Genomic DNA, 115,343 nt, shown 5'->3' on the forward strand with positions numbered 1-115,343 from the left:
TCTATAAAAAACTAAGTGCCCTGCCGATGTTTGACGTAGAGCTTATATTTGCACAAACCTCAGCACTTACAACGTATCATATTTCCCTAAACGACATTAGCTTTGCTGTGTCGCCTATAAGCGATGCACAACTAGTCCAGATATGTGCAAAAGCAACGCAGGTCTTAGTCTTTTAATGATTATACAATTGCTATCTAACACCCCATCTAAAGTTGCAGCCTATTGTGAGCGGGGACTGAGTGTAATATTATTGCAAAATGGCGTATATGCGGCGTTGAGTCTTATCGCTGACTATCCTAAATGCACGTTTTATGCAGTAAAAAATGATTATTTTGCCAGTGGTTTACCCAGGCTCGAGAATCTTATTTTAGTGTCAGATATGCAATGGGTAGATTTATGTGCCCAGCAGCATCCTGTTATTACTATTCAACAATGAGTGTCGTTATGAATACTTTCTCAATAATCGTTAATGGTGTGGAGATAGAAACCGATAAAGAAGGCTATTTACGCAAAAGTGAACAGTGGAACAATGAAGTCGCCCAGCATATTGCTTATTTAGAAAATATAGAAATGACAGGCGAAAGATGGCAAATTGTGCATTTTGTTCGTGATTTTTATACTACCTACGATACTAGTCCGGCAATGAGAGCGCTGGTAAAAGCCTTACAGCAGACGCATGGGCCAGACAAAGGAAATAGTCGATACTTGTATCGTTTATTTCCTAAAGGCCCTGCAAAGATACCCACCAAGCTAGCTGGGCTGCCTAAGCCCGCTAAATGTTTATAGCGGGCTTAGGGTTATGCGTAACAGCTTATTGCGGGCTAATGCTCGTAACACCGTTCATGTATGGTACTAAAGCTTGTGGAACGGTAACGCTTCCATCAGCTTGCTGATAGTTTTCTAACACGGCGACTAAGGTTCTGCCTACCGCAAGGCCGGATCCGTTTAGTGTGTGTAATAATTCTGGTTTTTTCATATCTGCAGACTTGTATCTGGCCTGCATTCTTCTGGCTTGAAAGTCGCCCATGCTGGAGCAAGAAGATATTTCGCGATACGTTTTCTGGGCTGGTAGCCATACTTCTAAATCATAGGTTTTACATGAACCAAAGCCCATATCGCCAGTGCACAATAACATTTTACGATAGGGTAAATTGAGCTTGCGTAAAATAACTTCAGCATGGCCTGTTAGATCTTCTAAAGCTTGCATACTCTCACCAGGTAACACCATTTGAACGAGTTCTACTTTGTCAAACTGATGCTGTCTAATTAGGCCGCGAGTATCGCGGCCGTAAGAGCCTGCTTCACTTCTAAAGCAAGGCGTGTGTGCGGTCATTTTAAGGGGCAGTTCGCTGGCATCAAAAATGCGATCACGGGCAATATTGGTCAATGGCACTTCTGCCGTGGGAATAAGCGACAGGCCATGACCTTCTTCGGTTGCTGGTTTAGTATGAAACAAATCTTCTCCAAACTTAGGCAGCTGGCCGGTACCGTATAAACTGTCTGAATTTACAAGCAAAGGAACATACACTTCGTGGTAACCATGTTCCTGGGTGTGCAGATCTAGCATAAACTGGCCAATAGCACGGTGCAGGCGCGCGATTTGTCCATTCATCACTACGAAGCGGCTCCCGGTAAGCTTCGCAGCTGTTTCAAAATCTAAGCCCTTGTTAAGATGAACGCCAATATCTGCATGATCACGCACTTTAAAATCAAACGTGCGTGGCTCGCCCCAGACTGACACCTGCTGATTGTCATTTTCATTTTCTCCAAACGGCACTTCGCTTTCTGGAATGTTTGGCATTTCTTGGTAAAACTCATTTAGTGCGTTTTGCACGTCAACTAGCGCTATTTTGGCATTTTCTAAGTCAGATGCTAATTGAGACACCACAGCTAGCAAAGGTGCAATGTCTTGTCCTGATGCTTTTGCCTTACCAATAGCTTTTGAGCGAACAGTACGTTCATTTTGAAATGACTCTGTCGATATTTGTAGCTGTTTGCGTTTGGCTTCAAGCTCACTGTATTTTTGTACATCTAATGCATAACCGCGCTTAGCAAGCTGTTGGGCAACTTCGTTGATGTTATTTCGTAGCAATCGTGGGTCTAACATGAATCATCCTATCCTTTTACAAATAATACCGCCAGCCATACACCAACTATGCATAGGCCGACGTTCAACAATATATTTAATAGAGCTTTGATGTACTCACTTTGCTGAAGTAATAGCAAAGTATCGTACGAAAATGTTGAGAAAGTGGTTAGGGCACCTAATAAACCTACGCCTAGAAACAAACGTAAACTATCTGATATTTCTCGTTGTTCTTGCTCAATCCACATGTATAAACACCCCAATGCGAATGAACCGATGACATTGACCGCAAGAGTACCAAACGGAAAGCCTTTCCCCAATAGCTTTATGCTTTCTTGGGTGAGAAAATAACGTAAGCATGCGCCAATAGCACCGCCGCAAGCAATAATAAGGTAAGTATTTATGGCAGACATGAATTAACTCTTAGTTGTACCTGTAGTTAACGATGCTAAAAACGCAATCTTTTGTGCTAACTGCTTTTCAAATCCACGGTCACTTGGCTGATAGAGACTAGTCATCTCTACCTCATCAGGTAAATAAGTTTGCTGTGGTGTGAAGGCATATTCGTAGTTATGGGCATACTGATAGGCCTTGCCGTGCCCTAAATCTTTGGTAATGCTGCTGGTTGAATTTCTTAGATGAAACGGCACTGGGGCATCGGCATGTTGCTTGGCTAATAATTTGGCTTGTGTAAATGCAGCATATACCGCATTACTTTTCGGCGCTAAAGCGCAATATATTACCGCTTGTGCCACCGCGCGTTCTCCTTCACTTTTGCCTACACGGTGGTAAACGTCCCATGCGTTAAGACATACCTGCAGTGCTTTAGGATCGGCATTGCCAATGTCTTCACTTGCAATAGCCAATAGTCTGCGACATATAGGTACAATATCGGTAGAGGCTAATAGCAAACGAGCAAACCAGAATAAGCTACCGTCAACTGAAGAACCTCTTACTGACTTATGAAAAGCCGATAGAGTATCGTAATAGGCGTCACCTTGTTTGTCAAAACTACCCACTTGTTCACCACAAGCAGTTTCTGCTATGCTTTTACTGAGCACGAGTTTAGTTTGCTCTAAGCCCGTCTCATTAGCACTGTTTGGCAATAAGCTTAGCGCTACTTCAATGTTGCTCAATAAACGGCGGGCATCGCCACCGCTTGCATTTATAAGTAATTGCTTTGCTGGCTCATCAATAGCAACTTCGGAGTTATTTGTTCGCTCGCGTTGTTCATTTAAAAAGCTTAAGGCTCTATCCATCAGCTCTGCTAAGTCATCCTTTGTTAAAGCGCGTAAAGTAAATACGCGCATTCTTGACAGTAATGCTGAATTAATAGAAAAAGCAGGGTTTTCGGTGGAGGCCCCGATAAGTACTATATCGCCATTTTCAACATACGGTAAAAATGCGTCTTGCTGGGCCTTATTAAAGCGATGAATTTCGTCTACAAACACAATTTTTTGCTGCTTAAATAAATCATTTTCGGTAGTTGACACCAGCGCTTTAATATCCTTAATACCACTGCTTATCGCCGACAAATACAGCACAGGTAGTTGCCAATATTCTTTTAATAAATTAACTAGAGATGTTTTGCCACAGCCAGGCGGTCCCCACAATATCATTGAGCATAGTTGCTGGCGTTCGCACAGATGCCTTATTGGCCCACTTTCACCCAGTAAGTGAGTTTGCCCAACGTAATCTTTCAAGCTAGCTGGACGCAGTAAATCAGCTAGAGGACGTTTATTATTCATTTACTTTGCGGTTGCTCACGCTGATCATCTATTATCCAGCCTTCATTGGTACTAAACCTAAAGTCGTCATTTGAAACATGTTGATTTAACACTACATCGCTAAAATCAAGAAGATTAGCCTGTTGCTGACGATCGTAAGACACTAATGATGTAAGCTTATTTTGTGCATCAAAACGTAAAATTAGTTTATTAATAGGAGAGTTGTCGGTTAACGACACAATCGTATAAGTATTTTCTTGCTTTACTACCGATACTTGATCCCATTGCTGCTGCTCATCACTTATCAACAGCATGAGGGGGTTGCTTTGGGTGAGTGCCGCTTGGTCCACAATAGTGACTTGTTCCAGAAAAGGGTCTAGGTTATACACTGATTTACCATCTGCGATAAGTAAAGACTCGTCTGGGGCTTGCACCGACCATCTAAGCTTCTGTGGTTTTTGCAGAAATAGTTCACCACTAGCGCTTTGTAGTTCTTCGCCTTGCATGTCTACTATGGTTTGAGTAAACGTGCCCTTAAGCGTGGAGAATTGACTTAATAAACTGCGTAAACTTGCCTTATCCTCTTTACTGCCTTGCTCACTCACAATTTTGAGTATCGGGGAATTAGTGGGCAACCTTACGCTGTTCTCAGACTGAGCACGTTGCGCTACAAGAATATTATTCACACTTAACTGCTCACAATGCAGTGAAAAACTCATTCCGCTTAGTAATATAAGCGGATAAACTAGGTGACGTTTTATCATATTAATCCTTACGTGGCGGAGGTGCTAAGACCTCTCGATTGCCATTGTGGCCAGCTGTACTTACGACGCCATTTTGCTCTAATTGTTCAACAATTCTGGCGGCTCTATTGTAACCAATTCTAAATTTTCGCTGAATACTGGAGATTGAGACCTTTCTGGTTTCAGTCACAAACTCAAGCGCATGGTCATAAACAGCGTCGTATTCTTCATCTGTGTTTTTTTCGGCCAGTTCGCCTGGCAATAATATATCGCCCGTAGCATCACCGTTTAAAATCTCATCTATATAGTTAGGCGCGCCGCGTGCTTTCCAATCGGCTACTACAGCATGTACTTCATGATCATCAACAAAAGCACCATGAACCCGCGTGGTAATGCTGCTGCCCGGCGGATTATAAAGCATGTCGCCCATACCCAGCAGTGATTCAGCACCCTGCTGGTCTAAAATGGTACGAGAGTCAATTTTGCTTGAGACTTGAAAAGCAATGCGTGTAGGAATGTTCGCTTTTATTAAGCCGGTGATAACGTCAACAGAGGGGCGCTGAGTCGCTAATATTAAATGAATGCCTGCTGCACGGGCTTTTTGCGCTATTCTGGCGATGAGCTCTTCTACTTTCTTGCCCACTATCATCATCATGTCGGCAAATTCATCTATGATGACCACAATAGAGGGTAACTTTTCAAGCTCTGGCGCCCGCGTTTCCATACTTTCTTCAAACTTCCATAAAGGGTCAAGAATAGGCTGTCCAGCTTCTTTAGCCAGTTTTACTTTACGATTGTATCCTTTTAAGTTGCGCACGCCAAGGGCTGACATAAGTCTATACCTGCGCTCCATTTCACCCACACACCAACGTAGCGCGTTTGACGCTTCTTTCATGTCGGTAACGACTCCGGTTAATAAATGTGGAATTCCCTCATATACCGATAGTTCAAGCATTTTAGGATCGATCATGATTAAACGAACATCTTCTGGTGTCGATTTATACAATAGGCTTAAAATCATGACGTTTACGCCGACAGATTTACCCGAACCTGTTGTACCTGCTACAAGCAAATGCGGCATGCTTGCTAAATCAACTATAACAGGTTCTCCGCTAATATCCGCGCCTAAAACCATAGTTAAAGGTGATGGATTATCTTGAAACGCAGCGCAGCCAATGACTTCACTCAGTCTCACCATTTCTCGATGTGTATTGGGTAACTCTAGTCCAATAACCGATTTCCCCGGTATTACTTCCACTACTCGCACCGAAATAGCCGACATTGCGCGCGCTAAGTCTTTGGCTAAGGTTGTAATTTTACTTACCTTAATTCCTGGGGCTAAATCAAGTTCAAACCTTGTAATTACTGGTCCAGGAAGTACATCTACTACGGTTGCCTGAATATTAAAGTCGGCTAGTTTTGCTTCCAACAGGCGCGCAATTCCCTGAAGTTCTTCTGGTGTTATAGGATTTTCAACTTTGTCTGCCCGCTGCAGTAAATCAAACGATGGTAGCAGTGCTTTTGGAGTATCAACTGGCAAAGATTCGCTGCTGGCTAACGGTGGTTCTGCATGCACTGGGGCCTTTGCATTGGCAGAAAGATCTTCACAGCCTAAAGGAACATTAGCAGTTGAAGACTCATCATCTAACAAGGATTCTCTGGGCGCTAGAGCATCTACCCTGCCCTGTTGTGTTGAATCGCTATTCGCTGCTGCAGTCCTTGCTGCGTTGGCTTGAGTGACGTTAGCTTTAATATTGCTTTTGGTAAAGAGAGTCGAAGTGGGTTCAGCAAGATCATCAAAGATTTCTGCAGGGATAGTAAACGTAGGTGCTTTCTTCTCAGGTGCAGGCGGCTCGGCGCGCAGGCTTGTAATGTGTATATCTTGATTGGGTGAGTCATAGAAGTCGTCATCCTTGGGCTTACCGATGCTTTTTCGTAAATCGGGCAACGACAAGGTTGACAGTTTTGATGGTAAAGTAATTAACATTTTGCCCGTATAGATGACACTAGCGCCAATGGAATCAATAAATTGAAACCAAGAAATGCCAGTTGCTAAAGTACAACCCGTTAAGAAAAAACACAGAAGAAGAAGAACAGTCCCCACGAAACTAAAATAAGGCAGTAAAGCATCACTAATAATATCGCCCATTGCGCCACCTGCTGACACTCGATAAAAATCATCAAAATTGATGCTGGCAATGCCGGTAAAACCAAACACAAGCAAAATGATCCCTACTAACCTTAGCGTGATAGTAAGGTAGTCAAGTTCAACAACGCTTTTAATGTGTAAGAATATGAACCATCCTACAAAGGCAAGAGCAAAAGGCACAAGATAGGCGGTAACGCCAAAAGTAAAAAGTAAAATATCTGCGAGGTAAGCGCCTACAGGGCCCATTAAGTTTTGTACGTCTATCTGCATGCCAGCTTGGCTCCACCCCGGGTCACTGGGATGAAAATAAGCGAGCGACAGTAACAAGAAAAATGAAAATGCACATGAAATCATCATGCCAACTTCCATTACTCGCTGAATTCCTGATAAGCGTGCCATATTTAGTATTCTATTCTCAACGTGATATTTATTCTTTTTTGCAGGTACTTATATAAAATACTCCCAAAAAAATTAAGCTTAAGGTTAGCATAATCACCTACGCTAAACAGCCAAAACCTATTTTAAATTAACTTTTATATTTGAGGTATGCTTTACCTCATTCATCATTACTTAGGTTCTTGACTTACTTACCTTAAGCAGACGCAACGAGGGTTCATCAAGGGGCTTCGGTAGTTTGACATATCTGCCACGAGAGCTTTGAGTAACCCGCTGATCGTAGCTTAAACCATGTGATAAGCTTGATATCTTAGTACTTCTATATCGTTACCGAAAATTACTCAAATATATCAACAGAAGTTTTGATGTTTTATTATCTACAGTTATATTACAATTCAACTCTGTTGAACATATTGGGAAATTTAATGATTGTAGGTGTACCAAAAGAGATTAAAAATCACGAATACAGGGTGGGTTTAACTACCGCGGCCGTAAAAGAGTTTATTAGCCATGGGCACAGTGTATTAATAGAATCCGGCGCGGGCAGCGCAATAGGTTTTACTGATGAGCTTTATGAAAGCGCTGGTGCCACTATTATGAGCAGCGCTGAGGCTGTTTTTACAAAAGCTGAAATGATTGTTAAGGTAAAAGAGCCCCAGCCAAATGAATGCAACATGCTGCGCGAGGGACAAATATTATACACATATCTGCATCTAGCGCCCGATCCAGTGCAGACTCAACTGCTCGTTGATTCAAAAGCCAGTTGCATAGCCTACGAGACCGTCACTGACAGATTTGGCGGACTGCCGCTGCTGGCACCAATGAGTGAAGTGGCCGGCCGCATGTCGGTTCAGGCGGGCGCGCATTATTTAGAAAAGTCCCACGGGGGTAGCGGTACGTTGTTAGGCGGAGTGCCCGGAGTTGCCTCTGGTAAAGTACTCATTATCGGCGGTGGCGTAGTAGGCACAAACGCCGCTAAAATGGCTGTAGGCTTAGGTGCCGATGTCACTGTTCTTGACCGCTCACTGCCTAGACTACGTGAACTTGATGACATATTTAGCTCACAAATAAGAACAGTATACTCTACAGAAGATGCCATAGACTATTATTCATCCAGAGCGGACCTCATTATAGGCGCGGTGTTAGTACCTGGAGCAACAGCGCCTAAATTATTAAACGCGCAGCATATTAAAAAAATGAAACCGGGTTCGGTGCTAGTAGATGTGGCTATTGACCAAGGTGGGTGTTTTGAGACATCCAAAGCAACTACTCATCAAGACCCCGTCTATATTATTGATGACGTTGTTCATTATTGCGTTGCCAATATGCCAGGTGGAGTAGCGCGCACGTCTACTATTGCCCTGAACAATGCAACCCTGCCTTTTGGTTTAGCATTGGCTAACAAAGGCCTGAAGCAAGCCATGTTAGATGATCAGCATCTGCTTAATGGGCTTAACGTGCATAAGGGCTTAGTCACGTATAAAGCAGTCGTTGATGCTTTGGGGAGCCAGCTAAATCTAACGTACTGCCCGGCACTACAAGCTATTGCGATGTAAATAACTAGCTACTTTATTGAGGCATTTATCTCAGCTAAAGTTAATGCTGGCTCAAGTGCCTTAGTGATTGGTCTGCCTATTACTAGATAATCAACGCCTGCACTCATTGCCTGAGCTGGTGTCATTATGCGATTTTGATCATCCTTGCTACTGCCCATAGGCCTTATGCCTGGGGTAACTAAGCGAAAATCTTTGCTAAGCCTACTGCGAAGAATATTAGCCTCTATAGCCGAGCATACAACGCCATCCGCCCCAGCATGTTGTGCCAGACTCGCTAGAGAAAGCACTTTACCTGTGATATCAGAGCCATCATAAACTTCAGAGAATTGACGTTCATCCATACTGGTGAGTACGGTTACCGCCGTTAACAGCGGCGGCCTATTCGATTTTAGAGCCGCTTCTTTTGCCGCTTCAATCATGTCTTTACCGCCGCTCGCATGCACATTCACCATCCATACACCCATCTGCCCTGCTGCTTTAACTGCTTTTGCAACGGTACTAGGAATATCGTGAAATTTTAAGTCTAAAAATATATCAAACCCTTGACCGTTCAAATATTTAACCCAGTCAGGACCAAACATAGTAAACATTTCTTTCCCAACTTTTAAACGACAGTGCTCTGGGGATAACTGTTTAACAAGCAATTTTGCAGAATCAATATTATCAAAATCTAAGGCAACAATAACAGAGGAAGTACAGTTTGACATTCTATTCTCCATCGAGTCCTTTAATGGGTTTAATGACCGACCATTTTTTACATGACGGGCAAAGCCAATATAAGCGACGTCCAGCAAAGCCACAGCTTTGACAGCGATACTTGGGTCGCTGAGCAATTTGTTTATCAATAAGCTCGTTTAAGTGATCGATGCTGGTGCGAGTTCGTTCATCACTCAACATTTTACGGTAAAGCGACAACAATGTTTTAAAACCACGCATAGTAGGGTGGTTTTTTAACTGTTTTAATAAAGTATCAACAGCTGGTTCTATTTCGCCTTTGCGAGCGATAATATTTACTTTCGCTATATAGGAAGATGCGCATTTTTGCCAGTATGGCTCAAGTAATTTCTCTAGCTTATCCCAACCTTCTGTTTTACTGGCACTAATTTCAAGCAGTGGAATGGCTTCGCTTAACCAGTCGAGATCGCGTTTTGGGATCTCAGATAAATAATCCATGGCTTGATTGTAATCTTCTCTTTTTATTGCCAATTTGCCAAGTTCAAGCCATGCCCGAACCTGCTTGCCTTCAACCATAACCGCTTTTTTAAGCGTGTTTTGCGCATCGTCAAGAAGACCGTCTTCAACCTGACTTAATGCTTGTTCACAGTAAAAATGTGAAAGAAGTAGATAAAGATGTTCATCATTGGGCGTAATTTTTAAGCTTCTGCTAGCCAGTTCAACCGCTTTATTCCACTCTTTTGTTACCTGATAAATACTGAATAATTTTTGCTGAGCAACCCCAAAATGTCGGTCGTTTTCCAATAGCTGAATAAACACGCCTTCGGCACGCTCTAAAAAACCAGCGAGCAAGTAATCTGTCCCTAGTTCAACCAAGGCTAAAGCTTCTTGTTTTTTAGAAATCTCATCTCGACTAATAAGATTTTGATGCACTCTTATCGCCCGATCTAGCTCTCCTCTGTGCCGGAAAAAATTGCCCATGGCGATATGAGTTTCAATAGTGTCATTATTAACACTTATCATTTTCATTAAGGTGTCGACTGCTTTGTCAGGTTCATCTGATAATAAGAAGTTTAAGCCTTTGTAGTAGTGATTAGACATGATAGAAGATTGCTTGCGCTGTGCACTGCGCAGACTATTTCTACCCATTACCCAACCATAAGCGGCTGCGACGGGCAGTAGTAAGAATAACCACTCAATCATTTTATGGGCATCTTATAAGGAATATCATTTAGGCACGTCACTTACGCTGATTTGTCGATAGCTAACTTTTCCAAGCGACGTTTCATTGTCGCAAAGCGCACATTCAATGCTAAGTATTTAGTTAAAATCGTAGAAAAACCCAAGAAAAAACCAATACCAATACACACCAGCATAAGTATTGATATGCGCATGTTTATTTGCGCAATTAAATAATTAATCGTGACTATTTCTGAGTTTTGAAAGCCTACAAGCACGGCAATCATAGTAAAAATAATTGCAATAATAAGAAGGATAATTCCTTTCATAAATTTCCTATGTTATTTTTAACGACTTGTTTTATATGGGGCTTATAGCCAATTCTATTACTAAAGATCGACTCTATCGCGTAGCTCTTTACCTGCTTTGAAATGAGGTACATGCTTACCTGACAACTTCACGTTTTCGCCTGTTTTTGGATTACGTCCTACTCTTGGTGCGCGATAATGTAAGGAAAAGCTGCCAAACCCGCGGATCTCAATGCGCTCTCCCCTCTGTAAAGTTTGTGCCATTTGCTCTAAAAGTTCTTTTACCGAGTCTTCAAGCTCTTTGCCTTGTAGATCTTTGGTGTGTATAGATAAACGCTCAATTAGTTCCGATTTGGTCACTAGTAATACTCCAGTAATGATATGACTATTTGTGTAATGAGTATTGGGAACATAGAGGAAAGTAGTATTAGAAGTAATAATGGAGCGGCTAAGATGCCGCTCCAAACAGAGCAATTATTCGCCTTTAGCGGCTTTAAATGCTTCAGCCATTGCACTTGCAAAGCCTGCATCTTCAGGTTGGTTATTCACTTTATCAAGAGCATCTTTCTCATCCGCTTGATCTTTCGCTTTAACCGACAAAGTAATTACACGATTCTTACGATCAACGCCTGTATATTTCGCTTCAATGGTATCACCCACTTTTACGATTTCACTAGCATCTTCCACTCTTTCACGAGCCAGGTCACCAATTCTAATAAAGCCGTCAACTTCTTCTGCTAAGTTAACCGTTACACCTTTAGCGTCGGCTTCAATTACAATTCCATTAACAATAGCACCTTTCTTTATATCTGTCAGATACTTATTGAACGGATCTTCATCAATTTGCTTAACGCCTAAAGATATACGTTCGCGTTCTGGGTCAACCTGCAGTACAACCGCACTGATTTCGTCGCCTTTCTTATATTCACGAACTGCTTCTTCACCTTGTTTCTGCCACGATATGTCAGATAAGTGAACAAGACCGTCGATACCGCCGTCAAGACCAATGAATATACCGAAGTCGGTAATTGATTTAATCTTACCTGATACTTTATCGCCTTTTTCGTGCGACTTAGCAAAGGTTTCCCAAGGATTGTCGATGCACTGCTTAAGGCCTAATGAAATACGACGACGTTCTTCGTCTATCTCAAGTACCATTACATTCACAACGTCGCCTAGGTTAACGACTTTAGATGGGTGAATGTTCTTATTTGTCCAATCCATTTCAGATACGTGAACAAGACCTTCAACACCGTCTTCAATCTCTACGAAACAACCATAATCAGTAAGATTAGTTACTGCACCACTAAGTTTCGCGCCTTCTGGATAACGATGTGCAATTTCTTGCCATGGGTCGCTGCCCATTTGCTTCATACCTAATGAAACTCTAGACTTATCTTTGTCAAACTTAAGTACTTTAACGTTGATTTCGTCACCAACATTGACGATTTCACTCGGGTGCTTAACACGTTTCCAAGCCATATCGGTAATGTGAAGTAGTCCGTCTACACCGCCTAGGTCTACGAATGCGCCGTAGTCTGTTAAGTTCTTAACGATACCTTTAACTTCATCACCTTCTTCCAAGTTAGACAATAATTGATCGCGTTCTGCACTGCTTTCCGCTTCAATTACAGCACGGCGTGAAACAACCACGTTGTTACGCTTAGCATCTAACTTGATTACTTTAAATTCTAACTCTTTACCTTCAAGGTGCGTAGTTTCACGTACAGGGCGTACATCAACTAAAGAACCCGGTAAGAATGCACGAACAGTGTTAACTTCAACTGTAAAGCCGCCTTTAACTTTTCCGTTAATAACGCCTTTGATAGTTGCTTTCTCGTCGTATGCTTTTTCAAGCTCAACCCACGCTTCATGGCGTTTGGCTTTTTCACGAGATAGGATAGTTTCACCGAAACCGTCTTCTACTGCATCTAGAGCAACGTCTATAGTATCGCCAACAGCAACTTCTAATGAACCATCAGCTGCTTTAAATTGTTCGATAGGAATGGCGCTTTCTGACTTAAGGCCAGCGTCTACAAGCACTATGTCTTTATCGATTGATACTACGGTACCTCTAACAATCGCGCCTGGGCGCGTTTCTATTTGCTGTAGGCTTTCTTCAAAAAGGTCTGCAAAATTTTCAGTCATATTCACATTCTAAGTTAAACCGACCATTCAATCCTGAAATGACGGGGTTATTAAATATACTGAATTCATCCTAAATTCAGTTAATTAAATGCATTTATTCGCTCTCACTAAATATTTTAGAATCTATAAAAGCTTTAGCTATTTCAAATACTTGCGCTATACCTAATGCGGTAGAATCTATTTCTAGCGCATATTTTGCGGCAACCAAGGGCGCGGTAGGTCTGTTTAAATCGCGCTCATCTCTTGCTTGTATATCCATCAAAAGGCGCGTTATTTTAACATCTTGGCCCATTGCTTTCAACTGTTCATATCGACGTTGTGCTCTACTTTGTGCACTAGCGGTTAAGAATATCTTGGCCACGGCCTCAGGAAACACCACTGTGCCCATATCTCTGCCGTCTGCCACTAGGCCAGGCAACTGCGCAAACGCGCGCTGCCTTTTTAATAAGGCTTCTCGAATCATAGGGATTGACGCTATTTGTGAGGCTGTACTACCCACTTCTTCTGAACGAATATCATCTGATACGTCCTCACCCTCTAAAATAACCCTATTACCTTTGTCGGTTACGCTAAAAGTAACATCAAGACCATTGGCTAATGGTTGTAAGCCATGTATATCATCCAGCGCTATTTTATGGTGAATAGCAGCAATTGCCAACACACGATAAATTGCTCCGCTGTCAAGAAAGTGCCATTTATATGCATCGGCTAACATATTGCTTAAAGTCCCTTTGCCAGCCCCACTTGGGCCATCAACGGTCACTACATAGGCTTTTCGCACGGGCTGCAATCCTCTTAATTGAAAACGGGGCGATTATACGCCCCTTTTATCATTGTGCAAATACGATTATTTTTATGGTAGATACGCGTTTAATTATCGCTCGCAGACTTTTGCATATTGCAAAAAGTAATCAGGAAACGTTTTGGCGGTACATTTGGGGTTGTTAATGGTTACGCCACATTTATCATCTAGTGCCACTAACGAAAAACACATTGCAATGCGATGATCATCATAGGTGTCTATACTGGCATGTTCGATTACCGCAGGCGGTGTAATTTCAATAAAATCGTCACCTTCTGTTACAACTGCCCCTACTTTTCGCAGCTCTGTGGCCATAGCAAATAAGCGGTCGGTTTCTTTTACTCGCCAGTTATGAATATTGCGAATGGCGGTCGTACCTTTCGCAAACAGCGCCGTGGTGGCAATAGTCATGGCAGCATCTGGAATATGGTTCATGTCCATATCTACCGCTAATAATGCCTTAGGTCCTTTGGAAACAGTGATGCTATCGTCTTCCCACACAACAGTTGCACCCATTTTTTCAAGCACGTCGGCAAAACCTATATCGCCTTGTACACTCGCTCTACCAATACCTGATACTTTTATTTCACCGCCTTTTATGGCCCCTGCCGCTAAGAAATAAGAGGCGGAAGAAGCGTCTCCTTCTACTAAGAAATATGCGGGCGCTATATATTGATGTTGGCCTGAAATAATAAAGGATTGATAATTTTGATTGTGCACCACTACACCGAATTTAGCCATACAGTCTAGCGTAATATCGATGTATGGTTTAGACACTAATGTGCCTTTAATATGTATTGTGACTTTATTAGATGCAACGCTGCCCGCTAGTAATGGTGCTGCCATTAACAGTGCGGTTAAAAACTGGCTGGACACACTGCCGTCTATTTCAAATGTGTCTTGGTCTATTTGTGCGCTTTTGATGGCGACAGGCGGATAACCTTCGTTTTTCAAATAGCTAATATTAGCGCCTGCTCGAATAAGCTCATTCGCTAGATCACCAATGGGTCTTTCTTCCATGCGAGGCTCGCCGGTAAGAATTACGTCCACGTCAGAAAATGCTAAGGCTGCACAAAGCGGCCGCATAGCAGTGCCTGCATTACCTAGAAACAAGGAAAGCTGTGAATGTCGAGAAAATTTACCAGCAATTCCTTGTACTACGCATTCGGTGTTGTTGTTACTTAAAGTAAACTCTACACCTAATGCTTTTAATGCATTCAGCATGTGGCGAATATCGTCGCTATCAAGTAAGTTATATAAACGCGTTTGACCTTCGCTTAATGCGGCTAATAGTAGTGCGCGGTTAGATAAACTTTTACTGCCGGGCAAATGAATGTGCCCCGACACTTTTTTAACAGGGGAAAGGGTTAGCTGCTCCATAGAATCACATATTTCCTTACACTATCTTCAAATTAGCCGTGCGTGCGTTCAAATTCTTGCATAAACTCTACCAGCGCTGTCACGCCTTCAAGTGGCATCGCATTGTAAATACTGGCGCGCATACCGCCTACCGCTCTGTGGCCTTTAAGCGCCTGTAGACCAGATAGTTCAGCCTGCTTTAAAAATTCAGAGTCGAGCGAACCGTCGCCTAGCTGAAACACAACGTTCATTTTAGAGCGATTATCATTGCTGACCTGGTTGCGATATAAGTCACTATTATCGATGCATCTATACAAGGTTTGAGCCTTCACGAGATTAGCAGCCTCTATTGGTGCAATGCCGCCGTTATCTAATAGCCATTCAAACACTAATCCGGCCAAATACCATGAAAATGTAGGCGGTGTATTATACATACTGCCCGCAGCAGACTGTTCTTTATAGCTAAATATAGCCGGGGTATCGTTACGCTCGAGGCCAATCAGATCTTCTCGCACTATTACTACGGCTAAACCTGAAGGCCCTATATTTTTTTGAGCGCTCGCATAAATTATGCCGTAGTCAGACACGTCAATCTTTTTTGACAAAATATTTGACGACATGTCAGCAACAAGCGGTACGTTACCTGTTTTAGGTACCCAATTAATCTCGACACCTTCTATTGTTTCATTCGGACAGTAGTGAAAGTAAGCCGCTTGCTTGTTTATGTCCCATGAGGATTGCAAAGGCACGCACACCCTACCACCAACATTAGCGGACTGTGCTACCACTTCACTTTGCATATATTTAGCCGCTTCTTTTACCGCAATGTCAGACCACTGACCGGTAACGAGGTGTTGTGCAAGGTTGCCTCTTTTGGCTAAATTTAAAGGCACTGAAAAAAACTGTCCGCGTCCGCCACCGTGCATAAACAACACTTTATAGTTACTTGGCACATTTAGCAGCGTGCGTAAATCAGCTTCTGCCTTTTCAGCCACCGCCATAAAAGGTTTTCCTCTGTGGCTAACTTCCATTACTGAAGTGCCTTGGCCATTCCAATTGAGCAGTTCCGCTTGCGCGCGTTTGAGCACAGCAGCAGGCAGCATTGCCGGACCAGCACAAAAATTGAATATTGTCATTGTTACCCCTACATGAAAAAGCAGCAAACATTAATGTGTCCGCTGCTTTGTTAAATACCAGGCTATTTGCTCAGGGCTTTATTTAGCAGTACTCATTAGCTACATAAGGCTCTATGGCATCCTTTCTTATAATGCTAATTATTCACAAACGTCTTAACGTCGCACTATTTTTCATCTTCACTACTTTCGCCATTGTCGTTTTCAAAATTATCATTGTCTGCCGCATCAGCGCCAGTGGCACCAACTTGAACATCAACGTCACTTGCAATTGCCTCAATAACATTGCCGTCCTCGTCAGTCTCTATAACAGTAGAATCTACTTCAATAACTTCATCAATTCTTTGTAAACCGACTACGTGCTCACCATCAACGGTTCGAATTAAGGTGACACCTTGAGTATTGCGTCCTACTCTAGAAACCTCAGATACGCGGGTTCTAACTAGCGTACCGCGATCGCTAATTAGCATTATTTCATCTGTTTGGCTCACTTGCACCGCACCCACTACCTGGCCGTTACGCTCAGACACTTTTATAGAGACAACGCCTTTAGTGGCACGATTTTTAGCGGGATACTCAGATACTGCTGTACATTTTCCGTAGCCGTTCTGGGTGGCGGTTAATATGTCACCGTCAGCGTTTGGAATAATGAGAGATACTACACGCTCAGTATCGGCAATACGGATGCCCCTCACACCGGTTGCCGTTCTGCCCATAGGACGCACTTGGTCCTCAGAGAAACGCACAACTTTACCTGCGTTGGAAAATAGCATTATTTCGCAAGTACCGTCGGTTAAGTCGACGCCAATTAGCTCGTCACCGTCATTTAAATTAACGGCTATTATGCCGTTAGCGCGAGGGCGTGAGTAATGAATAAGCTCTGTTTTCTTGACAGAACCATTAGCGGTAGCCATAAAGACATACTTGCCTGCTTCAAACTCTTTAATGGGTAAAATGGCAGTGATACGTTCGTTTTCTTCTAAAGGAAGAATGTTCACAATGGGACGACCGCGCGCATTTCTGCTCGCCAATGGTAACTGATACACTTTTAACCAGTATAAGCGTCCTCTCGTGGAAAAGCATAATATGTGATCGTGAGTATTGGCCACAAGCAGCTTTTCTATAAAATCTTGGTCTTTCATTTTCGTGGCAGATTTGCCTTTACCGCCGCGCCGCTGTGCTTCGTAATCAGATAGCTTCTGATACTTTACATAGCCTTCGTGCGACAAGGTAACCACGACTTCTTCACGTTCAATTAGATCTTCAATGTCAATATCGTGACTAGCTGCGGTAATTTCGGTTCTACGTTCATCACCAAACTCATCTCTTATTGCCTCAAGTTCTTCCGTAATTATTTCCATTAAGCGTTCAGAGCTGCCTAAAATTTTCAATAATTCAGCAATAACTTCAATAAGATTACGATATTCCTCAAGAATTTTGTCATGTTCTAAACCGGTGAGTTTGTTCAAGCGTAGGTCAAGTATGGCTTGTGCTTGTTCTTCGGTTAAATAGTATTTGCCGTCTTTAATTCCGTATTCGTCGGCCAACCAATCAGGGCGAGCAGCATCGTTACCTGCTCTTTCAAGCATTTGCGCTACATCACCTAAATCCCAGCCTGAAACAATTAAAGATTTCTTCGCCTCAGCCGGGCTACCAGATGCCTTTATTAGCGCTATGATTGGGTCGATGTTTACTAGTGCAATGGCTAGGCCTTCTAATATGTGAGCACGGTCGCGGGCTTTTTTTAACTCATAAACGGTGCGGCGAGTAACCACCTCACGTCGATGTAATACAAATAGCTCTAAAATTTCTTTTAAGTTGAAAATTTTAGGCTGGGTTTTATCAAGGGCAACCATGTTGATGCCAAACACAGTTTGCAATTGAGTCTGAGAATACAAATGGTTCAGCAATACCTCTGCCGATTCGTTACGCTTTACTTCAATGACAATGCGCATACCGTCTTTGTCAGACTCATCACGCAGCGCAGATATTCCCTCCACTTTCTTCTCTTTAACCAACTCGGCCATTTTTTCAATTAGACGAGCTTTGTTAACCTGATAAGGAATTTCATGCACAATAATGGTTTCTTTACCATTTTCTTCTTGTTCAATATTGGCCTTTGCGCGCAGATATATCTTACCGCGACCAGTTTTATAAGCGCTTATAATGCCAGCGCGACCACTTATTATTGCGGCAGTTGGAAAGTCAGGCCCTGGAATAAATTCGATAAGCTCTTCAATACTTATGTCGGGATTTTTGATTAGTTCAATACAGCCGTTTACCACTTCTGTTAAATTGTGCGGCGGTATATTCGTTGCCATGCCTACCGCAATACCCGATGACCCATTCACTAACAAATTAGGTACGCGAGTGGGTAAAACCTCTGGTATGTGTTCTTGACCATCGTAGTTAGGCACGAAATTAACCGTTTCTTTGTCTAAGTCAGCCAGTAATTCATGCGCTATTTTCGACATACGTATTTCTGTATATCGCATTGCTGCAGCTGAATCGCCGTCAACCGACCCAAAATTACCTTGACCGTCAACTAGCATGTAACGCAGTGAAAAAGTCTGGGCCATTCTAACAATAGTGTCATAAACAGCGCTGTCGCCGTGGGGATGATACTTACCGATTACATCGCCAACTACTCTAGCTGATTTTTTATAGGGTTTATTAAAATCGTTTTTTAATTCGCTCATGGCAAACAATACACGACGATGAACGGGCTTTAGGCCATCACGGACGTCGGGAAGTGCACGACCTACAATTACACTCATGGCATAATCTAAATACGAATTTTTTAACTCTTCTTCAATATTAATGGGGGAAATTGCATTTGCATTGTCAGTCATAAACGGCATGATCCTTTTTTATGTATATCGAGTTGTGCCAGATAGTACCTATATAGTGTCTATTTTCGTAAACAACTATGTATCTAAGAGTTTCGATTACTTTGTTATTATTAACGTATTAGGGGGCTAATAGTATCATTAGTTTAGCCAAAACTGTAGCATGATGATTACTAGATATAAGCTTATATAGCGCATAATTGCGAATACTCTAGAATATTCCTGTATTCACACTATTTTAAGATATTTTATGGTGATACATTTTATTGATTATCGGTACTTTAACCATTGTTGTGCATTTCGAGGAAGTTTGATTATGAGTAATGTAGATGTAGATGAATTAGCCAAGTTCTCAGAGTTGGCCAATAGCTGGTGGGATCGCAACGGCGAATTTAAGTCACTGCACGACATTAATCCACTGCGAGTAGACCTGATAGAGCAGCAGTCCGGTGGACTGTTTGATAAGCGTATTCTAGACGTTGGCTGCGGTGGCGGCATATTGTCTGAAGCATTAGCACAGCGAGGAGGCGTAGTGACCGGCCTAGATATGGCAAAAGCATCGCTAGATGTGGCTAATTTACATCGATTAGAAAGCGGTATAAAGGTAGATTATGTGTTATCAACCGCAGAAGACTGGGCGCTTGAAAATGCTGGGCAATATGACATAGTTGCTTGTTTAGAAATGTTAGAGCATGTACCTAACCCTGCTTCGGTCGTAAAGGCTTGTGCCACGCTGGTCAAACCAGGAGGTGTTGTTGTATTTTCAACCATTAATAGAAATGTGAAGTCGTACGTAATGGCGATAGCAGCTGCAGAGTACCTGTTCAATATGGTGCCAAAAGGGACCCATGAACACAGCAAATTCATAAAACCGAGTGAACTGGTGAGTATGATTGAAAAAACATCGCTGCACGTAGACATGATGACTGGGCTGCACTTCAATCCATTAACGCAAGGTTATTATTTTTCGGATAGTAACGTTGATGTTAACTATTTTATTGTATGTAAAAACTAGCATAATTAGCCACGACTTATACAGCAAGAAAATAGCGCACTTGTGAACTGGCAATGAGTGCGCCTAAGCCCACATTAAGTATAAAAGACAGTCATATTTCAAATAATAATAAAAAGCTCTATCGATATAACAAAATATTCCAACTATAAAAATAATTTACACAAAGCACTTGAAAGTATAAAAGCCATTGCTGCATTGACCGTTTTAGGTTAGCCAATACTAACTTTTTTGACCTTCCTATTATTTAATGCAAAACACTACATATAGTGATTGCAAACCAAGCTTTAACACATTATCTTGTGTTACGTGAGCAACGGCTTAATTTTTCATAGCTAAAATAAATGGCTTATTTGTCGCAATTAGATATGAAAAAAAATGCGTGTATTAATCGGTTTTTCACACGTCGTTATCTAGTATATCTTTAAACAAAACCGCGTTAAAATATAGAGTATAAAAATGAAGAACACTTTATTAGTCACCAAACGAGACGGGGCACAAGAACCAATCGATCTTGAAAAAATTCACAAAGTCGTTACTTGGGCCGCAAGAGGATTAGAGGATGTATCCGTTTCTCAAGTAGAAATAAAAGCGCAGATTCAATTTTATAACGGCATTAAAACCGCTGAAATACATGAGACATTGATCAAGTCGGCCGCTGATTTAATCAGTCCTGAAACGCCTGACTACCAATATTTATCCGCGCGCTTAGCCATTTTTCACTTGCGAAAAAAGGCTTATGGACAATATGAGCCTCCACACCTTTTCAAACAAGTTAAATCAATGGTTGAAAAAGGCAAATATGATAAGCATTTGCTAGAAGACTATACCGAACAAGAATTCAATGACATGAATGATTTCATTGAGCATTCTCGAGACCTAAACTTCAGCTATGCCGCTGTAAAACAGCTTGAAGGTAAATATCTTGTTCAGAATCGCGTAAATGGCGAAATCTATGAAAGTGCGCAGTTTTTATACCTACTGGTAGCGGCTTGCTTGTTTGCAAAATATGACAAATCCGAGCGCCTAGGTTATGTTAAGCGCTTTTATGACGCCTCTTCTATGTTTAAGCTCTCGTTGCCCACGCCCATTATGGCTGGCGTAAGAACACCGACTAGGCAGTTCAGTTCGTGTGTGCTTATTGAAGCAGGTGACAGCCTGGATTCTATTAATGCAACGGCTAGTGCCATCGTAAAGTATGTTAGTCAGCGTGCTGGCATTGGTATCAACGCCGGTCGCATAAGAGCACTTGGCAGTCCTATACGCGGCGGAGAAGCATTTCATACTGGCTGTATTCCGTTTTACAAGCATTTTCAAACTGCCGTAAAGAGTTGTTCACAAGGCGGCGTTCGCGGCGGTGCAGCCACCCTATTCTATCCCATTTGGCATTTAGAAGTTGAATCGCTGTTGGTGTTAAAGAACAACCGCGGTGTTGAAGAAAACCGCGTTAGGCATCTTGATTACGGTGTACAGTGTAATAAACTTATGTACACGCGTATGTTGAAAGGTGGTGACATTACCTTATTTAGCCCATCAGACACGCCGGGTTTATATGATGCTTTTTTTGCTGATCAAGAAGAGTTTGAGCGCCTGTATGTGCAATATGAAAATGACGACAGTATCCGTAAGAAACGCGTCAAGGCGATAGATTTATTTAGTCAGTTTATGCAAGAGCGTGCAAACACTGGGCGCATTTATTTACAAAACGTCGACCACTGTAATACGCACAGCCCGTTTAATCCAAAGTTAGCGCCGGTAAGACAAAGTAACCTGTGTTTGGAGATTGCACTGCCCACTAAGCCGCTGCAGCATATAAATGATCCTGAGGGTGAAATAGCGCTGTGTACGTTATCTGCGTTCAATTTAGGGGAGATTAAAAGCCTTGACGACCTTGAAGAATTAGCCGATTTATCAGTGCGTGCATTAGATAGCCTTCTCGATTATCAAGACTATCCTGTTCCCGCAGCCTTGAATGCAACGATTGGCCGTCGTACTTTAGGCATAGGCGTAATTAACTTTGCTTACTATTTGGCCAAAAATGGGGTCAAGTATTCAGATTCAAGCGCTAACGGCCTAGTACATAGAACATTTGAGGCAATTCAATATTATTTACTCAAAGCCTCTAATAACTTAGCAAAAGAGAAAGGCGCTTGCCCTAAGTTCAATGAAACCACCTATTCACAAGGCTTAATGCCAATTGATACCTACAAGAAAGATGTAGATAAAATTTGCGATGAGCCTTTGCACTACGACTGGGATACATTGCGCGCTGATATAGTCAAGCACGGATTACGTAACAGTACCTTGTCTGCATTAATGCCATCAGAGACATCTTCACAAATCTCTAACGCCACCAATGGAATTGAGCCACCGCGTGGTTTTATTAGCGTTAAGCAAAGCAAAGACGGCATACTTAAGCAGGTAGTACCTGAATTTAAACGTTTGCGTAATGACTACGAACTCATGTGGGACCTTCCCTCAAATGATGGATACTTACAGCTTGTGGCCATAATGCAGAAGTTTATTGATCAAACAATCTCTGCTAACACTAGTTATGATCCAGGTAAGTTTGAAGGCGGCATGGTGCCGATGAAGGTCTTATTAAAAGACTTACTAACCACCTATAAGCTTGGCATAAAGACCCTTTACTATCACAATACCAGGGACGGAGCCTCAGATAAGTCTGACGCTGAGATGGAAATAGACGAACAAAATGCCAAAGATTTAGAGGTTATTATTGAAGATGATGATGACTGCGAAGGCGGGGCTTGTAAAATATAGGGAACTTTTAAAGCCGCTTATTTAAGTTGCTTTAATCGAAATAAAAACACCTTACGTAAACACCATTAAATTCGATATAAATTTAATGTTTAACTACTAGGCATCATTGAGACTATTATGAGATATACTACTTTTAATCAAAAAACCATCGACACCATGATAGAGCCGATGTTTTTCGGTAATTCAGTTAACGTGGCTAGATATGACCAACAAAAACACCCTATTTTCGAAAAATTAATAGAAAAACAGATTTCATTTTTTTGGCGTCCTGAAGAAGTCGACGTCAGTAAAGATAGAGTCGATTTTGGTAAGCTAAGCGATGCCGAAAAGCATATCTTTATTTCGAACCTGAAATACCAAACTTTGTTGGACTCAATACAAGGTAGATCGCCTAACATTGCATTTTTGCCTATCATTTCTTTACCTGAGTTAGAAACGTGGGTCGAGACCTGGTCTTTTTTCGAGACTATCCACTCTCGTTCCTACACACACATATTGCGTAACTTATTCTCTGACCCCAGTGAAATTTTTGATGACATTGTTGTGAACGAAGAAATAAAACGCAGAGCTACCGATATTTCAAAGTATTATGATGATTTAATATTTGCCACGCAGCTATTTCAAACAAGAGGCGAAGGCACGTACGAAGTAGAAGGTGAAAATCACGTTATTACTATGCGAGAGCTGAAGAAAAAACTGTTTTTGTGTATGAACTCAGTTAACGCCTTAGAAGCGATACGTTTTTATGTGTCATTTGCGTGTACTTTCGCCTTTGCTGAGCGCGAATTAATGGAAGGCAATTCGAAAATTATTCGCTTAATTGCGCGCGACGAAAATATTCACTTAACCAGCACTCAGCATATATTAAATCTATGGGCAAAAGGTAAAGACGATCCTGAAATGGCAGAGATAGCACTTGAGTGCAAAGATCAGGCAAGAGAAATATTTTTAACGGCCGTTCATCAAGAAAAAGAATGGGCTAAATATCTATTCAAAGACGGCTCTATGCTAGGCTTAAACGAAGAGATCTTAAGTAGTTATGTAGAGTTTATTGCTAATCAGAGAATGGCTGCCATTGGTCTTAAACCTGAGTTTGAAATCAAAAGTAACCCACTACCTTGGATGAACAACTATTTAAGTTCAGACAACGTGCAGGTTGCACCACAAGAGGTTGAAGTGAGTTCTTATTTGGTATCGCAAATTAATGCCGAAGTAAGCTCAGACGACTTTACGGATTTTGACCTGTAATTAATTGCTACATCTTCTAATCGTTATAAGTCTAATAAGCTCATATAAATATGGGCTTATTAGACCGTTTAACTGTTTCAGGATAGTTTAAAAATTTGAAGAATTCTCTCACCATAACAGACACTACGCGCATTAAATCAATCAGCATTGGTGGAAAGGTAATTGAAACGCACGAAGGTGAATCTGTATTAGAAACCTTAGAGCGTCAGAATATTGAAGTTAACTATAACTGTAGGGAAGGATTTTGCGGCGTTTGCAGGACAAAACTGCTAAGCGGATCAGTCGATTATCGTATTGAGCCTTTAGCGTTTATAGACGATGACGAAATATTAAGCTGTTGCACGGTCCCTACTTCCGACATTAGCATAAAATTTGAATACTAGCCTATATCCAAACCTATTCTAGCGGCTACTTCAATGTAAGACTCTACAACGGATCCTAAGCCTTGTCTGAAACGGTCCTTATCAAGCTTTTTCTTAGTTTCTTTGTCCCATAATCGACAGCCATCGGGAGTGAATTCATCACCTAGAATAATATCGCCATTCTCATCCGTGCCGAATTCTAATTTAAAATCTACTAATAACATTCCGCCCGCTTCAAATATCGGCGATAGCACTTCGTTAACGGCAAATGTAAGTGATTTCATTTGAGAAATTTGTTCAGGTGTTGCCCAACCAAAAGAGGCGCAGTGTGATTCGTTTATCATTGGATCATGCAAAGCGTCATTTTTTAAGAAAAACTCGAAGGTAGGCGGCGACAGTGCAAGACCTTCTTCAACGCCCAATCTTTTGCAAAGTGAGCCTGCAGCGTAATTTCTAATGACACACTCTACAGGGATCATATTTAGCTTCTTGACCACGCTTTGAGTATCATCAATAAGTGATTCAAGCTGTGTCTTTATACCTTTATTCTCTAGAGTTTGCATGATGAAGTTATTAAATTTATTGTTTACTTCTCCTTTTCGGCTAAGCTGCTCAATTTTTTCACCATCAAAGGCAGATGTATCGTCCCTAAACTCGAGTATGAGTTTGTTAGCATCCTCAGTCACAAAAACCGTTTTAGCTTTTCCACGATACAGTTCAGATACTTTGCGCATGTCTACTCCACTAATATGTCGTTGTTTAGTATTATATATCTAAGTTGTTAGACGCCATGTATTCTTGAAATACAGGAAAAATATCGCTTGTTTGTTTTGCATCAAAATTTACGTTTTCATCGCTTTTAAACGTGATACTCGTATTTGAACCGGCGCGTTTTACAAAAATACGGTAGTTGTCCTTTTCAAGAGGCAATGTTTCTTTACTGAAAAGACCCGACCAGAAGCCATCCTCAACACCACCGTAGAGCACAAACATTATCCCTGACGATTGATCTAAATCAATAACATCAAAGCCCATTTTACGTAATACCAACAATAAACGAGGCCATGCGTCGTTGTATTCTGCATTTATAATCACAGCCGGATCGCCGTCGGCGTTGACACCAAGCTCAGAACCAAAGCCGTCTCTTATTTTTTCAATTCGCTCAGACATCGCTAAACGTACGCCAAAATCGTATTCTTCAATGATATAGTTTAAAAAATCGACTTCGTTGGTACGCTGCGTAATAGGATCCATCTTGGAAATTATGGAACTACCATTTTCATCAACGTAATCGACTATTTCATTCGTGAGTGATGCCGTTCTGCCGTGTGGTGCAACATTAAGCGATAATTTAAATTTTTTGGCTTGTTCAATAAAGTCACTCGAGAAGGTATACCAGCTACTGTCTAATTCGGTAACCGAAATGACCCAGTCAGTCGTGAGGGTGTTGTTGTCTCTGTCAAAACTCTCTACACCGATATTATTCTGCTCTAAATATGATAACACTTTATCCCATATGGTTTTATCGAGGGAGCGATTGTCATCAACCTGATCAAACATTACCGTAGCGCCTTCATTACCCTCTTCCACGTGCGAACCAGCTACTAAGGGTAAAACCAAACGAGGCGAACTAATTCTTACATCTCTCCCTAATAGCGCTTTAGCGCTTGTGGAGGATGCTAGCGTAGGTAAGTCGTAACGGTTTGAGCGCTGAGGCCTTTCAAGTTCCTCTGGAATTTTCAATTCAGCGCTTTGCTGTTTCACCTTCATATATTCAAAATCACCAGAAGTACGCTCTCTTGAACCTGGACTTGAGCAGGCGCTAAGCGCTAAAGCAGCGAAGATAGTAACTATAAAGTTATTTTTCATGTGGTTTTATATTAATCCTAGTTCTTTTAATTCTTGTTCGATACTCAATTGATGATTTAGTTCAGGCAAAATCATCGGTAAACGTAAAAATGGAGACGACATTTTGTTCATTTTATACAATGCCCATTTGGGTAAAACGGGGTTTGGTTCTAAAAACAACGCGTGATGCAGTTGCTGTAACGTTGCATCAATTGCGCTGGCCTGTGCATACTTTTTGGATAAAGCATATTCACACATTGCAGACATTTGTTTTGGTACGATATTTGCGGTCACTGATATAACACCGTGACCACCATTATTTAAAAATTCGCAGCCCGTGGCGTCATCTCCACTGAATAAAAGAAAGTCGCTTGGTACTGCTGCCTGTAATTGGGCTAAACGACTCAGGTCACCCGTAGCGTCTTTAATGCCGACTATGTTGGCGTGAGAGGCTAAAATAGCCACCGTAGAAGTATGCATGTCGAGTACTGTTCTTGAAGGCACGTTATAAAGAATAAGGGGTAAATCAGACGCGCTTGCAACAGCTTTAAAATGCGCAACTAAGCCCGCTTGCTGCGGTTTATTATAGTATGGAACAACACTTAAAAAACCGTCTACGCCTACTTTCTCAATTTGTTTAGTTAAAAATACAGCTTCGTTAGTAGCGTTTGCACCACTACCCGCTATTACTGGTATTTTTCCTGTGGCACATTCAACAATAAATTGTATAACCTTAATATGTTCTTCAAAAGGAAGCGTCGCGGATTCACCGGTGGTGCCAACGGCCACGATGCCATGAGTATTATTTTGTATATGAAATTCGACTAGTGTTGCCAAACTTGCATAATCGACATCGCCTGAATCAAACATAGGCGTAACTAGTGCTACAAAACTACCACGAAACATCTTAACTCCTCATTTTTTTGTAGCGCAATAGTAGTGTGCCCAAGACCTAAAAACAAGCGTTGCAAACCTTTATAATCAATAAATTACCGAAAAAAGCAATTCATCAAATATTTTATATCGCAAATTTCATCAATCTTTAGATACCTGATATCATATGGCAATAGACAACGATTATTTGGCTTTGTTAAATTATGGAACAACGCGCTGCACACGAACAACTCATCGTGAATATCTTAGGCAAGAGTTCACTGCTTGCACTTAGCAACATAACGGCCTGTATAAGCAAACATAATTGTAATATTTTAGACAGCCGCCATGCGCAATACGGTACTGACTTTTCCTTAACCATGATTGTCAGCGGCGCTCAGGCGGGCGTTACTATGCTTGAAATGGATTTGTCGACACTGTGTGTGCTTGATGATCTTCTGTGTATGATGAAACGTACCACAGGCCATCAAAAGCAAAACATTGAACAAGTGATTAACCTCGCCTTTTCAGGGGCCGATGCCAGCGGTGTTATGCACAAAGTCACGCAAGGTTTAGCCTTTTGCGGGGTATCTGTTAGCGCGGTCCGGCAAAAAACATACCGTAAAGAAGATCAAAATATTCTTGAATGTAAAATGATTTTAACTGCACCAAAAAACACTGACTTAATTGCTTTTGACACAAACATTAAGTCGCTTCTCCACGGAATGGGACTTCATGGTAAATTAAGCCATAAACCAATAGAGGAAAATGATGAATACACTGAAAGCTGGTGACAATGCGCCACAGTTTACCCTTCAAAATCAGCGTGGTCAAAGCGTTGACATATCGTCTTTACAAGGCTCAAAAGTGCTGGTGTACTTTTATCCAAAGGCTTCGACACCGGGTTGCACCGTGCAGGCAAAAGGCCTACGTGACAGCATAAAAAAACTAAACGCTAAGGATGTAACCGTACTGGGGATTAGTCCCGATCCAGTGAGCAAATTAGCTAAATTTGCTGAAAAAGAGATGCTCAATTTTGATTTATTGTCTGACGAAGATCATAGCGTCGCTGATACTTTCGGCGTATGGGGTTTGAAGAAATTTATGGGTAAAGAATATGACGGTATTCATAGACTGAGCTTTCTAATAGATGAAACAGGCAAGATTACTCATGTATTTGATAAGTTCAAGACAAAAGACCATCATGAAGTTGTTCTGGCAGCTTTATAGTAAAAGTGATCTTAGTCGCATTAAAAAAGCCTGCATGCTGCAGGCTTTTTTAATGCACGTAAATCGATAATCAAGTGCCCCTTTACGCCAATGTTTCTGACGTATTCTTGGGTGAAGACCAAGCGGTAATGAGTGCTTTGACCAAGGTGGCTAAAGGAATAGCAAAGAATACACCCCAAAATCCCCATATACCGCCAAATAAGAGCACCGCCACAATAATGTAGAGCGGATGCAAACTCACCGCCTCTGAAAACAAAATAGGCACTAACAAATTGCCGTCAAGCGCCTGAATAACAAAATAAACAATCATTAAATATCCGAACGAAGAGCTTAACCCAAACTGAAACAGCCCCACCACGGCAACCGGTATGGTAATTACTGCAGCCCCAATGTAAGGAATAAGCACTGAGAATCCCACTAGCACACCAAGTAATACAGCAAATCTTAAATCAAGAATCGTAAAAGCAACACTGCTCACGGAGCCAACAATCGCTATTTCAATAACCTTGCCACGAATATAGTTCGCGATTTGCAAATTCATTTCCTCACCCACTTGCGTGATTAAACGTCTTTCCTTCGGTAAAATAGAAGAGATGCTTTGCATAAATGCTTTTTTATCATTAAGCATAAAAAAGACCATCAACGGCACCAGTACAATATAAATTAATACTGCGACAATATTACCTATAGAACTAAACGAGGCTGACAATACTTGTTCACCAAACGAAACCAATCTTTCATTCATGCCTTGCATAGTTGATTGAATGTACTCTACTTCGATAAGTGATGGGTATTTGGCAGGTAAACTGACAAGCCACGTTTGTGCAGAGTCCCAAATAAGAGGAATGTCCCTAACTAGGTTAATACCTTGTTTTGTTATGATCGGAATTAAACTTATAGCTAATAAAAATGTGATGATAAAAAATACAATTAATGTGGCGCTTGTGGCTAACCATCTTTTAACGCCTAGTTTTTCCATTTTTGTGACAGGCACATCTAGCAAGTATGCAATAACGATAGCTACCAGCACCGGCATCAATATTCCGCCAAACACGTAGAATACAACCGCAACTATAAGAAGAAATAATAAAAGCATAAGCGCATTTGGGTCAGAAAATTTGCGTCTATACCAGCTTCCGAAAACACCGAGCATGTTGCCTACCTTTAAATGGGTCGTGATACTTTATATTGTTTAAGATGGTGAAGCGTTGTTATTCACGATATATTGTTCGCTTACAATCAATAACGCTGTTTGCTGAAACTTAGCTGAGCGTTATTGGTCTATGCATAGTATAAGTTATATAGACCAAGATGGAAGCAACGAATATAGATGAAGTTATTGTGGAATGAATTAATCGCTTATAATAAATGCATTCTTGTGATGTGCCTATGCGTGTTCTCCCAGCTTTGTATAGCACAAAGTGTATTGGGTTTAGGCGATAATAACCGTAATCAATTGCCTGAAATTGGCGTGGTAGCTTCTGACGCAATTACCATAGACAAAGAGAAAATAGTGGGCGACATTATTATGCGTCAGCTAAGAGGACAAGCCCCTTTAGTGCAAGACCCCGTTTTGCAAGAATATATTCAAGGTATTGGTAACAGGTTGGTTATTCACGCTGATAACACGAAATTCCCCTTCCAATTTTTTATGATCAACAATCCCGTTCTAAATGCGTTTGCATTTTACGGTGGCCATATTGGTATTCATACCGGTTTGTTAACTGCATCATCTACCGAAAGCGAGTTGGCGTCGGTATTAGCGCATGAAGTTGCACACGTTACCCAAAGGCATTTAGCCCGGCGCGTACAAATGCAAAAACGGAATTCGCCGCTTCAAATTGCTAGTTTAATAGGCGGAATATTGCTGGCCATGGCAGACCCAGAAGCGGGTATAGCTGCGGTGCAAGCCAGCTCTGCGGCTGGACAGCAGGCAAACATTAATTTTACGCGAACTAATGAAATAGAAGCCGACAATATTGGCATTAATATTTTGTATCGCGCTGGTTTTGATCCCCAAGGCGCCCCCGGTTTTTTTGAAAAGTTACTGGCACAATCGCGTGGTCGTTCGACCCAGTTATCTTTTTTGCAAACGCATCCACTGCCCGCTGACAGAGTTGCACAAACGACCACGCGTGCACGCAGCTTTGGCGTTCGTAATGTGCCGCCTAGTCTCGATTTTCATTTGGCAAAGGCTCGAATACAGGGGCGTTACATGAGCTCGCCCAAGCGCAATATTAACCTTTTTTCGAGCCAGTTAGCCAGCAGCAATAATGCTAAACAAAAAGGCGCTCAATATGGCTTAGCCATTAGCTTATTTGAACTACAAAGATATGATGAAGCAAAAAACATACTCGATAAACTGATGCTTAACGACAAAGAGAATTTATTTTACTTAGATCTAATGACCGACATTTACATTAAGCAAGACGCGCCTAGCAGCGCTATATCGTTGCTGACTCCACTATGGCTTAATAAACCCCAAAATTCTGTGCTAACACTTAATTTAGCTAATGCTTATATAAGTGCCCAAAATTTTGAGCCAGCTATTCAGATGCTACGAGATTTGCTCTTAGTAAACAAAGAGAACTTCTTAGCCTATCAACTACTTAATGACGCCTACAGCCGCAGCCAGATGAAAAAAGAAGCACATATGACTAAAGCTGAAATTTATGCGCTTATTTTAGCATATCCATTGGCCATAGATGAGCTGCAGTTTGCCTATAATCAGGTCGACTCTGACACTTTAGAAAAACTAAGAATTAAAGGTCGTATTGAACAATTTCGCGAAGCGCAGGCCTCAATGATGAGCTTGAATATTTAATTATGCTAGCACATCGTTCACTTCGGTTTACGATACCCAAGTAATGTGCGTTGTTTGCATTGCTTGCATTAAAGCGCAGACACAACATCATTTAATGCGGTTTTCGTTTGTTCGCCTAATAGCTGGCCTGCTAACGTTCCGTCTGCCTTTATAATGAACGTAGCGGGCAAATATTGTGGCTTCTCGAATGGAAAATTAGTTACAATTTCAGAGATTAATGGAAACTGTATATTATATTTATATCGGATAGCACTTAACTTTTCGTTGCTGAGGTCATCAAAACTTACCGCAAAGAGTTTCACATTATTGGGAGCTTGATGATAAAATTCATTCAGATGTGGGATTTCACGTAAGCAAGGCGCGCACCATTCTGCAAAATAATTAATAACAACAACAGAGCCCCTTAAGTCAGAATGTTTGTAAGTGTTTTCATTTAAGGTTTTAAAATCATAAGACGCTAGACTATAGGCATATAATCCCGCCGCAAAAGCAGCAACCGCTATGCTAGACCACGCAAGCGCACTGTGTAATTTATTAGTCACCTTTTGCACCGATATTTTTTTATAATTAAGGATAATCAATAATGCCTAAACCTAGGTCATATCACAAGCTTAGATATTTTGAAATTCGTCAAGGACTTACTTTTTTGAGAAAAAACGAGTTAGCTACCTTTAGCAGTATATTAAATAACAAAAAGGAGATGTTTAATGACTAAAGTATTAGTACTTTACTATTCAAAAAATGGCCGAACAAAAAAATTGGCGACAAAAATTGCCGCAGGCATTGAGCAAGCAGGTGCAAGTGCTGTGCTTAGGACGGTGCCTAGCATTACCACTAAAACGAACATAAATAACGAGCCATCAGTGCCAAATGAAGGCGATATTTACGTGAGTAAAAGAGATCTGGTAGAGTGCGATGGCTTAGCGCTTGGCAGTCCGACTCACTTTGGCAATATGGCCGCTCCTTTGAAACATTTTATAGATTCTTTAACCGATGTATGGTTAAAAGGCACACTGGTCGGCAAGCCCGCCTGTGTTTTTACTGCAAGCTCCAGCATGCATGGAGGACAAGAAACAACGCTTATATCTATGATGTTACCTTTGTTCCATCACGGTATGTGTATCGTAGGCTTGCCATATTCTGAACCGGAGTTGCATGCAACCGCCTCAGGCTGCAGTCCATATGGCGTGTCGAGTGTACAAATAGGAAGTAGTGACGAACTTAGTAATGACGAAGCAATATTAAGTGTTAAAATGGGCATCAGATTAGCGCAGCACGCAATAAAATTAGCCACATAAATGTATATAAAATAAGAGATGACCACATGGTTCAAAGCAAAAAGCCCCACACGCTAGGCGCCAGTAACGACCTAAGTGATGATGACAACATGATCGAAGATGCGCAAAAAAAATTGCCGCCCCATCTTGTGCCTATGTCGCCTAAGGTAAAGCGATATCGTTATTTGGCGCTTGTAGGCCACCTCGGTCTGTTAGCGTGGATGTCTATATGGTATCTAGTGTTAACAGGCGCACGCGATTATTCTTTCCTCTTTATTTTTATCATGTATTTGTTACCGCTGCTATTCCCACTTCACGGTATTATCAAGGCTAAACCTTACACACATGCTTGGTCGTGCTTTGTAGTGCTTTGGTATTTTATGCATAGCGCGACTACCATGTATGTTGAGCCTAGCTATTTTTTACATGCGTCTATTGAAATGATTTTTGTAATAATGATGTTTACAGGCTGCGCAATGTTTGCACGTTTACGTGGCCAAGAATTGGGCACTGGCCTGCCTAAATTGAGTAAGGTAATGGAGGACGAAAAAAAGTTTTTCGAGAAATAAGTTTTGATAGGCTCATGCCTGCCTTACCCGCTAATGAAATATTCCGACAAAACCGCCTTATAAATTTAAGGTGGTTTTAATAAATGGAATAGTTATTTTGCGCTTACTTTCAAACGAGGCCTTGTCTAAAGTATTTACCAGCAGCATAAGATCGTGCATGTCGCGCGAGGTTCGACTAAGTAAAAATCCTATCGCATCTTGTGTATAGGCGATACCAATTGCTTTAAGATGATTCTCCAACGCTCTATATTTATCGTCATCATTGAGCTGTTGTAGCGTAAAATTAGTACCCCAAGATAGGCGCGTGCGCAGATCAACAAGGGCATATTCTATTTGATCAATTGGTTCACTTGTGGCAATTAATAACAGTGCACCCTGAGCTTCAGTGAATTGGTTTATGATGTCAAAAACCGCCGTTTGCCAATTTGCTACACCGCTAACGGCTTGAAGATTGTCTATACACACCACATCTTTACTGATAAGTCCTAGCAGCATTTCAGGTGGCATATTTATAGTGTGAACGAGATCAATATACTGCTGCGTTAACCCGCTCAAAGCAGCTTGTTCGCAAGTAGCAAGCAGCAGATGCGATTTACCGGCCCCGGGTCCACCTGTTAATACACAAATTCTTTGAGAGGCTTGAGGATAATCAACTTTATCATTAAGTACGTTCTGCAAATGGCAAATAAGCTGACTGTTTTTACCTTCCACAAAATTGTGTAAGCTATCTTGCTTGCGAAATGATACTGGGAGAACTAGCTGCATCTATTCGCCCTGCCACCTAAACGATATCTCAGCCTGCTGAAACGTCGTATCTAAGCTGAGACGTTTGTCTAGCAGCAGTATAGACTTGAGTTGCGCTATTGATGTTTTTTGATCAATTTCGACTAAGGCTATATCGTTTTTCTGTTTAATTAGTTTAATATTTTTAACTGAGGGCACAGACTTTATCAAGGCCAACATATTGACGTAGTCGGCTAAAGAATCAATGCCGCTAATAGCAGCCCTAATAGATTGACTGCCTGTTTCTGACTGCGTGTTTAAGGTAAATTGTTCAGCCAATACATTGGCGTAGATATCAACTAATTCTATTACTACAGCCTCTTCACTGCGGCCAAACACACGGCCGGTTTCAACACTTTTGGGACGCCTGAAATCTGCACTAGTAATCACATAGTCGAGTTTATGTGTTGCGTCTCTAGGAATTTTTTCAGTGGCCAGTGACTCACTGATTTGTTCCACGGTTGCACTAATCAGATAGTCAGTATTGTAACGCACACTTTGGTCCTGCAGCTTTGAAATAAACTGATTCCACACATCATATACCGATACGTTCATTGCATCATTTAAGTCTCCTAATGGAATAACGACTTCAACACCCCTAGCAAAGGCTTTTGAGTCAATATTCTGGGCCATGTCATTGAATGAGCTCCGATACACTATATTTTTTTGATTTTCACTATTTTCTATAGCCAGCCAAATAACGGCGGACGGACGTAAACTCGCCCACACGTTACGACCACTAGCGACCAATAAACTTTGCACTTTGGCTTGATTGAAGCTAGCTTCAAACACCAAATTCTGACCTTGTTGAATAAAGCTGCTGGCAATAAGAAACTGTTCGTAATTGTCAATTGCTTTAGATATTTCATTCTCATTTACGACATCAATATTACCGCTTAACTTTATAAAAACCTGTTTAAGCGCTAATTTCCCCGCTTTTTGTTGGCTGTTTGTAGACTGATCATTTACTGCTATACGACCAATATTGACATGTTCAATATTACCTGCGGCACTAACAAAACTCATCAAAATAAGTAAAGCGCAAAGGTGCTTCAGGCTGATGAAAGTATGGTTTTTAGCGTTATTTTGACTATTTCTGCGTGTATTTAGTCGTTTATATAAGCACACAAGCAAAAGGCTTTTAAGCGATTTTAACAAACCAACCTCTTATAATAGTTTTCGTATAAACACTATTGTCGAACATTTATGCGTGTTTTGCATTAAAATTTTAGTTTAGTTTTTAATACCCTTTAATTCCTCATACTGGTAATATATGTCGCGATTTATAAAGCCAAATTAAGTAAGGATGACAAATGACTGATTCAAGCCAATCATTGAGTTATAAAGATGCCGGTGTCGACATAGACGCGGGCAATGAATTAGTTGAACGTATTAAGTCTGTTTCAAAAGCTACCCACCGACCCGAAGTTAAGGGTGGCTTGGGCGGTTTCGGCGCTCTTTGCTCACTGCCTCAAAAATATAAAAATCCACTTTTGGTATCGGGCACAGATGGCGTTGGTACAAAATTGCGCCTAGCTATGGACAATAATAGACACGACGGCATTGGCATTGATTTGGTCGCAATGTGTGTAAATGACCTCATTGTGCAAGGTGCAGAGCCTCTGTTTTTTTTAGATTATTACGCAACTGGAAAACTCGATGTCGATACCGCTGTCTCCGTTGTTACGGGCATTGGCAAAGGCTGTGAGTTAGCCAACTGTGCGCTGGTCGGTGGTGAAACTGCTGAAATGCCGGGTATGTATCACGGCAACGACTACGATATAGCAGGCTTTTGTGTCGGCGTTGTAGAAGCAAGCGAAGTAATTGACGGCACCAAAGTCAAGGCAGGCGATTGCTTAATTGCATTAGGCTCTTCTGGCCCTCACTCAAATGGTTATTCCTTAATTAGAAAAATCATTGAAGTTGCCAAGGTTGATGTCAATGAAGCCTTGCACGGCAAGCCTATTATCGATCACTTATTAGAGCCTACCCGAATATATGTTAAAAATACGCTGGCGCTACTTGAAAAATATAAGGTCAATGCAATTTCTCACATTACCGGCGGTGGTTTTTGGGAGAACATTCCTAGAGTTCTGCCTGATAACGTAGCGGCAAAAATAGACGCAGCTTCTTGGGAATGGCCAGTAATTTTTACTTATCTACAAGAAAAAGGGAATGTAAACACTCATGAGATGTATCGCACGTTTAACTGCGGTGTAGGCTTGTTATTGGCAGTCGATAATGACGATGCTCGTGACATTGTCGATTTTTTGTCAGCCGCGGGTGAGAATGCGTGGATTATAGGTAGGCTAGAAGAAAAAACGAGTGATGAAGCGGTTATTATTGAGTAATGGTATTGCCCGTAGCATGTTTCCCTAAACGTATTGTTGTCTTAGTATCCGGCTCAGGCAGCAACTTGCAAGCTATTATAAACGAATGCTCTGGCGGATTTATAAATGGCAAAGTGGTTGCTGTTATTTCTAATGTACACAACGTATATGCCCTAGAACGAGCTAAATTTCATAGCATTCAAAGCCTCGTTCTTGACCATACAGCATACGACAGCCGTCATAAATTTGATGAAGAGTTAGCTGCCCATCTTACTAAATTAGCACCTGATTTAGTGGTATTAGCAGGATTTATGCGCATATTAAGTAAAGCATTTGTAAGTCAATTTCACGGAAAAATGTTAAATATTCACCCTTCATTATTGCCAAAATACCCAGGTTTATATACGCATAAAAAAGTAATTGATAATAAAGATAAACAGCATGGCGCTTCAGTTCATTTTGTTACTGCTGAGCTAGACGGCGGGCCGGTAGTCTTACAGTCAGTGATTGCTGTCTGTGATAACGATTCGATGCCCAGTTTACGCTCGAAATTGGCAAGTACTGAGTGGCTTATTTACGCTTTAGCCGTTAAGTGGTTTTGCCAAGGCACTTTACGATTGCAGCAAGACAAAGTATGGTTCGATGATGACCTAGACTTCTCACTGTCTCCAGACAATACATCAGCAGGCTGTACAATAAGAATAAATAATAATAAGGGCTTAAAAAATGACGAGGAAAAACACTAGCGCTTTCATTAAAATGCTATTTTTAATAGTATTTTATACTTTTTCCGCTTCACCAGCATATGCATTCGCTGAAATAAATATAGAGGCAAATCCACCAGCAGCGACACAAGAATCCACTGCGCCAAGCATAAATTTAAAACCTTTTAGTGCAAAGTATGTCGCGTTTCGTTCAGGTAATGATGTGGGTATTGCGCTACTTGAGCTAAAATCACTAACCGGCAAGCATTACGAGTTAACTTATGAGTCCATTGTTTCGCGTTTCTTTTTAACCGATGAGCGCTTTGAAAAAACTACTTTCTCTAACGAACTAGGAAATTTGGTGCCACTTGAATATTACTATAAGCGTTCCGGCACAGGCCCAAACAAAACACTTTTGCTGAATTTCGATCAGTTAAATCAAAAAATTCATGTGGATGAAAGTGCATCGCTTCCTTGGGATGATGAGCTTGACAATCAGCTATTCAGAATAGATTTCCCACAGCAACTAGCCAATGGCAACACCAATAAGGTTTACAATTTCATCAACTACAGAGGTGAAAAGCGCCAGTATCAACTTGAGGTGATGGCGACTGAGAATTTAAGCCTCCCCTATGGGAATATTAACGCGATTAAAGTACTGATTGGTCGTGAGTCACCTAGAAGAGTAACGTATGCTTGGTTTGCGCCAAGTCTCAATTATAACCTGGTACGCATACAGCAGTTTAAAGATGAAAGCGAGCAAGGTGACGTCCAGTTAAAAACATTTAAATATTTATAACAATTAGTGCTTATAGTGCGCCTATATAACACACGAAAAGCGGTATCAACCGATCGATGCCGAGCGAAAACACCATGAATTCACGAAGATAGTTAGCACATTATTAGTATCATTAACTTGATTTATTAGATAATTATGGTTACATTTTGAACGTCTGGTCTGACCTTTGGAGAGAATATGTTCGATATAGTATGGTTTTTAATTTTTATAGCAGTGTTTGGAGTAGTCGCCTATCAGCGATATTCACTTATCACATGCGTTAGCGTATTAGCTTTAACAATGGTTATCGGCACCATTGCCGGCGGTATTGGCATACTTGGATGGATTTTGTTCATTTTAGTCGCTTTGCCTATTGCCTATAGCCCCATCCGCGTGAGCATCCTTTCGACAAAACTTTTGTCGTTTTATAAGTCAGTTACGCCTGAGTTATCTGACACTGAGAAAGAGGCAATAGACGCAGGCACCGTCTGGTGGGACGGCGATCTATTTACGGGAAAGCCCGACTGGCAGAAACTGCACGCTATATCTCGTCCACATTTAACGAGTGAAGAGCAGGCATTCTTAGATGGTCCTTGTGAAGAAGTGTGCACAATGGTCAATGAGTGGGAGATAAACCATGTCGATGCCGATTTACCCGACGAAATTTGGGCATTTCTAAAAGAACACAAATTCTTTGCCATGATCATAGAAAAAAAATATGGAGGGCTGGCATATTCTGCCTTTGCGCAGTCTCGCGTTTTACAAAAATTAGCAGGTGTAAGTGCAGTGTTATCGTCTACCGTTGGTGTTCCTAATTCTCTTGGTCCCGGTGAACTCTTACAGCACTACGGCACCAAAGAACAACAAGATTATTACTTGCCCCGCTTAGCCGTTGGTAAAGACGTTCCATGTTTTGCGTTGACAGGCCCTGAAGCCGGTTCAGATGCAGGTTCAATCCCCGATGTTGGTATTGTATGTAAAGGTGAATTTGAAGGTAAGGAAGTGTTAGGTATGAGCCTTACCTTTTCGAAGCGCTACATTACACTAGCACCCATTGCAACTGTAATTGGGCTAGCATTTAAACTCGAAGATCCAGAAGGTCTGTTAGGCGAGAAAAAGCATTTAGGCATTACGTGTGCGCTTATCCCTCGCAAAACTAAAGGTTTAGAGATTGGACGTAGACACTTCCCGCTTAACGTTCCGTTTCACAACGGTCCCGTTAAGGGTACCAATATGTTTGTGCCCTTAAGTTACATTATTGGTGGTGAAAAAATGGCCGGTAAAGGCTGGCGTATGTTAATGGAGTGTTTGTCGGTAGGACGCTGCATTACGTTACCCTCCTCAGCAGCGGGTGGCGCCAAGCAATTAGCCCTCAGCACAGGTGCATATTCACGCATTCGCCGTCAATTCCGCTTGCCTATAGGTCAAATGGAAGGCGTTGAAGAAATGCTGGCAAGAATAGGCGGAAACGCGTATTTAATGGACGCTGTTACCTCTTTTTCTACCGCTGGTGTAGACTTAGGCCAGAAACCATCGGTTATTTCAGCCATTTGCAAGTATCACTTAACCGAAAGAATGCGCCAAGTTGTAAACGACTCAATGGATGTGCATGGAGGTAAAGGTATTTGTTTAGGCCCCACAAACTATTTGGGACGAGCTTATCAAGGTGTGCCTATTTCTATTACCGTTGAAGGTGCAAATATTCTTACGCGTAATATGATGATATTTGGTCAAGGCGCAATGCGCTGCCATCCTTATGTATTAAAAGAACTATATGCGGCCCAGGTTAACGACGAGCATGAGCAGCTAACGACATTTGATGAGGCTGTGTTCGGTCACATTGGCTTTGCGGTTAGTAATACCGTGCGCTCACTTTGGTTCTCACTATCACGTAATCGTCTTAGTAGTGCACCATTTAAGGATGAGACCGCTGGATACTACAGAAGCCTACAGGGATACTCCTCAAATCTTGCCATACTGACCGACGTTTCTATGGGCGTACTGGGAGGATCCTTGAAGAGAAGAGAGCGTTTGTCAGCGCGTTTAGGTGATGTACTTAGCCATTTGTACTTAGCTTCAGCAACACTCAAACGCTACGATGAACAGGGACGAATTAAAGAAGACCTTCCCTTTTTAGAATGGGCAATGCAAGACTGTTTACATAACATAGACGTGGCAATTGACGATTTCATTCGTAACTTTCCCTCTGTCCCAGTGGGTCTCTTGTTACGCACAATTGTGCAGCCTTATGGCAAAGTTAATGATAAGCCAAGCGATAAGGTCGAACATAAAATTGCGGATATATTGCAAAAGCCAGGGCCAGCAAGGGATCGTTTAGGCAATGGCCAATACCTAACGCGTATAGAAGGTAGTTTGTTTGGTGACCTAGAACAAACATTGGAGAACATGGTAAAAGTAGAGCCTATTTTTGACCGAATTTGTGCTTCAATGGGAAAGAAACTGCCGATGACACAGCTTGATGACTTGGCTATACAAGCTTTAGCAGCCGACATTATTAGTGAAGAAGAGGCCGAACTGCTAACGGCTACTGAAGCGGGACGTTTGCGTACTATAAATGTGGATGATTTTGACCCACAGGAATTGCTCGCATCAAATAGCAAAAAAGTAGCTAAGCCCGCGCGTAAACGTGCTGTAAAAGCGGCGACGCCGGATACGGCTAAATCTGTAGACAAGGACACGTCCGCGGCTGCAGCAAAGAGCACTGCTAAAGACACAAACAGTGTGACATAGATGCAGATTTAATTAGGATAGGCCGAGCGCTTTTATTTAGTAGTAAAATTTAAACGCCATTAAATGTACATTTAATGGCGTTTTTTTCTGCGCTACTCAAAAAGGCCTGCGACATGGCATTCATTTTTAAGCGTCTGATTGCCTCATCGTCTAAATTAACAATCGTTTTAGCAAGGGAATATTCATCAGCCAAGGTATTATTTGAAACACCTGGATCGTCTGTGTTCAAAAAAACTTCAATATCATGTGATAAAAACGACTTAACAGGATGTGTCGCCATATCCAGCCAAGTGCCGGTTTGATAATTTGAAAGGATGCAGCTTTCAATTCCAATTTTATGCATAGCCATGTATGACAACAGGCGATTGTCGTTTATAGCAGCAACACCATGCCCTATTCTGCTGGCCCCAAGCAGGTTAATGGCATCCCAAATACTATTAGCACCGCCCGCCTCTCCTGCATGAACAGTGATATTCAGACCTTGCTCGCGGGCTATCTTAAAATGATTTATGAAAAGCGCAGGGGGGAAGTTGTGCTCATCACCAGCTAAGTCAAGCGCTACAATTTGTGATTTTGCACTTAAAATTGCATCTAACTCTTTAAAGCAATTTTCAACACCAAAGGTTCGGCTAAGTATGCCAATTAATTTAGCTTTGTAATTCTTTTCTTTGTTAGCACGTGCTACTCCTGCAACTACTGCTTCGACTACGCCTATTAAAGGTAAGTTATAGGCTCTTGCCATATAATAAGGTGAGAACCTCAGTTCAACGTGAGCTAGCCCTTCATTTACAGCGTCAATTACATTTTCATAAGCGATTTTTTCACAATCTTCTACGTGAGCAAGTACTGAAACACCTATATCAAGCTTTTGTAAAAAAGCCATTAAATCGGTGGTTTTGCCTTGAATAAACACGTGCTTGGAGAGCGCTTGCTCGTCAGTGTATGGTAAGTCAATACCGTTTTTTACTGCAAGATTTAATATGCTAGAAACTCGTATATTACCGTCTAAATGACGATGTAGGTCGATTAGGGGAAGGTTTGATTCAGTCATAATTTTTCACTAAGCGCTTAGCAAAGGGCTAGCATTAAAGATATTAGTCTCCAATACAACAAGCATCAATCGAGTTTAAGTTTTTCAATCGCAACTAAAATTTGCGTGCGTGATTTTACCTCAAGTCTTCTAAACAAGGCACTTACATGCGCTTTTACCGTTGCTTCAGTTACATTCAGCCGTTGCGCAATATCTTTATTCATTAAGCCCTGTTTTACTAACCTTAGCACCGTAAATTGCTTGGGTGTAAGTTCACGTACTTTTTCCGCAATTTGTACTTTGTCGCTGCTGACTCTTTGTAGTTGACCATCAACCGATGGGGGAACCCAAGTTCCGCCCGACAAGGCTAATTTTAGGGCGGCAACCATTTGGGTTGTGGCTGTCGTTTTTGGAATAAATGCGTTTGCACCAAATTCCATTGCTTGTGCAATGGTGTCAATGTCTTCAGTGCCTGACACAATGGCAATGGGTAGGTCTGGAAAGTTTTGGCGGATCCTCAACAAGCCATAAAAATTATCGCAACCAGGCATGTTAAGGTCTAATAATAATAGGCTTACGTTACGCTGACGCCGCAAGGTATTGAGAGTAGTAGAAAACGAATCAGATTCTAAATAGTTGACGCCTGTAAAGTGGCTTTGCATAGCGGCCTTTAGAGCCTCGCGAAACAGTGGGTGATCATCTGCAATTAAAAATTTAAGCATACGCAATAATTTCCATTCTTTTTTTTTATAATTTATACACTATGCCATTATCAAATATTAATACGCCAGTAGCAAAATAACGGTTTGACACACCAGCCTTGAACTAAAGTGTTCACATAACGCACTTTATTAAGATACCATAGACAAGTGATACTTATGCGTGTGTTGAAATACTGTTATAAAACTCAAGCCTGAGTAATTTGCTATAAAAAACTCACGTTTTACCCTTGTATATATCAATATTTGCCTGACAATATTTAGCAAGGATTACATCAACTACAACTGAAGTTTATTTTTTAACATGACTAAAAGCAAGAAACCATTTTCACATGACACTTTATACGCCACTGAAAAACCAAAAGTTGAAAAGTTTAGTTTTAATCAACAGGTGGTAGACGTATTTCCCGATATGATAAATCGTTCGGTCCCGAGTTATCAAAATATTATTGATTGCGTGGGTAAAATGGCTAATTTGTTATGCAACAGCAATCCTATTATTTACGATTTAGGGTGTTCTTTAGGGAATGTAAGCCTGTCTATAGCAAAACACGCACAGTCCAAAAACCCTAAGATAAAGGGGATAGACAATTCCAGCGCGATGATTGAACGTTGTCAGCAACATATCGATGCCTTTAGTTTTGGCAATAGTATTAGTCTTAAACAAGCTGATTTAGTGTCGGTTGCCTTATCGCCCTGCAACATGGTTGTGATCAACTTTACACTTCAGTTTATTGAGCCAACAAAGCGTCAAAATATTATTAACAAGGTTTATCGTGCCCTTGAGCCAAAGGGTGTTTTTGTCTTGAGCGAAAAAATAGAACTCTCAAATGCGGTTTTAAATAATGTATTAGTTGATCTACACCATGAGTTTAAACGGGAAAATGGATATTCTGACTTAGAAATTAGCCAAAAACGCTCTGCACTTGAAGAGGTGATGAGATTAGACACCGTCAAAATACATCAAGAAAGGCTGTGTGAGGCTGGATTTTCAAATGTCTGTGTGTGGTACCAACATTTTAATTTCGTGTCCATTTTGGCCATCAAATAATAGAAGGATTCACATGCAATCTATGTCTTGGCGCAGCGCGTTTTATAACAGTATTGTAAACACCAAGCTTGAATTATATATAGCTGAATTTGCTATCATTCTTAAAGACTTCGAAGCCAGTGTGCCTGCGAAGGACCTTAATCGATGGCAGCGACAGCTTGGTCAGCTTCCTAAGGTTGAGAACATAGAATTAATAGTTGGCGATAGTGTCAGCCTAAACGCATACAATGCTTTGACTGCGGGTGATATTGCAAAGACAATATCTGTGCTTAAAAACTTTATGCCCTGGCGAAAGGGTCCTTTTAACTTCATGTCTATTAACATAGACACTGAGTGGCGTTCCGATTGGAAATGGAATCGAGTGTTGCCACATTTACAGAATCTTGCCGGTAAAAAAGTGTTAGATGTAGGTTGCGGCAGTGGCTATCATTTATTTAGAATGCATGATGCGCAGGCTTCACAAATTATTGGTGTTGATCCTACCGCCCTTTTCTTTTTTCAATTTCACTGCTTTAAACAATATTTACCGTCATTAAATGTACACTATTTGCCAATTGGCATTGAGGCGATGCCCACAACGAACTACTTCGATACAGTTTTTTCCATGGGCGTGTTATATCACCGTCAAGATCCCATAAAGTTTTTGCGTGAGCTCAAGGACCAGCTATGCTCAGGGGGGCAATTAGTGCTTGAAACACTGGTGATAGATGGAGATGAAAACACGGTGTTAATGCCAAAAGGCCGTTATTCACAAATGCGTAATGTATGGTTTTTGCCATCGGTAGGTGCACTCATAATTTGGCTACAGCGTGTAGGCTTTAAAAATGTTAAGTGCGTTGATATAGATTGTACCAGCATAGAAGAACAGCGCGCTACGCCATGGATGGAGACTCACTCCTTAATAGATTTTCTGGACAGCGAAAATATGACTAAGACGATAGAAGGCTATCCTGCTCCTAAAAGAGCGGTACTTACTGCATCGGTGAGTTAGCAGGCATTGCGATATAGTTTACCTGTTGGCATTAAAGTTGAATGGCTTCAGTCACCGCTGAACCATTATTTCTAGATTTACGCGTTTATTTATCAATACCTTATTCGCTGTGTACCTAGTTCAAGGCCTTATTTGAGGTAGATGTGACAAGTTCTGACATTCAAATCGAAAAATCACATGCAGTGCTGAAACACTTCATAAGTGAGCAAAAGTTACCCAGTGAGTATGCCTGTATTGCACAAACATGGTTCATTCCTTTAGCCGTAACATTAATAAAGCACCAAAATAGTGCAAACCGCCCAATTTTAGTCGGTATAAATGGCTGCCAGGGTTCAGGGAAGTCAACGTTAACATGCTTTCTAAGCACCTTGCTAAACGAAGTATTTAAGGTCGCCAGCGTTGGCTTGTCAATAGACGACTTCTATTTATCTAAGCATTCACGGCAATTGCTAGCGTCCACTATTAACCCACTTCTTGCTACTCGCGGCGTACCAGGTACTCATGACATTGTATTGTTAGAAAGCACACTGTGGTCCTTGCGCCAAGGTCAGCCGGTGAGTCTTCCTGCGTTTGATAAGTCAATGGATGATGTAAAGCCACAAGAGCAGTGGGAGTACGCTGAGCACAAATACAAAATTATAATACTTGAAGGTTGGTGTGTTGGTCTAGACAGCCAGCACCCGGCGCAGCTCTTGTCGCCTGTGAATGAATTAGAAGCCAAAGAAGATGCGAGTGGCCAGTGGCGACAGTATGTAAATGATGTGCTGTCAGTCGATTATAAACGCGTGTTTGCTTCAATTGACTATCTGGTTATGCTGCAAGCACCCTCTTTTGAGCATGTTTATGCATGGCGCTGTGAACAAGAGCATAAACTGAAAACGTCACTTGCTAGCCATAGAACAGATTCACAATTACCTAATGAAACCATGAGCGATAGTGAAATATTACGCTTCATTCAATTTTACCAGCGCCTAACACAACACGCGCTAAGTACTATTCCAGCAAAATGTGATCGCTTGTTTGTGCTAAATGAAACACGCGGAATTACACAATGTCAACAACATTGAGTCCTGTCAAAAAATGGCTGGTATTTACCGATTTCGACGGCACCCTTTTAGATCATTATACCTATAGCTTTGACGCAGCTATTGACTGCCTTAAGCAATTAGCTGAGCAAGGTGTTCCGGTAATACCTAATTCCAGTAAAACGTTTGCAGAAGTAAGGTATTTACAAGAAAAAATGTTGTTAAAGACACCGCTAATTGTTGAGAACGGGGCGGCGGTTTATATACCCAAAGACTTTTTACCACAAAAACCCAAAGGCGCAGTATTTAAGCATGGCTATTGGCTGAAGTCATTTGCGCAAAAAAGACAGTTTTGGCAAGGTATAGTACAAAGCATAAAAACTGATTATCCCCACCAGTTTGAGACATTTGGGGAGATGAACATTGGCCGTATTTGTGAGCTAACAGGGTTAAATGAGAAAAGTGCGCGATTGGCCTCGCAGCGAGAATTTGGAGAACCTGTGCTATGGCTTGGCAGCGGCGAACAGCGCAGAAACTTTATTGAAAGAATACGAAAACTCGGCGCCTTCCCGCTGTTAGGTGGCCGCTTTTTACATGTATCTGGTAATAGCAACAAAGGTAAGGCTTTAACGTGGCTACTTAAAGAGTGTGTAAGGCAATATCCGAAATTCACGTTCTTAAGTATTGCTCTAGGCGACACTAATAATGACATAGACATGTTGGAAGTGGCCGACATCGCCGTTCGTATAGCATCTCCGGTGCATACATTACCAGAACTTCAACGTACGCACGAAGTATATACAAGCGTAGCAACTGGACCCCAAGGCTGGCGCGAAATAATCGATCAACTAATTATGACAACACTGCATGAGGATGACTAATGGCTGACTTTTACCAAAATGGCATAGTGACCACCCTTCATAATTTAGAAAATAGACCCATTGAGGCCTTAGAAAAGGAATTAGTTGGTTTTTCTAAACGTAGACCAATGGGTCTTATTTTACCCAGTTTATACTCGGAGTTAGAAGGTAAGGCCCTTCTTGGTACTATTGAGCATATAAAAAAGGTGCCGTATTTGCAGCAAATTGTCATTGGACTGGATCAGGCAGACCAGTCGCAGTTTGAGCATGCCTTAGCCTTTTTCTCAGGTTTACCGCAAAACCATCGCATATTGTGGAACGATGGTCCTCGATTAAAAGCGCTAGATGAAGAGCTTCAAAAGCTCGGTTTAGCGCCTAAGGAAATGGGCAAGGGTCGAAATGTTTGGTACTGCATGGGATTTATTTTGGCGTCTAACAAAGTTGAAAGTGTCGCCTTACACGACTGCGATATCCTGACATATGACAGGTCCTTACTCGCCAGACTTATATACCCCGTGGCTAATCCACAGTTTAACTATGAGTTTTGTAAGGGCTACTATGCGCGTGTTGCTGACGGTAAAATAAATGGAAGAGTATCACGATTACTGGTAACGCCTCTTCTAAGAGCCTTGAAAAACACCCTAGGCCAGAATGACTACCTAGATTTTATGGACAGTTTTAGATATCCACTGGCAGGAGAGTTTTCGTTCAGACGAGATGTATTGAACGACTTACGCATTCCAAGCGACTGGGGCTTAGAAATAGGCGTGTTGTCCGAAATGCATAGGAACTACTCACGCAATAGACTTTGCCAGGCAGACATCGCCCATACCTATGATCATAAGCATCAGGATTTATCTTTGCATAATGACCAAGGTGGCTTATCTAAAATGTCGATTGATATTACCAAGGCCCTGTTTAGAAAACTGGCCACGCAAGGCACTGTTTTTAGCAATGAAACTTTTCGAACGATCAAAGCGACATATTTTAGAATTGCCTTAGACTTTGTGGAAACATATCATAATGACGCCATTATGAACGGCTTAAAATTGGATATTCATTCCGAAGAAAAGGCGGTTGAACTGTTTGCACAAAATATTATGAAAGCCGGCAGTAGCTTTTTAGACAATCCTATGGAAACTCCGTTTATTCCCAGTTGGAACAGAGTGGTAAGCGCAAAACCTAATGTATTGGCTTGTTTAAAAACCGCAGTAGAAGAAGACTATGCAGAATATTCGAGGCAATAAATGGATAAAGTAAACTTACTTAATGAAAAAGTACGTCATCACCTAGACACTATTTACCAAGGAATTTTCCCATCAGACAAGCTAGATGATATTGCCCTTGAGCTACTTAAACGAATGCGTATTAGCCATGAACACGATATTCTTATTCCGCAGGTCCACACGAATTTATGGAATGAAAAAGATGTTGTGCTAATAACTTACGGCGACTCCATCATTGAGCCAAGCGCAGATCTGTCACAGGGAATGCATAAGCCACCGCTGCAAACTCTGTACACATTTCTAGATAAATATTGCGCACATGCTGTAAACCACGTGCATATTCTGCCTTTTTTCCCCTACAGCTCTGACGATGGTTTTTCAGTAATTGACTACTCTAGCGTGAACCAAGCGCTGGGCAGTTGGGATGATGTTACTCGTATTGCCAATGAGTTTGGCCTAATGGTCGACTTAGTGATTAACCACTGCAGTGCCCGCAGCCTGTGGTTTGACAACTTCATTAAACAAGAGTCACCTGGCAAAGACTTCTTTTTTACCATTGATAAGGACACCGACACATCACTTGTCACTAGGCCTCGCACTAGCGATTTACTTCGCAAAACCTCAACCACTGACGGAACAAAGTATGTGTGGTGTACGTTCAGTCATGACCAAGTAGACTTTGATTTTAGAAATCCAGAGGTGTTGTTGGCTTTTGTCGATATTATTCGCTTATATTTAGACAAAGGTACGCGCATTTTTAGGCTCGATGCCATTGCTTTCTTGTGGAAGGAATTTGGCACAAACTGTATTAATCTGCCACAAACTCATGAAGTTGTGAGGACAATGAGAACTTTAATTGAGCACGCCTCTCCAAACTCCATTATTATCACCGAGACGAATATCCCCAACCGAGAAAATTTGACTTATTTGGGTAATGCTAATGAAGCCCATGCTATTTATAACTTTTCATTACCTCCGCTGTTACTAAACACATTAATAACCGGTGATTGCGGATATTTAAAAAGCTGGCTAATGAGTATGCCGCCCGCCCAAAATGGTACGTTTTATTTTAACTTCATAGCATCACATGACGGCATCGGTTTACGCCCGGTTGAAGGCTTGCTAAGCGACGAAGAAATAGCCAATTTAGCCGACTGCATGCAAAAATTTGGCGGCAAGGTGTCGTGGCGAACGGGCTTACTCGGACAACAAAAGCCTTACGAGCTTAATATTGCCCTAATTGACGCCCTGCAGGGCGATATGCACGGGCCTGATGAATTCCAGATCCAAAGATTTTTGTGCGCCCATGCCATTATGCTTGGGCTTGAGGGTTTGCCTGGTATATATATTCATTCTTTATTAGGCACCACAAACGATTATGAAAAGGCCAGCAATACCGGTCAAAGCCGTTCAATTAATCGTCATCGTTGGCATTTCGATTCATTGAGTCGAGAGTTAGACGACGCTTATTCTCTGCACCACCAAGTGCTCACCCAAATGACGCAGTTAATATCCATTCGTACAGCGCAAAGTGCATTTCATCCTAATGCCACCCAATTTACACTACATTTAGGCACTAAGATATTTGGATATTGGCGTCAAAGTATTGATAGAACGCAAAGTATTTTCTGCTTGTCTAATATATCCAAAGAGCCGCAAACGATTAAACTTTGCGACATCAATTTGATTGGCACCGACGAATGGGTAGATTTACTGACGCAAACACCGCTGCATTCTCAAATGCAAAACATTACCCTTGCACCTTATAAAAGTGCATGGATTACCAATCGATTTCATAAGGGCTGATTAGGCGATAGCGAAGAATATGCTATCGTAAATATCTAAAATCTTAAAAAAATAAACGTTTGTTGCATACATAGCACTTGCATTTTGTTTTACTTATCCTCTATGTCTGACTTTTAAAGAGTCACGCTAAGCCTGAGTCACCATTAAAATAGGAAGAGTAGATATTTGTTTAGTGACAATGCGCCTTATTTCAAATTGCGAAGTGCCCATTTTTCCGAAATGCAGACACTAGGCAATAGTTGAATGTAAAGAAAAGTTTGAAACGCTGTTAATGGGCTTTTTAGTCTTAAACGAACCATCACTTAGCATTACCAATTAAATATATAAGTCTAGGCCACAGCATGGTTTCGATCAAAAAAGGGCGCTATTACAGCGCCCTTTTTGTAAACTACACTATTTATACAAATTTGCGTTCGCGTTTAGTTTCAATAGTTTCTATATATCCATGCCACGTTGCATAACCTAACACTGGCATAATCACAATAAAGGCAACAAAGAATGTCACAAAGCCTAAGAATACAGAAAAACCAATAACACATGCCCATATTAACATAGGTATCTTGTTACGCCATACGGCATTCATACTCGTGAGTACTGCGGTTGCTAAATCTACTTTGCGTTCTAACAGTATTGGTTGCGTAAAAGCACTTATAAAAAACACCAAGGTAACAAAGCCTGCGCCTACAATGGTGCCCAGCGTAAGGAATGGCCAAATATTGAAAAACGTAGGGTCAAGGTAGCTTGGGTAAAGCGCATGAATTATGCTGGCCACTCGTAGCCAAAATATCATAAGTAGCATTAACACAAGACCAAAGCCCCATTCGTTGACAGCATTTCTGGACATTGCTTTTAAGGAATGGCGCAAAGAAGGTTTACGCTTTTTTTCAAACTGCCATGCTACATCGTATAAACCGGCTGCCAGATAGGGTCCTATAAGCATAAAACAAATCATAGCTGGGAAAATCACAAGGTAAAAATCTGAAGCTTGCACTAATAAAAATATCCCAATGGGGATAAGCGTAAAAATAACGCCGTAAAAAGTACTTACAAACTTGGCTTTTTTAAAGTCCTCTACGCCAAGTGCAAGCCACTTAAAACAGGCAAACTTGTCCAGTGTGGCGCTGGGAATAACACGTGCAATGCCGCTACTTTCAATAGCGTTTTCTTCTTGTTTTTTTTTGGTTTCGGAAGCTTGTTCAACGTTCTGAGACATGCTCATCTCCCTAAGGGTAACTCACAGCAATATTCGATAGGTAATGGATAAAACAAATCACTTTAATTATTTACATCACCGCTTGGCAAGCGAAATAAGCAAGCCTGCCGGATTAGTATACTATGCAACTTATCTAGTCAGGTCAAAAGATTATCAACGAAAGTTGATTTGGGTCAAATTCCAACGGATTACTGAGTTAAAGAAAATATTTAAAAAGCTGTTTAAATCACTAAAGCTTGTAATATCAACATGTTGACCTTCGGATAAGACCTCTGCCACAAATTTATGGCAGTTTTGACTAAGCAAATGATAGTCGAGGGTCGAAAACAATAAACTTTGCGCTGTTTTTGCGGCCTGCATGTTAAACAAGGCATTATTAGACGGATCGCAGGCAATATAAATGTGATTTCCCGTTCTTTCTCCTAAAAAACGTTCAGGAGATACACATCGCACCAAACCTCTGCCAGATAATTCGTAAATATTGCCATCAACCCATATGCCAGTGTGGTCAAGTACATCGTATACACCGCAGGTCACAATACTACCATTTACAGGCGTGGTATATTGATGGCTTTCTCCCGGCATAGCGTCAACAATTTTCTTTCGCTTTAAATACGCAGTGTTGGCAGTGTTAGCCGTGTATGCGCCTAATACTGCGGCGCCTAACCATATGAGAGGAACAGGCATTTTCTATCCTTGCGTTATGTTTAATAGTACAATAACGTCAAGCATCCTAAAATCGCTAAATTGTTTCAAAAGTTTACTTAACACAGCATAATTATTGCTTTATTCTTAGTATCTTAATCCATTAGCGCGATATTAAAGTCTGGCATAGATTGCTTCAGCAAAGCAGACGCTAGATTATGAAATATAGCAATAACAAGGCACTATCACCACCCATGCATAGAATCATGCAATCCAAAAAACTAGAAAATGTTTGTTACGACATTCGTGGCCCTATTTTGGCACAAGCCGAGAAAATGGAGGAGGCAGGAGATCGTATTCTTAAGTTGAATATTGGTAACCCAGCTCCGTTTGGATTTGAAGCTCCTGACGATATTTTAAAAGACGTAATACGCCAACTCCCCAACGCACAAGGCTATTCAGACTCGCAAGGTATTTACAGTGCGCGCGTAGCGGTTATGCAGTATTATCAGCAAAAAGGAATCGAAAATATTAACATAAAAGATGTTTATTTAGGCAACGGTGTCAGCGAAATGATCACTATGTCTATGCAAGCTCTTTTAGATTCTGGTGATGAAGTGCTAATTCCTGCACCCGACTATCCGCTGTGGACAGCCGCAGTTAATTTGTCATCGGGAAGTGCGGTTCACTATCGCTGCGACGAACAAGCCAACTGGTTTCCAGATATTAGCGATATATTGTCCAAAATAAGTCCTCGCACCAAAGCGATTGTAATAATTAATCCTAATAATCCAACTGGCGCTGTATATTCAAAAGCGCTGCTTGAGCAAATAGTAGCAGTGGCGCGCAAGCATAAACTGATTATCTTTAGCGATGAAATATATGACAAAGTACTATATGACCAAAGTGAGCACAACTGTATTGCCGCTTTGGCGCCCGATTTATTTTGCGTGACTTTTAGTGGTTTATCTAAAAACTACCGAGTAGCAGGTTTTCGTGCGGGCTGGCTATTAGTAAGCGGTAATAAGGCAATAGCCGCTAGTTATATTGAAGGCTTGACCATACTTTCCTCTATGCGTATGTGCTCTAACGTGCCCTCGCAAAATGCCATTCAAACAGCGTTGGGTGGGTATCAAAGTATCAATGATTTGGTTAATGGCAGTGGACGTCTACTTGCACAGCGAAACGTGGCTTATGAGGGTTTGAACAATATTCCAGGGATTTCATGCGTAAAGCCAAAAGGCGCGATGTACTGTTTTGCCAGAGTAGATGCAAAGAAGTTTGGTATTCTAAGCGACGTAGAGCTAGTTCTAGATTTATTGAAAGAGAAGAAAATACTGTTAGTGCACGGTAGTGCCTTCAACTTAAGCGACGGGTGCTATTTTAGGCTAGTTTTTCTTCCCCATAAAGATGTGTTGCGGCCTGCCCTTGCAGACATGCACGATTTTTTTCAAGGATACAAGCAAGCCTGAGTAATGAATCTGAGTAAGCATTTTCAGTGTGCTTATTAATAGTGTGCTTATTAGTAGTGTCATTAATTATGCTTCAAGCAGCCCCTAATGTGATTAAAACAGTGTCAAATAAGGTAAGCAATGAAGATGCAATGGTCTGATAGAATAGGCGTACGAGCCCCCAAGCGAGATGGCGATCATAGAACGGCGTATCAACGTGACAAAGCCCGTGTTATGCACAGCGCAGCGTTTCGACGGCTACAGGCTAAAACGCAAATTATGGGTGTAGGCATTAGCGACTTTTATCGCACGCGTTTAACGCATTCATTAGAAGCGGCTCAAATTGGTACCGGTATTGCGGCGCAGCTAGCACAAAAGCATCCAGAGCTAGCACAGCACCTTGCGATAGACGAACATCTTATAGAGGCTATTTGTTTAGCTCATGATATTGGGCACCCTCCTTTTGGCCATGGAGGCGAAATAGCGCTGCATTATATGATGCATGAACATGGTGGATTTGAAGGTAACGGCCAAACTTTTCGTATACTCACAAAGCTGGAAGCTTATACTGAGCGCCACGGCATGAATTTGGCACGGCGAAGCCTTTTGGGTGTGATCAAATATCCTAATTTTATGAATATTTTAACAAATCCTCTGTGTGTAGGCAAAAAAAGTGAGCGCTTTAGTCAGGTAAAAGCCAGCCACTGGCATCCCGCAAAGTCTCTTTTTGACTGTGACCGAGAAATATTTAATTGGGTGCTTGAGCCTTTGAGTGTCGCCGATAAAGGAAACTTTATGATTTACGATAACTTTGCCAATAAGCATTCAAAAACAATTAATAAATCATTTGACTGTTCCATAATGGAGTTAGCCGACGACATCGCATATGCAATTCACGATTTAGAAGACGCTATAGTGATGGCCTCGGTGACCGCTGGGAGTTTTTATGATGAGGTCAGTCATTCTTTAGTCGCGTTAAATATTCCATGGCTTTCAGAAAATATTCTTGCCCTGCAGGCTTCTTTATTTAGTGATAAAACCTACGCGCGCAAAAATGCGATTGGTGCATTAGTAAACACCTTTATTACCGCTATATTTATTCAAAAAAGAAATGTTTTTGAGGCAGACTTACTCGACTATGCAGCGGTGTTACCGCCTGAATTTGAAAGTGGACTTGATATATTTAAACAGTATGTTTTCAAACACGTGATTAACAAACCAGACCTGCAGCTAATAAGGTATAAAGGGCAGCAAATAGTAATGGCTTTGTTTGAAGCGTTTGCAAGCGATCCACAGCGATTACTGCCGCCAAATACGGAAAATCGTTGGCTTATTGCAGAAGATGAGAGTGCTAAACTGCGCGTTATTTCAGATTATATATCGGGTATGACCGACGAATTTGCCAACAGAATGTATGCAAGTTTATTTTTGCCAAAATCAAATGCAATGATAGAAAAAAGATAAGCTCCAGTCCTTTGTTTTGTATAGACTCTTTCTTAAATGCTCAATAGTTTAAAGTCAGTGCTTAAAATCCCCATTAAATAAACTTGCAATTCATTTCATACAGTACTACTGTACATGCATACACTGTATATATGTACTGTATACACCTAGCTAATATTATAACGGCCATAGGTTTTGAATATGAATACAACTGATATTTCGCAAAATGCAAATAATGCTAATCTCTATATTAGTCATACTAACGATTATAGCCATTACAGACATTGCCAAACTAAAACTATTGCGCTCAATAACAGCGACATAATTCAATTTCCTACTCAGGCGAAGGCTAGTCAGAACACTCGCTTAGGCTGGATCTGTAATTTGAGCGCCCGCTATGTATTTAGTCAGCCGCACCATGAGTACCTCCAAATTAAACCATCAAAAAAGCATTCTCAATTTGAATTGATTTGCAGTCTTCTTAAGGCGAATACTTGCCGAGTAATCTACTTTGACGATCAACTAACAAAAAACCAACTCGCGCTAATAAGAGAACGTCACATTTCTAGTAAAACAGAACTTGTTCACGCGAAAGTGACATTTCTACTTGCTAAAAAAGTCTCAAGCTCATTCGCCTAAACTTCTGACGTAGTCTCAAAGCTAGGGGTTAACGTCTTGGTATATCCATTTTTTATCAGAAATGTCATGTATTTCACGTGTTTGCGGCGTAGTCGTTAAATTCAAATAATCCACGTAATAAGGATGAAAACAAATTAGTATGAAATTATCGGGTATATCTGAGCTTGGTGGGCCGTTAATTTCTATATCTTTTAAGGCCTGTTTGGGTGTAGGCCAATAAAACTGCGTCTTTGCTTTGTCAGATAAGTTTGCCCACAGAATCGCCCTTTCTGACGTTAACATACTGTTTTGAGAGCACCCTTGATTGACATCAGCATCGGCATGCTCATCTTGAAACAACAAGCCAGTGCTTCCCACCATGGAAACCTGCGCACTAATACGAAACTGTTCACGGGTTTTAGTAAAATACCAACAAAGTTGAGTGCGCGGGGACTGCTGCCATTGACTGAACTTCTCGCTTCTTGAATCACTTATTGCCAGTAAAGTATGGCTGCTTTGGGCAAAGCCCCTAAATACCATTGTTCTATTTTCCACTATAATATCACTTATATCACAAGAATCACCGGGCATGTACGCATTTGCTGCTTGAAAAAATTTCGCCTCGGGCTTGCTTCTTTGTACATGTAAGCTGCGCGCTAAGGATTGACGCCATCTGGGAAATGTCATGATTATATAGAACCTCTATTTATATGCGTGAACAAACGGTAAAAATTCTCTGTGGTGTGCTGAGCTAATTTTTCAATTGACACCCCTTTTAGCTTTGCAATAAATTTGGCCACTTCAATAACGTGTTTTGGCTCGTTCTTTTTGCCTCTAAACGGCACAGGTGCTAACCACGGCGAATCTGTCTCTATCAAAAGTTTGTCTAAAGGAATTTGTTTTACTGTTTCCTGTAGCTCTTTGGCTGAACTAAAAGTGACAATACCTGATATAGAAATATAAATCCCCATTTGCATAGCTGCTTGTGCCATTTCAAGGCTTTCAGTGAAGCAATGCAATACTGCGCCAGTGCGAGGATCGTAGTTTTCTTTTAGTGCCTGTAAAGTATCTTCCTGAGCGCTTCTAGTATGAATAATGAGCGGTTTTTTCACCACGTTAGCCACTTTAATATGATCAACAAACGATTTCATTTGTACGCTTGCCGTTTCTTCGCTGTAAAAATAATCAAGGCCTGTTTCGCCAACCGCCACTACATCATCATATTGTGCATGGGCTAGTAAGGTCTCATAATCGCAAACGTCTTCATTATGCAAAGGGTGGACACCGCACGACATTGAGACGTCCGGATAATGGCCTACCGTTGACTTCATTTGTGCAAATTCTTTTACCGACACCGCCACACAAAGCATGTGTTCAACATTGGCTGCTAAGGCCTGCTTTACAACTTCATCTAATGCAGGACCGTTTTTGTCTAATCTATCTAAATGACAGTGTGAATCTACAAACACAAAAACCTCTTTTTTACTTGCCAAACACTCATTTTAGGCGCGTTTGGGTCCTATTAATGAATTAATGAGACTTGTTTAAATTTATGAAAAATCTGTTGCAAAATAAGGCTTTTATTTATACCTGCCTGTGCAATTTTTTTATTTGCCTGCTGGCAATCAAACACTAGACATTCTGCATACTGAGTTCTTTGTAAGTTACTAATGGCATTGTTTGCTGGTAATTTACTGACATCTTCCATCTGTTTCTTGTAAATCAAGACAGCCTTTTGATAGGTCCAAAGAAGCACTAAGCTTGCATGCGCTTTATTTTTCTCAGCTAAAAGAAGCTCATTTGTACGCCCTTGCAGTAAACTTTCTAAATCGTCGCAAAATAAACCGTAATTAACACCATCGTTGTTCATAGACGATAAATAATCAATCGCTGAGCCTGAAAATGCCAAAAGGCCCTCTTTACTTAAGGGTGATTCGGTTTGTGAGGCAAGCCACATCATACTATCATCTGTGCATGGTAAAATAAGTCGAATTTTCTCACAGCGGCTTGTAATAGTCGCTAGCAGTGAATTAGGCTTTGTCGTTGTGAGCAGTATATAGGTATTTTGGCTCGGCTCCTCAAGGGTTTTTAACAAGGAGTTACTTGCCGCCTCCGTCATCAAGTCAATGTTTTCGATGATTACTACCTTATTGCCTAACATCTGCGATGTGGTTGTTACGAACTGGCTGACCTGGCGAATAAGATCAACGCCTATACTAGGTTTGTCAGACACTACATAATGCATATCGGGATGAGACTTCGCCTCAAATAATTTACAGGCTTTACAGGTACCACAGGCTTCTTTAGTTGCACATAAAAGCGATTTTACAAGTTGATCTATTAATTGATGCTCGCCTACGCCTTTATCAGCAATAAATAATAAGCCATGATGAAGCAGCTGTTGACCTAGGCGCTGCTTTAACTGCGCTAACGTAGACGCTAACCAAGGATACATTTACTCGTCACCTCTTACTGTGTGCTTAACTGTCCTGTTATTTGCGTGGCTTGCGGTGGTATTAGTTGCGCTACTAGCTGCATTGTACCAATTATGTAGAGCCCGCAGGACATCTTTTTGTACCTGTTCAATGCTATTACCAGCATTGATGGTCGCTGCATTTTCGAGTAAGGCCAACTGTTCTAAATAGGTTTCCCTAGCACGCTCAAAAAATGCTAAACCTGAAAGCTCTATGCGATCTAATTCACCTCGTCCCTTTGCTCTGGCTAAGCCAACGCTCGGCTCAATATCTAAATAAAGGGTAAGATCGGGGGTGAAGTCACCCAAAGTTAACCGTTTAAGCAACTGTAAATTTTCCAAAGGCACCTGGCGGCCACCTCCTTGGTAAGCAACTGATGATAAATCATGCCGGTCACCAATTACAAAAATATTATTCGCTAATGCGGGCAGTATAATATTGTGCACCAGTTGACTGCGAGCGGCGTACATAAGCAGAAGTTCAGTCTCTTGGGTAACCGTTTCATCTTTCCAAGTTTGCTTAACGCAATCTCGAATGGCTTCCGCCATAGGCGTGCCACCGGGTTCCCGGGTACGGATCACGCTGTGACCTAGCATGGTAAAAAAATTTTCTATGGCATTTATGACGGTACTTTTACCGGCGCCTTCTAATCCTTCGACTACAACAAACGCTGCTTTCATTGTCTAGTTTTCTCTTGTTCACGGGTAAGATTAATTTTTCGCTGGACCAAATAGGCTCTAACCGCTTTGTTATGATCGCTTAAGTTTGTTGAAAATTGATGACCGCCGTTGCCTGTTGCAACAAAGTATAAAGAATCGGTTAATGCCGGAAACAAGGCGGCTTCTATAGATGCTTTGTTTGGCATGGCAATGGGCGTGATAGGCAACCCTCTAATTACGTAGGTGTTATACGGTGTAGGAGTACGCAGGTGTTTGCGCGTAATGTTTCCGTCATAGCTGTCGCCAATGCCGTATATAACGGTCGGGTCTGTCTGCAAGCGCATATTTTTATTTAATCTATTAACAAACACGCCGGCTATTTCGGTACGCTCTGACTCTATAGCCGTTTCTTTTTCTATTATGGAGGCCAAAATAAGTGCCTCATACTGTGTGCTTAACGGTATATTGATAAGGCGAGAAGGCCAAAGCCCCTTTAAGTAGACCTGCATAGCGCTTAAGGCACGTCCTAAAATATCGGTGCTGTTAGTGCCATGCGTATAAAAGTATGTGTCTGGTAATAAACAGCCTTCAACACTTGCATAAATATTTACGCAGAACTCAAAGTTAACTGCTCCTAAGGTTTCGTAAAGCACATCTTTACTAGGAATGTTGTGTGACAAACCTTCAGCCTGTGACAAAGCTGTTACCCACTGCGCTATTGTTTGCCCCTCTACCAGCGTAATGCTTAATTGTTTGACTTTGCCTTTAACCATGAGATCGAGAGCCTCTATTAAAGAGACATTTGGCGGCAGTTCATAAACACCTGATTGAATTCTTTCAAATTCTGGATTCAGCCGTAGCCATATCTTAAAACTAAAAGTGTCGATTTCAGCGAATTGGCCTAGTTTGTCCACTACTTTGTATAAGCTTTTGCCTTTTAGCACTTCAAATTCAGTTGGGGAATCTATGCTTAGCCTCAATTTTTCAATGCTATTTAATTTTTGCCATACGAGCATGCCAGCCCCAATAGCCGCTAGCAGCGAGATAAGCAAAAACACAGACACTATTTTTTTCATGTAAGCCCTAAAATTCTACCTTATGATGTTTTCCAATCCATTCGTGCAAGTCAAACGCTAGTGCACTCACTTCCCATAGCGTAAACGGATGTTCTTTATCGTTAAGAACGATTGCAGACACTGGAATAATAAACTTAATTGCGTTACACAAAAAGACAGCATCGGCATTTAATAATTCACTAAAGGGCGATGCATTTATTTCACAGCGAACACCCACACTTTGAAAAAAAGCAATAACGGTATCGCGCATTACGCCACCAACACCACAATGCATTATTTGGGGTGTGAACCAAACACCATCTTTTTGATAGAAGATATTAGCGGCGGTGGCTTCAATTAAAATGCCCGTATTATCGCACAAAACTAAATCGTTGCAGTCATACTGCTGTAATTCACGCTTAGCAAGAACCTGCTCCAACCTATTGTTGTGCTTGATGCCCGCTAAAAGTGTTTGGCTAGACAAAGTCATATTAGCTTGCTTAATCGTGTATTCATAGCCTCTTTGAATGCTCAGCGGCTTGCTAACTAGGCATGGGGATATACTCACCACTACTGAAGTATTAAGCTGCGTAGGAAGTTCGTAACCGCGACCACCGACACCTCTTGAAACTAAAATCTTGACAGCATATGCTGCGTGACTCTTTGTGATCATGCATTTGAGCGCCAGTAGCAACCAAGCCTGTAGCGTGTTTAGGCAAAGCCCTATACTGAGTTTATGACAATCTCTTGCTAACCTTTGCAAGTGTTCGTTTAGTAAGAACACTTGAGTAGATTCGCCGTATATCGTGGTGAAGCAGCCATCACCATAATTAAACGCTCTGTCCTGTAAACAGACTTTGGTAAAAAGAGCCTGATCTGCTGCCACGCAGAATTTGCCAATATCCAGTTGCGCTGCTAACAAGTCTTGCTTAGCGTCTAATGCACGAATACTAAACTGCGATTCTGATAAATAATTGGCGATGACAATATTCATATAAAGCTATTACGGCTATTCCTTACGGTGATACTTATTGTGATTATAAAGGCATAAAAAAAGTGAAGGTGATTATATTAATCTCTTCACTTAATTTAGCAAATAATTGCGGAAAAAACGAATGCTTGGGGCTTATTATTCTTTTATAGAATGCTCTCTAGCAAACAATAAAGAACCATTAGTGCCACCAAAACCAAACGAATTACATAAAGCATAATCTGCGGTAAACGCCGATGCCTTATGTGCCACAAAATCTAAATCGCAGCCTTCACTCGGATTATCTAGGTTAATGGTAGGCGGCGCCATTTGGTCGCGTAGCGCCAAAATTGTAAATATTGCCTCAACGGATCCTGCAGCCCCAAGTAAATGCCCAATCATAGACTTTGTAGAGCTTACTTTAAGCTTCGCTGAATGCTCAGCAAAAACACTTTTAATTGCCGCTACCTCTACCACATCGCCAGCAGGCGTTGAGGTGCCATGTGCGTTTATGTAGCCAATAAGTGTCTCGCTAATGTGCGCGTCTTTTATGGCATTCTTCATGGCTAATGCAGCACCCGAACCATCGGGTGGTGGCGACGTCATATGGTATGCATCACCACTCATGCCGAAACCGACAATTTCTGCATAAATCTTGGCGCCGCGCTGTTTTGCCATTTCGTATTCTTCTAACATAACCACACCAGCGCCTTCACCCATAACAAAGCCGTCTCTGTCTTTATCCCAAGGGCGACTTGCCCCCTGCGGGTCGTCGTTGCTAGTTGAAAGTGCTCTTGCAGAGCCAAAACCAGCAAACGCTAATGGTGTGATAGTTGCCTCTGCGCCGCCGGCTAGCATAGCGTCTGCATCGTTGTATGCAATTGTGCGCGCGGCAATACCAATGTTATGCACACCAGTAGTACAAGCTGTTACCACATTTAAGTTAGGCCCTTTAAGACCTTCCATTATCGACAAAAAGCCCGATATCATATTGGTAATAGTAGAAGGGACAAAAAACGGCGACACTTTCTTAGGGCCACCGCTTAGTAATTTTTTGTGATTTTCTTCAATAAGCGGAAGGCCGCCAATGCCTGAACCAATCGAGATCCCAACGCGTCCCGCGTTTTCATCACATACCGTTAAACCTGAGTCTCGCAGAGCTTGTATGCCTGCAGCAACGCCTAACTGGATAAAGCGGTCCATTTTTTTAGCTTCTTTTCTGGGAATATAGGCTTCAACATCAAAGTCTTTGACTTCTCCAGCAATTTTAGTGTTGTATTCTTGCGTATCAAAAAGCGTTACTTTATCTATACCGCTTTTGCCAGCAAGTATATTTGACCACGTGGAATCAACGTCATTTCCTAACGGCGTAAGCATACCAACGCCAGTAACCACTACGCGACGTTTAGTCACTATAGCCTCCTAGTTCAAGCACAAACAATAGCAACAAAAAAACGGCCCAAGGATGAGCCGTTTTTTTGAAAACTGTCTTACGCGTCGTTATGAGCGTTGATGTAGTCGATTGCAGACTGAACAGTCGTGATTTTCTCTGCTTCCTCATCAGGAATTTCAGTATCAAACTCTTCTTCAAGCGCCATTACTAGTTCAACTGTGTCTAATGAATCTGCGCCTAAGTCATCTACAAATGATGCTTCAGACTTTACTTCATCTTCTTTGACGCCTAGTTGCTCAATAATAATTTTCTTTACGCGTTCTTCTATATTACTCATATTACAGGTTTCCTTTAAATACCTAAAAATTTAGCGTGGATAGTTTATTGACCTTATCCTTGCCATGCAAGCTTAACCAGCTAATTAATGTGTGGTACAACCACATTCATTTTAATTATTGGCCAAAAATTCTATTCTATCAACTGTATACTGGGACTTGTTGCTAAGTCCTAATGATACATTGATCTAGCTCATGTGCATACCACCATTCACATGAATGGTCTCACCGGTTATATAAGCGGCGGCGTCTGAGCATAAAAACGCCACTGTAGCTGCGATTTCTTTTGGATCGCCCAGTCTGTTGGCGGGAATATCTTTAAATATAGCTGTTTTTTGCTCGTCACTTAGGCCACGCGTCATATCGGTATCGATAAAGCCGGGGGCAACTACGTTAACCGTTATGCCTCTAGAGGCTATCTCACGTGCCATAGACTTACTAAAACCGATAACAGCTGCTTTTGCCGCTGCGTAGTTAGCCTGTCCGGCGTTGCCCGTTGAACCAACTACTGAACCAATTGAGACTATACGGCCGTTTTTTTTCTTCATCATACCGCGCATGACAGCTTTTGAGAGTTTGAACACCGAGGTTAAATTTGTCTGTAGGATGTCGTTCCACTCATCCTCTTTCATGCGCATAATTAAATTGTCGCGAGTAATACCTGCATTATTAATAAGCAAATCGATACCGCCGTATTTAGCGGTAATGTCAGCGATAACGAGGCTAACTTCTTCATCAACGGTTACATTTAAGCGCATACCGGTGCCAGAGTCGCCTAAATATGCAGAAATAGCGTCAGCGCCGCAGTCACTTGTTGCTGTGCCAATAACGATTGCACCTAAACTCGCAAGCTGCTCAGCGGTTGCTTTGCCTATGCCGCGGCTTGCGCCTGTTACAAGCGCTACCTTTCCAGTTAAATCAAACATACTTATCCTTTATAATTCTTTTGTGATTCTTTTATACACTAGGTATCTTATACTAAGTCTTTAGCACTATTCATATTGCGGGTAGTCACACTTTTATCGATGCGTTTTATTAAGCCCGACAGCACTTTGCCTGGCCCTACCTCAACAAATTCGCTTACCTCTTGCGCAATCAAATATGTCACACTTTGCGACCAGCGAACCGGCATGTAAAGCTGACGTACTAAGGCGTCTTTTATATCATCAACATTATCGTTAACCGCAACATCAACATTATTCACAATGGGCGTGGTAGGTTGTTTAAACACGATAGCATTTAATAAAGCCTGTAGTTTAATGCTTGCACCTTTCATTAGTAAGCAATGCGAAGGTACACTTACGGCTAGTGATAATGCCTTTTTTGCGCCAGCAGCTTTGAGTGCGAGCGCTGCTGCATCGGCCGCTTTTTTAGTGCCGGCAATCACGACCTGACCAGGAGAATTGTAATTTACGGGCGCGACAACTTGTTTAGTATCTGCAGCGACTTTTGCACAGACATCAGCAATTATGTTGTCGTCTAAGCCAATAATGGCATACATTGCGCCCTCGCCTGGCGCTACGGCCTGCTGCATAAACTGCCCGCGAGCCTGCACCAGCTTTACACCAGCGCTTAAACCAAGCACATTAGCGGCAACCAATGCGGTGTATTCACCCAAGCTGTGCCCAGCATAAAAATGCGGTGTAAAATCTGTTTCTGACTGCAGTACCCGCAGGCAAGCAACGCTGGCTGTTAGCAATGCAGGCTGCGTAATTTCAGTTTGACTAAGCTGCCCATCATCACGCTGAGTTACTTTAAATAGGTTGTATCCAATAGCGTCAGACGCTTCTTCAAATACTGATTTCACGATACTAAAGTCGCTAGCTAAATCGGCTAGCATTCCTACAGATTGGCTTCCCTGTCCCGGAAATACACATGCTATTTTACTCATTAATAGTTCTCGTTCTTCGTTGTTATGCTAATATTTCACTAGCGCAGATGCCCACGCAAAACCACCGCCAAAGGCTTCTAGTAATAAGTTTTGACCACGTTTAATTCTACCGTCTCTAATGGCAATATCTAGCGCAGTAGGTACGGTCGCCGCTGAGGTATTGCCATATTTCTCAAGTGTTAACACCACTTGGTCAAGCGACATATCTAATTTTTTAGCGGTAGCTTTTATAATCCGAAAATTGGCTTGATGTGGCACCAACCAATCTAAATCAGATTTTGCCATGTTGTTGGCCGCCAAAGTTTCTTCAACTATTTCACTTAGTTTCGTGACCGCAACTTTGAACACTTCATTGCCTTTCATGCCACCCCAATTTTCATGCACCGAGGCTTCATCGCCGCGTGTTGGGTTGCCAACATGCAATAAATCAGAATACGAGCCTGCCGCATTAATATGTGTAGACAATATACCAGCTTCTTCACTTGCTTCTAATATGGTTGCACCCGCGCCATCGCCAAATAAAATGATCATTGAACGATCTTTAGGGTCAATTAAGCGGCTCAAGCAGTCACTGCCTATTACTAATATACGCTTCACCATGCCACTTTTGATGTACTGGTCGGCGACACTTAACGCATAGCAGTACCCAGCACATGCTGCGGCAACATCGAACGCGGGGATATTGTCTACTTTGAGAATTTTTTGAATTTCGCAGGCTGAACTAGGTAACGCGTAACGCCCGCTAGTAGTTGCACAAACAATCATATCTATATCACTAGGCAGCAATTGCGCGGCTTCAAGCGCCTTCAATGACGCTTGTGCTCCCATTGTAGCGACGGTTTCATCTGCACCTATAAGTCGTCTTTCTTTAATGCCGGTGCGGTCAGTTATCCATTTATCGGACGTATCAATCATAATTTCTAGGTCGGCATTGCTGCGTACGTCTTTAGGAAAATAGCTACCCGTGCCAATTATTCGGGAATACATATTTACTAGTGCTCCATTAACTCTTGTTCTATTTTCGTTTTTATTTTATCAGGAACTGCTTGCTGAGCTTCATTAATTGCTTGCACAATAGCGTAGTAGCAGGCCTCCGTAGACGCATTTCCGTGACTTTTTATAACGGTAGACTGCAATCCTAACAGACTGGCTCCGTTATACTGGTCGGGGTTCATACGTTGAAACAAGCTTTTGATAAGTGGCAGCGCAAGTTTGCTTAGAATACGCGCAATTAAGGTTTCTTTCGTCAGCGTTTTAATTTCTTCAACTAAGAATTTAGCTATGCCTTCACTCGCTTTAAGCGCTACATTACCGGTAAATCCGTCAGTTACCACCACGTCGGTTTCACCGGCAAATATATCATCACCTTCAACATAACCCACATAGTTTATTGCACCGCATTCTTTTATTAAGCTGTTGGCATGTTTAACGAGGCTGTTGCCCTTTGTATCTTCTTCGCCTACATTCAATAGCGCTACTGCGGGAGATGCAATACCCTGGGTTTGCTGCATAAATACAGAGCCCATGAGCGCATATTGAAAAAGATTCTCAGCGTTATAGTTAATAGAAGCGCCTAAATCTAGCAGCAGGACTTTCTTTCGGTTTTGTGTTGGCAGTAGAGTACACAGCGCCGGTCTCGATATTCCAGGAATAGTCTTGAGCACATAGTACGCCATTGCTATTAAGGCACCGGTGTTGCCAGCACTTACGCAGGCGTTAGCAATATCTTGCTGGGTCAAGTCGAGGGCTTTACGCATACTTGAGCATTTTTTCTGCCGAATGGCCATAGCCGGATTATCGGTCATCTCGACAATTTGCGCACATATCTCGTAGGTAACGCGATTTGCATAGACTGCTAAGCTAGATTTAAAAGATGTAATAGATGTTTGATCGCCACATATAATAACGGCTACCGCATCAAAATTTGAAAGGATTTTGTGTGTTGCAGATAAAAAAACATGGGGGCCGCGATCGCCCCCCATGATATCTATTGCTATTGTGACATGCACAAATATAAGCCTGAATGCTTACTTTGCCGTCACTTTTTCACCTTTGTAAAAACCATCATTTGTCACATGGTGACGACGATGAGTTTCGCCAGAGGTCGCATCTACCGACAATGTCGCGCCTGGTAATGAGTCATGTGAACGACGCATTCCACGCGTAGAGCGTGTTCTTCTACTTTTCTGTACCGCCATGGGTTACTCCTAGTCTCGCTTAAGTTCTTTTAAAACCGCAAATGGGTTTTCACGCACTGGTCCCGGTTCGATGTCTCCAAACTGCATATTTTCAGCTTTTACCTTACATTCCTCATGAGAATGTAAGGGCACTAAAGGCAAAGATAGAATTAATTCATCTTCAAGCAGTTCAAATAAATCGACCTCTCCTTGGTCATCGACCTGTACCGGGTCGTATGCGTCTGGTAATAGGTCTGTTTGCTCACTCCCCTGCACGGGTGTGTAACAAAACTCAGTGTGAACTGAGTGGTCAAACACTTCATTACAGCGCTGACAAATTAGTTGCACCTGCGAACGCATTTCACCGTTAAAGTAAGTAAGACTCTGCGCGTCTTTTGAAAACTCAATTTTAACATGCACTTCAGGCGCAGCATCCGCTACCGCTGAGCTGTATCGTAACATTTCACGCGCCAAATAAACGCCATCGTACTTCGACCGCAACTGCGCGCTTTTGTTTGGATCTAGTTTTTTTGGTAATTTCACATTTGTCATAGCGCGCGCATGGTATATATTTGTGTGGCGTTAGTCAAAGCTTTTCATTCGTTTGGTTTTCATAGCTAGCGCCTGAAATGGTTTAAAGCCCCTATAGTATATATATTAACTGATGTGCAATATAGTAAAATTAGTCAAACTTCACAACACACATTTTAATTATAGGCAAATTTACTCTTCAGCTTAGATTACGCAAATAGCTATTAGAAATAAACACTATATTGATTCAACAAACCTACTCCTTTGGTTCCTAAAAATAATAAATCCTGTTTTCTTTGTCTAAATAGCGCTACCTTAACAAAACGTTCATAACGAATACAACGTCACATAAAAATATAAGGTTATTAAATATGTCAAAATTTGCAGTGTTTTTTACAATAATGGTCACTTTTTGCCTTGTCAATTTGCCAATGGCCAATGCTCAGCAAACCGCTTTAGTAGGCGGTCGTCTAATAGATGGTTTTGGCCATCAGCCGCTTGCCAATAGCGTTATTTTAATTAAAGATGGGATAATACTAAAAGTGGGGTCGATAGACACGTTACCGGTCCCTAACGACTATAAAGTGGTATCCACAGAAGGCATGGATGTGTTGCCCGGGCTGTGGGAAAACCATGCTCATTTAATGCTTACTGGGCATGCCGACTATGTGCACTGGCGTAAAGAGTATACATCTAAACTTGCTAGCGAAATAATGCCAGCAAGCGCCGAGCAGCTGCTCCTTGCGGGTATAACCAGTGCACGTGATTTAGGCGCGCCGCTTGAAGATTCGATATTAATAAAAAAACAAATTGAAAGTGGTGAAATCCCTGGCCCTCGCCTGTATGTATCAGGACCATTCTTGCAGCATAAACCTTACCCAGGTACCGAACATTATCGTTGGGGGATTGACGGCGTAAAAGATGCAAAGCTTAAGGTCAACAAGTTGGCTGACGCTGGAGTGGATATCATAAAGCTAATAGACCACGACATGATGACAATTGAGGAAGCTCAATCGATTGTAGATCAAGCTCACAAGCGTAATTTAGTGGTGGTGGCTCATGCACACAAACCTGACGAAATTAGACGTGGACTGGAGATTGGCGTTGATAATTTTGAGCATACCGGCTTGACGACTGCACCCGAATACCCAGAAGACGTTATTCGTTTGCTCAAAGAGCGTACTGCAAAAGGCCGCATTGCTGGTGGACCGTTATTTTGGACACCGACTGTAGAAGGTCTATGGAACTATGAGACAACAGTTTCAAATTTTGAACGCCTAGATGACAAGTGCTGGCATAGAGGACTAGAACCGAGCACGATTAAAGATATTCGTGATTCTCTTGGCAATGTGGGGCAGCTAGAATATATGCAGCTAACGCCGCTGCGAAAGCCTACACTTAAACGCAAAATTCAGCAGTTGAAAGATACCGGTGTCGTAATGCTAATTGGCACGGACAGCGGAATACCGACTAAATTCCATTGTCAGAGTACATGGAATGAACTTTCGGTATGGGTAAACGAAATGGATATTTCACCAATGGACACTATCAGAGCTGCCACATATTGGCCTTCGGTACTCATGAAGGTGAGTGATAAAACAGGCACTATTTCAGCCGGTAAATATGCCGATATTATTGCGGTTAAAGGTGATGTGCTGCGCTACATTAACTTGTTGCAAAACGTCGATATGGTAATGAAAGGTGGAAAAGTTTATAAGTTAAATGGCTTACCAACGGCTGATTAAGCCTATCAAATTTAGCTTGCTACACATTATCTAAACCAAGAAAACATAGTTAGTACCAGCAAGCTAACACCACTAGAACGACGCTAATGTTGTTATCTCACTATTTAGAGTTACGCAGCGATCATTACACTAGGAAAAACTTTTGCAAAAAAAAATCAAACTAATATTGCTTCAGACTCTACGAAATATTTAATTGAAGTACTACGCGAACACAATTGAGTATTTAAACTATTATGGTTGTACAATCAATACAGTCGTCACATCAACTATTTTTGATTTACTTATGTCAACTATCCAAAACCAGCACTGCCCTATTTTACTTGCCTCTTCTTCAAAATACCGTGCGAAGTTGCTGGCGCAATTGGGGCTAGATTTTGTTCAGGCAGCGCCTAACATTGACGAGTCAGCTATAGATAAAGAAATGCCACATGACATGGTAAGTAGGTTAAGCGAACAAAAAGCATTAGTGTTATCTGAGCAACATCCCATGCATATTATTATATCGTCAGACCAAATCGCGGTGACGCAAAGGAATGAAATTTTAGGCAAACCGCTTACTCATGAGCGCGCGGTTGAACAGCTTATGCAGGTAAGTGGCCAAAAACTTACTTTTCTTACGGGCTTGTGTGTGTTATCCCCTTTGCCTAACAGCGCTGACGGCTGGCATAAGCAATTAGCGGTTGTGCCCTATTATGTACACTTTCGACCCTTAAGCCTTGCGCAGATAAATGATTATATTACACGAGAACAGCCTTTAGACTGCGCCGGTGCTTTTAAGGTAGAAGGCTTAGGCATTAGCTTATTTGAAAAGCTAGAGGGTGATGATCCTAACAGTCTGATTGGCCTGCCGCTTATTGCTTTATGTAGCATGTTGGCAAATATAGGCCGTCCAATTTTAGGGGGATAACCAAGCTATATCATTCTGCGGTAGTGTATCGTGGTGCACCATAGTCCGACATTATTTGTGCATAAATTTATACAAGCTTTACTACTTACTTTCTCGCACACCAAGGCTCAGCTTTTTTTGCAATATGCCTGAAAACCAAACCATCCCGCAGTCGCACAACAACTGGTTAAGAATGTACCCCATACCCAATCAGTCAACATAATTTTAAGCGTAAAACCTTCTATTATGCTATAGGCTGTAAGGTTGTATGCCCCATAGCTGGCTAGGCCTAAAAGCGCACCGTCTATGGCCGCGTAGGTCCATAGTTTTTCTCTATTGGGCAACACGGCTAATAAGAAGGTAACACTAGTGTATATCAAGTAAAATATTAACCAAGGCCAAGTTATAAACTGGCTTCGCATAAGCGACTGCATTTCAGTTTGATACCAGTTAGTGGCAAAGTAACCTAACCAAAATGCATCTAGAATAGCAAAGCTTATACAAATGCATGTTAGCGATATGACGATACTGCGCATAAACTTTTTAACATTGGTCAGCATGATGTAATCTTCCTTTACTTATTGTACTTAGTAATCGTAAACAGACATGCATACTTTACCCAAAAAACCAGTACGACACCATAATTGCTGCAAAGATGCCCGCAAAATCAGCCGCTAAACAACAGCCAACCGCGTAGCGACTGTGTTTTATGCCAACGGCGCCTAAATAAACTGCCAGTACGTAAAAGGTGGTTTCGGTGGAGCCTTGCATAACCGATGCTAAACGCCCTACAAAAGAGTCAGCGCCGTGAAACTGCATCGTTTCAATCATGAGTGCTCGAGCACCAGAGCCACTTAATGGTTTCATCATTGCGGTAGGTAGCGCATCTACAAAGCGGGTGTCTAGTCCTACTAAGGCAACCAAGAAAGCCACTTGATCAGTGACAAACTCCATAACTCCGCTGGCCCGTAGCATTCCAATAGCGAATAGCATCGCCAATAAGAAAGGAATAATTGACACCGCCACGTCAAAACCTTGCTTAGCACCTTCAACGAATTGTTCGTAGGTGTCTTGGCCTTTACGCCAGCCAATCACTAAGACGGCAACAATGAAGGTCATTAGTGCAAAGTTGGCAATTAAACTCGATTGACTGGCTAGCTGATCAGCGGCTAACCTTGAAAAGTAAAGCATAACTGCCGCTAACAAACTAAAGGCACCGACTAAGTAAATTAGCACCACGCGGTTAAATAAATTTACTTTTTGCACTGCGCAGGTGACTATCAAACCCACTAAAGTGGATGCGCTAGTGGCCAGCAGAATAGGAATAAACACATCGGTTGGCTGAGCTGCGCCTTGCTCTGCTCGATACAAAAATACGGCAATAGGAAATAAGGTCACAGACGAGGTGTTTAACACTAAAAATAATATTTGGGAATTTGTAAGCGTATCTTTTACCGGGGATAAGGTCTGCATATCCTGCATGGCTTTTATGCCAAAAGGCGTTGCTGCGTTGTCAAGGCCAAGAATATTTGCCGACATATTCATGGTAATACTGCCAAGCGCAGGATGATCTCTTGGTATATCAGGCATTATACGGCACAGCAGCGGGGCCAACAGTCTTGAAAATTTAGCGATTAAGCCTGAGTTTTCGGCTACTTTAAATATGCCTAACCAAAAAGCCAGTAAGCCTATAAGGCCAAGGGCTATATCAACACTGGTGCGTGCCATGCTGGTAACGGCGGTCATGACTTGTTCAAAGCTGCCCATGTCACCAGTAACAACCACCTTGATACATGTGGCAATGAAGGAACTGACAATAAAAGCCAGCCAGATTTTGTGCAGCATAACTGCCCTCTTTTATTATGTTTTAAGAATTTTAGTCATAGTGAAACACTTAATGTATGCCAGCCAAAGGCTTTAATTGCGACATTTTGGCTTAGCATATAAGCATACTCGAAAAATAGTACCATCAAATACAAGCCTGGGATCTATTTATACTAAAAAGCACTTTATCTTTAACTCACAAATACGGTATAGTATAATTAAGTTAATGATTACACGCATTGCTCCTATGTATTATATTATGCTAGGAAATATGCGGTAAGAAAGTATGCAGTACAAAGTTTGATGTTAAAAGTTTGATATTAAAAGAGGCTTTTGTGGAAGCCTCCCGTTGTTGTAGTTAGTACAAGTTAGCGCAAGGCTCTTAAATGAGCCACCCCCTAAGCCTGGAACGTTTGTTCCAGGCCTTTTTAATTAGGTTTACCCTATCCTGCATGCTTTAAAAATCAGCATGTACAGCTGAACAACATATAATTTATTACTCTGTTTTAGCCAGTCTCAACAAACCTTCTTGCACAGACGAAGCAACCAATAAACCTTCTTTGTTATAAATTTTGCCCTGAACCAGCGCGCGTCCATTGCCGCTAAAGGGGCTTTCCATATCGTACATTAACCAATCGTCAAATCGAAACGAATGATGAAACCACATAGCGTGATCAATAGTCGCTAAGCGCAAGTTCTTATCTTGAATAGCCAAGCCGTGTGCACCAAGCGCCGTGCTTAAAAATTGAAAGTCTGACGCATATGCAAGTGAAGCCTGATTCAACCCTACATCGTTAGATGTTTCATCCCTGCCTTTAAACCAAAGCTGTCGTTTAGGCTCACGTTTTACAGTGTCAAACATATGCGAAGCATTAATGGTGCGAATATCTACGGGTCGATGAAACGGCAAGGCTTCTTTCATTTTTTTCGATAATTTACTAAAATTCACCTCATGAAATTTAATATCTTTTTCAACCGATTCAGGCTTGGGAACATCAGGCATTACACTAAACTGATGACTTAAGCCCTCTTCTACCTTTTGAAACGACGCGGTCATATAAAAGATAGTGCGCTTGTTTTGAATCGCTTTTACGCGCCTGGCTGAAAAACTTCTGCCATCACGCACTGTCTCAACTTCATATGTAACCGGCTTGGTCGCGTCTCCGGGCAATAAAAAATAACTGTGAAAGGAATGAATGCGCCTGTCATCGGGCAAGCTTCTGTAGGCCGCTATAACCGATTGCCCTAATACTTGACCACCATATAATGCTGGAAATCCCAAATCCCAACTTTTACCTTCATATAAACCTTTTTCGAGTGCTGTTAACTCAAATAATGACTGTAAACGTGCATCGCTCATGTGATCTCCAATTATCAAGGGTAAAAGTGCATGTTTGCGACCAAGTATAGTGATTAAAGACACACTTATAAATAGCTATTATACAGCCCTACACGCTTTTAAAAACATGCTTAGCCTTTATTATATTTTTTATGGGCGGTGTAGAACGACCCTCTAGAAACACCCACTCATAGACGCAAATAAAAGACGCTTAAATGAACTATTAGTGGGACCAGTTAGGCGACAAAGTTTGGTTGAATAATTATTGACTACAAAACATCCAGCTCATCACACGTATTCCTAATCGCTTTACGTGAAAGATAATACAAACACACGCGCCCTTGCGCTAGGGAACGTAAGGGTTTCTGGGATAAAAACGGGTGGGTAACGCTCGCTGCAATTTAAAAAAACGCGTGTCTTTATAAGGTAATTTCATAAAACCCGATATCCCTAAGCCTTCAATGGTCGGAATAAACGTAATAATGTCATTCAGCAGTTTTTTAAAAGCTTCTTCTTTAGAATGGTCTAAGAGCGTTACGTAACTGTGAACTTTAAGATGCTTAGGCAGTGCCTCAAATATGATGCAGCCAGTATGATGGATATTATTGAGCAAGCGTAGTCTTTCCAGTAAAGGTTCGGGCAATTTTAAAAGCTCATCAGGGTCTTCGCCGTCTTCAAAATAAGAATGCATACGGGATTGATCTTCTGCAACCGACACTTTGCTGACTTCATACCCTATTAGCATGTTTTGCTTTGGAATAAAGTTAGCGCTTTCATTTCGGCGCTCAACGTGCAGCGTGTTTTTTGCGTTAAACATGCACGATTTAAACACGCCTTTTCCGTCAATAGCTCGCGCTAGATTTATCATGTTGTCGACACTTCTATCGAATGAATATTGCATGCTGGGGTTATATAATTTTAACGACGAGTCTACGTACATACCGTCTTTTTGCCAGCGAATGGCTAGGCCTCCTACCACTGGGTATTTTCCCAAACGACTCACGGCCGAAATAAACGCTTTTTCAGTTTCGCCCATGCCTTGCAGAAAGTTTTTATAATAACGGTCAAATTGGGCATCGTTGATATAATTTAAATTGGCCTTGTCAAAGCCCTCTTGATCTCGCAAAAACGACTTTCTGGAACTGTATACAACGGTTTCAATATCTTTAGTTATTTTACTTATCCACGTTGGCAATGAACAAATACTGTCGTCCACCACATCTTTTACCACAATACGCTTAAAGTGATGATAATTTTTAAACAAGTAATCGCCGCCGCGCAATCGAGTAGCGTGGTCATCGCTTAACAGCGCTTCTAAACACTGTGCTAAAGCTTGAGGTAAACCTAAGGATGAAGGCTTAATTACATGACAGCCGAAGCGCGACGACTGGCCCGACGCTAAAGCATAGATGGTCGAGGCTAAGCCTTGTTCATCGAAGCGAGGTGACGACATTTTGCCACTTAACTGATCATCGCCAATAAAATATACGTCGCCAAGTCGGGCGTTGGTTTGTTGTATGTCGCTGGACATTAAATCCATGACATTGTTGCCAATATGTTGCCCTTGATTATCAAGTTGAGCAAATACAGAAGAACCCCAATCAATCAGCATTAAGGTGTCGGTGCTGTCATCCCACACCACATTAGAGGGTTTCACATCGCCATGCACAATTGGTCTACTCACCCCGTTTTCAAAAAAACCGCGTAAACTCATTAATACGTCACACAAAGAGACTAAAATACTAAGCAAAGTAGTAATAGGTAGGGGGCCGTATTTTAGCGAAAACTGTTCTAAATCTTCACCAGGCGCACGCTTCATGGCTAAAATAGACTGGCGTTTAATTTTTTGAAAAGCGATGACTTTGGGAATGTTAGGGTGAAGCAGCAAGCCCTGCATGTAAGCTTCTTCTTCGAATCTGTCTTGCACGTGTTGAGGCAGCGTTACCTTCGAAAATTTGAATACGCGCTCTTCTCCTAGTGCAGATTTTCCAGCAAAGGCAAAACCAAATGCACCTTTGCCAATTAATTCAACGTTAAAATAGCCAAGCCTTTCAAGCTGTTTCTCGCATAGAGCAAACCAGTTTTTTAATTTTTTGGCATCTTTATGTGACAGCAAATATACCGACTGATCATCTGGTATATAAAAATGTTTAAGCGTTAGCTCTTTCATTTTGTAAGTCCCTTGTGTCTACCATAATACAAACTTCAGTCTGCAAAACGCACAGTTTATTGTGTATATGGGGTAATAACAGCATTATCATCACTAGGGAGGATCTACTAGCATTGACACTTTAGAAAGGTCACTAGCACCAGCATGAGCTAACGTTTTTAAATACTCAAGTGCTGATTTTAACGTAGAATCAAAGTGCCAAGGCGGGTTAAACACCACCATTCCCGAGCCGTACATGCCCACATTTTCGCTAGGTGTTTGATGTGCAAACTGAATGTCTAGCAAGCCTATTTTATGCTGAGCGGCAAGTTCAGTGAAAGCGAGCAGCATTTTTTCACTTAAACCATGTTTTGGCGTGTCTACTGTAGCGCCGCTGACTCTGTCTATTCGCTGCTGCGATAATAGCGGATACCATATGGCATATATGCCATTTTGCCACTTACTCAGGGCTTTGCTTATCGATTCAACAACCTGTTCATATTCAACTACTTGTTCATAAGGCGGGTCAATTAACACTAAGCCTCTATTTGGCTTAGGCGGCGTTAGCGCATTTAGCAGCTCAAAGCCATCTCGATGGTGACAATGAAATTCGCTATGACTTGTCCATTGTTTAAGATCACTATAAGCACTTGGATGAAGCTCACTAATATGCATATTGACATGCGCAAAGGTGTTTTGATCTGCACCTTTTTCTTGTGCTAATAAGCCAAGCATTTCCCAAGCAACAAGGGGTGAGCCTGGGTAACTAAGTTTAGCCATATAGGGCTTAATAAGGCGCATGTAATCAACAATAATCGCCGGTGTTTGGGACGTTTCTTGTAAAAAACGCGCCGCTACTTCATCGTGATGGCCTTGTTCTTGAATATCATAGCAGCCATTGCCAGCGTGAGTATCCAGGAAAAAAAAGGTTTTGTTTTAACGCTGAGCGCTCTAATAAGGGCGCATAGGGTTACGTGTTTTAAAACGTCAGCGTGATTACCGGCATGAAATGCGTGTTGGTAACTTAGCAATGAGAGACTCCTATAATATGGCGGTCAGTTATCTAATATATTAGCGCAAGTGTACTAACATTTTTTCAGGATGGCAGAGATAATCCATCCATAAGTTATTAAATTTCACCATTGTGGCGCCATCAATCACGCGATGATCTCCCGACCAGTTTACCATCATAATGTTACTAGCAAAAACATCACCGATGGGCGTAAAGCGAGGCAGTTTCTGTGTTTTACCCAAGGCCACTATTGCGACGTCGGGTTTGTTAATAACCGGCGTAGCGGTAATACCCCCAATGGCCCCAATGTTTGACAGGCTAATAGATCCATTCGAAAGTTCGGCATTGCTGAGCTTACCTAAGCGAGCCCGCTCAATAATTCCGTTTAACTGCTGCGCAATATCAAACAGTGATAGGGTTTCAACGTTTTTAATATTGGGTACCAGCAAACCTATTTTTGAATCAACCGCAATGCCAATATTATGTGCGCTTAAATAGGTGAGCAGCGTGCCTGCCTCATTCAGCCGGCTGTTTAATACCGGGTATGTCTTCATAGCCAGCGACAGTGCTTTAATAAAGAAAGGTAAAAAGCTCAGCTTTACCGATTCAGCTTCAAATACAGGTTTGAGATCATTACGCAAGGCAATTAGCTTATCCATGCACAGTTCATCCGACACCGAAAAATGCGGAATAGTGCTAACACTGGCCATCATTTGCTTGCCCATGGTGGCGCGAATACCTTTAATGCTTTCTATCCTGTCATCGTTTGATGAAGCTTTTTCAATACCTGAAGTTTGCGCTGAGTTTGGCGCGGTTTGAGTATTTTGCGACGCTTGCGAATGCTCTTTATGGCTAGAAAGTGCCTGCATAACATCTTGTTTTAACACTCTACCTTTGTGACCCGTTGGCTTTATATCACTCAAAGAAATTTCATTTTCTTTGGCTAAGCGTCTTACTGCCGGACTTGCAATCGCGCGGCTGACTTGTACAGGCGGCTCGTATTTTTCGCCCTGCTGATGCTTATTTGTATCACTTGCGATGCCTGCAATAGAGCTTACAGCGGGCTGCTTCAGCGAATGGTGTAACGCCGGCTCTGCTGTAGACGCAGAAGTGTTGCTGGTATTAGTTAAGTCTTGTGCTCCGCTGTCTATCTCTTGGTCAAATAAAGGCGTATGAACACCGGCAGTATCACCTTTTGCATAGTGTAGCTTAACTATTTTACCGTTGTATTTAGCTGGTATCTCAACCACGGCTTTGTCTGTCATTACTTCTACCACTGCCTGGTCTTCACTCACCACATCGCCTTCACTGACCAACCATTGCATAATCTCGCATTCAACAATACCTTCCCCAATATCAGGTAATATGAATGACTCAATTTGCGCTGAGCCAGAAGCTGTAGCTTTAATTGGCTGCGCTTCACTTTCAGGGCTAAGTTCGACTGTTTCAGCGCGCTCATCGCTTGATGACTGCATCGCAAACAAAGGCTCATGCACCCGAGCAATATCGCCTTCTTTATAATAAAGCTTGCTGACTATACCGTTGTGCATAGCGGGTATTTCGACCGTTGCTTTGTCGGTCATAAGCTCAGCTATAGGCTGATCTTCAACCACGGTGTCGCCTTCGGCCACTAGCCATTTAAGCAACTCACACTCAACAATGCCTTCGCCAATATCGGGTAATATAAAATCGTTCATGTGCGTAAAACCTCAGTAATCTAGTGTGCGCTTTATTGCTTCGTACGTTTTTAAGTGATCAGGCATGTATTCTTTTTCATGCGCTAAGGGATAAGGCGTATCAAGACCACAAACACGCGCAATTGGCGCCTCTAAATATAAAAAACATTCTTGCTGAACAGTGGCAGCTATTTCACTGGCAAAACCGCCAGTTAAGGGCGCTTCATGATTAATGAGTAATCTGCCCGTTTTATACACCGACTGAAAAATAGTCTCAGCATCCCAGGGCAAAATACTCTGCAGATCTATAATTTCACACGAAATACCATCTTTTTTAGCCATTTCAGCTGCTTTTTCAAGGACTTCTACCTGGGCACCCCATGCTAATAAGGTAATGTCAGTTCCGGTCGCTACAATATCGGCTTTGCCTAAGGGTAACTCATAGTCGTTCTCGGGCACATCCCCTACCGACGCGCGGTAAATCTTTTTAGGCTCCATGAAAAGCACCGGGTTGTCGTCACGAATACTGGCAATTAACAAGCCTTTTGCTTGTTTAGGGTTACGTGGAATTACTACTTTCATACCCGGAATATGGGCAAAAAAAGCTTCAGGTGACTGCGAGTGATAAAGACCTCCTGCAATACCGCCGCCGTAAGGGGTGCGAATAGTTAAGGTACCGCAGCTAAATTGACCGCCAGAGCGATAGCGCCATTTAGACGTTTCATTCACAATTTGGTCAAATGCAGGAAAAATGTAGTCACTAAATTGGATTTCAGCTACAGGAACTGAGCCCTGCGAGGCTAAGCCGTTGGCAAAACCAATAATACCCTGTTCACTGAGGGGTGTATTAAAGCAGCGTGACTTGCCAAACTTTTCCTGCAAGTTTGAAGTGGCTCTGAAAACGCCCCCAAAATGGCCTACATCTTCTCCAAACACCATGACTTTCTCATCGGCTTCCATGGTGGTAACAAGTGCGTTGTTAATAGCCTGTAGTAGATTCATCTTTGCCATGGTCTTATCTCCCTGCCGTTTTTGGATAATCTTGTGGATACTTGGCAATATGGCTTTCTAACTCTGACAACTGCTTTTTGAGATGCCATGGCGGAGTATCATACACATCCTCTATGATATCTTTGAGCGGGTTTACCGGCACTTTTTCAGCGCGTTTTAACGCTGCCAGTATGTCTTCACGACTTTTATCTAGGTATGCATCCATCTCTTTTTCATCAAACCAGCCTTTCGAATCTAAATAGCGTGCAAAACGCAGCAGCGGATCTTTTAACTGCCATTTAACTTCTTCATCTTTACTTCTATAGCCACTGGGATCATCTGAGGTACTGTGCGCAGCAAGGCGATAGGTCATAGCTTCAATTAGCACAGGGGTATTTTCGGCTAAAGCTAGTTTACGCGCGGTTTGCGTAGCGGCATAAACAGCCAGCACGTCGTTACCGTCTACTCTGATGGTGGGTACGCCGTAGCCTACTCCTCTAGCGGCAATACCGTCGCCCACAAACTGCTCTTGTGAGGGCGTTGAAATGGCATAACCGTTATTACGACAAAAGAAAATAGTGGGGCATTTGAGCACGGCGGCCATATTTAGCCCTGCATGAAAATCGCCCTCGGAGGCAGCGCCTTCACCAAAGTAACAAATAGTTACGGCAGGTGCACCGGCCATTTTTTGGCCATATGCGTAGCCTGCAGCTTGCGGTATTTGGGTCCCAAGCGGTGACGATATCGTCATAAAATTTAGCGCTTTGTCGCCATAGTGAATCGGCATTTGACGGCCTTTATTTGGGTCAAGATGATTACTGAACATCTGATTCATAAACTGATCAGTAGTATAGCCGCGGTACACAAGTGCACCCTGTTCGCGATACTGCGACATGATCATATCGTCGCTGCTTAACGCGGCAGCAGAAGCGACTATTGCGGCCTCCTCTCCTCTACAGGCCAAGTAAAAGCTAATTCTGCCTTGGCGCTGAGCACCAATCATGCGATCGTCTAATAAACGCGTAAAAGACATACTCTTATATATTTTAAGCGCTTCTTCTTTACTCAATTTGGGGGACTGCTGATTGTTTTTTTCTTCACCATGCTCGTCTAACAATTGCAGCATAGGTATTTCAAGTAAGCCATTCTTAATAATGTCTACTTCAAATATTAGCTTAATGCCGTGTAAATGATTTCTCTCTTGCATTGTTAACACCGTTACCTTATGAAATATAAACTTTTGCTGATAAATTAAGCACTTTTATAAACAAACGCTAAGGGTCTTATTTTGACGCTTTTGTACCTCTATACTAATAAAGCTTGAGTTTATCTGTATTGCTAAATCATAGGAATGACAAATTTTAAGTGTGAGCTAATTCATAGTTTTACGCCAATACTAGGATACGTATCCTATTTGTAAAAATTATGTTTATATTTTACTACATATAATTAAAAACTATTAATGCAAACTACACTCTCAAAGCAGATAACCGATATATAATGTTCATTCGTCCAGATTTACGCTTCCAATAGATTTGTAGAAAATAATCCAAACCTTTAATGACGCATTAGGTTCTTATTGCTACAAGACCCAAACAGGTTCATCTGGTAGAGTCCGTATTCGATATCAAATAAATATCAGAGGAAATGAATGTATTTTCATAGAGTAATTATTGTTAGCGTATGCATTGTCATATGCGCTGCGTCTTTTGCCAGCGCGAGTAACAAGATAACAAATTCTTATGCGCTTAATAGCCAAGCTTTGTTGGCAATGAAAAATGCTCACGTTACTTTACAGACGCCCATGCGGGTTGTAAAAAGCAGTTCCAATATAAGCAAAGATTTAGGGCTGAGGCGTAAACAATTTATTTATGAGCCTGATTTATCCAAAGATACGCTGTACACCTATATTATTCAATTAAGTGAACCAGCCGTGGCACAAGAGCCGCGAGCGCTTTCTCAAATGAGCTCACAAAAGCAGCAAACCAACCGCGTCAATAAACAACGAAACGCTAGCTCTTCACAAAACGATGCAGTGAGCAAGCAAATGGCTAAAATTTTGCATCAGCAACAAGGTTTTTTGGACCAAAGCGCAGCGCAACTATTTACTATTAAACCACTGGCACGCTACCAGTATGGCATTAACGGCTTGGCCGTGCGCCTAACTCAGGCCCAAGCCCAACGTTTATCTGAGCTGAAGCACGTTAAGAACATTCAAAGAGAGCAAATCAGAAAACTTAACGCCGACCGCGGCCCAATGCTTATTGGCGCACCAAAAGTATGGGATGGCACCGCATTTCCTGGTGTTGGGCAAACGTCTGGCGAAGGAATTGTTATTGGTATTATCGATTCAGGCATAAATACCGACCATCCATCATTTGCCGAAGTAGCAGGCGACGGATATATTCATACTAACCCTCGCGGCAACGGCAATTATTTAGGCGATTGCGCCCGAAATTTTCCCGAACTATGTAACAACAAACTTATTGGGGTTTACAGCTACACTGACATCACCAACGACTATAGCGACACCAGTATTTTTCCGCCTAACTTACCGCGAAACGGTGAAGATTACGGCGGTCATGGCAGTCATGTGGCGTCCATTGCCGCAGGCAACATATTGTTTAACGTTGATGAAGTGACCCCTAGTGAAGGTGAAGAGCGCAGCTCAGGCACGCCCACCGGTTTTATCTTTGCTCAAGTGTCAGGGGTTGCCCCGCGCGCTAATATCATTTCGTATCAAGTATGCTACGGCGGCACCAAAGAAGCCGGCGATTTTTACGGCGATTGCAAAGGCAGTGCTATTTTAAAGGCGATAGACGACGCCATTAAAGACAAAGTAGATGTGATTAACTTTTCAATAAGTGGCGGTAATAACCCTTGGCTTGATCCGGTGGAACAGGCTTTATTGTCAGCCCGAAATGCCGGTATATTTGTGGCGGTATCTGCTGGCAACGATGGCCCAGAAACACTTAGTTCAGAAAAGACAGCACCATGGTATACCAGTGTGGCGGCCAGTGAACACGGTCGTGAAAACTTATTTATCAAACAGTTAGGGTCGTTTAGCGGTGGATCAAGTACACTAAATGCAATGTCAGGGCAAAGTAACACAGGATCATTAACTGCCGCCATTGTTTATGCAGGAAGCTTTATTAATCCTAACGACCCGGGCGGCGATCCGGCGCAGTGTTTAGAGCCTTTCCCAAACGGTACTTTTAATGGTCAAATAGTGGTCTGTGACAGGGGCAATATCGCACGTATTCAAAAAGCCATGCACGTGCGCGATGGCGGCGCAGGCGGCTATGTATTAGTAAATCTAGACGGCGGCGAAACCTTTTTAGCCAGTGACCAATACGTAATACCCGGCATTCATCTTAACGCCAACAACGGCAATAGCTTAAAAGACTGGCTTAGATCAGGTCGAAATCATAGCGCTAGTATAAGCGCTGGGGTGCCATCTCAAGTCATTGATACTAGTCGAGTAGATGTGATGGCTAATTATTCTTCTCGCGGACCAAATAAAAGCATCAGCACTTTGGTACCCACCATAACCGCGCCAGGCAGCCGTATTTTTGCCGCCTACGCCGACGAACAGCTCGGTCATGATGGGCAAGAGCCCGCCGCAAGTAACTTTGCAACAATAGACGGTACGTCTATGTCTAGTCCGCATGTTGCCGGCAGTGCTGCTTTAATTAAGTCCGCTAAACCAAACTGGGGACCAGATGAAATAAGATCGGCAATGGCCTTAACCGCCATTACTAGCGTTAAAAAAGATGACGAAACGTCTACACGCACCATTTACGCTGACTTTTTCGATATGGGCTCTGGTAGAGTACAAGTAGACAAAGCGATTGCGAGTCCCTTTATTATGAGCGAAACGTCCGCTAACTATGCAGATGCAGATCCTGATAGATTGGGTGAACCTAGAAGCCTTAACCTACCCTCAATAACCGACAATCGATGTGCTGGTATTTGCACATGGTCGCGCACGTTTACCGCGACAACAGACGCTGCGTTTGACTATGAACAAGTAGTTATTTCACCTGCCCTTAGGGTTGAGGCCACACCCTCTCGCTTTACCCTGTTAACCGGCCAATCACAAAGGGTATCATTTAGCATTAATAGTCTACAGGCTTCAAAAACTGACTACTCGTTTGCACTGGCAAGATTTACTTCGCCCGGTTTACCTGATGTATCATTGCCGGTGAGTATATTGTCATCTATCGGTAACTTTCCTCTTAGCATCGACATAAGTGCTAGGCGCAGCAACGACTCCTTCTTAATAAAAGATATAGACGCTATCAGTATTGAGAATTTCGAACTTAAAGCGTATAAGCCTGTTAAAGCCAATTCAGTCAAATCCACTATTGGCGCAGATAGTGATACAAGTAGTTACTTAGACAATGTAAATGAAGGCGTAAATATAACCCAAGTAAGGGTTATGGAAGGTGCTAAACGCTTGGTGACGCGAATTAAAAAAACCAGCTCACGAGATATAGACTTATTTGTGCTATTTGATGGCAACGACGACGGTACACCTTCACTTATTGAGGAAATTGCGCGCAGTGTCACTACAAATTCTTTAGACGAAATACATATAAACTATCCCAAAGCAGGCACTTATTTTATTGTGGTTCAAAATTATTCACCCTCGGGCGATAGCCCAGACACTTTTGAGATGCGTTACGCAATAGTTACTAACGAAGTAGCCGGGAGTAGCCTTAACGTAGACGCGCCTAGTAGATTGGAATCAGATATGCCGTTTGATTTACGCATTATTTATGATTTACCTCAGTCAAAAAGCGGTGAGGATTACTATGGCGCTGTTGGCATGGGCACAAGTGTTGATGAAGAGGATATCGGACTGTTAAACATAGATATTACCCGTGTAGATAACGATGTATTTATAGACGGTATTGCAACACGCTTACGGGCTGGTGAAAGAACGTCATTAAACGTAACGGTTGAGGCAAACCCGAGCAATGAAGCACGCGACTATCGTATTACATTACCGATTCCGGTAGGCGTTAAAATTGTCAATTTTTCTACGACTAACAGCGGTCAATTGATAAACAATGAAATTGAGTGGCGTGTTAACAAGCCAGCAGGATCTTCATCAAACAGCACCTTGGACTTCACTATTGAAGCGCTGCAGGGCGTGTTTGCTGGCCCAATAATAATAAATATGAAAAGTGAACTGATTTCTTCTTCTTTCGCTGATGCTGAAACTAGCGAAAATTTTACCTCTGTTCAAGTTGAAGGCGCGCCTATCCTGAGCTTTGATGGAAACGACACTGCAAACTTAACCGTAACTGAAACCCAGATCTTAAACATACCTCTGTCGATTACAGAACCTAATAGTGACGATATAATAGTAAGTTTTCTGCAAACAGCAGGGCCTGCTGTGAGTATTACAACCTTGGCAGATAGTTATACTTTGCTAGCGCCTGCGATTGAGTCTGACACTCAGCTAAGGTATACCGTCACGGCTACTGATACCAATGGAAATTCAAGTACCGGCGCTATTGTAATTAATGTTGTTAACAATGCTTCACCCATTATTTCCTCAGTTAATGCTCCCGTAAGCGCCATTGGCGGCAGATCAATCACGATAAGCGTTGTTGCAAATGATCCTGAAAACGATACGCTTTTTATTCAGATAAACGGCCGAGATGTGACCGGTACAAGCGTTAATCTGACAACACCTATAGTCGGCAACAATGTAAGCTATGTTGTTTCGGTGAGTGATGGCATTACCGCTGTTGAGCAAACCATAACGGTCAGTTTAAATCAAATCGCGGGATCTGATCCAAGCTCGGGTGGGGGGAGTCTAGCATGGTGGATTATATGCCTGTTACCACTTGCAATATTGAGAAGAGTTCGAAAGTGTTAAGTGACGATACGTTTCAATATGAATCGCTAGCCACAGGGCTACATTTATTATTAAGTGAATATCGCCGTAATAAACAAAAAAAGAACAAAAGAAATGAGAGCTTTTGTCTTTTTTTATCAATTCATAACACTAGGCGTACATTAAAACACGTCTAAAATACTATTAATTAACAATCTTCAGTGCTTTGGCCAAGGCTTTCTTTAGTCGCAATACATGCTTCTTTCATTTTCTCAGCTGTCTCTTCTTTCATTTCGTCAGTGCTTTCTTTAGCGTCGCCGTACATGTCTTCAGCTTTGTCTTTGGCATCGTCATATGCTTCGGTCGCTTCGCCTTTAAGATTATTTACGCCGTCTGTTGCGTCATTGAGCATATCTGTTGATTCTTCTTGAGCATCAGCAGCCATTTCCATAGCATCCTGTTTAACGTCTTCAGCAGACTCTTCTTGAGGCTCAGAGCAAGCAGCTAGAACAATGGTTGATGCAAATAAAGCGATCAATAGTTTGTTTTTTGATAACATTATGGTTATTCCTTTTAGTTTTTGGAGAGCCGAAGATAGCGTTATTCAAGCAATAAAGCCAATTATTGTTTTAAATTTATACCTGAGTATGACCAAAACGCTTGTTTTAATTCGCTAAATGAATTTATGTTAAATTAGCAATACCCATTTCATTAGCAAATGGCTGGGCATTAATAGTGCGCAGATGATACTCACAACTGCTAATAACTATATCGAAACTATTTCTTGCAAATGCTGTCTCGCTAGCACGCCCGATGCCGCGATTGGCACCTGCAATAAACGCAGTTTTTTCATCATGTTCTCACTAAACTGTCGTCTATAATCCTTTTTTGTATCACTTTGACACGCATAAATAACAGCACTGCTGCCACACTTAAACCCGTAATAAAGCCAATCCAAAATCCCGCGGCTGCCATTCTAGGCACTAACATATCGGTTAATCCTAGCATCACACCTACGGGAAAACCTACCAGCCAGTAGGAAATAAAACTAATAATCAGCATTGCTTTTGTGTCTTTATATCCACGCAGCGCATTCGCTGAAACGACTTGAATAGCGTCTGAAAACTGAAACAAAGCAGCCAAAATAAGCAAGCTGGCCGCTGCTGTAATTACCGCCTTTTCACCACTATAAATACTGGCGATTTGATCATTAAACAGCAGTATAGTGGAGGCGGTAAACACCACCATGCTCACGGCCAATAGCATAGCCGCCCAATAGGCTTTTTTAGTGTGGTTGTGTCGACCTTCACCAATTAAAAAACCAATCCGAATAGCCAGTGCCAAGCCAATACTTAACGGCAACATGAATATTAATGAAGACACATTAAGGGCTATCTGGTGAGCCGCCACAGTAAGGGCACCTAAAGGTGCTAGCATTACGGCAACCACCGCAAATAGCGCAACTTCAAACAATAGGGTAAAGGCAATAGGTAAACCTAAGCGCAACATATAATCTATGTCAGGCTTTGAAATGGGTAAAAAGCGCTCATACAGCTTGTATTTTTTTAGCTTTGTGGCGTAAAAAGTGTATGCAAATGTGGCCAGCGCCATGGTGTAAAATACCAGCATCGTCGCTAAGCCGCAGCCTGCGCCGCCCATTTCAGGCATACCAAATAAGCCATTGATAAAAATATAGTTAACCGGAATATTCACTAGTAAACCGGTGGCCATTATCATCATGGTCGGCACCGTTATAGACAAACCTTCGCAGTAATTGCGTAAGGTTTGATAAATGCCAAAGGCAGGCGCCGACAGCAAGACGTAAAATAAATAATCACCTGTTTTTTGTGCGAGTTCCGGCGTCATATCAATTGCCCCTACGGCACCTGGAATAGCCAACAGCAGCAGCAGTACAAATACCGACATCCCCAACGATATATACAGCATTTGCTGCACAGCGTTGGCCACGTCAGCCGTGTTTTTAGCGCCGTCGTAGCGAGAAATAATAGGCGAAAGCCCCAAGGTTATTCCCTGCATAAAAATGAGCACCGGCAAACTCATGCCAAAGCCAATGGCCACAGCCGCCATGTCGACTGAATTATAGCGCCCCGCCATTATGGTGTCAGACACGCCCATGAGAGTTTGCGTAACTTGGGCGATGAGTAAAGGCCAAGCCAAGGAGGCAAGGACTTTAAACTCTTTGAAAAAGCTATTATCTATAACTGCTGTGGTCATAGTGCGGAGGCTGGCGGTAAGTGGCTTGCTATTTTTGTTGAATCGGTTTTCATTGACTCGGTTAATGCAACGTTCATTATGAGCATTTCTTGTTCACTTAAATGTCTGTATTGCCCCACACTGAGGCCTTTTAAATCTATGTGCATAATGCGTTTCCTGACTAAATTGCTTACGCTGTAATTCAAATACTCGCACATTCTACGAATTTGACGATTTAAACCCTGCTTTAATACAATTTCAAAGCTATGCTTGCCTATCTGCTTGAGCTCACATGGCAATGTAACGGTATCGAGTATAGGTACACCTTTTCCCATCAGCTCAATAAATGCAGGCGTAATGGGCCTATCTACGGTAACGCGATATAGCTTTTCATGGGCATTTTCAGCGCGCAAAATCTTGTTGACGATGTCACCGTCGTTGGTCAATAAAATTAATCCTTCTGAAGGTTTGTCAAGGCGACCAATGGGGAAGATACGCTGTTTGTAGCCAATCGCATCTATAATGTTGCCGCTTATTTTGCGCTCAGTCGTACAGGTAATGCCAACTGGTTTATGGTAAGCAAGATACACGCGGTCACTTTTATTTGTGGCTACAGGTGAAATAAGTTGGCCGTTTATAGTGACCTTATCGCCCTCACCTATTTTTGTGCCCAGCTCTGGTTGTGCGCCATTTACGCGAACTTGCTTGGTTTGTATTAAGGCGTCTGCTGCTCGGCGAGAGCAAAAGCCAGTGTCACTAATATATTTATTGAGTCTTTTCACGATATTCTTTGTGCTGGAATGGTATATAGCGTGCTTATTTTTTCAATAAGGCTTTCATACCATCGGTTAATCCTTCTAAGGTTAAAGGATACATTTTATCTTTCAAGAGTTCTTTCATTATTTGAATAGACGCATAATAAAGCCAGTATTGTTTAGGCTGAGGGTTTAACCAAATTGCGTACTCAAAGTGATTCATTAGACGCTGCATCCATACGCTGCCGGCCTCTTCATTCCAGAATTCTACACTACCACCTGGGTAAGTAATTTCATATGGTCCCATAGTCGCATCGCCTATAATAATAACCTTATAGTCTTTAGGATATTTATGAATAATGCTGTAAACATCGCTTACCACATCACCTCGACGCTTGTTATCCTTCCAAACACTGTCATAAATGCAGTTGTGAAAGTAAAAAAATTCAATGTGTTTAAACTCAGCATGCGCCGCAGAAAACAATTCTTCACACTGCTGTATATGGGGATCCATAGAGCCGCCCACATCAAAAAATAAAAGAAGTTTAATAGCATTGTGCCGCTGGGGCGCCATTTTAATGTCTAAGTAACCTGCATTTCGCGCCGTTGAACTTATGGTATTGCTAACATCAAGTTCGTCACTTGCCCCGGTGCGCGCAAACTTGCGCAGCCGCCTAAGTGCAACTTTAATATTGCGTGTGCCAATTTCCACGTCGTTAGACAAATTCTTATACGTGCGTTTGTCCCATACTTTTACCGCTGAATTATTACGATTTTTCTTTTGTCCAATGCGAACGCCCTCAGGGTTGAACCCGTTTGCCCCAAACGGTGATGTACCGCCTGTGCCTATCCATTTATTACCGCCTTCATGGCGTTTTTCTTGCTCATTAAGCCGCTCTTGCAAGGTTTCCATTAGTTTATCTAGTCCACCTAGGGCTTCCACCTTCTTTTTTTCTTCGTCACTTAAAAACTTTTCTAATGCGTTTTTGAGCCAGTCGTCGGGTATTTCCTTATCGAGCAGGTCAATCGTCTGAACGCCTTTGAAATATTCACCAAAGGCTTGATCAAACTTATCAAATTGACTTTCATCCTTGATGAGTACGGTACGACTGAGCAAGTAAAAGTCGTCCATATCGCCGCGCACAAGATCAGCTTTTAATACCGCCATTAAATCTAAAAACTCAGTAATACTGGTCTTTATTTTGTGCTTTCGTAGCGTGAAGAAAAACTCGATTAACATTATCGACGTGCCATAAACATGAGTTTTTCGAACAGGTGGATGTCTTGCTCATTTTTTAGTAAAGCGCCATATAGAGGCGGCAGTGCATTTTTTGCGTCTTTGTCGTGCAGAACGCTAGCGGGGATATCGTCGGCCACCAATAGCTTTAACCAGTCAATTAGCTCTGACGTTGATGGACGCTTTTTCAAACCGCCAACTTCTCTAATTTGAAAGAAGGAAGTAAGTGCTTGATCAAGCAAATCTTTTTTAATATTTGGAAAATGGACATTTACAATTTGGCGCATCTGTTGCGCGTCAGGAAACTCGATATAGTGAAAAAAACATCGACGAAGAAAAGCATCGGGCAATTCTTTTTCATTGTTAGACGTAATAATAACAATGGGACGTTGCCTTGCCACAATGCGCTCTTGGGTTTCATACACAAAGAACTCCATTTTATCGAGCTCTAAGAGCAAGTCATTTGGGAACTCTATGTCGGCTTTATCAATCTCATCGATTAATAAGATAGGTCGCTGGCTAGCGGTGAATGCCTGCCAAAGCTTTCCTTTAACAATATAATTGCTAATGTTTTTAACTTTTTCATCGCCAAGCTGTGAATCTCGCAAACGAGAAACGGCGTCATACTCATAGAGTCCCTGCTGCGCTTTGGTTGTCGACTTGATATGCCACTGCAGCAAGTTAGCATCAAGGGCGAGCGCTAACTGCTCAGCCAACATGGTTTTACCCGTGCCGGGTTCGCCTTTAATAAGTAAGGGCTTTTCTAATGTGATAGCCGCATTGACCGCTAACTGGAGTTGTTCGCTGGCGATGTAGTCGCTAGTACCTGTAAAACCCATAATATTCCCATTTAGTTTGTGTAAATTAACGCATATTTTGCAAGTGATACGCAGCTTACTAATCATAAAAGTAAGGGCATGATGATAAAAAAACAGCAGTTACTGATAAGATATAGCAAAATAACTGCTTGGATTATGTAATTAAGCATAATCCTAATACTATGCGAAGTTTACGTGGTTTACATAGTAATTGGCACTAAAGATTATTAATAAACCCTAGTAAAAACAAGTGATATATATAGTTAATATAAGGGATAAACATCTATGTATGTATTAAAATGGGTAAGTATGGCCTGCTAGGAAGTGACAGAAATTTTGTGACAGCCTCACAAGAGGTGCACAGCGCAGTCCCCTAGCAATTGCCAGAGGACTTACAGAACGTTTACCCATCATTTGCGCTGCCTATCACGGTTCTTTATTCGCCTTCTACTTACCAATCGCTATCCCTTCTCGCCTGGGATCAGCGCCGCCTAATAGTTTGCCATTTTCTATTTGTATACCGTGAAGTCCACTGTTCAAATCAACCACTCTTACAGTGTGCCCTAAGGCTTCTAAAGGCGCCTTTAGCTGGGATATGTTCGTTCCTTTTTCAAGTGAGGTGAAATCGTTTCGGTTTGTTATGCGCGCCACATCAATCGATTCTTGAATATCTAAATTAAAGTCGAGCACGTTTATGATGGTTTGAGCAACATAATTTATAATACGGCTGCCCCCTGGTGAACCCACTATCAAATTTAGTTCACCGTCGTTTGTGAAGACCATAGTTGGACTCATAGCACTTCTTGGACGCTTGCCCGGCGCCGCGGCATTAAGCACAACTACACCATCTTTAATAGGGTTAATCGCAAAATCGGTCAGCTGATTGTTCAGTAAAAAACCGTCTACCATTATACCCGACCCAAACATAAATTCGATACTCGAGGTCATAGACACAGCGTTGCCTTGTTTATCAACAATGGCAATATGACTGGTACTGTCTAGCTCAAAGGCGTCGTCACTTGCGTAGCTTAAATCCCCATAAGGCCTGCCTGATGAAGCCTCGGTGTAGCCCACATCAGTGCCTAAAGTGGCCGCTCTATTGCGCAAATAATCAGCATCTACCAGTGGCGCTGCATCTATTCCCATAAAGCTTAAATCGGCCACGTAGTCTGCACGGTCAGCAAACGCTAGTGCGCTAGCTTGCGCAAAAAGATGTGCAAATTCTAGGCTCTCTGGGGCGTAATCCGACAAAGTAAAGCCTTCTAATAGCTTAAGAATTTGCATCATGGTAACGCCACCGGAACTAGGCGGTGCCATGCTGCATACCTCATATACTCGGTAGCTGCTGCACATTGGCTGGCGCTGTATTGCCGTATATTGCGCTAAGTCAGCCGCGCTCAATTTACCTGGATTAATAGACACCTCATTTACCGCATTAACGATGTTGCGAGCTATTTCTCCAGTATAAAATGCATCAGTGCCTTGCTGTGCAATTTTCGTCAACGTAGAGGCTAATTTTTTGTTTTTTCTTAGCTCCCCTTCAGCTAAAGGTTTGCCATTGGGTTTAAAATAAGCTTGTGCCTGTGCAAACTCGTTTAAGCCGGGATGTAAATCAAGTTCAATTAATGTGGCTAAACGAGGCGATACTTTAAAGCCGGTGTTTGATAAATTTATGCTGTCATCAAATAACTGTGACCATGGTAATGTCCCAAATTGGGCGTGCGCATCTTCTAAAGCTTTTAATATACCCGGCACACCAACCGCTTTGCCGCCTACCACAGCATCGCGCCATTTCATTGGCTCGCCATTTTCTATGAACACGTCTGGTGTAATTTTTTGCGGCGCGACTTCACGGCCGTCAAAGGTATAAAGCTGTTTAGCGGTGTTGTCCCAGTAGAGTATAAAGCCACCTCCGCCGATGCCTGAAGACTGCGGTTCAACCAAGGTAAGCATGGCCTGTATGGCTATTGCTGCATCTATTGCGCTGCCGCCTTGTTCGATTATTCGCTTACCTGCGTTTGCCGCATGCGGGTTTGCAGCGGCCACCATAAACTGCTCACCTACCGCAAGATTTTTTGCCATGACACCTGTCGCGGCCTCCGGCTCTCGGTCTTCCAATACAACTTGTGGGCTTTGAGCACAGCCAACTGCAGCAGTAATAAAGGCCAATAAGATACACGAACGTAGCGTAAAACGACCGCCCTGAGATATTTTTTTAAGAGGATTTATCATAGTGTAAATTTCATTTCCTATTTAAATTTGTCGTAGTTAACCGCACGTTTTTCGACAAAGGCAGTAAAGGCCTCGTTAGCGGCTTCGCTTTGCATCGCTTCTACAAATATTTTAAGTTCATCGTCGATGTGTTTCGCCACACAGGCTTCATCCTGCCTTAACAAGGCTTTGGTTTGCTGCAGGGCTAAGGCCGGCTTTTTGGCTAGCGCTTCTGCAATATCCACCACTGCCGCGTGCAAATCGACACTGTGAATAGAGGTAACGAAACCACATTCTTTTGCCTGCTTAGCATCAAATGGATTACCTAACATAAGCAGTTGAGCGGCCTTTAAATGCCCTGCTACTCTAGGCAAAATATAGCTAGAGGCATATTCGGGCACCAAGCCTAAATTAATAAAGGGCATGGCGAAGCGCGTTTTTTCATGACAAAGCACAAAATCGCAGTGTAGCAGCATGGTCGAGCCTATACCTATGGCTAAGCCTTCTACTTGAGCCACAACCGGTAATGGACATTTTAATAGCGCCTGCATGAAATGGTAAGTTTCGTTTATTTCACCCGCGCCTTCTTTTACTGCGCGCAAAAACTCTGGTACGTCATTGCCCGCGGTAAAACATCCTCCGGCTCCTTTAATGACGATTACGCGCGCACCGGCCAACGGGGCGTTTTCAATAGCCGTTGCCATAACGCTGTACATTTTAGGCACTAGCGCATTTTTCTTGTGTGCACGATCCATTACAATGGTGAGGATATTGTTTTCTAGCAATTCATGTATCATTAGGTGAGTCTCATTTATTAGAGTGAGGCGTTTAATACATTAAGTGTACTCAAGCATGTACTCTTTTTAAAGACAAAATACTAAATATGCAAAACTAGACTTCAGCAGAATTATAAAACACTGTTGCTTATGTTGCCTTGAGCCTAGTTCGTTTATTGTCAAATTGCTTTCATAAGGAACACTGCGTTTGTTTGCAAACCTTCACCGCACACACAATATTCCCTACCTGTTAGCGTTTCTTACTAGCACCCTCTTATACTTGTGGTACGGTTTTGTAAGCGACGTGAGTGTGAGCGATTCAGCCTTATCATTTCATCGAGAGCAAGCTCGAAGCGGCAGCTGGTGGCAATGGATAAGCGCGCACTTTATGCATACCAACTTTTTCCATTATGCACTCAATATGATTGGGCTTGCTCTACTGTGGATACTGCACGCTGAATACGCTAGTGTGAAGTCGTTTGGTATCAATTTTTTGGTACTGGCGCTCGGTATTTCGCTAGGCATATATTATTTTTCGCCTACCCTAACATGGTATGTCGGTATGTCGGGGGTGCTACATGGCATCTTCGCATGGGGGATTGTTATTGATCTTTATCGCAAACGTAAAAGCGGCTATCTGCTATTAATAGGCTTGGTGATTAAATTAGTCAACGAGCGGTTTTTTGCATCATCTACTTTTATGGCAGAGCTTATTGAAGCCGGCGTGGCAATAGATGCACACCTTTATGGTGCTGTCGTTGGCTTAGGTCTTGGTGTTATTAATGTTATTTACGACAGGCATCAACGTGCTCAGAATTGTTCTAAGGTGAAGTAAACATGATTAATAAGAACAAATTTATACTGCTTGTTTCACCTGAATTACACTTAGCAGCCAACGGCGTTTAAAAAGAAAAAGCAGCTATAAAACTGCTTTTTACCTTAACTTATAAATGCGTTTCAAATAACTTATAAATGCGTCTGTATTCGTCTAGCCAGGAGCTAGGTTGCACAAAGCCATGCGGCTCTACAGGATAAATCGCAGTTTCAAAGTCTTCTTTTTCAAGCTCTATTAAACGCTGCACTAGTCTCACTACATCAAGGAAAAACACGTTATCGTCAACCATTGGTGCGTTCATCAGTAAAGGCTTGGTAAGACCTTCTGCAAAATAAATAGGCGAGCTTCGTTCATAAGCAATTGGATCGATGTCGGGCGTATTGAGTATGTTTGCGGTATAGGGCGTGTTGTAGTGCGCCCAGTCCGACACGGGTCTTAATGCTGCCCCGGCTTGGAATAAATCAGGCTCAGTAAACAGTGCCATAAAAGTCAAAAAGCCGCCGTAAGAACCGCCATAGGTGCCTATTCTTTGTTCGTCAACATTTGCATTTTCCACAAGCCACTTTACGCCGTCTTTTAAATCTTGTACTTCAGGCGTGCCCATTTGGCGGTAAATGGCCGTGCGCCAGTCTCGGCCATAGCCAGCAGAGGCTCTAAAATCCATGTCTAATACTACGTAACCTTCAGATACCAAGAGGCTATGAAACATAAATTCTCTGAAATACCCTGACCAGCCTAAGTGCGCATTTTGCAAATAACCTGCGCCGTGATTAAACACCACCGCGCGCCGCTTATTGGTATCAGTTGTTTGCGCTGGGGTGTAAACGCGTGAATAAACCGGCTGCTTTGTATGGCTTGAGGGTATTGCCACAATCGCCGGCACGGCCCAATCAATAGATAAAAACGCATCACTTACAGTATTAGTCAGCCTTTGTGGGGTGCTAGGCGTTTGCGTTGACATAACATACAGCTCGGGCGGCATCGCTAATGTTGAATGCGTGAGTAATAATCGATCTTCTGTTGGGCTTAACACAAAGTCGGTCATACCGTTTAAGTCGGTGAGCGCTTGAGGCTCGCCGCCGCTTGCCGCTACTCTATACACTTCATAAATACCGGGATGTTTCTTATTCGCCTTATAATAAAAGAAATCATCGTTTTGTGTTAGCACCACGTTGTCTACCACAAAGCGGCCTTGTGTAAGCGCGTTCAGGCTGCCGTTTAGGGCTTTAGTATACAGCTGAGAATAACCGCTTTGCTCGCTTAATAAATACAGTGTGTTGGCCTCATCAAACCAACCAAATTGATTAAAGCGATAGTTTACCCATGCTTTATCATGCATTCTGTGTTGTGTGGTAAAGATAGGTTCGTTGACGTCTACGCTCACTATCCAACGGTCTTTATTGTCCCAAGCTTCCAGCATTAACGCCACGTGCTGGCTAGAATCGTGCCATTTGACAGGCATTTCAGTGGCATACCAATCAAACAAAAGACCAATATCGCGAGGCAGTCTGTTGTTAGTGTAGGTTTCGCCTTTAGCTTCTGCATTTTCTCTTTTTACATCGGCTAATACATCTTCGTTATAGCCAGGTAAGCTTACGTAGCTTAGTTCTTTTTGTGTGTTGTTTTGAATGTCTAAAAAGAAAATGGAATGAGACTCTGGCTTAGCATCGGCCACTCGTTGGCGCACCGACTGCGCTTTAATGCGGCCGTCTTCTTCAATGTAGTCGGGCATAATGTCAGTGTCACTGCGCGTGGGTGTGCTAATTCGGGTTACGACAATGGCGTATTTGCCATCAGGGGATAAGCTAGCCAGTACGTTGCTGTGATCTTCATCAAAATAAAAGGTGCTCGACATGACGCTTTGATTTTCTCTTGCTAGACGGTCTTGTTGCGCGCGCATGTCTTGTCTGTTCTTACGCTGCACCTGCACATAGTTAATCAGCTTTTGCTGTTCTTGTGCAATATAGTCCTTAGCCGGTTTCACCGCAGGCTCGTTTTCTTCAAATTTCCATTCAAATACCTGCTGGCTTAGGCCTGAATTTATATCAAGCGCGTGAAAACCGTTACCCTTTTGAAAAGAAACCCCACTGCCTTCAAAATAAGCTAGATTATGGGCAGTATCTGAGTCTTTTGTGAGCTGCATAACGTTGCTTTGTCCGCGTTTTTGCGCAAACACGTTTCCTTCAAATATCCAGGCAATAAAATCATGGTCATTATCGTCTATAATTTCATCGTATTCGTGGCTATGTAACTCGCCAATACTGACTTGCTCACCATTGGCGAGGCCTTCATTTGTTTCAAACAAATCTTGTATTACAGAGCCTTCGCGCTTGCGGTAATAAAGCAAGCTGTCTCCGGTTGGTGAAAAGTAAGCCGCTTGAGGCTGACGACCTAGCCAGTCTGGATCTGCCATTATTTGTTCCATGGTAAGCTGGGCATTAACAGAACTAGCCGACGCTAAGCCAGCGTTACCCACTGGCGCTTGATTAACTGTGGCGGTCGCAAAAGGTGTGTTTATGCTATTGCTTTTTTGAGTACTGGTAGCACTGTTAGTTGCGCTGCAGCCTAACACCATGCTGGCACATAAAAAAATGGAGGCACTTTGAAATTTTTTTATCATATTCTCTGTCTTATTATGTAGTTGAGAAAAAGGTTATTTTAATCTAGGTAATCGGTAACTTGGGTGATTTTTTACATTATTAATACAGCAATGCACGTTAAATTGGTCAAGACTCTTTAACAGTAATGCTATGTTGCCTAGCAGCCCGACGAAAATCAAACGCCTTAAGATCTTATAATCACGTAAACAACATTTATATTAACGCACTACTGACGACATAGTAAATTTTGATTTGCGTTTATATAACGCTAATGTTGTGTAATAGCCCGATATGCTTATTTACTCCAACAGGAGTACTATGATCTAAACGCTGTAGCAAGCGTTTTAATAGCATCTCGTTGCCCCTAACATTTACTATGAGAACTATTATGAGAACTACTATGAAAAAATTATTAATTGCCGGTCTTATATTTGCTTCTGCCGCGGTCTCTGCATCGGACTGCCCTGATATGCTAAAGCATATAAAACGTAAGTTAAACTCACAAGACACGGTGAATATGTGTGAAGCCTACGCGGGCAAAGCCGTACTGTTTGTTAACACGGCAAGCCAATGTGGTTTTACCCCTCAGTTTGCAGACCTTGAAACCTTATATTCGACTTTCAAAGATGACGGTTTAGTGGTGCTTGGGTTTCCATCCAATGACTTTAATCAAGAACATGTTGACGAAGGCAAGGTAGCCGAGGTTTGTCAACTTACCTATGGGGTCAATTTCCCCATGTTTGAGCTTACGTCGGTACGCGGTAAAAATGTAGATCCGCTTTTCGCTAAGTTAGCCCAAGAAGCGGGTGGTAAAGCGCCATCATGGAACTTTAACAAGTACTTAATGAATAAAGACGGTTCGGTAGTGACTCACTACGGCAGCAGAGTAAAGCCATTAGACAGTGACTTTTTAGAAGACGTGGCCAGCGCGTTAAAAAGTGGTGAATAAATAAAGCGATACCCTTATCCTGTGTTTGAATGTAAAAAAGCCCGCAGTGTGCGGGCTTTTCTTATTACAGCTTGATATTGTGTAAACTAGTCTTGTTGTGCTTCATCTTGCTTCTTTTTGGGTGTGAAAATAAGCATCGCCCACATAAAGAAAAAGGGCGCAAAGAATAATACAAACAGCGTCGTTGCCGTTATACCGCCCAGTACACCAATAGATATCGCATTTTGCGCGCCTGAACCAGGACCCGCCGCAAACGCCAGCGGCAGAACGCCTAAAATAAAGGTCAACGAAGTCATCAAAATAGGACGAAGCCTTTGTTTTGCGGCCAACACAGATGCTTCATATGCATCCATACCCTCTTCAAACCTTGTTTTTGCAAATTCAATGATCAAAATTGCATTTTTGGCCGCTAGCGCTATGGTCATTAGCAAACCTACCTGAAAATATACATCGTTGGCTTGGCCTGCCCACCATGTGGCTAATACAGCGCCGAATATGCCTAGCGGTACTGTTAACATAATGGCTAAAGGCACGGTCCAGCTTTCATACAGCGCAGCGAGTACTAAAAATACCGCAATAACACTAATTAAATATACTATCCAAGCTTGTCCTCCCGACTGTTTTTCTTCATATGACAGTCCTGTCCACTGCAAACCAATACCGTCGGGTAAGTTTTTCGCCAGTGCAGCGACTTCATTAAGCGCTTCACCAGAGCTCACACCTTGAATGGCTTGGCCCTGAATTTCAAGCGATGAATTGCCATCGAAGCGGGTCAGTTGTGGGGCACCAAATGTCCATCCACCCGAACCAAACTGTGAAAGTGAGACCATATCGCCAGACGCGCTGCGTACGTACCATCTGTCTATATCACTTGGCAGCATTCGGTATTGAGCGTCGGCCTGCGTGTATACCCGCTTTATGCGTCCTTCTTCCAAAAAGTCGTTAATATATGCGCCGCCTAACGCAGTGCTCAAAGTTTGGTTAATAGTAGCAATAGGTACTCCCATTGCACGCGCCTTGCTTGAATCAATATCGATATTGTATTGTGGACTAGGCGCTAAACCATTAAAGCGCACCGCCGTTAATAAGCTGCTTTGATTTGCTTGACTCAAAAACTGCTGCATAGCATCGTTTAATGCCGCTTGTCCTAAGCCGCCTAAGTCAACCAACTGCATTTCAAAACCACTTGAGTTACCCAAACCAGACACCGCAGGCGGCACAATAGGAATAATCGTAGCGTCTTTCACCGAAGCTAATTCAGCACCCGCTTGCCTGCTAATTTTAAACACACTTTGACTTTCGCCGCGCTGCTCCCAGTCTGCCATTTTAATAAACGCGATACCTACGTTTTGACTGCTGCCGGCAAAGCTGAAGCCAGCGGCGGTAAATATTCCTTCAACGGCGCCGTTGGTTTGATCAAGGTAAAAGTCCTCAACCAGCTTATTTTTTTCAACCGTTTGCTGCAAAGTAGAGCTTACTGGTCCGCTCACCAGTGTAAACATACTGCCTTGGTCTTCATCAGGCAAAAATGACGTTGGGATACGTATAAACAGCACTGCAGCGACCGCTATCATCGCAAAGAATATGACTGGCAAAATAAAGCGATTTGCCAACAGCTTTTCTAATAGGCTCGCATGTGCTGCTTTTAATTTTTTAAAAGCGCGGTTAAACAGACCAAAGAAACCTGAATCCTTCTCTGTTTTCCCTTGTTTGAGCACAGTGGCGCACAGCGCGGGCGACAAACTCAACGCAAGGAAAAGAGAGATCCCCATTGCCACTGAAATAGTCACCGCGAACTGGCGATAAATTACGCCCGTTGAACCTTCAAAAAACATAATGGGAATAAACACAGCCCATACCACCACAGTTGTGCCTATAAGCGCGCCTGAAATCTCTTTCATGGCTTTTACAGAAGCCTCTTTTGGGGATAAATCGTCATCCGCTTCCAATTTATTCTCAATGTTCTCGGTCACCACAATAGCGTCATCTACCAGCATACCAATGGCCAAAACCAGTGCAAATAGCGTTAACACATTAATGGAATAACCAAAAACAAATAAAAATGCAAAAGTGCCAAGCATTACTACCGGAATGGCTACCGCAGGAATTAAGGTTGCTCTAGAAGTTTGTAAGAATATGTATATTACTGCTATGACCAGCAACATCGCAATAAAGAGGGTTTTCACCACGTCAAGAATAGAGGCTTTAACAAAAGGCGACACATCGACCGGATAAGCAACTTGCAATTGATCGGGGATAATATCATCAAAATCTTTGATTCTTTGTTTGAGCGCCGCAATGGTTTCAAGCGCATTGGCATTTGGCGCAAGTTCAATGGCGATCCCCGCGGCTGGCTGTCGATTATAGCGGCCAATGACACTGTAGCTTTCTGATCCAATCTCAATGCGGGCAACATCACCTAAGGTCGAGTGAGAACCATCTTGGTTCACCTTCAGTAAAATACCTTCGAATTCTGCCACCGTTTCAAATAAAGATTGAGCGGTTATAGTAGCGTTTAATTGCTGCCCTTCAACGCTCGGCGTGCCGCCTATTTGGCCCGTGGCAAGCTGCACGTTTTGATCCCTTACTGCGTTAATAACGTCTTGCGTAGTCACGTTGAAATCGTACATCGACTGAGGGTTTAGCCAAATGCGCATAGCATGCTCTGGACCAAATGTTCTTATTTGCCCTACTCCGTCAACGCGGCTAAGCGGTTCTTCCAAATTAGATGCCAAAAAATCTGATATTTCATTTCGTCCCAATGAATTATCTGTGGCGGAAAAGCTCACAATTAGGGCGTAGCTTGACCCGGCTTTTGACACCGCAACTCCCTGACGCTGGACCACCTGCGGCAAGGACGATTCGGCTTGGGACACCTTGTTCTGTGTTTGCACTTGCGCGATATTTGCGTCGGTGCCTGGCTCAAAGGTGAGCACAATATTAGCGCGTCCAGACGAGGAGCTGTTGGATTGAATATAGCGTAAATTATCAATGCCAGTTAAGTTTTGTTCGATAACTTGCGTCACTGTATTTTCGAGTGTTTTTGCCGATGCACCAGGGTACGTGGCGGTAATTGATATTTTAGGGGAAGCAATATTAGGATATTGTTCAACCGGTAACGACGTTATTGCAAGCACGCCTAAACCCATCATAACAAGCGCAATAACCCATGCAAAAATAGGGCGAGAAATAAAGAAACTTGAAATCATTACTTAAGCCCCTTCTTTATTTTTTGTTAATGCTTGACTATCATCTTTTTGTCTAGAATTTGCCTTTGATACATTATCATTTGATATGTTAGATCGCTTCTCCTTGAGGCTTACCGGCGTTACTTTTGCCCCAGGCTTTAGCGTCATAGTACCCTCTACCACAACCACGTCACCGTTTGACAATCCGCTTTGTATAACCCAGTTATTTTCATGCGTTGTACTGGTGAACACTTCGCGCTTTTGCACACTGTTATCTTGATTAACTATCCATACCCATTTTGAACCGTCGTTTTGGAAGCTGACCGCCTTTTGCGGCACTACTATGGCTTTTTGGCTGCCCGCATCATCAATTGTTGCGCGCACAAACATGCCCGGCAACAAGGCCGCATTAGGATTAGGAAACACCGAGCGTAATCGTATAGTGCCGGTGTTTTCATCTACCGCGACATCAGCAGCGTACATAATGCCTTTATATGGGTAGCTTGTGCCTGTGTCGTTTAATATAATACTGACGTCAAACTGCGCGTCTGGCTTGGTTGCCCGAATGGTCATTAAGCGTTCGTGCAAATATAGTGCGTCGGAGGCAGATTGTGATAAGTCAACATAAATAGGATCAAGCTGCCTAATGGTGGCGAGTGCCGCAGTTTGTTGCGCGGTAACCAGCGCGCCTATGGTTACGGTAGATGGCCCAATATAGCCAGAAATAGGCGCATACACCTTGGTATAATTAAGATTTATTTTGGCGATCTGAAGCGAAGCTTGCGCCAGCGCAACTTTAGCCTGCGCTTGGGCTACATCGGCTTTGGCGTTTTCATACTCTTGCTCGCTTATTGCGTTGGTTTCAATTAAACTTTCGTAACGGGTTTGCAATGCTTCAGAAATTTTTAATTCTGCCTCTGCATTTTGCAAGCCTGCCTTAGCACTTTGATAATCGGCTTCATACAGCGCTGGGTCTATCTGGTAAAGCTGTTTTCCGTGTTCAACCCGACTCCCTTGCTCGTATGTACGTGATTGAATAATACCGCCGACTTGAGGGCGAATTTCAGCCTTTTTAAACGCGGTAACTCGTCCCATCAGTTCGCTGGTCATCGATATTTGGTGGGCCTTAATTGTGACAACGTTAACCTCTTTAGGTGGCCGCTCTTGTTCGCTTTGGCTTTGTTGATCTGAAGACGCTAATTTAGTTTGTTGGGTATTGTCTGTGCAGCTAATTACAAACAACAAGCTTAAGCACATTATTACGATTGAATATCTCATCTTCACCTTTCTTTGTCGCGATGGTTTAGTGTGAGGGTTGCCTGTTTTTCATAATGGCTGTGTTAGTAGCAACGTTTATGCGACAAACAACCTAGCAGACCCGCTGACAAGCTCTAAATTATGTCTATAGTAGGTAAAGTTGTGCAAAGCCTATGCCAAATGCAGCAAATCCTCGCGAGGCATATATGAATGGCCTTAGGCGAAAAATGGGCACTGTTACACGAAGGCTATTAGTGAATAAATGGGAAAGGTTTATGGATAACTCTGTAAAATATACAAACTTGATAAGCTGCAATGAATACGCTTCAATAATACCGTGATTGATAAAAATAATGCTTAGCTCGCTAATAATCAGTAAGATGAGCCTACACTTATCAAGACGTATTTATCCATGGCCAATAAAGTCCTTATATTTACCAAACGTGTTTTGCCTTTATCAAATACTTTTGTGGCTGCTCAAGGCAATAATTTACCCAGTTTTGAGCCTGTCTATATTGGATTAAGAAACAGCCAAGCGGGTATTAGTTTAATTGAAGGTCGCGCTACCTGCGTACAAGAAGAGCATGAAAACATGCCGCTTGTTTCTAAGCTCCTGCTTGATGGCTTTGGCCACGTAAGGCCGGGGTGGAAAAACGCACTTGGCAATTTGTCAGCGTCACTTATTCATGCCCACTTTGGTAAAGGCGGTTACTATTGCGCACCAATAGCAAAAAGTTTAAATTTGCCATTACTGACGACCTTTCATGGCTCGGATATTACGCAAAAAGACAAGTTTTCCTATAATAAAAAACATCGAAAGATTGCATATGAACAATCTTCAAAAATAATCGCAGTGTCTTCTTTTATCGAACAAAAGTTATTAGCGGGGGGCTGTCCTCCCGATAAGATTATCCAGCATTATACAGGCATCGACACTGACTACTTTTCACCCAGCGGTGAAAGAAATGCCGTACCCACTATTTTATTTGTGGGTAGATTGATAGAACAAAAAGGCTGTCAGTATTTAATTGAAGCCTTTGCTACTGTTCAAAAAAAGCTGCCCGAAGCTAAGCTCATCATCGCCGGTAACGGTAACTACAAAGACACACTGCAAGGCATGGCAAATGGCAATAAAGATATCAGCTTTGTGGGTGCACAAAACAGAGCCCAAGTAAAAGCGTTGATGTCTAAGGCTTGGCTAACCTGCGTACCCAGCGTGAGAATGAGGCGGGGCAATGAAGAGGGAATGGCAACCGTATGCATGGAGTCTCAAGCGGTGGGAACCCCTGTCGTTGCGTTTAACACAGGCGGCGTAGGGGAAGGCGCTGAACATGGCGAGACAGGACTTTTATCGCCAGAACGCGATGTTGAGCCATTGGCCGAAAACTTGCTTGTGCTTTTAATGTCAGACACTTTAAGAGAACGTTTTTGTGAGGCGGGGGTTGGCCGCGCGCGCAGCTTATTCAACATAAAAACGCAGTGTCAGACATTAGAAAAGATATATCGCCAGCTATGCTAAGGTGATAATGTGCTCGCTTGTATAGGTCAACAGAATGGTTTACTTTGCGTAACACTCGCGAGGTGATAATAAATATGCAGTTTCCCGCAGTTTCCCAAATTATCAGCAGTAAATTTATAAGCATAGACCTAGGCTAAAAACCCCCGAGAAGAAGAAAAATTACCTACGATTCAATTGTGCAAATTACATACGGATATTAATAATGAAATTAGATAAAAACAGTACTAAGGTAGCGGTAATAGGCCTAGGCTATGTCGGTTTGCCCTTGGCGGTTGAGTTTGGAAAGCATTTTACCACCATCGGTTTTGATACTAATAAAAAACGTGTAAAGGAACTTTCCGACGGTGTTGATGCTACCGAAGAGCTTGAGAAAGAAGATATATTACGGTCTAAGAAGCTAAGCATTAGTGCCAATGTAGATGATTTAAAAGCCTGTGATATATACATTATTACCGTGCCAACCCCTATCGACATTAACAAGCAGCCAGACCTGTCTCCCCTTATAAAAGCAAGTGAAATGCTCGCGCCTTTCCTAAGTGCTAATAATGTTGTTATTTATGAGTCAACTGTTTATCCCGGCGTGACTGAAGATGTGTGCGTACCCATTTTAGAACGTGTTAGTGGTTTGGTATTTAACCAAGATTTCTTTGCAGGCTACTCTCCCGAACGTATTAACCCAGGCGATAAAGTAAGACGTCTTACTACTATAATGAAAGTCACATCAGGCTCAACGCCAGAAGTAGCCGACATGGTAGACGACTTTTATCAGACTATTATTACTGCAGGCACCCACAAGGCGCCTTCTATAAAGGTGGCAGAAGCGTCAAAGGTGATAGAGAACGTGCAGCGCGATGTAAACATAGCGCTGATAAACGAATTGCACCAAGTGTTTAATAAATTAGGTATTAACACCAAAGATGTCATAGAAGCAGCAGCTACTAAATGGAACTTTATGAAGTTAATGCCCGGCATGGTAGGCGGTCATTGTATCAGTGTTGACCCGTACTATTTATTACACAAATCGGAAAACGCCGGCTTTATTCCTGACCTCATGAGAACCGCAAGAGAAATAAACAACGGCATGCCCAATTACTTCGCTAACGACTTCTTGCGCGAGCTAATTTTACGTAAAATAAATCCGTCAGAGTGTAAAATTCTATTAATGGGCTTCTCGTTCAAAGAAAACTGCCCTGATATTCGTAATACGAAAGTGTTTGAGCTTTATGTCGTGCTAAAAAACATGGGCTTAGATATTGAAATATATGACCCGTGGGTCGACACTAAGGAAGTCTTAGGCGAATATAATGTAGAGGTATTGACCGAACTAAGCCCTAATCAGATCTTTGATGTTGGTTTTCTAGCGGTCGGCCACGATTGCATTTTAGAAGACTTAAAGGGGCAATCCCTCCAGTTTTCTAAAGATTTTATATACGACTTTAAGCATATTTCAAGTAGCTAAAAGAAGACGACGTTTACTCTTGCATGCGGCGAATTTTGCTGCGTGCCTTTGACACGGTCGTGCCTTCTTGGTAGCGACCTTTTTTCACATGGCGAATTTGAAATACACCATCGATTTCTAAAGGCAGGCCTTCTGAGTTTACCAGCCATTTAAACGCCGTGTCTTCAAAGGTTTTACGCCACCTGTCTGACTCGGTTTGAAACATAGGTAGTTTATCGCAATAGCCAATAGCTCTAGCGACATCGCCGTGCACGATCTGAAAAGCCCCTTTCGCCTTGTCGCGCGCGTACAGCGAAAAATTTTCAGTTTCAATATCGACGACTTGAGGCTCACTTTCTGGGTTTAACATAGGGTCAGAATCACTCAGCATTTCGGTAGTGCGCTCTTGGCGAGGATAATACAAAGTCTCTTGCCTACCTTGGAGTGCTTGCGCGAGTGAATCAAGGCAATTTTTATGAAAAATAATGTCACAGTCAGTAAACCACAGCCAGTCAGCTTTGGTAGATTGAGCTACCATATTACGGCCAATACCACGGCGAAACAATTTACCTTTGCTCAGTGCCTGAAAGTTCCAAGTAACATTAGCCACTTTAATCTGTTCAAAGTAGTCAACTGTCGCTTTGGTTTTAGCATCTTCAATAGCATAAAAAACGGTCATGGTAAGTGACAGCTTAGTAGGAGAATTATTTACGATAGAACTTAGCTGATACGTGAGCATATTGCCGTAGTTCCAGCAGTGACTCACAATTTCTAGCGTTAAATGCCCTGTTTTTGCGTGGCGCTTGTTTAAGGGCGGCAGGGCCTCTCTAAACCATGCTCTAGGCAAAAAAGGTTTTGTAATAAAGCGGAAAACCTGAATAGCAAAACGATTGTATTTTGAAACAGGATAAGTTTTCGTTATTTTCATTGAACTTCGTAAAGTAATCCACTGTGAATTATTATAATAACAACAATCTTAGCAAAACTAAACTCGCATTGTTTATTTCGTATTTATTACTTTCTTAGGCAAAACAATATGCAATGGCCAAATAATTTATAACCATCTGCATATCATCGTAGCAGCGTAAAAGTTTATACGATACCTTTACCCTAACGTTTAGCCTCTTTCAATTCCTGCATAAATGTCGTCCAAATAAAGGCCAATAACAACGGGCGTTGAAAATTGATAAAATGCAGGATCATGCATGTGTATAATTGCGCCTAGCGGTTTTTTATAAAGAATATCAATATAAACGCTGTAATAACGCGCTACATTTTTATTAAAGTCTGTATCGTACTCGTGCTAATCGCGCTTTGTTTATCCGTGTTAGGTACCAATGTGTAAATCTGTCTACTGCATTACAAGCTGCAAAGCCTAGTGTAAGGCATTGGCAATATCGTCAATCAGATCACCAACATCTTCAATGCCAACAGACAGCCGAATTAAGGTATCAGAAATCCCCATCTCAGCTCTTCTTTCAGGCCCGTTTTCATAAAAAATAGTGCTGGCAACCGGTAGCGCTAGTGTGCGGGTATCGCCCAAATGAGTGGCCCTTAAAATTAAGTTTAATTTGTTTAAAAAACCGCGCATATCTACATTAGGGTTAAGTTCAAAGCTGAGTATGCCGCCATAGCCTGCTTTTCCAGCGAATACTTGGCTCGCTAGGGCATGCTGAGGATGACTGAGTAAGCCAGGATAATTAACCTTTCTAATATAGACATTTTTTGATAGGAATTCAGCGATGGTCAAGGCGTTCTCACTGGTTTTTTGCATGCGCATAGACAGTGTTTCAAGCCCAACTGAAACTAAATGAGCCGAATGAGGCGCTAGCGTAGCGCCCATGTCCCTGAGCCCCTTTTTACGTATTTGAATACTACCCCACATGGATGAATCTGCACCTTTATAAAATTCATCGATGTTGGCATATGTTCGCCAGTCAAAATTCCCCAAGTCTATAAGTGCACCGCCCAATACGTTACCATGACCCGCTACATATTTCGTTAAAGACGTTGTTAGTAAATTCGCTTTTACCGAATGTGCATTGAACATAACGCTAGGCGTCATAGTGTTATCTAACACAAAAAGAAGTTTATGCTGCACGCAATAATCGCCTATTTTATAAAGGTCGGCTACTTGCGTGTTAGGGTTGGCGATTGTTTCGCAAAATACTATTTTGGTATTGTCTTTAATCGCATTGGCAACATTGCTCGCATCGCTGACATCTACATAGCTGACATCTATAGAAAAATGCGTCAGCTGTTCAAAAAAACTGCGGGTATTGCCAAACAAGTATTGGCTCACAATAATATGATCGCCAGCGCGCAGCAGTGAATAAAAAGTAGCGCTTATCGCTGCCATGCCTGTGGCAAATACCGTAGCGGCAATGCCGCCGTCGAGTTCACTCAATATGTTTTGCAGCGACGCTGCCGAGCTTGACGAGCTTCTCGAATATACGTGTCCTGCTTTTTTACCCTGAAAAACGGCTTCTAAATCAGCAACATCTTCAAAATCGAATAGCACTGAGTTGTTGCTTGCTTCATGTACCCCGCCAAACTGGGGTGAGTTTAATTTACGATCGGCATGCACTAATGTTGTGGCTAGTTGGTTCTTTTTCACGTATTGAGTCCTGTACTCTTAGCCATTTTGTGAAGAAAATTATCTTGGCTGTGGAAAATTTTTTTATAATATTACCATACAAATGGTTTTTTATTTGATGTTGGCACAACAAATCACTATGGTTAAAGCCAATGTTGTCTAGCGACAAATTCAATTGTTAAACGTTAACGCAAAATGCATAGGTAACTGAAACCATTTATATGTGTATATTATTTATTGCCATAAAACAACATCCATTATACCCACTCATTATTGCCGCGAACCGCGATGAGTTCACCCAACGCCCTACACAAACAGCGCATTTTTGGCCGACGCAAAGTAATATGCTAGCAGGCAAAGACTTACTTGCCGGCGGTACGTGGATGGGGATTAATACCCGTGGTGATGTGGCTGCGCTTACCAATATTAGAGTGCCTGTGCCTGAAAAAAATAACGCAGTGAGTCGAGGAGAATTGGTCACAAAATTTCTGTCTTCAAACAAACAAGAAAGTTATCTGGATACGCTTAAACAAACGCATGCCAATTACAATGGGTACAATTTGCTCTTTGGGAATCTTACCAACTTACACGTTTACAATAGCTTAGACAACAGCGCGTATTCGCTTAAAGAAGGTGTGTACGGCTTGTCAAACGCCAGTTTAGACAGTCCTTGGCCTAAACTCGGTATGGGAAAAAGTGCCCTCGCACAATATTGTCAGCACGCAAAAGATCTTAGCTTTGAACATTTGTTTGAACTGCTCAGTAACCGTGCTGTGGCCAAAGATGAAGAGCTACCAAACACGGGGGTGTCGGTTGAAATAGAAAAGATGCTGTCATCCATTTTTATTTGCACCCCCCAATATGGCACACGCTCAAGCACCGTGCTGCTCATTGACAATCAACAGCAAGTTTATTGGGAAGAAAGAACCTTTTCAGCAAGCGGCGAATGCACGAATACCAGCGTGCACAAATTTGGTATTGAGTCATAGACAAAGATAATAAATGCCTAATTTGCCGCAGCTTAATTTTTTACTCGAAATTTGAATAAATATCGGCATAATAAGGGTCACATTGTTATTAACTCTCACTTTAAGGACTTTTCTTCGTGTTTGAAACTCTTACCGCATTGCCACCCGATTCTATTCTTGGCCTTTCTGCAGCATTTAAAAAAGATCCTAACCCGCATAAAATAGATTTAGGCGTTGGTGTTTACAAAGATGAGCAAGGCAATACGCCTATTTTAGAGTGTGTTGCTAGTGCACAGCATTTACTCTTAGCCAGTGAAACGTCAAAAGTGTATATCACTCCGCAAGGGAATCAGGGTTTTATAGACGGCATGCTACGCTTATTATTAGGTGAAAATTCATTTGTTTTAAACCATAATAGAGTGGCGGCGGTGCAGGCACCAGGCGGCTGTGGTGCTTTACGCATTTTAGCGGAATTGCTTATCCGTATAGATGAAAACACCACCGTGTGGGTGAGTGATCCAACTTGGGCAAACCATATGCCTTTGCTTGGCGATGCCGGACTCACATTAAAAACCTACCCTTACTTCGATAAAGACAACGCCAGTATAAAGTTTGATGAAATGATGGACTGCTTATCAAAAGTGGGACCAAACGATGTCGTTTTACTGCACGGGTGCTGTCATAACCCAACGGGCGCTGATCTTAGTAAAGAGCAGTGGCAAGATGTGGCGGCGTTAGCGGCAAAAGTCGGTTTCCTGCCCTTTGTCGACACTGCTTACCAAGGGTTTGGCGACGGCATTGAAGAAGACACTTATGGTCTCAGATTGTTGATAGACAGTGTGGATGAAGTAATTGTCGCCGCGTCGTGCTCAAAAAACTTTGGTTTATACCGCGAACGCGTTGGTCTTGCCGCTATTATTTGTAAAGATGAAAAGACCAGAGATATCGCTCAGTCTCAGATTCAATCTGTCGCGCGCGGCATTTATTCAATGCCACCCTCCTACGGCGGCGCGCTGGTTGATATAATTTTAAATGATAAAGCGCTGTATACCACTTGGACGAATGAAGTGAATGCAATGCGCGTTAGAATGGCAACATTGAGACAGATGTTGGTAACAAATTTGCAGCAGCAAAATGTAGATAAAGACTTTAGTTTTATTAACGCTCAAAAAGGCATGTTTTCGTTTTTGTGCATACCACCTCAGCAAGTGCAGCAGTTGCGTGATGAGCACAGCATCTATTTTGTTGATTCGAGCCGCGTGAACATTGCCGGTATAAACCATAATAATGTTGGAACTCTGGCAAAGGCGATTGCACAGACGCTTTAGACGCAGCAAGTGTTTTAAGTCTGTATCAAAAACATATAAAACCAGCATCAGCTTATTCCTATTTAGGCTGGTTTTATATCTCTATATTATATTCATACACATTTTTTATATGTAATTATAGATGTATTACATCTGACATTGAACAAATCCTCATGCTACGTTTTAAAGATTAGACAAATGTAACGGATGCCCTCCAATCAAAATAACGCTTTTTGTGCTTAGTTTATCGAAACCATCTTAGCAAATATTTTTTTATTGTAGGTTTCTTCAATCTGAACGAGGTTAATATCTTCGAAGTTCTGCCACTTGAGTGCATTATTCTGGATAAGACATTCCATGTCTCATCTGTTAAAGTTAATTGAGGCATGTGGGTTCGGTAATGCACTAGTTTCTATTACAAATACCATGTGGAAGTTTTGCTCGATGGGCTTCGGGTAAATATGTTCCTAAGAACGCCATATGTTGTGCATAATCTAAATATCAGCTATTAAAAAACTAAATAAAAACCGCCGTCATTTCATTTCTTAAAAAACTACTTAACTCGAGCTCTGCTTAAAAAGTGACCATAGCGTTGAGTTCTTCGTCAATCAAACTTCTGATTGGCTTGTTTTCCTTTAAATAATAAGCCACCAATCCATCGAGTAAACTGAGCATAAAGCAGTTCATACAGCGGCGTCTTGAGTGTTCTATATACGAAATGTTCTTCAATTGATCATTTATTGTTTCAATAATAAACCGACTGGAGAGCATTGCTCCATCACACAAAGAGATGGCTCGTACTGTTGTTCTTAGAGTCACGCCCTCCTCGAATAAGTTGGCTGCCAACGCTTTACTCAAATACCCTTTATCGCCGTACAATTTATCCGTTAAACCCTGTGCTGATTTTTCAACTAGTTTAGTGTCATGGACATTTCCTATAGTGACTTTTGCAGCCACAATCTCGCCATGGTAATTCACAATCAAGTGAAGTTTGAAACCGTAGAACCAGCCCATAGTGTCTTTGCCTCGCAGAGCAATTCCGTCGAAGTTTTTATATCTTGGAATACGAATATTGTGGAAGACTTTTATGCACGTAGAATCAATGAATTCGATACCTGTAGGCTTTCCCTTAAGTGAAGTGAAGTAGGAAAAATTGGGCACAATCACTCTGGGCATTACTGCAAGAAACCAAGTGTAGCTGAGTAAATTAGGGAATTTTTTTTGTACATGACAGATACATATCCAAGATAGTAATTTTTGAAGGCACGGTAGTGTGACATGTGAAACCCCGCCACAATTGTCATAATTTCACTCGTTGTCATCCGGCCATTTCGCTGACGCTTCTGAGTGCCATCTTTCAGTAATTACTTTTGCCACTGGGGGATAAATATTTTGCAAAAATCATCGACATCGCGATATAACTCGACTAAATTATTCATGCCTGTTCCTTTTTAGATTTGTTCAATCTTTGTCGAAAGATCAGATCTTGGAATCACAGCGGGATCATACTAAAAGTTATAAGCAGAAATTATTGATCACCATTTGGTCTAAGAAAAGGCTAGCACGAGAGCCCTCCTCATGATCAAATAATGGCTTTCCTTGCAAGGGTTAACCATGACATTTATAGACCATCTTGACCAGATTGAAGATACGCGTAAAGACATTAATAAAAGCTATGAACTCACAGACATATTTTTTCTAACGATGGCGGCGGTCCTAAGCGGGGCAAGCGGTTGGAAAGATATTAATGTGTTTGGGAATGCAAAACTTGACTGGTTAAGGCAGACGCGCCCGTTTGCTGCGGGAATACCCACACGACACAGTATAGGGCGCATTATACGTACGATAAGCGCAGAAGTGCTCATGGAATGTTTCGCCGTGTGGATCAATCCGCAGCGTGAACAAAACGGAAAAGAGCATGTTGCCTTTGATGGAAAAACCGTACGAGGCTCCGGACACAACAGGCACGTTGACGCCATTCATTTAATGGGTGCTATGGTAGTTGATAGCGGTGTGATGCTATATCAGACCACCAGCGAAGGTAAAAAGAATGAGATTAAAACCTTACAATCAATGCTCGAAACGCTGCCGGTTAAAGGAAAAATAATATCCGCCGACGCTATGCATTGCCAGACTGAGACTGCGGCGTTGGCACAGCGAAAAGGAGCTGACTACATGCTGCAGGTAAAAGATAATCAAAAAAACCTGAAAGAAAACATGGCAGCGTACTTCCATAAAATGAGACGCGATGAGCCTGAGCATATAAAAGACAATCAATTCACTGAGCTTGATGGTGATCATGGACGCATTGTACAAAGGCAATATACGGTATTAGCCGTTAATGCGTGGATAGCCGGCATAGAGAATTGGGAAGGAGCTAAACATATAGTAGAAGTGGTGCGTACTCACCAACAGGAAGGGCAGCCAGACAAAGCGCAAACCACGTACTACCTGACTTCTATGGGTAATAATGTTCAGGAAATTGCTAAGATTATCAGAGGCCATTGGCAGATTGAAAGTTATCACTGGGTGCTAGATGTGACGTTTAGAGAAGATGAAAGCCTTATTTACGCTGAGGATGGCGCTAAAAACATGGCCTTATTTAAACGCATGCTGATAAACTTACTCAAGGCACATCCGCTCAAAGACAGTATTGCTGGGAAACGGCATAGGTCGGCATGGGATGATGATTTTAGAACCCAAGTGCTGTTTGGGTGATGTCAAAGTATAATCCCGTCGTGGGTGTGTCAGTATCTTATCAGCGATTCTCGGGGATTCTATTGAATAACGTATGAATGTAGTTTAACATTACATTACCTGTAATAATAGATTGGTAATTCGCAGAAATCATTATGTCTGCCAAGCAAAAAAAAACACTGTCTCAACATATTAAATGGTGGTGGACAACTCGCATAACGGGTTTTTTCAAAATACGCATATTTGGATATATTAAAGATACCCTTGCTTCTGCCCCCGACACAATTAGCTTTAATAAAGATGCGCTGCCAATGGCAGAACCCAATGATGAAGGTATTACAGTAGTTTTAACCGCCTATTTACGTTCGCAATACCTAGTTGAACAAATTAAAGCCCTACAATCACAAACTGTCCCGCCAAAAGAAATTTGGGTATGGTCAAATCGTAGTAGTGATGAATTGCGAGATGTCTCTGACTTAGCAGATCGCGTGATAGTGTCAAATAGTAACTTTTTATTTTGGGGTCGCTTTTCCCTCGCTGCAATGGCGCGCACTAAGTATGTTGCTTTTTTTGATGATGATATCTTGCCTCAGCCACGTTGGTTTGAGAACTGCTTGGGTACCATTGCTAGCGGCGATGATGGAATTTTAGGTGGCTCGGGCGTGTTACTTCCAGTTACCGGAGGATACTCCAGTAAACATAAAGCTGGCTGGAACGGATATCAATTCAGCCAAGCAGTACAAGTTGACCTAGTTGGTCACGCTTGGTTTATGAAAAAAGAGTACCTTAAATACATGTGGTATGAGGAACCTTTCTCATGGGATAACGGTGAGGATATTCACCTCAGCTATATGGCCTTAAAACATGGTGGCATAAAAACTATTGTCCCACCCCATCCATCAACTGATATGTCTTTGTGGAGTTGCCGCCCTGATTATGGGAAAATTGTTGGGCGATTAGGCGTTGCCACCTATAAGAAAAGCAATCATCGTAGTATTCGTAGCAAAATCGTAGACGCACACACTGCAGATGGTTGGCTAGTGGTAAAAAAGAACCCTACATTTCACTTGCCTGAAGAATAAAAAGTGTAGCTCTACTCTTCCGCGCTTATCTAACTAATTTTACTTTGGCTAAGATATTAAGAATACGTTGACAACTTTTGCCATCTCCATAAGGATTGTGAGAAAAGCTTATAGCTTTGTATGCTTCATCATTATCCATTAAGTGGCTAATTTCACTTAATATTAGGGCTGAATTTGTTCCAACTAGTTTAATTGTTCCCGCGCTAACAGCTTCTGGACGCTCAGTTGTATCACGCATAACGAGTACAGGCTTGCCGAGCGAGGGCGCTTCTTCTTGAATACCTCCAGAGTCGGTTAATATAATATAAGCCCGATTCATTAAATATATAAAAGGTAAGTACTGTTGCGGTTCCACTAAGAAAATATTATCGATATTTTTCAACAAACGGTTAATTGGTTCGCGAACATTCGGGTTTAAATGCATGGGATATAATATTTGTGCGTTAGGGTATTTTTTCGCAACGCTCACTAGACCTTGACATATACGCTCAAAGCCACTTCCAAAACTTTCTCTGCGGTGACCTGTCACTAAAATTAATCTCTTGTTAATATCAAGCATAGGGAATCTTTTAGCTAGTTTTCTATTAAGTTCGACGTCTTGTTCAATCTTATCCTTAACTAGCAAAAGTGCGTCAATGACGGTATTCCCAGTAACAAAAATATTATTGGGCAAGTTACCTTCCATTATCAGATTGTCTAAGGAGTTTGAGGTTGGAGCAAAATGAAAAGTGGTGATTACGCTCGTCAACTTGCGGTTGGCTTCTTCAGGCCAAGGTGAGTAAATGTTGCCTGTGCGTAAGCCAGCTTCAACATGACCCACCGGTATTTGCTCATAATAAGCCGATAGGCTCGCTGCAAATGTGGTTGCGGTATCTCCGTGTACCAGAACTACATCAGGTCTGAAAGCTTCTAGTACAGGCTTTAATGCTAATAAAATGGTTGCGGTTACTTGGTTTAATGTTTGACCTTCTTTCATTATATTTAGATCATATTCAGGTTTAATATCAAACAAAGATAATACTTGATCAAGCATATCTCTATGCTGACCTGTAACACAAACCTGCGCTTCGAAACGATCGTCTTGCTCTAAGGCCTTTACTAGAGGGGCCATTTTTATTGCTTCAGGACGAGTACCAAATACTGATAACACTTTCATTTAATATCTTCTATTAATTCAATCAAATTATACTATGTTAAAGAAAGTTATAAGTTTACTCTGAACTTGTTGCAAACGATACACAATCTGATGAGCAGCGATGTAATGCATTGCATCCTTTCACTATTAAGAATCTAGTCACCGTTTCCCATCCAATAAGCCCGCCTCTAGGGCACATTGACTACATGGTCACACAGGGGCTGAGAAGATTGATTATGACTTAATCAAAGAAAGCTCAGGACTATGATTTTATAATTATCCTTTGGCAATACGAATATGGTCAAGCTCACCGTCATCAGTGGTTTGATCACAATAAAAACTGGCCGAATCATAATGCAAGGCGTGTTTCTCTAAACCTAACTCGGTTACCACGGCTTCGCTTAACTATTAATACAAATTCGACACCCCATATTCTGTTCATACAAGGTGTCTAAGCATCGAACTAAGTCATCGTTATTATTAACTTATTTATTTAATCGCGCTACGACGTATTCGAGCTAGCAGGAAAAAGTCAATCAGGCATGCTCAATTAGATTAAGGTACCCACCCTTACGCCCACATTGCGTTTCATGTTTCAATGCCTCGAAGGTATTAACTTTGTCCAGACTGAAGGAACCTACGATAAAACACATATTTACTTGGACGGCTTCAATAAATAAAGAACAAAAATCATTAATTTGATTGAAGGCCTCTCATTACATTTGTATATATTCAAAAAATAGCATGGGGTCTGAACAATGCCAGTCACACGACGCTAGGCTAACATTCCGCCATCTACAATAACGCTGGCGCCTGTTGTATAGCTAGACGCATCAGAGACTAAATACAATACTGTGCCTGCCATTTCGTCAGGGTGGGCAACGCGACCAAGGGGAATGACCTTTAGCGCAGTTTTTAAAATGTCATCGTTGATGGTTAAGGCCGACGCAAACTTTGTGTCAGTCAAGCCCGGTAGTAGCGCATTTACTCTTATGTTTAAGCGACCGCATTCTTTGGCAAAAGACTGCGTCATACTAATAACCGCCGCTTTTGTAATAGAGTAAATTCCCTGCATTTCGCCGGGGCGAATACCGTTTACCGATGCGGTGTTTAAAATGACACCACCACCTTGTTCTTTCATCATGTTACCAGCAGCAACCGACATAAAGAAATAGCCGCGAATGTTAACGTCTACCGTTTTACTATAGGCGGCTAAGTCGGTATCCAGTATATGGCCAAAATACGGGTTAGCGGCAGCATTATTAACCAATATATCTAAGCGCCCAAACTTCTCTTTAATATGCGCAAAGGCGGCATCTATTTGCGCCATTTCACCCACGTGACAAGCCACAGCGCTAGCTTTGCCGCCATCAACGATAATACTGTCGGCAACCGCTTGGCAGGCTTCAATTTTGCGGCTCGACACAATTACGTGAGCCCCTTTAGAGGCTAACAGCCGAGCAATTGACTCGCCAATGCCGCGACTAGCGCCCGTTACTAATGCAATTTTGCCTGTTAAGTCGAATAAATCTTTCATACTTCCTCTCCTAGCGGTGCTTAAACGCACCTGCAAATTATTATGCCTGCATGCCGCCGTCTAAAGTAAATGCATGACCATTCATAAAGGTGCTCTCATCAGATGAAAGCCACGCAATCGCGTTGGCGACTTCTTCTACCTTGCCTAAACGCTTTAAGGGGCTTGCCTTCACTATTAGCTTTTGTGAACGCTCATCAAGTTTAGCAAGGGTGTTTTGCACCATAGGCGTGTCGATAAAGCTTGGGCATACTGCATTAAAACGCAGGCCAATTTTTGCATATTCAATAGCCGCGGTTTTAGTTAGGCCCATTACGCCGTGCTTTGAAGCGCTGTAGGCTGAAATACCGGGTGAAGAACGCAGGCCAGCAATAGACGCAACATTAATAATATGGCCTGGCCCTTTACCCGCCATACAGGTAATGGCCGCGCGCATGCAGTGCCAAACACCTTTAAGGTTTACCGCTATGTTGCTGTCAAAAGCGTCGTCGCTCAATTCATGCATAGGCGCTGGGTCATGGTCTATGCCAGCATTGTTAATGACCACATCAAGGCCGCCAAAAGACGTCATCGCAAATCCGAATAGGGCGCGCACTGAATCTGCGCTGGTAACATCCACTTCGTGAAATTCAATATGATGGCCGTCTCGCTTTGCTTGTGCAGCGACCTTCTCGCCAGCCACGACAGACCTATCCGCAATGATGACTTTAGC

Annotated in this window: 99 protein-coding genes and 1 pseudogene (2 of these 100 running past the window's edge); 37 read left to right on the forward strand and 63 right to left on the reverse strand. The window is 42.1% G+C overall.

The window, feature by feature from the left end; all coding sequences use genetic code 11:
• The 3 genes in view from BAE46_RS01105 to BAE46_RS01115 are tightly spaced (at most 8 nt apart) and all read left to right on the forward strand, a layout consistent with a single transcriptional unit that may run on beyond the window.
• On the forward strand, window positions 1-176 hold the end of the coding sequence (locus BAE46_RS01105) for a DsrE family protein (protein ID WP_006003739.1). Its footprint begins 205 nt before the window's first position; only the last 176 of its 381 coding nucleotides appear in the window; its start codon lies off the left edge, out of view; it ends in the stop codon at window positions 174-176.
• The gene (locus BAE46_RS01110) at window positions 176-436 is read left to right on the forward strand and encodes a DsrH/TusB family sulfur metabolism protein (RefSeq protein ID WP_040520140.1); all 261 of its coding nucleotides are present in this window, start codon (window positions 176-178) and stop codon (window positions 434-436) included. Before BAE46_RS01105 ends, BAE46_RS01110 begins: the two co-directional genes overlap by 1 nt.
• Before the next feature lie 8 nt (window positions 437-444).
• Entirely contained in the window at window positions 445-786 is a 342-nt protein-coding gene (locus BAE46_RS01115) for a TusE/DsrC/DsvC family sulfur relay protein (protein WP_070111577.1), read from the forward strand.
• A 25-nt stretch (window positions 787-811) separates the two neighbouring features.
• On the opposite strand, the gene serS is transcribed toward BAE46_RS01115, so the two are convergent.
• The 5 genes from serS to BAE46_RS01140 are packed head-to-tail and all read right to left on the reverse strand — an operon-like array spanning window position 812 to window position 7,104.
• Complete coding sequence (gene serS / locus BAE46_RS01120) at window positions 812-2,107, reverse strand: serine--tRNA ligase (protein ID WP_070111578.1); 1,296 nt, start codon at window positions 2,105-2,107, stop codon at window positions 812-814.
• An 8-nt stretch (window positions 2,108-2,115) separates the two neighbouring features.
• Window positions 2,116-2,499: a fluoride efflux transporter CrcB gene (crcB, locus tag BAE46_RS01125; RefSeq protein WP_070111579.1), complete on the reverse strand. Its 384-nt coding sequence runs from the start codon at window positions 2,497-2,499 to the stop codon at window positions 2,116-2,118.
• 3 nt (window positions 2,500-2,502) lie between these two features.
• Window positions 2,503-3,834: a replication-associated recombination protein A gene (locus BAE46_RS01130; protein WP_070111580.1), complete on the reverse strand. Its 1,332-nt coding sequence runs from the start codon at window positions 3,832-3,834 to the stop codon at window positions 2,503-2,505.
• Complete coding sequence (gene lolA, locus BAE46_RS01135; RefSeq protein WP_083256759.1) at window positions 3,831-4,577, reverse strand: outer membrane lipoprotein periplasmic chaperone LolA; 747 nt, start codon at window positions 4,575-4,577, stop codon at window positions 3,831-3,833. The genes BAE46_RS01130 and lolA overlap by 4 nt, the downstream gene beginning before the upstream one ends.
• Window position 4,578: 1 nt before the next feature.
• Window positions 4,579-7,104, reverse strand: coding sequence for a DNA translocase FtsK (locus tag BAE46_RS01140; RefSeq protein WP_006003752.1), 2,526 nt, complete (start codon window positions 7,102-7,104; stop codon window positions 4,579-4,581).
• A 422-nt stretch (window positions 7,105-7,526) separates the two neighbouring features.
• Here BAE46_RS01140 and ald point away from each other — a divergent pair, with 422 nt between their 5' ends.
• Window positions 7,527-8,657 (forward strand): alanine dehydrogenase, encoded by a 1,131-nt coding sequence (gene ald, locus BAE46_RS01145; RefSeq protein ID WP_070111581.1) that lies wholly within the window; start codon window positions 7,527-7,529, stop codon window positions 8,655-8,657.
• 8 nt (window positions 8,658-8,665) lie between these two features.
• Here ald and pyrF read toward each other — a convergent pair whose 3' ends face one another.
• The 9 genes from pyrF to gyrA form a co-directional block, all read right to left on the reverse strand.
• Complete coding sequence (pyrF, locus tag BAE46_RS01150; protein ID WP_006003757.1) at window positions 8,666-9,364, reverse strand: orotidine-5'-phosphate decarboxylase; 699 nt, start codon at window positions 9,362-9,364, stop codon at window positions 8,666-8,668.
• A gap of 1 nt (window position 9,365) precedes the next feature.
• Window positions 9,366-10,535 (reverse strand): lipopolysaccharide assembly protein LapB, encoded by a 1,170-nt coding sequence (lapB, locus tag BAE46_RS01155; protein WP_006003759.1) that lies wholly within the window; start codon window positions 10,533-10,535, stop codon window positions 9,366-9,368.
• Window positions 10,536-10,576: 41 nt separating this feature from the next.
• Complete coding sequence (locus BAE46_RS01160) at window positions 10,577-10,840, reverse strand: lipopolysaccharide assembly protein LapA domain-containing protein (RefSeq protein WP_006003761.1); 264 nt, start codon at window positions 10,838-10,840, stop codon at window positions 10,577-10,579.
• 60 nt (window positions 10,841-10,900) lie between these two features.
• Window positions 10,901-11,179, reverse strand: coding sequence for an integration host factor subunit beta (gene ihfB / locus BAE46_RS01165; RefSeq protein ID WP_006003763.1), 279 nt, complete (start codon window positions 11,177-11,179; stop codon window positions 10,901-10,903).
• Window positions 11,180-11,293: 114 nt separating this feature from the next.
• Window positions 11,294-12,967, reverse strand: coding sequence for a 30S ribosomal protein S1 (gene rpsA / locus BAE46_RS01170; RefSeq protein ID WP_006003765.1), 1,674 nt, complete (start codon window positions 12,965-12,967; stop codon window positions 11,294-11,296).
• Window positions 12,968-13,061: 94 nt separating this feature from the next.
• Window positions 13,062-13,748, reverse strand: coding sequence for a (d)CMP kinase (gene cmk / locus BAE46_RS01175; protein ID WP_070111582.1), 687 nt, complete (start codon window positions 13,746-13,748; stop codon window positions 13,062-13,064).
• Window positions 13,749-13,841: 93 nt separating this feature from the next.
• On the reverse strand, window positions 13,842-15,149 hold the full coding sequence (gene aroA / locus BAE46_RS01180) for a 3-phosphoshikimate 1-carboxyvinyltransferase (RefSeq protein ID WP_070111583.1): 1,308 nt from the start codon (window positions 15,147-15,149) through the stop codon (window positions 13,842-13,844).
• A gap of 32 nt (window positions 15,150-15,181) precedes the next feature.
• Window positions 15,182-16,264, reverse strand: coding sequence for a 3-phosphoserine/phosphohydroxythreonine transaminase (gene serC, locus BAE46_RS01185; RefSeq protein ID WP_006003771.1), 1,083 nt, complete (start codon window positions 16,262-16,264; stop codon window positions 15,182-15,184).
• A gap of 164 nt (window positions 16,265-16,428) precedes the next feature.
• On the reverse strand, window positions 16,429-19,113 hold the full coding sequence (gene gyrA / locus BAE46_RS01190) for a DNA topoisomerase (ATP-hydrolyzing) subunit A (protein WP_006003773.1): 2,685 nt from the start codon (window positions 19,111-19,113) through the stop codon (window positions 16,429-16,431).
• A 313-nt stretch (window positions 19,114-19,426) separates the two neighbouring features.
• On the opposite strand from gyrA, the gene ubiG reads away from it, so the two are divergent.
• From ubiG to yfaE, 4 genes are all read left to right on the forward strand, one after another.
• Window positions 19,427-20,125, forward strand: a complete 699-nt coding sequence (ubiG, locus tag BAE46_RS01195) for a bifunctional 2-polyprenyl-6-hydroxyphenol methylase/3-demethylubiquinol 3-O-methyltransferase UbiG (protein ID WP_006003777.1) — start codon at window positions 19,427-19,429, stop codon at window positions 20,123-20,125.
• A 456-nt stretch (window positions 20,126-20,581) separates the two neighbouring features.
• Window positions 20,582-22,903: a class 1a ribonucleoside-diphosphate reductase subunit alpha gene (gene nrdA / locus BAE46_RS01200; RefSeq protein WP_006003778.1), complete on the forward strand. Its 2,322-nt coding sequence runs from the start codon at window positions 20,582-20,584 to the stop codon at window positions 22,901-22,903.
• A gap of 117 nt (window positions 22,904-23,020) precedes the next feature.
• Window positions 23,021-24,151: a class Ia ribonucleoside-diphosphate reductase subunit beta gene (gene nrdB, locus BAE46_RS01205; RefSeq protein ID WP_006003779.1), complete on the forward strand. Its 1,131-nt coding sequence runs from the start codon at window positions 23,021-23,023 to the stop codon at window positions 24,149-24,151.
• A gap of 95 nt (window positions 24,152-24,246) precedes the next feature.
• Window positions 24,247-24,534 carry a class I ribonucleotide reductase maintenance protein YfaE gene (gene yfaE / locus BAE46_RS01210; RefSeq protein WP_006003781.1) on the forward strand — a complete coding sequence of 96 codons (288 nt, stop codon included), beginning with the start codon at window positions 24,247-24,249 and terminating at the stop codon, window positions 24,532-24,534.
• On the opposite strand, the gene purC is transcribed toward yfaE, so the two are convergent.
• The 3 genes from purC to dapA are packed head-to-tail and all read right to left on the reverse strand — an operon-like array spanning window position 24,531 to window position 27,267.
• Window positions 24,531-25,247, reverse strand: coding sequence for a phosphoribosylaminoimidazolesuccinocarboxamide synthase (purC, locus tag BAE46_RS01215; RefSeq protein WP_006003783.1), 717 nt, complete (start codon window positions 25,245-25,247; stop codon window positions 24,531-24,533). The genes yfaE and purC overlap by 4 nt on opposite strands.
• 31 nt (window positions 25,248-25,278) lie before the next feature.
• Window positions 25,279-26,382 (reverse strand): outer membrane protein assembly factor BamC, encoded by a 1,104-nt coding sequence (gene bamC / locus BAE46_RS01220; RefSeq protein WP_070111584.1) that lies wholly within the window; start codon window positions 26,380-26,382, stop codon window positions 25,279-25,281.
• Between the two features lie 6 nt (window positions 26,383-26,388).
• Window positions 26,389-27,267, reverse strand: a complete 879-nt coding sequence (dapA, locus tag BAE46_RS01225; RefSeq protein ID WP_006003787.1) for a 4-hydroxy-tetrahydrodipicolinate synthase — start codon at window positions 27,265-27,267, stop codon at window positions 26,389-26,391.
• 191 nt (window positions 27,268-27,458) lie between these two features.
• On the opposite strand from dapA, the gene BAE46_RS01230 reads away from it, so the two are divergent.
• Window positions 27,459-28,028: a glycine cleavage system transcriptional repressor gene (locus BAE46_RS01230; RefSeq protein WP_006003789.1), complete on the forward strand. Its 570-nt coding sequence runs from the start codon at window positions 27,459-27,461 to the stop codon at window positions 28,026-28,028.
• A complete protein-coding gene (gene bcp, locus BAE46_RS01235) occupies window positions 28,006-28,464 on the forward strand; it encodes a thioredoxin-dependent thiol peroxidase (RefSeq protein WP_006003793.1) in 459 nt (152 codons plus the stop codon). Before BAE46_RS01230 ends, bcp begins: the two co-directional genes overlap by 23 nt.
• An 82-nt stretch (window positions 28,465-28,546) precedes the next feature.
• Here the strand turns inward: bcp and BAE46_RS01240 are convergent, their stop codons facing one another.
• A complete protein-coding gene (locus BAE46_RS01240) occupies window positions 28,547-29,617 on the reverse strand; it encodes an AI-2E family transporter (protein WP_006003794.1) in 1,071 nt (356 codons plus the stop codon).
• Window positions 29,618-29,845: 228 nt separating this feature from the next.
• Between BAE46_RS01240 and bepA the strand changes: the two genes are divergently transcribed.
• Entirely contained in the window at window positions 29,846-31,288 is a 1,443-nt protein-coding gene (gene bepA / locus BAE46_RS01245) for a beta-barrel assembly-enhancing protease (protein WP_070111660.1), read from the forward strand.
• Window positions 31,289-31,356: 68 nt separating this feature from the next.
• Here bepA and BAE46_RS01250 read toward each other — a convergent pair whose 3' ends face one another.
• A complete protein-coding gene (locus BAE46_RS01250; protein WP_040520281.1) occupies window positions 31,357-31,830 on the reverse strand; it encodes a TlpA family protein disulfide reductase in 474 nt (157 codons plus the stop codon).
• A 165-nt stretch (window positions 31,831-31,995) separates the two neighbouring features.
• Here BAE46_RS01250 and wrbA point away from each other — a divergent pair, with 165 nt between their 5' ends.
• Both wrbA and BAE46_RS01260 read left to right on the forward strand, forming a co-directional pair.
• Window positions 31,996-32,586, forward strand: coding sequence for an NAD(P)H:quinone oxidoreductase (gene wrbA / locus BAE46_RS01255; protein WP_006003797.1), 591 nt, complete (start codon window positions 31,996-31,998; stop codon window positions 32,584-32,586).
• Between the two features lie 26 nt (window positions 32,587-32,612).
• Window positions 32,613-33,134 (forward strand): DUF2069 domain-containing protein, encoded by a 522-nt coding sequence (locus BAE46_RS01260; protein ID WP_083256760.1) that lies wholly within the window; start codon window positions 32,613-32,615, stop codon window positions 33,132-33,134.
• 57 nt (window positions 33,135-33,191) lie between these two features.
• Here BAE46_RS01260 and hda read toward each other — a convergent pair whose 3' ends face one another.
• Window positions 33,192-33,899: a DnaA regulatory inactivator Hda gene (gene hda, locus BAE46_RS01265; protein WP_070111585.1), complete on the reverse strand. Its 708-nt coding sequence runs from the start codon at window positions 33,897-33,899 to the stop codon at window positions 33,192-33,194.
• Window positions 33,900-34,943: a DUF2066 domain-containing protein gene (locus tag BAE46_RS01270; RefSeq protein WP_141567207.1), complete on the reverse strand. Its 1,044-nt coding sequence runs from the start codon at window positions 34,941-34,943 to the stop codon at window positions 33,900-33,902. It lies immediately after the preceding gene.
• 287 nt (window positions 34,944-35,230) lie between these two features.
• Between BAE46_RS01270 and purM the strand changes: the two genes are divergently transcribed.
• The 4 genes from purM (at window position 35,231) to fadE (ending at window position 40,480) form a co-directional block, all read left to right on the forward strand.
• A complete protein-coding gene (gene purM / locus BAE46_RS01275; protein WP_006003803.1) occupies window positions 35,231-36,268 on the forward strand; it encodes a phosphoribosylformylglycinamidine cyclo-ligase in 1,038 nt (345 codons plus the stop codon).
• Window positions 36,268-36,993 (forward strand): phosphoribosylglycinamide formyltransferase, encoded by a 726-nt coding sequence (gene purN, locus BAE46_RS01280; protein ID WP_006003806.1) that lies wholly within the window; start codon window positions 36,268-36,270, stop codon window positions 36,991-36,993. Before purM ends, purN begins: the two co-directional genes overlap by 1 nt.
• The gene (locus tag BAE46_RS01285; protein ID WP_006003809.1) at window positions 36,974-37,750 is read left to right on the forward strand and encodes a DUF3108 domain-containing protein; all 777 of its coding nucleotides are present in this window, start codon (window positions 36,974-36,976) and stop codon (window positions 37,748-37,750) included. The genes purN and BAE46_RS01285 overlap by 20 nt, the downstream gene beginning before the upstream one ends.
• Window positions 37,751-37,927: 177 nt before the next feature.
• Window positions 37,928-40,480 carry an acyl-CoA dehydrogenase FadE gene (gene fadE, locus BAE46_RS01290; RefSeq protein ID WP_083256761.1) on the forward strand — a complete coding sequence of 851 codons (2,553 nt, stop codon included), beginning with the start codon at window positions 37,928-37,930 and terminating at the stop codon, window positions 40,478-40,480.
• 49 nt (window positions 40,481-40,529) lie between these two features.
• Here the strand turns inward: fadE and add are convergent, their stop codons facing one another.
• Together add and BAE46_RS01300 are read right to left on the reverse strand one after the other, a co-directional pair.
• The gene (gene add / locus BAE46_RS01295; RefSeq protein WP_070111586.1) at window positions 40,530-41,531 is read right to left on the reverse strand and encodes an adenosine deaminase; all 1,002 of its coding nucleotides are present in this window, start codon (window positions 41,529-41,531) and stop codon (window positions 40,530-40,532) included.
• A gap of 65 nt (window positions 41,532-41,596) precedes the next feature.
• The gene (locus BAE46_RS01300; protein ID WP_006003815.1) at window positions 41,597-42,232 is read right to left on the reverse strand and encodes a response regulator; all 636 of its coding nucleotides are present in this window, start codon (window positions 42,230-42,232) and stop codon (window positions 41,597-41,599) included.
• A 301-nt stretch (window positions 42,233-42,533) separates the two neighbouring features.
• On the opposite strand from BAE46_RS01300, the gene cmoA reads away from it, so the two are divergent.
• The 6 genes from cmoA to BAE46_RS01330 all read left to right on the forward strand — a co-directional run bounded on the left by cmoA (window position 42,534) and on the right by BAE46_RS01330 (window position 49,188).
• Window positions 42,534-43,280 carry a carboxy-S-adenosyl-L-methionine synthase CmoA gene (gene cmoA / locus BAE46_RS01305; protein WP_006003817.1) on the forward strand — a complete coding sequence of 249 codons (747 nt, stop codon included), beginning with the start codon at window positions 42,534-42,536 and terminating at the stop codon, window positions 43,278-43,280.
• A 13-nt stretch (window positions 43,281-43,293) separates the two neighbouring features.
• A complete protein-coding gene (gene cmoB / locus BAE46_RS01310; protein ID WP_070111587.1) occupies window positions 43,294-44,271 on the forward strand; it encodes a tRNA 5-methoxyuridine(34)/uridine 5-oxyacetic acid(34) synthase CmoB in 978 nt (325 codons plus the stop codon).
• Window positions 44,272-44,414: 143 nt separating this feature from the next.
• Window positions 44,415-45,338, forward strand: coding sequence for a kinase (locus BAE46_RS01315; RefSeq protein ID WP_244884972.1), 924 nt, complete (start codon window positions 44,415-44,417; stop codon window positions 45,336-45,338).
• Window positions 45,323-46,177, forward strand: a complete 855-nt coding sequence (locus BAE46_RS01320; RefSeq protein WP_070111588.1) for an HAD-IIB family hydrolase — start codon at window positions 45,323-45,325, stop codon at window positions 46,175-46,177. Before BAE46_RS01315 ends, BAE46_RS01320 begins: the two co-directional genes overlap by 16 nt.
• Complete coding sequence (locus BAE46_RS01325) at window positions 46,177-47,403, forward strand: glycosyltransferase family protein (RefSeq protein ID WP_006003825.1); 1,227 nt, start codon at window positions 46,177-46,179, stop codon at window positions 47,401-47,403. Before BAE46_RS01320 ends, BAE46_RS01325 begins: the two co-directional genes overlap by 1 nt.
• Window positions 47,404-49,188, forward strand: coding sequence for an alpha-amylase family glycosyl hydrolase (locus tag BAE46_RS01330; protein WP_006003829.1), 1,785 nt, complete (start codon window positions 47,404-47,406; stop codon window positions 49,186-49,188).
• Window positions 49,189-49,585: 397 nt separating this feature from the next.
• On the opposite strand, the gene BAE46_RS01335 is transcribed toward BAE46_RS01330, so the two are convergent.
• A complete protein-coding gene (locus BAE46_RS01335; protein ID WP_070111589.1) occupies window positions 49,586-50,401 on the reverse strand; it encodes a DUF2189 domain-containing protein in 816 nt (271 codons plus the stop codon).
• Window positions 50,402-50,554: 153 nt separating this feature from the next.
• Window positions 50,555-51,088 (reverse strand): hypothetical protein, encoded by a 534-nt coding sequence (locus tag BAE46_RS01340; protein WP_070111590.1) that lies wholly within the window; start codon window positions 51,086-51,088, stop codon window positions 50,555-50,557.
• A 212-nt stretch (window positions 51,089-51,300) separates the two neighbouring features.
• Between BAE46_RS01340 and BAE46_RS01345 the strand changes: the two genes are divergently transcribed.
• From BAE46_RS01345 to BAE46_RS01355, 3 genes are all read left to right on the forward strand, one after another.
• Window positions 51,301-52,518: a pyridoxal phosphate-dependent aminotransferase gene (locus BAE46_RS01345; protein WP_006003834.1), complete on the forward strand. Its 1,218-nt coding sequence runs from the start codon at window positions 51,301-51,303 to the stop codon at window positions 52,516-52,518.
• 126 nt (window positions 52,519-52,644) lie between these two features.
• Window positions 52,645-53,961: an anti-phage deoxyguanosine triphosphatase gene (locus tag BAE46_RS01350; RefSeq protein WP_006003838.1), complete on the forward strand. Its 1,317-nt coding sequence runs from the start codon at window positions 52,645-52,647 to the stop codon at window positions 53,959-53,961.
• 180 nt (window positions 53,962-54,141) lie between these two features.
• On the forward strand, window positions 54,142-54,579 hold the full coding sequence (locus tag BAE46_RS01355; RefSeq protein WP_070111591.1) for a hypothetical protein: 438 nt from the start codon (window positions 54,142-54,144) through the stop codon (window positions 54,577-54,579).
• Between the two features lie 21 nt (window positions 54,580-54,600).
• Here BAE46_RS01355 and BAE46_RS01360 read toward each other — a convergent pair whose 3' ends face one another.
• The 14 genes from BAE46_RS01360 to yceD form a co-directional block, all read right to left on the reverse strand.
• A complete protein-coding gene (locus tag BAE46_RS01360) occupies window positions 54,601-55,245 on the reverse strand; it encodes a hypothetical protein (RefSeq protein ID WP_006003843.1) in 645 nt (214 codons plus the stop codon).
• A 2-nt stretch (window positions 55,246-55,247) separates the two neighbouring features.
• The gene (locus tag BAE46_RS01365) at window positions 55,248-56,027 is read right to left on the reverse strand and encodes a TatD family hydrolase (protein ID WP_040520142.1); all 780 of its coding nucleotides are present in this window, start codon (window positions 56,025-56,027) and stop codon (window positions 55,248-55,250) included.
• Between the two features lie 53 nt (window positions 56,028-56,080).
• Window positions 56,081-57,013: a DNA polymerase III subunit delta' gene (gene holB / locus BAE46_RS01370; protein WP_006003847.1), complete on the reverse strand. Its 933-nt coding sequence runs from the start codon at window positions 57,011-57,013 to the stop codon at window positions 56,081-56,083.
• Window positions 57,014-57,712 carry a dTMP kinase gene (gene tmk / locus BAE46_RS01375; RefSeq protein ID WP_006003849.1) on the reverse strand — a complete coding sequence of 233 codons (699 nt, stop codon included), beginning with the start codon at window positions 57,710-57,712 and terminating at the stop codon, window positions 57,014-57,016.
• Window positions 57,709-58,767: an endolytic transglycosylase MltG gene (mltG, locus tag BAE46_RS01380; RefSeq protein ID WP_070111592.1), complete on the reverse strand. Its 1,059-nt coding sequence runs from the start codon at window positions 58,765-58,767 to the stop codon at window positions 57,709-57,711. Before mltG ends, tmk begins: the two co-directional genes overlap by 4 nt.
• Before the next feature lie 7 nt (window positions 58,768-58,774).
• On the reverse strand, window positions 58,775-59,740 hold the full coding sequence (gene pabC / locus BAE46_RS01385; RefSeq protein WP_006003853.1) for an aminodeoxychorismate lyase: 966 nt from the start codon (window positions 59,738-59,740) through the stop codon (window positions 58,775-58,777).
• A gap of 135 nt (window positions 59,741-59,875) precedes the next feature.
• Window positions 59,876-61,129: a beta-ketoacyl-ACP synthase II gene (gene fabF / locus BAE46_RS01390; RefSeq protein ID WP_006003854.1), complete on the reverse strand. Its 1,254-nt coding sequence runs from the start codon at window positions 61,127-61,129 to the stop codon at window positions 59,876-59,878.
• 77 nt (window positions 61,130-61,206) lie between these two features.
• Window positions 61,207-61,446: an acyl carrier protein gene (gene acpP, locus BAE46_RS01395; protein WP_006003857.1), complete on the reverse strand. Its 240-nt coding sequence runs from the start codon at window positions 61,444-61,446 to the stop codon at window positions 61,207-61,209.
• Window positions 61,447-61,632: 186 nt separating this feature from the next.
• On the reverse strand, window positions 61,633-62,370 hold the full coding sequence (gene fabG, locus BAE46_RS01400; RefSeq protein ID WP_006003859.1) for a 3-oxoacyl-ACP reductase FabG: 738 nt from the start codon (window positions 62,368-62,370) through the stop codon (window positions 61,633-61,635).
• A gap of 47 nt (window positions 62,371-62,417) precedes the next feature.
• Entirely contained in the window at window positions 62,418-63,335 is a 918-nt protein-coding gene (gene fabD, locus BAE46_RS01405; protein WP_040520144.1) for an ACP S-malonyltransferase, read from the reverse strand.
• Window positions 63,336-63,362: 27 nt separating this feature from the next.
• The gene (locus BAE46_RS01410) at window positions 63,363-64,322 is read right to left on the reverse strand and encodes a beta-ketoacyl-ACP synthase III (protein WP_006003863.1); all 960 of its coding nucleotides are present in this window, start codon (window positions 64,320-64,322) and stop codon (window positions 63,363-63,365) included.
• Window positions 64,323-64,327: 5 nt separating this feature from the next.
• Window positions 64,328-65,344 (reverse strand): phosphate acyltransferase PlsX, encoded by a 1,017-nt coding sequence (gene plsX, locus BAE46_RS01415; protein ID WP_274378072.1) that lies wholly within the window; start codon window positions 65,342-65,344, stop codon window positions 64,328-64,330.
• Window positions 65,345-65,362: 18 nt separating this feature from the next.
• A complete protein-coding gene (gene rpmF / locus BAE46_RS01420) occupies window positions 65,363-65,533 on the reverse strand; it encodes a 50S ribosomal protein L32 (protein WP_040520148.1) in 171 nt (56 codons plus the stop codon).
• A gap of 9 nt (window positions 65,534-65,542) precedes the next feature.
• Window positions 65,543-66,064, reverse strand: a complete 522-nt coding sequence (yceD, locus tag BAE46_RS01425; RefSeq protein ID WP_070111593.1) for a 23S rRNA accumulation protein YceD — start codon at window positions 66,062-66,064, stop codon at window positions 65,543-65,545.
• A 350-nt stretch (window positions 66,065-66,414) separates the two neighbouring features.
• Between yceD and BAE46_RS01430 the strand changes: the two genes are divergently transcribed.
• Window positions 66,415-67,788, forward strand: coding sequence for an amidohydrolase family protein (locus tag BAE46_RS01430; RefSeq protein WP_070111594.1), 1,374 nt, complete (start codon window positions 66,415-66,417; stop codon window positions 67,786-67,788).
• Between the two features lie 283 nt (window positions 67,789-68,071).
• Window positions 68,072-68,695 (forward strand): Maf family protein, encoded by a 624-nt coding sequence (locus tag BAE46_RS01435; protein WP_006003873.1) that lies wholly within the window; start codon window positions 68,072-68,074, stop codon window positions 68,693-68,695.
• A gap of 107 nt (window positions 68,696-68,802) precedes the next feature.
• Here the strand turns inward: BAE46_RS01435 and BAE46_RS01440 are convergent, their stop codons facing one another.
• The 8 genes from BAE46_RS01440 to BAE46_RS01475 form a co-directional block, all read right to left on the reverse strand.
• Window positions 68,803-69,234, reverse strand: coding sequence for a DUF2177 family protein (locus tag BAE46_RS01440; protein WP_083256762.1), 432 nt, complete (start codon window positions 69,232-69,234; stop codon window positions 68,803-68,805).
• A gap of 55 nt (window positions 69,235-69,289) precedes the next feature.
• Window positions 69,290-70,519, reverse strand: coding sequence for a nucleoside recognition domain-containing protein (locus tag BAE46_RS01445; RefSeq protein WP_070111595.1), 1,230 nt, complete (start codon window positions 70,517-70,519; stop codon window positions 69,290-69,292).
• Window positions 70,520-70,994: 475 nt separating this feature from the next.
• Entirely contained in the window at window positions 70,995-71,858 is an 864-nt protein-coding gene (locus tag BAE46_RS01450; protein WP_006003876.1) for an acyl-CoA thioesterase, read from the reverse strand.
• A gap of 325 nt (window positions 71,859-72,183) precedes the next feature.
• Complete coding sequence (locus BAE46_RS01455) at window positions 72,184-74,007, reverse strand: protein kinase domain-containing protein (protein ID WP_006003878.1); 1,824 nt, start codon at window positions 74,005-74,007, stop codon at window positions 72,184-72,186.
• Between the two features lie 93 nt (window positions 74,008-74,100).
• A complete protein-coding gene (gene rlmJ, locus BAE46_RS01460; protein ID WP_425307087.1) occupies window positions 74,101-74,904 on the reverse strand; it encodes a 23S rRNA (adenine(2030)-N(6))-methyltransferase RlmJ in 804 nt (267 codons plus the stop codon).
• Between the two features lie 153 nt (window positions 74,905-75,057).
• On the reverse strand, window positions 75,058-76,695 hold the full coding sequence (locus tag BAE46_RS01465) for a dihydrolipoyllysine-residue acetyltransferase (RefSeq protein WP_070111596.1): 1,638 nt from the start codon (window positions 76,693-76,695) through the stop codon (window positions 75,058-75,060).
• Between the two features lie 12 nt (window positions 76,696-76,707).
• A complete protein-coding gene (locus tag BAE46_RS01470; protein ID WP_070111597.1) occupies window positions 76,708-77,685 on the reverse strand; it encodes an alpha-ketoacid dehydrogenase subunit beta in 978 nt (325 codons plus the stop codon).
• Between the two features lie 4 nt (window positions 77,686-77,689).
• The gene (locus BAE46_RS01475; RefSeq protein WP_070111598.1) at window positions 77,690-78,871 is read right to left on the reverse strand and encodes a thiamine pyrophosphate-dependent dehydrogenase E1 component subunit alpha; all 1,182 of its coding nucleotides are present in this window, start codon (window positions 78,869-78,871) and stop codon (window positions 77,690-77,692) included.
• A gap of 444 nt (window positions 78,872-79,315) precedes the next feature.
• Here BAE46_RS01475 and BAE46_RS01480 point away from each other — a divergent pair, with 444 nt between their 5' ends.
• Window positions 79,316-83,557 (forward strand): S8 family serine peptidase, encoded by a 4,242-nt coding sequence (locus BAE46_RS01480; RefSeq protein ID WP_006003926.1) that lies wholly within the window; start codon window positions 79,316-79,318, stop codon window positions 83,555-83,557.
• Window positions 83,558-83,723: 166 nt separating this feature from the next.
• Here BAE46_RS01480 and BAE46_RS01485 read toward each other — a convergent pair whose 3' ends face one another.
• From BAE46_RS01485 to BAE46_RS01515, 7 genes are all read right to left on the reverse strand, one after another.
• On the reverse strand, window positions 83,724-84,074 hold the full coding sequence (locus BAE46_RS01485) for a hypothetical protein (RefSeq protein ID WP_070111599.1): 351 nt from the start codon (window positions 84,072-84,074) through the stop codon (window positions 83,724-83,726).
• A 293-nt stretch (window positions 84,075-84,367) separates the two neighbouring features.
• Window positions 84,368-85,750, reverse strand: a complete 1,383-nt coding sequence (locus tag BAE46_RS01490) for an MATE family efflux transporter (protein WP_070111600.1) — start codon at window positions 85,748-85,750, stop codon at window positions 84,368-84,370.
• The gene (locus tag BAE46_RS01495) at window positions 85,747-86,514 is read right to left on the reverse strand and encodes a pseudouridine synthase (protein WP_040520314.1); all 768 of its coding nucleotides are present in this window, start codon (window positions 86,512-86,514) and stop codon (window positions 85,747-85,749) included. The genes BAE46_RS01490 and BAE46_RS01495 overlap by 4 nt, the downstream gene beginning before the upstream one ends.
• 31 nt (window positions 86,515-86,545) lie before the next feature.
• Window positions 86,546-87,724, reverse strand: coding sequence for a vWA domain-containing protein (locus tag BAE46_RS01500; RefSeq protein ID WP_006003936.1), 1,179 nt, complete (start codon window positions 87,722-87,724; stop codon window positions 86,546-86,548).
• A complete protein-coding gene (locus tag BAE46_RS01505) occupies window positions 87,724-88,560 on the reverse strand; it encodes an AAA family ATPase (RefSeq protein ID WP_006003939.1) in 837 nt (278 codons plus the stop codon). Before BAE46_RS01505 ends, BAE46_RS01500 begins: the two co-directional genes overlap by 1 nt.
• A gap of 426 nt (window positions 88,561-88,986) precedes the next feature.
• Window positions 88,987-90,771 carry a gamma-glutamyltransferase gene (gene ggt, locus BAE46_RS01510; protein WP_070111601.1) on the reverse strand — a complete coding sequence of 595 codons (1,785 nt, stop codon included), beginning with the start codon at window positions 90,769-90,771 and terminating at the stop codon, window positions 88,987-88,989.
• A 17-nt stretch (window positions 90,772-90,788) separates the two neighbouring features.
• A complete protein-coding gene (locus BAE46_RS01515; RefSeq protein ID WP_070111602.1) occupies window positions 90,789-91,547 on the reverse strand; it encodes an enoyl-CoA hydratase-related protein in 759 nt (252 codons plus the stop codon).
• Between the two features lie 187 nt (window positions 91,548-91,734).
• Here BAE46_RS01515 and rrtA point away from each other — a divergent pair, with 187 nt between their 5' ends.
• Window positions 91,735-92,361, forward strand: a complete 627-nt coding sequence (rrtA, locus tag BAE46_RS01520; protein ID WP_006003945.1) for a rhombosortase — start codon at window positions 91,735-91,737, stop codon at window positions 92,359-92,361.
• Window positions 92,362-92,470: 109 nt separating this feature from the next.
• Here the strand turns inward: rrtA and BAE46_RS01525 are convergent, their stop codons facing one another.
• Window positions 92,471-94,981 (reverse strand): S9 family peptidase, encoded by a 2,511-nt coding sequence (locus BAE46_RS01525; RefSeq protein ID WP_006003947.1) that lies wholly within the window; start codon window positions 94,979-94,981, stop codon window positions 92,471-92,473.
• Between the two features lie 380 nt (window positions 94,982-95,361).
• Here BAE46_RS01525 and BAE46_RS01530 point away from each other — a divergent pair, with 380 nt between their 5' ends.
• Entirely contained in the window at window positions 95,362-95,910 is a 549-nt protein-coding gene (locus BAE46_RS01530) for a glutathione peroxidase (protein WP_070111603.1), read from the forward strand.
• A gap of 86 nt (window positions 95,911-95,996) precedes the next feature.
• Here BAE46_RS01530 and BAE46_RS01535 read toward each other — a convergent pair whose 3' ends face one another.
• Window positions 95,997-99,119, reverse strand: a complete 3,123-nt coding sequence (locus BAE46_RS01535; RefSeq protein ID WP_070111604.1) for an efflux RND transporter permease subunit — start codon at window positions 99,117-99,119, stop codon at window positions 95,997-95,999.
• Between the two features lie 3 nt (window positions 99,120-99,122).
• Window positions 99,123-100,376, reverse strand: coding sequence for an efflux RND transporter periplasmic adaptor subunit (locus BAE46_RS01540; protein ID WP_070111605.1), 1,254 nt, complete (start codon window positions 100,374-100,376; stop codon window positions 99,123-99,125).
• A 391-nt stretch (window positions 100,377-100,767) separates the two neighbouring features.
• Here BAE46_RS01540 and BAE46_RS01545 point away from each other — a divergent pair, with 391 nt between their 5' ends.
• Entirely contained in the window at window positions 100,768-101,874 is a 1,107-nt protein-coding gene (locus BAE46_RS01545; RefSeq protein WP_070111606.1) for a glycosyltransferase, read from the forward strand.
• A gap of 202 nt (window positions 101,875-102,076) precedes the next feature.
• Window positions 102,077-103,333 carry a nucleotide sugar dehydrogenase gene (locus BAE46_RS01550; RefSeq protein ID WP_006003959.1) on the forward strand — a complete coding sequence of 419 codons (1,257 nt, stop codon included), beginning with the start codon at window positions 102,077-102,079 and terminating at the stop codon, window positions 103,331-103,333.
• Between the two features lie 13 nt (window positions 103,334-103,346).
• Here BAE46_RS01550 and BAE46_RS01555 read toward each other — a convergent pair whose 3' ends face one another.
• Entirely contained in the window at window positions 103,347-104,240 is an 894-nt protein-coding gene (locus BAE46_RS01555) for a glycosyltransferase family A protein (protein WP_070111607.1), read from the reverse strand.
• A gap of 447 nt (window positions 104,241-104,687) precedes the next feature.
• Entirely contained in the window at window positions 104,688-105,929 is a 1,242-nt protein-coding gene (locus BAE46_RS01560; protein ID WP_070111608.1) for a cystathionine gamma-synthase family protein, read from the reverse strand.
• A 200-nt stretch (window positions 105,930-106,129) separates the two neighbouring features.
• On the opposite strand from BAE46_RS01560, the gene BAE46_RS01565 reads away from it, so the two are divergent.
• On the forward strand, window positions 106,130-106,897 hold the full coding sequence (locus BAE46_RS01565; protein ID WP_006003965.1) for an NRDE family protein: 768 nt from the start codon (window positions 106,130-106,132) through the stop codon (window positions 106,895-106,897).
• A gap of 116 nt (window positions 106,898-107,013) precedes the next feature.
• Complete coding sequence (locus BAE46_RS01570) at window positions 107,014-108,204, forward strand: amino acid aminotransferase (protein WP_006003967.1); 1,191 nt, start codon at window positions 107,014-107,016, stop codon at window positions 108,202-108,204.
• 552 nt (window positions 108,205-108,756) lie between these two features.
• Here BAE46_RS01570 and BAE46_RS01575 read toward each other — a convergent pair.
• Window positions 108,757-109,622: pseudogene (locus BAE46_RS01575) on the reverse strand (IS982 family transposase).
• Window positions 109,623-109,797: 175 nt separating this feature from the next.
• Here BAE46_RS01575 and BAE46_RS01580 point away from each other — a divergent pair.
• Window positions 109,798-110,901 (forward strand): ISAs1 family transposase, encoded by a 1,104-nt coding sequence (locus BAE46_RS01580; RefSeq protein WP_070111609.1) that lies wholly within the window; start codon window positions 109,798-109,800, stop codon window positions 110,899-110,901.
• Between the two features lie 134 nt (window positions 110,902-111,035).
• Window positions 111,036-111,962: a glycosyltransferase gene (locus tag BAE46_RS01585; protein ID WP_070111610.1), complete on the forward strand. Its 927-nt coding sequence runs from the start codon at window positions 111,036-111,038 to the stop codon at window positions 111,960-111,962.
• 25 nt (window positions 111,963-111,987) lie between these two features.
• Here the strand turns inward: BAE46_RS01585 and wecB are convergent, their stop codons facing one another.
• The 3 genes from wecB to BAE46_RS01600 form a co-directional block, all read right to left on the reverse strand.
• Entirely contained in the window at window positions 111,988-113,118 is a 1,131-nt protein-coding gene (wecB, locus tag BAE46_RS01590; protein WP_070111611.1) for a non-hydrolyzing UDP-N-acetylglucosamine 2-epimerase, read from the reverse strand.
• A 754-nt stretch (window positions 113,119-113,872) separates the two neighbouring features.
• Entirely contained in the window at window positions 113,873-114,634 is a 762-nt protein-coding gene (locus BAE46_RS01595) for an SDR family oxidoreductase (protein ID WP_070111612.1), read from the reverse strand.
• Window positions 114,635-114,674: 40 nt separating this feature from the next.
• On the reverse strand, window positions 114,675-115,343 hold the 3' portion of the coding sequence (locus tag BAE46_RS01600; RefSeq protein WP_006003970.1) for an SDR family NAD(P)-dependent oxidoreductase. It continues 108 nt past the right edge of the window; only the last 669 of its 777 coding nucleotides appear in the window; its start codon lies off the right edge, out of view — the gene reads right to left on this strand; its stop codon occupies window positions 114,675-114,677.

This window comes from Glaciecola punicea, from assembly GCF_001756615.1.
Lineage (GTDB): Bacteria > Pseudomonadota > Gammaproteobacteria > Enterobacterales > Alteromonadaceae > Glaciecola > Glaciecola punicea.

Bases quoted from the DNA above. Each gene is read 5' to 3' on its own strand.
- BAE46_RS01110 (WP_040520140.1), top strand. From the start codon at position 176: ATGATTATACAATTGCTATCTAACACCCCATCTAAAGTTGCAGCCTAT.
- BAE46_RS01115 (WP_070111577.1), top strand. From the start codon at position 445: ATGAATACTTTCTCAATAATCGTTAATGGTGTGGAGATAGAAACCGAT.
- serS (WP_070111578.1), bottom strand. From the start codon at position 2,107: ATGTTAGACCCACGATTGCTACGAAATAACATCAACGAAGTTGCCCAA.
- crcB (WP_070111579.1), bottom strand. From the start codon at position 2,499: ATGTCTGCCATAAATACTTACCTTATTATTGCTTGCGGCGGTGCTATT.
- BAE46_RS01130 (WP_070111580.1), bottom strand. From the start codon at position 3,834: ATGAATAATAAACGTCCTCTAGCTGATTTACTGCGTCCAGCTAGCTTG.
- lolA (WP_083256759.1), bottom strand. From the start codon at position 4,577: ATGATAAAACGTCACCTAGTTTATCCGCTTATATTACTAAGCGGAATG.
- BAE46_RS01140 (WP_006003752.1), bottom strand. From the start codon at position 7,104: ATGGCACGCTTATCAGGAATTCAGCGAGTAATGGAAGTTGGCATGATG.
- ald (WP_070111581.1), top strand. From the start codon at position 7,527: ATGATTGTAGGTGTACCAAAAGAGATTAAAAATCACGAATACAGGGTG.
- pyrF (WP_006003757.1), bottom strand. From the start codon at position 9,364: ATGTCAAACTGTACTTCCTCTGTTATTGTTGCCTTAGATTTTGATAAT.
- lapB (WP_006003759.1), bottom strand. From the start codon at position 10,535: ATGATTGAGTGGTTATTCTTACTACTGCCCGTCGCAGCCGCTTATGGT.
- BAE46_RS01160 (WP_006003761.1), bottom strand. From the start codon at position 10,840: ATGAAAGGAATTATCCTTCTTATTATTGCAATTATTTTTACTATGATT.
- rpsA (WP_006003765.1), bottom strand. From the start codon at position 12,967: ATGACTGAAAATTTTGCAGACCTTTTTGAAGAAAGCCTACAGCAAATA.
- aroA (WP_070111583.1), bottom strand. From the start codon at position 15,149: ATGGAGCAGCTAACCCTTTCCCCTGTTAAAAAAGTGTCGGGGCACATT.
- serC (WP_006003771.1), bottom strand. From the start codon at position 16,264: ATGACAATATTCAATTTTTGTGCTGGTCCGGCAATGCTGCCTGCTGCT.
- gyrA (WP_006003773.1), bottom strand. From the start codon at position 19,113: ATGACTGACAATGCAAATGCAATTTCCCCCATTAATATTGAAGAAGAG.
- ubiG (WP_006003777.1), top strand. From the start codon at position 19,427: ATGAGTAATGTAGATGTAGATGAATTAGCCAAGTTCTCAGAGTTGGCC.
- nrdA (WP_006003778.1), top strand. From the start codon at position 20,582: ATGAAGAACACTTTATTAGTCACCAAACGAGACGGGGCACAAGAACCA.
- nrdB (WP_006003779.1), top strand. From the start codon at position 23,021: ATGAGATATACTACTTTTAATCAAAAAACCATCGACACCATGATAGAG.
- purC (WP_006003783.1), bottom strand. From the start codon at position 25,247: ATGCGCAAAGTATCTGAACTGTATCGTGGAAAAGCTAAAACGGTTTTT.
- bamC (WP_070111584.1), bottom strand. From the start codon at position 26,382: ATGAAAAATAACTTTATAGTTACTATCTTCGCTGCTTTAGCGCTTAGC.
- dapA (WP_006003787.1), bottom strand. From the start codon at position 27,267: ATGTTTCGTGGTAGTTTTGTAGCACTAGTTACGCCTATGTTTGATTCA.
- BAE46_RS01230 (WP_006003789.1), top strand. From the start codon at position 27,459: ATGGAACAACGCGCTGCACACGAACAACTCATCGTGAATATCTTAGGC.
- bcp (WP_006003793.1), top strand. From the start codon at position 28,006: ATGAATACACTGAAAGCTGGTGACAATGCGCCACAGTTTACCCTTCAA.
- BAE46_RS01240 (WP_006003794.1), bottom strand. From the start codon at position 29,617: ATGCTCGGTGTTTTCGGAAGCTGGTATAGACGCAAATTTTCTGACCCA.
- bepA (WP_070111660.1), top strand. From the start codon at position 29,846: ATGTGCCTATGCGTGTTCTCCCAGCTTTGTATAGCACAAAGTGTATTG.
- wrbA (WP_006003797.1), top strand. From the start codon at position 31,996: ATGACTAAAGTATTAGTACTTTACTATTCAAAAAATGGCCGAACAAAA.
- BAE46_RS01260 (WP_083256760.1), top strand. From the start codon at position 32,613: ATGGTTCAAAGCAAAAAGCCCCACACGCTAGGCGCCAGTAACGACCTA.
- hda (WP_070111585.1), bottom strand. From the start codon at position 33,899: ATGCAGCTAGTTCTCCCAGTATCATTTCGCAAGCAAGATAGCTTACAC.
- BAE46_RS01270 (WP_141567207.1), bottom strand. From the start codon at position 34,943: ATGAGTTTTGTTAGTGCCGCAGGTAATATTGAACATGTCAATATTGGT.
- purM (WP_006003803.1), top strand. From the start codon at position 35,231: ATGACTGATTCAAGCCAATCATTGAGTTATAAAGATGCCGGTGTCGAC.
- purN (WP_006003806.1), top strand. From the start codon at position 36,268: ATGGTATTGCCCGTAGCATGTTTCCCTAAACGTATTGTTGTCTTAGTA.
- BAE46_RS01285 (WP_006003809.1), top strand. From the start codon at position 36,974: ATGACGAGGAAAAACACTAGCGCTTTCATTAAAATGCTATTTTTAATA.
- fadE (WP_083256761.1), top strand. From the start codon at position 37,928: ATGTTCGATATAGTATGGTTTTTAATTTTTATAGCAGTGTTTGGAGTA.
- add (WP_070111586.1), bottom strand. From the start codon at position 41,531: ATGACTGAATCAAACCTTCCCCTAATCGACCTACATCGTCATTTAGAC.
- BAE46_RS01300 (WP_006003815.1), bottom strand. From the start codon at position 42,232: ATGCTTAAATTTTTAATTGCAGATGATCACCCACTGTTTCGCGAGGCT.
- cmoA (WP_006003817.1), top strand. From the start codon at position 42,534: ATGACTAAAAGCAAGAAACCATTTTCACATGACACTTTATACGCCACT.
- cmoB (WP_070111587.1), top strand. From the start codon at position 43,294: ATGCAATCTATGTCTTGGCGCAGCGCGTTTTATAACAGTATTGTAAAC.
- BAE46_RS01320 (WP_070111588.1), top strand. From the start codon at position 45,323: ATGTCAACAACATTGAGTCCTGTCAAAAAATGGCTGGTATTTACCGAT.
- BAE46_RS01325 (WP_006003825.1), top strand. From the start codon at position 46,177: ATGGCTGACTTTTACCAAAATGGCATAGTGACCACCCTTCATAATTTA.
- BAE46_RS01330 (WP_006003829.1), top strand. From the start codon at position 47,404: ATGGATAAAGTAAACTTACTTAATGAAAAAGTACGTCATCACCTAGAC.
- BAE46_RS01335 (WP_070111589.1), bottom strand. From the start codon at position 50,401: ATGTCTCAGAACGTTGAACAAGCTTCCGAAACCAAAAAAAAACAAGAA.
- BAE46_RS01340 (WP_070111590.1), bottom strand. From the start codon at position 51,088: ATGCCTGTTCCTCTCATATGGTTAGGCGCCGCAGTATTAGGCGCATAC.
- BAE46_RS01345 (WP_006003834.1), top strand. From the start codon at position 51,301: ATGCATAGAATCATGCAATCCAAAAAACTAGAAAATGTTTGTTACGAC.
- BAE46_RS01350 (WP_006003838.1), top strand. From the start codon at position 52,645: ATGCAATGGTCTGATAGAATAGGCGTACGAGCCCCCAAGCGAGATGGC.
- BAE46_RS01355 (WP_070111591.1), top strand. From the start codon at position 54,142: ATGAATACAACTGATATTTCGCAAAATGCAAATAATGCTAATCTCTAT.
- BAE46_RS01360 (WP_006003843.1), bottom strand. From the start codon at position 55,245: ATGACATTTCCCAGATGGCGTCAATCCTTAGCGCGCAGCTTACATGTA.
- holB (WP_006003847.1), bottom strand. From the start codon at position 57,013: ATGTATCCTTGGTTAGCGTCTACGTTAGCGCAGTTAAAGCAGCGCCTA.
- tmk (WP_006003849.1), bottom strand. From the start codon at position 57,712: ATGAAAGCAGCGTTTGTTGTAGTCGAAGGATTAGAAGGCGCCGGTAAA.
- mltG (WP_070111592.1), bottom strand. From the start codon at position 58,767: ATGAAAAAAATAGTGTCTGTGTTTTTGCTTATCTCGCTGCTAGCGGCT.
- pabC (WP_006003853.1), bottom strand. From the start codon at position 59,740: ATGAATATTGTCATCGCCAATTATTTATCAGAATCGCAGTTTAGTATT.
- acpP (WP_006003857.1), bottom strand. From the start codon at position 61,446: ATGAGTAATATAGAAGAACGCGTAAAGAAAATTATTATTGAGCAACTA.
- fabG (WP_006003859.1), bottom strand. From the start codon at position 62,370: ATGTTTGATTTAACTGGAAAGGTAGCGCTTGTAACAGGCGCAAGCCGC.
- fabD (WP_040520144.1), bottom strand. From the start codon at position 63,335: ATGAGTAAAATAGCATGTGTATTTCCGGGACAGGGAAGCCAATCTGTA.
- BAE46_RS01410 (WP_006003863.1), bottom strand. From the start codon at position 64,322: ATGTATTCCCGAATAATTGGCACGGGTAGCTATTTTCCTAAAGACGTA.
- rpmF (WP_040520148.1), bottom strand. From the start codon at position 65,533: ATGGCGGTACAGAAAAGTAGAAGAACACGCTCTACGCGTGGAATGCGT.
- yceD (WP_070111593.1), bottom strand. From the start codon at position 66,064: ATGACAAATGTGAAATTACCAAAAAAACTAGATCCAAACAAAAGCGCG.
- BAE46_RS01430 (WP_070111594.1), top strand. From the start codon at position 66,415: ATGTCAAAATTTGCAGTGTTTTTTACAATAATGGTCACTTTTTGCCTT.
- BAE46_RS01435 (WP_006003873.1), top strand. From the start codon at position 68,072: ATGTCAACTATCCAAAACCAGCACTGCCCTATTTTACTTGCCTCTTCT.
- BAE46_RS01440 (WP_083256762.1), bottom strand. From the start codon at position 69,234: ATGCTGACCAATGTTAAAAAGTTTATGCGCAGTATCGTCATATCGCTA.
- BAE46_RS01445 (WP_070111595.1), bottom strand. From the start codon at position 70,519: ATGCTGCACAAAATCTGGCTGGCTTTTATTGTCAGTTCCTTCATTGCC.
- BAE46_RS01450 (WP_006003876.1), bottom strand. From the start codon at position 71,858: ATGAGCGATGCACGTTTACAGTCATTATTTGAGTTAACAGCACTCGAA.
- BAE46_RS01455 (WP_006003878.1), bottom strand. From the start codon at position 74,007: ATGAAAGAGCTAACGCTTAAACATTTTTATATACCAGATGATCAGTCG.
- BAE46_RS01465 (WP_070111596.1), bottom strand. From the start codon at position 76,695: ATGAACGATTTTATATTACCCGATATTGGCGAAGGCATTGTTGAGTGT.
- BAE46_RS01470 (WP_070111597.1), bottom strand. From the start codon at position 77,685: ATGGCAAAGATGAATCTACTACAGGCTATTAACAACGCACTTGTTACC.
- BAE46_RS01475 (WP_070111598.1), bottom strand. From the start codon at position 78,871: ATGCAAGAGAGAAATCATTTACACGGCATTAAGCTAATATTTGAAGTA.
- BAE46_RS01480 (WP_006003926.1), top strand. From the start codon at position 79,316: ATGTATTTTCATAGAGTAATTATTGTTAGCGTATGCATTGTCATATGC.
- BAE46_RS01485 (WP_070111599.1), bottom strand. From the start codon at position 84,074: ATGTTATCAAAAAACAAACTATTGATCGCTTTATTTGCATCAACCATT.
- BAE46_RS01490 (WP_070111600.1), bottom strand. From the start codon at position 85,750: ATGACCACAGCAGTTATAGATAATAGCTTTTTCAAAGAGTTTAAAGTC.
- BAE46_RS01500 (WP_006003936.1), bottom strand. From the start codon at position 87,724: ATGTTAATCGAGTTTTTCTTCACGCTACGAAAGCACAAAATAAAGACC.
- BAE46_RS01505 (WP_006003939.1), bottom strand. From the start codon at position 88,560: ATGGGTTTTACAGGTACTAGCGACTACATCGCCAGCGAACAACTCCAG.
- ggt (WP_070111601.1), bottom strand. From the start codon at position 90,771: ATGATAAATCCTCTTAAAAAAATATCTCAGGGCGGTCGTTTTACGCTA.
- BAE46_RS01515 (WP_070111602.1), bottom strand. From the start codon at position 91,547: ATGATACATGAATTGCTAGAAAACAATATCCTCACCATTGTAATGGAT.
- BAE46_RS01525 (WP_006003947.1), bottom strand. From the start codon at position 94,981: ATGATAAAAAAATTTCAAAGTGCCTCCATTTTTTTATGTGCCAGCATG.
- BAE46_RS01530 (WP_070111603.1), top strand. From the start codon at position 95,362: ATGAAAAAATTATTAATTGCCGGTCTTATATTTGCTTCTGCCGCGGTC.
- BAE46_RS01535 (WP_070111604.1), bottom strand. From the start codon at position 99,119: ATGATTTCAAGTTTCTTTATTTCTCGCCCTATTTTTGCATGGGTTATT.
- BAE46_RS01540 (WP_070111605.1), bottom strand. From the start codon at position 100,376: ATGAGATATTCAATCGTAATAATGTGCTTAAGCTTGTTGTTTGTAATT.
- BAE46_RS01545 (WP_070111606.1), top strand. From the start codon at position 100,768: ATGGCCAATAAAGTCCTTATATTTACCAAACGTGTTTTGCCTTTATCA.
- BAE46_RS01550 (WP_006003959.1), top strand. From the start codon at position 102,077: ATGAAATTAGATAAAAACAGTACTAAGGTAGCGGTAATAGGCCTAGGC.
- BAE46_RS01555 (WP_070111607.1), bottom strand. From the start codon at position 104,240: ATGAAAATAACGAAAACTTATCCTGTTTCAAAATACAATCGTTTTGCT.
- BAE46_RS01565 (WP_006003965.1), top strand. From the start codon at position 106,130: ATGTGTATATTATTTATTGCCATAAAACAACATCCATTATACCCACTC.
- BAE46_RS01580 (WP_070111609.1), top strand. From the start codon at position 109,798: ATGACATTTATAGACCATCTTGACCAGATTGAAGATACGCGTAAAGAC.
- BAE46_RS01585 (WP_070111610.1), top strand. From the start codon at position 111,036: ATGTCTGCCAAGCAAAAAAAAACACTGTCTCAACATATTAAATGGTGG.
- wecB (WP_070111611.1), bottom strand. From the start codon at position 113,118: ATGAAAGTGTTATCAGTATTTGGTACTCGTCCTGAAGCAATAAAAATG.
- BAE46_RS01595 (WP_070111612.1), bottom strand. From the start codon at position 114,634: ATGAAAGATTTATTCGACTTAACAGGCAAAATTGCATTAGTAACGGGC.